Origin of the sequence: Lentzea kentuckyensis (assembly GCF_002150765.1) — a bacterium.
In the GTDB taxonomy this organism is placed as follows: Bacteria; Actinomycetota; Actinomycetes; order Mycobacteriales; family Pseudonocardiaceae; genus Lentzea; species Lentzea kentuckyensis.
Genome location: NZ_MUYM01000019.1, coordinates 1 through 83,322, shown reverse-complemented (window position 1 = coordinate 83,322; position 83,322 = coordinate 1). Strand labels below are relative to the sequence as shown.

The following is an 83,322-nucleotide window of genomic DNA, read 5'->3' as shown; positions in this document are numbered from 1 at the left end:
GTCCGTTACTCGTCTGGCGCTCTGCCCTGGGCTCTCATGGCGTCTGCAAGTACCACCAACTCAACATCAACAGGCGTGTTTCTACACCCAACAGGGGTCGCTTCCCTCTGAGAACACCGCAGCGGCTCGACAGGCGGCGACGAGATCGGGTGTAGTTGACGGCGATTCGATCAAGAGTTGGTGGTACTTGCAGGACACTGTGGGCACCCAGCGAGGCCAGAGGTTTCGGATACCACTTTCGGCCAGGTGCTTAGCGGGGAGCCATCCGGAGAGCGCCGTCCATGCGGATGACCTCGCCGTTCAGGTAGTCGTGCTCGATGATCGAGAGCGCCAGCTGCGCGTACTCCGCCGGCTGCGCCAGGCGCTTCGGGAACGGCACGCCGGCGGCGAGGCCCGCGCGGAACTCGTCGGAGACCGTGGCGAGCATCGGGGTGTCGACGATGCCGGGCGCGATGGTGAGCACGCGGATGCCGACGTTGCTCAGGTCGCGGGCGGCCGGGAGGGTCATGCCGACGACGCCGCCCTTGGACGAGGCGTAGGCGACCTGGCCGATCTGACCGTCGAACGCGGCGATCGAGGCGGTGTTGATGATGACGCCGCGGGCGCCGTGCTCGAGCTCCTCGGTCTTGCCCATCGCGGCGGCGGACAGGCGCAGCACGTTGAAGGTGCCGATCAGGTTGATCTCGATGATCTTGCGGTAGAGGTCGAGGTCGTGCGGCCCGGTCTTGCCGACCGTGCGGGACGACGGGCCGATGCCCGCGCAGTTCACCGTGATGCGCAGCGGGGCGCCAGAGCCGGCCGCGGTGTCGACGGCGGCCTGGACCTCTTCGCCCGAGGTCACGTCGGCGGACAGGTAGGTGACGTTCTCGATCGCGTCGGCCTTCTCGATGGCGCCGGGCAGGTCGAGCGCGAACACCTGCGCTCCACGCGCCGCCAGCGCACGTGCGGTCGCGCCGCCGAGACCGGAGGCGCCACCGGTGACGATGGCCGCGGTACCCGAGATCTCCATGCCTTCATCCTCCTCGAGAAGAACTGCTCGCGAGGAGGTTAACGCTCGTTACCTCGAACTCAACGGTCGGTCCAGTGGAGCAGCGCCACCAACGGCACCGCTGCCAGGAGCGCGAGGCCGATGAAGATGGTCGCGATCGTCAGAATTCCCATGCCCTGAACTGTGCCGTTCGAGAGCGTTCGAAACATCGGCCGCGTCGGTAGACCTCTAGTAGGAGATCTGTCACCGATAGCTACGACCAAAGTCGTACCCCGAGGTGACGCTACTCCGTTCGGGTGTGCGGCATGCGTCACTCGGAGTCACGCAATTTAGTTAGCGTCGCATACCTTTATGGGGTGTTCACCACGCGCCCCGAACTCGTCGGCACCTTCGGAATGGTCGGTTCGACCCACTGGCTGGCCTCCTCCGCGGCCATGGCCGTGCTGGAGGACGGCGGCAACGCCTTCGATGCCGCCGTGACCGCCGGGTTCGTGTTGCAGGTGGTGGAACCGCACCTCAACGGCCCTGGGGGCGAGGTTCCGATCATCTTCGCTGCGGCTGGTTCCGGGCCGCGGGTGCTCTGCGGCCAGGGTGTGGCGCCGGCTGGAGCGTCGATCGAGCACTACGCGGGGCTGGGGCTCGACCTGGTTCCCGGCAGCGGGCTGCTGGCCGCGACGGTGCCGGGCGCGTGGGATGGCTGGCTGACTCTTCTGCGTGACTACGGCACCAAGTCGTTGCGCGACGTGTTGGACAAGGCGATCGGCTACGCCCGTGACGGGTTCCCGCTCGTCGCCCGCGTCGTCGACACCATCGAGATGGTCTCCGACCTGTTCCGCGACCACTGGCAGACCTCCGCGGCGCAGTGGATGCCCGGTGGTGCGCTGCCGGTGCGGGGCGGCCGGTTCCGCAACCCGAAGCTCGCTGACACCTGGGAGTGGCTGCTGGCCGCTGCCGAGGCCGCGGGCAGCGATCGGGAGGCGCAGATCGAGGCGGCGCGCCGGGCGTGGTCGCAGGGGTTCGTGGCGGCGCAGGTCGACGAGTTCTGCCGCCGGGCTTTCCGCGACGACTCGGGACGTGACCACGCCGGTGTGCTGACCGGTGCCGACATGTCGTCGTGGGAGGCCTCGTACGAGGACGCCGTGCTGACCGACTTCGGTTCGTGGACCCTGGTCAAGGCCGGTGCGTGGACGCAGGGACCCGTTCTGGCGCAACAGCTCCGGCTGCTGGAGGGCTACGACCTGTCCTATGTGGACGACAAGCCCACCGCCGAGACCATCCACCTCGCCGTCGAGGCCGCGAAGCTCGCGTTCGCGGACCGCGAGGCCTGGTACGGCGATGCCGGCGACGTCCCGCTGGACACCCTGCTGTCGCGTTCCTACGCCTCGCAACGCCGTGCGTTGATCGGCTCTGAGGCTTCCTTCGAGCTGCGTCCTGGCTCGCCCGACGGCCGGGAACCGGTGCTGCCCAAGCACATCGTCGGTGGCCCGGCGGTGCAGGTCTCCGACCCGACCGGTGCGACCGGCGAACCGACCGTGGCCCGCTCCGGCGTGACGCGTGGCGACACCGTGCACGTGGACGTCGTGGACCGCTGGGGCAACATGGTCTCCGCGACCCCGTCCGGTGGCTGGCTGCAGTCGTCGCCGACGATCCCGTCGCTCGGCTTCTGCCTGGGCAGCCGCGCCCAGATGTTCTGGCTGGACAAGGGTCTGCCGAACTCACTGGCGCCCGGCAAGCGTCCCCGGATCACCCTGTCGCCTTCGATGGCACTGCGCGACGGCGAGGCCGCGCTGGCGTTCGGCACGCCCGGCGGTGACCAGCAGGACCAGTGGCAGCTCGGCTTCTGGCTGGCGCACCAGGCGGGGCTGAACCTCCAGGAGGCGATCGACTCGCCGATGTGGCACTCGAACGCGTTCCCGAGCTCGTTCTACCCGCGCGCCTGGACCCCTGGCGAACTCGTCATCGAGTCCCGCGCCGGCGCGGACGTCCTGGCTGCGTTGCGAGCGCGTGGCCACCAGGTCGTGGACGCCGGCGAGTGGACCCTTGGCCGGATGTCGGCCGTGGCGAGGGATTCCGACGGACTCCTGCGCGCCGGCGCGAACCCGCGCGGCGTGCAGGGTTACGCCGTCGGGCGTTAGTCAGCCGCCGATGACCTGGGTGCCGTCGTGGATCATCTCCACGTTGCCACCGAGGTTGTGCAGCGTGGAGATGCCGGCGCTCTCACCGAGGTCGCTGACCTTGCTGATCGGGTCGACGTCCGGCAGCTGAGGTGCGGACAGCGGCGCCGCCTGCGCGGTGCCGGCCAGTGCGGCGATCGCACCGGCGGCGATCCCGGCGGACGCGACGATCTTCTTGATGCTCAAGGCGTTCGCTCCGTGGAAAAAGTGGAACGGCGCCCGATTCGAGGGGGAGGGAATCGGGCGCCGCCCCGGCCAGGAAGTACTGGTTGGATCAGATGTCGACGTGCGCGAAGCCGTTCCACGGCGCGGTCGGCTCGTTGAGACCGAGCAGCGTCGCGGCGGGAACTCCGTTGCCGCCGGCGTCGACGTTCTCGACGAGCGCGGTGACGTCCGCGTCCTCGGCGTTGATGGCCTGGATCTTGCCGGCCGCGTCGGCGGTGTCGACCTTCGCGAGCGAGCCGACCGATGCGACGTCGCCCAGCTGGCCGCCGATGTCGGGCTGCGTGTGAGCAGTGGCGTCTGCGGTGTCAGCGTGCGCGATACCACCCAGGCCGAGCATGACGGTGGCGCTGCCGAGGGCAACAGCGGCCCCGGTGACGGTCTTCCTGAGGTTCATGGGCGCGAACGTTTCGTGTTCGGGCCCTCTACATCAAGCTGCGTAACTCAGGAGAGGGACATTCTTCATCCTTTGGGTGGATGCCACTCGCCTGCTACCGAACGTCACGGTTCTGGTCGTATTGGACACAACGGCCCGTTCGCACACCTACGCGTGACGAACTTAAATCGGTCAAATTCACTAGTCGCCGCGCCCGAATGGGCAGCGTTAAGCGGCACCATCAAGCGCGGCGACTTCGAAAATAACTAACGGTGAACTAGGCGATCGCGCCCGGCGGAAGCTTCAGCTTGAACGGCAGCGTCGTCACGACGGCCAGATCGGAAGCGGTCGCCTTCATCAACGACGGTGCGTTGCGAGCGCCGGGTTCTGGCAGGTCGAGAAGCCGGTCCACGGCCTCGGTCAACGGACCCTCGTAGATCCACACGGCCTGGGCCGGGCGGGCCGAGTCGCGGACCGCAGGCAGACGGCCTGCGCGCGCCTCTGTCTCCGACCAGAACAGGATCGAGTCGATGAACCCTCTGCGCTGCTTGAACGCCATGATGCGGTCGAGCTGGCCGGCATCGTCCCTCAGGTGGAGGAACTGAAAGCCGTTCTCGCGCAGCTCGATGACCTTGCTCAGTGCGTGGTCCATGGCGCACCTACCCCTGTGAGGTCCCCTTCGGGTGACTGATCAGTCATACGACCCGAAAGGATCGTACGGTAAGTCAACGTTCGTCCGTAAGACGTACTCCGAACGAGTATCTCAATTGGTGGACGCTTGTGGCTTAGGGTAATCACGTGCGTCCTTGTTGGGGGAAACGGCCAGGAGGGCCATTACGGTTCGCGTCAGGAACGCCAAACCGCCCAATGTGACTAATGTCACTGTGATCCACATGTGTCGCCTCCGAGTGGTGACCTACACCCGTAGTAGACGTCTAGCACTCGTCAGCGGTTGCAAGTGGCACCGACTCACCTTCTTAACAGAACGTCTGCGAGAGATCTCACGGGCCCTGTGAAACCACCCTCCGCGACAGGGCACCTATGACACGATCGGCGCTCAACTGTTCATGCTGATCAAGGGCGGTTCGGGGATGTTCGTTCGCCGGGTTGCGGTCGTCGGTGCCGGGTACGTCGGGCTCACGTCAGCCGCCTGCCTCGCGTCGCTGGGGCACCACGTCGTCTGCGCGGACATCGACGAGAAGAAGGTCGAGCAGCTCCGCAGGGCCGAGGTCCAGATCTTCGAGCCCGGGCTGACCGAACTCGTCGCGGAGGGCATCGCCGCCGGGCGCCTCGAGTTCGTCGTCGGCGTGCGCAACGCCGTGCGGGACGCCGAGGTCGTCTTCCTCTGCGTGCCGACGCCGATGGGCGAGAGCGGCGCGGCCGACCTCAGGGCCGTCGAGGCCGCGGTCGCCGAGATGAAGGATCTCCTCGCAGCCGGGACCGTGGTCGTCAACAAGTCGACCGTCCCGGTCGGCACTGCCAAGCGCGTGCTCGAACTGCTGGACCGCGACGACGTGTTCGTCGCCAGCAACCCGGAGTTCCTGCGCGAGGGCAGCGCGGTCAAGGACTTCATGCACCCGGACCGGATCGTCGTCGGTTCCGACGCCCAGAACGCCGCTGAACGCGTCTCAGCCCTCTACGCCCGTCTCGGCGCGCCCACGGTGCTCATGGACGCCGCCAGCGCGGAGCTCGTGAAGTACAGCGCCAACTGCTTCCTCGCCATGAAGCTCAGCTACGTCAACGCCATGGCGGAACTGTGCGAGCGGCTCGGCGCGGACATCGCCAACGTCACCGAGGGCATGGGCTTCGACCAGCGCATCGGGCAGTCGTTCCTGCAGCCGGGGCCGGGCTGGGGCGGTTCGTGCCTGCCCAAGGACACGCACGCGCTGTTGCAGATCGCGGAGGCGGCGGGCCACGAGTTCGAGCTGCTCCAGGCCACGATCAACACCAACGAGAAGCAGAGCCGGCTGATCATCAGCAAGATCGCCCAGGCGGTCGGCGGCCTGCCGGGCAAGAAGCTCGGGCTGCTGGGTCTCGCGTTCAAGGCGGGCACCAACGACCTGAGGGACTCCCCGGCGCTGAAGATCGCGAAGATGCTCAAAGAAGAAGGCGCTGAGCTCGTCGCGTACGACCCGGCGATCCCGCACGCGGTGGAAGGCGTCACGGACGACGTCACGGTCGTCGACGACGTGCAGCACGCGGCGAAGGACGCGAACGCGCTCGTCGTGCTGACCGAGTGGCCTCAGTTCCGGTCGCTGGACTGGGCGGCGCTCGCCGGGACGATGTCCGGGCAGGCCGTGGTGGACACCCGCAACCTGCTCGACGTCGACATCCTGACCCGCGCCGGCCTCACGTCACACGGCGTCGGACGCTAGCGCGTAGAGCGTCAGAGCTTCACGGCGTTCTGCGAGTACCACTCGATCGTCCGGAGCAGACCCTCGCGCAGGTCGACCTGGGGCTCCCAGCCCAGCAGCTCCCGAGCGCGGGTGATGTCCGGCTTGCGCTGCGTCGGGTCGTCGGTCGGCAGGTCCGAGTACTCCAGGCTGACCGACACGCTGGTCAGGTCGCCGACGATCTGCGCCAGCTCCAGGACGGTGATCTCCTGCGGGTTGCCGAGGTTCACCGGACCGAGCTCGCCGCGCTTGTCCGCCAGCGCGAAGATGCCGCGGACCAGGTCGCCGACGTAGCAGAAGCTGCGGGTCTGCTTGCCCGTGCCGTAGACGCTCAACGGCTTGCCGCTCAGCGCCTGGTGCACGAAGTTCGAGACCACGCGGCCGTCCGTCGCGTGCAGGCGCGGGCCGTAGGTGTTGAAGATGCGCACGATGCCGACGTCGAGCAGGCCCATGCGGTGGTACGCGCCGAGCATGGCCTCGGCGTAGCGCTTGGACTCGTCGTAGACGCTGCGCGGGCCGATCGGGTTGACGTTGCCCCAGTACTCCTCGGGCTGCGGGTGCACCTGCGGCTCCCCGTAGACCTCGCTGGTCGACGCCTGGATCAGCCGCGCGCCCTTCGCGATCGCCATCTCGGCGACCTTCTTCATGCCTGTCGAGCCGACCTCCAGCGTCTCCAGCGGACGCTCCAGGAACTTCGGCGGCGAGGCGGGGGAGGCGAAGTTCAGCACCAGGTCGACCGGACCCTCGACGGTCCAGTCACCGCAGATGTCCGCCTCGATGAACTCGAAGCGCGGCTCGTCCGCGTATCTCGTGACGTTTTCCGTGAGCCCGGAGGAGAAGTCGTCCACGACCACGACCGACCAACCGCGGTCGAGCACCGCGTCTACCAGGTGCGATCCGATGAATCCCGCACCGCCGGTGACCACTGCACGCATGGCGTGAACCAACCCCTCCCCCAGGACCAAAGACACGAACGAATGAAACCTAGGCTACGAAACATCAGCGCCTAGGCGTTTTGCGCCTCCCAGTTGCTGAGCCACACGTCACGTGCCTCGCGCTCGCCGCGGATGGACGCCAGCCAATCACCGAGGACGTCGACCTGCAGCTCGAGCGCACCGGACATCAGCCGCGGGCAGCTCTCCCGCACGGCGTCGAAGCCCGCGTCCTGGGAGATGTTCGTGAGGCTGAGCATGGAGGTCGCCGACTGCCGGTAGCGGCCGACGATCGTCTGCACGTGCGCCGCGTGCCCGCCGCTTTCCGCGATCCGGCACCACAGCTCGTAGTCCTCCCACCCGTGCAGGCGGCGGTCCAGCGTGTAGCCCTCGAGTTCCGTCAGCGCCTCATGCTTGATCAACGCCATCGCGTCGATGTAGTTGCCGTACCGCAGTCGCCACGGCTCCCACGGCCACACGCCCATCAGGCCGACCGGGCCGGTCGAGTCGAACCGCTGCAGCACGCCGTACGCGAACGACGCGTCCGGCTCGGCGTCGATGGCGGCCACCAGGCGTTCCAGGCCGGTCGGCACGATCGCGTTGTCCGAGTCGAGCACGAACACGAGCTCGCCGCGCGCGTGCTTGAACGCCTCGTTGCGCGAGCGCGGCAGACCTCGGTTGACCGGGTGCCGCACCAGCGTCATCGGGACGTGCGGGCTCTTGTCCATCCACTTGCGCACGGTCTCGTTCGAACCGTCGTTGGAGCAGTCGTCCACGACGATGATCTCGACGTCGTTGTACGAGCCGGACGCGGCGGACTCCAGCGCTTCCACGACGTACGGCTCGTGGTTGTACAGCGCCATGATCACCGAGACGCGCGGTGTGCGGCGATCCCACGCGGGCGTGCGGTGGTCGATCACCGGCGTCGGGTCGATCGTCGGGTCCGTCGACACGCGCCGGCGCAGGTCGATGATGTCGAGCCGGATCTCGCGGATCGCCTGGCGCACCGCGTCGACGCCGTCGGTCTGGCGCTCCCAGGACGGCGTGACCTGCTGCCGGAACGGCTGCGTGCGGCTCGGGCCGAGCCGCAGCCGGTGGCCCTCGTGGGTCTTGCGCAGGTCCTGCGCCACCGAGACGAGCTTCTCGACGCCGGCGGAGAACGGATTCTCCTTGATCAGCTCGTAGGCGTTGCGCCGCAACGTCTTCAGTCGCGCCGGATCCTCCAGCAACGCGCCCAGCGCGTGCGGCAGGGTGGACAGCGCGGAGAACACCAGGTGCTCGTTGTGCTTGAACGGCTCGGTGTGCAGCGATGTCTCGGACAGCATCACCGCACCGCAGTGCGCGGCCTCGGCGGCGCGCAGCCACTCGAAGTACGGCTCGTCCGCCTGGTGGATGTTGACGAGGACCTTGGTACCCGCCAGCAGTTCCCGCTTGCGGTCACCCGTCACGAACGCCGCGTGGTCGCCGATGTTCGGCGCCGCGTTGTCGGACAGGATCAACCGGCTGCGGCGTGACCACAGCTGCCGGCCGATCTTCGAGAGAGCGTGCTCACGACGGGGCGTCGCGCAGCCCAGGAACAGCACGTCCAGCTCGTGCTCGTCGGCGTTCGGGACGAACTTGTCCCAGGTGGGCGTCCAGCCGAACTGCAGGTGCTCCGCCGCGATGCCCTGTGCCTGGTAGCGCTTGACCGACAGCGTGCTGAAGTCGAACACCGCGCCGAGCTTGTGTCCGTAGTAGACGTTCGTGTCGAAGTGCGACGACGACGGCTGCTCTGCGGTGATCCCGATGCAGCGCTTGGCCAGTCGCGGGTCCTCCAGGAACTGCCCGCCCTCCAGCACCGCGTACTCGTGCGTGGGCAGCAGGACGAAGACGTCCTCGGGTTCGGTGTCCACGACGGACGTCACGACGTCGGCCGACACGCCGAGCCGGGTCGCCTCGTCGACGATCGCCTCGGCCAGTTCGTGGAAGAACGCGTTCTGGAACCGCGACTGGACGACGCGCAGACGTGGTTCAGACCCGGAATCAGGCATTGCGGCCGCCCTTGATCACACCGGTCGCCTTGCGCAGCGGGGCCGTGACGCGCCACGACGTGGAGCGTTCGAGGTCGGCGATCTTGTCCTGCAGCGTGGTGCGCCAGTGCAGGTGCTCGCGGATCTCCTCGTCCAGCCTGCGGTTGAGGCGGTCGTTGTCGCGCGCGTACTCGGCGAGCAACGTCGTCGCCTCGTCCAGCGCGGTGAGGCGTTCGGCCGCCTTGGCGAGCTCGCTGTACTCGTTCTTGAGGTCGTGCAGTTCCTGCGCCACCACGTACTCGCGGCGGCGGGACTCCTCGAGCTCGGCGAGCGCCTTGCCCAGCGCGTCCTCGAGGCCGGTCGCGACCGACTCGGCGCGCTCGCGGGCCGCCTTCTGCTCGTCCGCGAACCGGAGGCTGCGCTCCAGCTGATCCGCGGCCGGGTCGGCATCGGGGGCGACGACCTGGGACAGCGGGTGGCGGGCCGTGCCACCCTTCGCCTTGGTCCTGGTGGCCGCGGTGACGGCCGCCTGCAGGTGCTTGACCAGCGAGTCCTCGGAGTAGTGCTCCTCGACCCACGCGCGGTACGAGCGGCGTTCGTCGATCGACGGCTCCTGCGCGAACACCGCGGCGGCCTTCTCGACGATCGTCAGCACGTCGGCGTCCTCGACCGCGTGCGCGCCGGGAGCCTCGAACAGCTCGGCGCCGCCGCCGGCCGGGTAGCCGATCACGACACAGCCGGCGGACAGTGCCTCGGCGACGGGGAGACCGAAGCCCTCGTCCCGGCTGAGGGCGATGAACACGGACGCGTCCGCGAGCTCGTCGGCGATCTTCTGCTCGGTCACGTCGTCGAGCGACACGACCTCGACGCCCGCGAACCGCTTGTCGTTGCGGAACAGCGCGGTCAGCACGGCGGCCTCACGCGGGCGCTTGCGGGGGAGCAGCACGATCTTGCGCTTGCGCTCCTCGGCGAAGCGGTACAGCTCGGTGTCGATCACGTACGGCACCAGCTGGACCTTGAGCTTCGGGTGCAGCGCGCCCAGCACCTCGACGCTCACCTTGGACCCGGCCCACACCTGCGGCGCGGGCTTCCACGCCGGGTAGTCGTTCCCGGTGAAGTTGTCGTAGGTGTAGAAGTGGTTCTGGTTGTAGACGATCTTGCGCACTCCGGGGGCCGGGTCGAACCCGTCCAGCACCATGACCTCCGGGACGACCAGCACGTCGTCGGGGCCGAGCTCGCAGGTCTCACCGCTGATGACCGGTGCGGTCGAGGAGAACCACCCGACCTGGAAGCCCTCGGCGAGGTGCCACACCTTGGCGTCGAAGCCGGTGCGTGCGGCGAGTTCCGCGTGCCGGTACATGGCGCGCACGCCACCGGACGGCTGCCCGAAGTCCGGCACTACGTAGACGACCTGGCGGGTCATGGTCGACATCAATCCCCTCGTGGTCTGGCATAGCCTGTCGCCGTCGAACGGAGGACAAGCGGTGACGATCATGGTTACCGGCGGTGCGGGCTATGTCGGCTCGCACGTCGTGCAGGCGCTGGCCGACGCCGGACGTGGCGTCGTCGTGGTGGACAACATGCGCACGGGCTCGCCTGCGGCCGTCCGTTCCGGCATCCCCGTACACATTATCGACGTAACCGATTCCGTGAAGCTGGAACAGGTCATTCGGGATCACGGTGTGACGGCCTGCATCCATCTCGCGGGCCTGAAGAATCCCGGCGAGTCGGTGGCCGACCCCGGCCTGTACTTCCACCACAACGCCACCGGCACGCTGTCCGTGCTGAACGCCCTGGTCAGCACGGGTGTTCGGGATCTGGTGTTCTCGTCTTCGTGCTCGGTCTACGGCGCCGCGGAGACGTTGCCGATCACCGAGGACAGCCCGTTGGCGCCGATCAGCCCGTACGGCCACAGCAAGCTCGTGGGCGAGCGGATGATCGAGGCGTTCGGGAAGGCGCACGGCCTGCGCTGGATGGCGTTGCGCTACTTCAACGCGGCCGGCGCGGCGCCCGACGGCAGCATCGGCGAGGACTGGGGCCCGACGCACAACCTGGTTCCGCTGCTCGCCAAGGCCGCTCTGGGAGCGCGTCCACCGGTCACGTTGTTCGGCAGCGACTACCCGACCGAGGACGGCACCGCGGTTCGCGACTACACGCACGTGGTGGACCTGGCCGAAGCACACGTCCTGGCGCTGGGACATCTGCAGGCCGGTGGTTCCTCGGCCGCGCTGAACCTGGGTACCGGCACCGGCTACTCGGTGCTGCAGGTCGTGAAGGGGCTGGAGCAGGTCGCGGGCCGGCCGTTGCCGGTGACCTTCGGCGACCGGAGGCCGGGGGACCCGCCCGTGGTGTGGGCGGATCCGGCCCGAGCCTTCGACGTGCTCGGCTGGCGTGCCAGGTTCGGTCTTCCCGAGATCCTCGCCACCGCGTGGCAGTGGCACGCCAGGTCTCACTTGGTGGGGTAGTTCTTGGCGACGGCGGAGACGACCTTGGCCATGCCGCCGGTCATGGCGTCCTTCGTCTTGCCACGCACCTCGATGCGCACGATGGTTTCCTTGGAGGCGTAGGCAAGGCGCTCGTCGAACGGCACGTCGGGAACGTCGACGGCCTTCTCGTTCACCATCGCCGGCAGGTTCTCCGGACCCGTCGTCGCGACGAATCCCCACTTCTTCTGGTGCTCCATGACCGCGCCGGCAGCCGCCTTGGCCGCGGCCTCGTCCGAGCACTTGAAGGCGTGGATCTGGGTGACCCAGTCGTCGGAGTAGGTCACCTGGGTCATGCCGGCCTCGGCGCCGCACATGGTGATGAGCGCGGCCTCTTCGGGGCCGAACTGCGAGCGTTCCTTCGAGGCCTGGTCAACGGTCGTCTGGCCGCTGTTGGCCTCGTCGATCTTGCCCGGCAACGTGCTGCCCGGCAGTTTCGGTCTGGCGCTCGTCGACGTGGTCGGCGGGTTCGTCTGGCTCTCGGCGATCGGCGTGTCGGTGGACGACTTGCTGCCCGCCGTGAACCACCAGATGCCGCCACCGATGAGTGCGAGCACCAGCACGACACCGACGATCGCGAAGACGCGACCCTTGCCGCCGCCACCGGACTCGTCGAAGACCTCCGGCCCGTGGCTCCAGCCCGGCGACGGCTGGTTGATCTGGTCGAAGTCGCCGCCCACCCACGGCGGAGGCGCGGCCTGCTGCTGGGGCTGCCCCCACCCACCGGGGCCGGGCTGGACCGGTGCCACGAACTGGGTGCGGTCGGCGTCGCCACCACCGCCCTGGCCACCGGGAACCACCTGGGTGGCATCCGGGTTGGGGTTCTGCTGTTGCTGCGGCGCCTGACCCTGGACGTTGACGACCTGGGTCCGGTCCGAGGTGCTGGGCTGCTGCGCCTCCCACTTGAACGGAGGGGCGAAAGGCCCGCTCTGAGGATTCTGGGCAGGCCCACCGCCGGCCGATCCGGAAAGAACCTCGTCCCGGCGGCGTCGGTAGTCGTCGGCCGAGATCCGACCAGAGGCGAGTTCGTTGTCGAGCTTCTGCAGCTCGTCTTGCCAGGTCACCCCTGGCACCCCCTTCCGCGCGAACATGGACTTGGACATTGTGCCCGTGCCCACTTATGGCTTCGTGCGGGCCTCACAAGTCGTGACCTGGTTGTGGCGCACCGCACCGTTATATTGACCGCATGGCGTGGTTCGGGCGCGGCAAACCGCAGGTAGTGGGAGCTGACGAGGCACTACCGGGCCGCGCGGAACCCCTCGTCGTCTCAGCGTCCCACGCGGTGTTTCCTGATCGCGGGCTGCAGCCGCCCTTCCCATCCGGTCATCGGACCGCTGTGTTCGGAATGGGCTGTTTCTGGGGCGCTGAACGACTCTTCTGGCAAACGCCGGGCGTCTGGTCCACCGCCGTGGGCTACGCGGGCGGCACCACCCCCAACCCCACCTACGAGGAAGTCTGCTCGGGGCGGACGGGTCACGCCGAGGTCGTCCTGGTGGCGTTCGATCCGGCCGCGTTGCCGTTCGCCGAGCTGCTGCGGGTGTTCTGGGAGGGACACGATCCGACGCAGGGGATGCGGCAGGGAGCGGACATCGGGACCCAGTACCGGTCGCTGGTGCTGTTCGGCGACGAGGGGCAGCGGGTGACGGCCGAGGCTTCGATGGCGGTCTATCAGGCGGCTCTGGATGCTGCGGGGCGCGGGGCGATCACTACGTCCGTCGAGCCGCTGGGGGAGTTCTACTACGCGGAGGACTACCACCAGCAGTACCTGTCCGATGCCAAGAACCCCTATGGGTACTGCGGGTTGGGCGGTACCGGGGTGTCGTGCCCGGTGGGTCTCAAGACCTGACCGCTGTCTTCTACGTCGACCTGCTGGCGAACGAGGTGCATGACGCGGATGCGTGAAAGCCAAGAGGTGGCTTGTGCGCGTCGTGTGCTCGAACGGCTCGCGCACGCTCTCGACCTGGAACTGGTGGTCCGCCTCGCGCCGCGGTCAGCCGCCTGAGGCAGCGCCTCCACGCATCAGCAGAAGATGAGGCCGCACGGCCGTGTGGTCGTGGTGGTGGGCGGCGGCGGTTTGGGCGTCGTGGTCTGAGCCGGCGGCGGCTTGGGCGTCGTTGTCGTCGTCACCGCGGTGGTCGTCGTGGTGGTCGTCGTAGTCGTTGTCTTGGAAGAAGAAGACGGTGCGGACGACGAGGGCGTGGACGACACGGTCTGTGACGGAACGTTGGACTCCGTGGGGAGCACCGAAGGCGTGTTGATGAGCGAGACGCGGGCCGGTTCATCGCTTCCCGAGCCTGCCGGATCGCCCGACGCGAGCGATCCGACATGCGGCGCGAGCACGTACAACGCGGCAACGACAGCACCCAGTAGCGCCCCGGTTGCGAGCCGACCCGGCCCACTCATCGCCGCCAACACCCGGATTGCCTATCTCGTTCACTCGATTGGGTCAAGCTAAACGAGGGTTTTCTACAGGATCAAACCCTGGTGACCGTCACGCCGACCACGCCCTGTGACAACGGGGCGATCGCCTTGAAGCCTCGCGGGGTCAGGTCGATGCAGCGGCCGGTGATGAACGGGCCACGGTCGTTGATCCGCACGGTGACCGTCTTGTTGTTGGAGCGGTTCTTCACCTTCACCTTCGTGCCGAACGGCAGCGTCTTGTGCGCGGCGGTCAGCTTGTTGGGGTCGAAGGGCTCGCCGCTGGCCGTCGTGCCGCCACCGGTGTAGTAGGAAGCCTTGCAGGTCTCGGCGGAGGCCACGGGGGAGAAGAGGACAGCGGTGGCGGCGAGCGAGGCCAGCGTGAGGCCGGCAGCCGCGAGAGTCTTAGCCATGCGACTAGGAACTCAGCCAGCGGCAAAGAGTCGCCTAACGCGCGCCTAACCCGGGAACTGCTCGGCCGCGGACACCAGCAGCTGCCAGTCGCCGTCGGGCAACGTGCGCAGCCGGTCGAGCAAAGCGGACATCCTGGACAGTAACTCCGGGTGATCGGTCCAGAACGAGTGATCTACTCTCAGTAGAGCGGCGAGCAGGTCGCCGGGGTACAGGGCGACCGACCGCAGCGGGTCGCTCTCGACGTGTTCGAGCGCCAGCAACGCCGTCACGTCCAGGCCCACCTGATGCGTCACCAGCAGGTGCAGCGACGTCGGCGTCAGCTGTCCCACCGGCAACTGACGCAGCGCGCACAGGTCCCGGTACAGCTGGGTGGACGACGAGTCAGGTCTCAGCCAGTCGTCGTCGCTCAGGTGCGCGAGCGTTCGGTGGCGATCCACGCCCCCATAGTCCACGCAAACGGAAGTCCTAGCGGGCCGACCGAGGCAACGGTTCGGCATTGGGCGACTGCCAGCCGACGCGCACCAGCACCTCGCCCTCGTGCAGCATCGCCTGCGACGCGAGGCCCCACACGGTCGACGCCAGCAGCACGCTGCTGACCGCTTCGCCCATTCGCAGCCAGTCGTTGCCGATCATCCGGACCAGCGCTCCGCCGCGGCGGGCCACCAGCTCCAGGTCGCAGCTCTCGGCGTGGGCCGCGTGCAGCAGCCACGTCAGCGCCGAGTCCGGTACCTCGTCCGCCGAGTACGGCCGAGGGTCCTCCCGGCGCAGCGAGATCGCGGCCGCGGAGGCCACCTCGCACGAGAACGGGTCCAGCTCCCAGCGCGGGTGCACCGACGCGACCTGGCCGTCGACCCCGGACCGCAGCACGTGGCAGTCCCAGCCCATCGCCGAGAGAGCGACGCGCACGTGGTGCAACACGGCACCACACGCGAGCATCGCCGGTTGGTCGGTCCGCGTCGTCACGAGCTCCAGGCACTCGTTGCCCTTGCGCCACCGGTACGGCGGCACGATGCCGAACGACGGTGCCCGCGCCGCGAGCTTCAGCACTTCCTCGACGGTTTCCGCGTCGGGCGTGCGCACGCTGGTCCTCATCTGAGACAGCCTGCCCGCGCCTGGTTGCGCCGGGCCTGCGTCACGACTGCGCGGCCTCGACCACCGCGGTCACGGTCATCGCCGCACCACGAGCGAAGTGTTCGGCGTAGTCCTCACCCAACGCCTGCTGGCACAAGGCCACGCACTGGTCGTGTGAGGCCGCGAAGTTGGCACTTCCGAACAACGGCAACCCGACCGACTGCCACACCCGGTCCGCACCGCCCAGCAGCAGCGCGGCGTGCGCGGCGGACCCGGTGAGCACGGAGATCAGCGCCAGCAGCTCCACCGACACCGCGATGCCCAGCAGATCGTCGAACTTCTCCTTGATGCGCAACGAAGAAGTAGCCAGCTCACGGGCCTCGACGACATCACCGCGTCCCATCGCCACGAACGCCAGGACGTACAACGCGTACGCGCGCGCCCAGAGCTCGCCGTTCTCCTCACACACGACGCGAGCCTCGGTGCAGATGGAAGCCGCACGGTCGAGTTCGCCGCTGAACGCCACGGTGATCGCCAACGCCACCCGCGCCATGATCACGTTGCTGTCGAGGTGGCCCAGCTCGGCGTGCCGGCGGTCGGCCTCGGCCAGCAACGCCGCCCCCAACGGCAGGTCGTCGTCGAACACCGCCGCGGCGCCCTGCACGTAGGTGGCGTAGACGTCGGCGTCCTCGTCGTCCAGCAACGAAGCCTCCGCACGGCACGACGCCAGCAACGCCGGCACCGCGGCGGTGTTGCCCTGCAGCGTCGCGACGTAACCCGTGACCCACAACGCCTTGCAGCGTGCCCGCGACGGTTCGGTCTCCAGCGACAGCGCCCAGTTCAGCCAGTGCCGTCCCTCGGCGAACCGCCCGCAGCCGACCCAGTAGAACCACAGCGTCGCCGCCAGCCGCAGTCCCGCGTCGGCCTCGCCGGGCGTCGTCAGCGAGTACTCCAGCGCCGCCCGCAGGTTGCCGCTCTCAGTCGTCATCGCCTCGACGGTCGCGGCCTGCCGTGGCGTGAACCACGCCCGTTCGCCCTGTGCGGCGACGCCCGCGTACCAGTCGCGATGCCGTAGTCGCAGCCGCGGTTCGTCATCGCTCGCACGCAACCGCGTCTGCCCGTACTGGCGCATGGTCTCCAACAGCCGATAGCGCGCTACACCGCCGTGTTCTTCGCGCTGCAGCACGGACTTGTCGACCAGCCCGTCGACCGCGTCGAACATGAAGTCCGCGGTCAGCGCGTCGTCGGAACACACCGCCTCGGCCGCCGCGAGGTCGAAACTGCCGGCGAAGACCGACGCCCGCGCCCACAACAGCTGCTCGCGCGGCGAACAGAGGTCGAAGCTCCAGTCCATGGTCGCTAGCAGGGTCTGGTGCTGCGGCAACGCCGTCCGTCCGCCGTCGGTCAGCACCCTGAACCGGTCGTCCAGCCGTTCCAGCAGCTGCGACGGCGTCAGCGCGCGCACTCGGAGGGCCGCCATCTCGATCGCCAGCGGGATGCCGTCCAGCCGCCGGCACAGGTCCGCGACCGCCTGTTCGTTCGCCCCCGTGATGACGAACGAGCCAGGCACCGCGGCGTCGGCGCGTTGCGCGAACAACGTCGCCGCCGGGTACGGCACCGACAACGGCGCCACGGACAGCACCTGCTCGCCGTAGACCCGCAGGGCGCGTCTTGAGGTCGCGATCACCCGCAATCGCGGTGCCACCCGCAACAGCGTGTCGACCAGCACCGCGCAGTGGTCGACGACGTGCTCACAGTTGTCCAGCACCAGCAACGCGTCCCGGTCGGCCAGGAACTCGGTGAGCACGGCCAGCTGCCCGCGTCCGGTCTGGTCGACCACGCCCAGCGCCTCGGCCACCGTGTGCGGGACCAGCGCCCTGTCCCGCAGCGCGGCCAGCTCCACCAGCCACACCCCGTCCGGCGGCTGCTCACCCCGCGCCACGTGCACCGCGAGCCGGGTCTTGCCCACCCCGCCGACGCCGATCAACGTCACCAGCCGGTGCTGCCTGATGAGCTCCGCGACGTGCTGGGTCTCCGGGCGGTCGACGAAGCTCGACCGGTCGGCCGGCAGGTTGCCGCGGATCAGGACGGGGGCGCGTTCTGGCAGGTCGAGCCGTGGATCGGCGGTCAGCACCGCCTGTTCGAGGTCGCGCAGCCGGGCGCTCGGCTCGATGGCCAGCTCGTTGACCAGCACCGCGCGGGCCCGCTGGAACGCTGCCAGCGCCTCCGCCTGCCGTCCACCCCGGTAGAGCGCGATCATCAGCTGCTCCCACAGCCGTTCGCGGAACGGGTGCTGTTCGACCAGCGAGCTCACCAGCGGCGCCACCGCGGCGTGCTCCCCGAGTTCCAGCGACGCCTCCATCAGGTCCTCGGTCGCGTCCATCCGGAGCTGGGTGAGCCGCGCGGACTCCTGCCGGGTCCACTCACCTGGCCGGCAGTCCGCCAGCGGGTCGCCCATCCACAACGCGAGGGCTTCGCGCAGCATCCGGGCCGACTCCAACGGGTGTTCGCTCTGCCGTGCTGCTGCGACGAGCGCCTCGAACCGTGCGACGTCAACGGTGTCCGCGGGCGTGTTCAGCACGTAGCCGGGTTCGCGGGTGGTGATCAGCTCGCCCAGTCCGGCGTCGCGGATCTGGCCACGCAGCCGCGCGAGGAGGCTGTGCAGGGTCTTCGTGGCGGTGGCGGGTGCCTCGTCCGACCAGAGCGCGTCCACGAGCGCGCTTCTCGGCACCGTCTCCCCTGGATTCACGGCCAGGCGGGCCACCAGGGTCCGCTGTCCCGCGCTGCTGAGCTGAACTGCCCCGTTCGGACCGGTGAGTTCGAGCGGTCCGAGCAGCCGGATGATCACTTTGATTCGTCCTGTCGTCAGCCCCCGACAAAGGCTGGAACCGCGCAAAGATATCGCAATGGAATTCGACCCGAGAATCAACGCCCAGCGCGTGACCTCATACGCCGAGCTACGTGCGGTGTTGGCTGATCCGGTGACGTTCTCCTCCCGGAACATGACAGGACCCCAGGTCGCGGCAGTGGCGGCGCTCCTGCCGCCGGAGCAGCGGCGATTGCTGGAATTGATGTCCTCACTCAACGCGGCGGACGGCACGAGGCATGCCCGAATTCGTGCTGCAGCGAATCAGAAATTCACTCCAACGGCTGTGCGCCGAATGGCTGACGCAATTCGATTACGTGCTCGGACCTTGCTCGACGACCTGCCGGAGGAGGCGGACTTCGTGAGCGAGTTCGCGGCGCCGTTCGCGCTGGGCGTCGTCGGAGACGTGCTCGGCGTGCCGGAACGGGACTTCCCGCTGTTCCGCGAGTTCGTGGCACCGGTGCTGGAGCTGACCAGCGGTGAGGAGGTCAGCGAGCGGGTGCTCGGGTCGTACTTCACCGGGATGAACGAGTTCTGCGCCTACTTCGGGCGCTCGGACGCGTTCAAGGGTGGGCAGCTGTCCGAGCAGGAACGGCTGTCGCTCTGCCTCGCGGTCGTGGTGGCCGGTACCGACTCGACCACGAACCTGCTGGCCAGCACGCTGCTGCGACTCGACCGGCGAGAACGCCGGCTCGGCGGCGTGGTGGAGGAGGTGGTGCGGCTCGACACGCCGTTCATCGGTTTCTTCCGGACGGCGATGTGTCCGGTGACGATGGGCGGGGTGAAGATCACCGAGGGCGAGCACCTGTTCCTCGACTACGCGGCCGGCAACCGGGACCCGAAGGTGTTCACCGAGGACTTCGACCCCGGCCGTCCGTCCGTACCGGCGCACCTGGGCTTCGGGCACGGGCCGCACTACTGCCTGGGCGCCCAGCTGGCCCGGCTGGAGGGCCGGATCGTCGCCGAAGAGCTGCTCGACCGCTCGTCCGAGGTGGCCGAGCAGCCCGGCGACGTGCGTTACCGCAGGCACCTGATCAGTCACGGGCCCGCGGCGCTGCTGTTCAGACCAGGGCGGCGTCCAGCGTGATGTTCTCGACGGCCGCGAGCGCCTTGGAGACCGGGCAGTTCGCCTTGGCGCCCTCGGCGGCCTCGACGAAGGCCTCCTGGGTCAGGCCGGGCACGTTGGCGCGCACGGTCAGGTGGATGCCGGTGATGCCGACGCCCGCCTGGAACGAGACCTCGGCCTTGGTGTCGATCGAGGTGGGCGGCGTGCCCGCACCGGTCAGGCCGTGCGAGAGCGCCATCGAGTAGCAGGACGAGTGCGCAGCGGCGATGAGCTCCTCGGGGCTGGTCTTGCCGCCCGCCTCCTCAGCGCGCGCCTTCCAGTCGATGTCGAAGCTGCCGCTGTTGGAGGTGGCGAGGCTGACGTTTCCCTTGCCCTCGACGAGGGAGCCTTCCCAGTGAGCGTTTGCCGTCTGCTTGATGGCCATTGTCTCCATGTCCTTGTCGAACGGGCTCGATCAGGTTGATCCGAGCGGACATGACCACCCTTTCACGGGTGGGCTGCGAGATCACCTCAAGATGCCCGAGAAACGAAAGAAGCCCGGTTGGCCACATGTGGGCACCGGGCCTGCTGCTCGAGCGGGGGGCGTGGGGGGTCGTCCCCCCAAAATCATGGCGAAACGAAAAGGCCCATGCTCTCCATGAGCATGGGCCTTCCGAGTGGAGCGGATGACGAGACTCGAACTCGCGACCCTCACCTTGGCAAGGTGATGCGCTACCAACTGCGCTACATCCGCACTGCGTCTTGCTGCCTTACGGGAGAGAACTATACAACAGGCGTCAGACGGCATCTTGACTGGGGGGTCTCAAACCGGCCAGCAGTTGATCTACCTCGTCCAACTGCTCCTTCGGCCAGCGCCACTCCCACAGCGCCCGCACCTTGGGCAGCACGTCGCACGGCAGCCAGGCCGCGACCTCCTCGCGAAGGTCCCAGTCGTCGAACACGTGCTCGTAGAAGCTGATCAACGCCGCGTTCTCGAGGAACTGCTCCGGCTGGTGGAAGCACCAGTGCGCGAACCCGTACGCCCGACGCAACACGTCGTCGTCCTGCTCGCGATGCGCTTCCATCGCCAGTTGAGACAGCTCCGAGAAGAAGACGTGGCAGGACCACTCCTCGGTCTCGGCGACAGCACTGAGTTCCGGCACCAGAGCCGAAGCGCGTTCCCGCCAGTCCACCACGCCCGTGACGATAGTCGCTGGATCTTCTTCGGCCGACGGTCCGACTCCCACATGTGACCGTCTCGTCACCGATCACGTTGCGCTGATCAGCCCACTACTATCGGATGGTCTTGTATATCGACCTGTTCTCATCCAGGAGCAGTTCTGGCCCCTTGTGGCATGTTGAAGCGGTGATGGTCGACGAGAACGAGGTCGACCGGGACCTGCTCGCCAGGGTGCGTGAGGGAGATGACTCGGCCTACGGCGAACTGTTCTCCCGGCATGCGGACGCGATCCGCCGTTTCTCTTTCAGGCACGTCCGCGAGGCGGCCGAAGCCGACGATCTCACCGCAGAGGCGTTCTTCCGCATGCTGCAGGCGATCCGTCGGGGCAGCGGGCCTACGGACCACGTCCGCACGTACCTGCTGACCGTCGCCCGCCGCGTCGCGTGGGAGTGGAACGGCCGGCGCCGGGACGTACCGGTCGAGGACGAGGAACTGGGCCGCCGGGTCGAGCCGGTGAGCGACAACGCGAACAGCCGGGCCGAGCACAACCTGATCACCCGAGCCTTCTCGAGCCTGCCGGAACGCTGGCGGGTCGTGCTGTGGCGCGTCGAGGTGGAGGGCGAACGCCCCGCCTCCGTGGCACCGCACTTCGGTCTTTCGCCGAACGCCATGTCGGCGTTGGCCCGGCGTGCGCGTGAGGGTCTGCGTGCGGCGTACCTGCAAGCGCACCTGGCCGCCGACGACGGACGTTCGTCGTGCGCGGCGATCCGTTCGAAGCTCGGCACCTACACGGCCGGTGGGGTCCAGGGCGTCGAGGAACGCCGGATCCGCGCCCACCTGGACACCTGTTCGTCCTGCTCACAGCTCTACACCGAGCTCAACGAGGTCTGCGCGACCCTGCGCGCCAACGCGGCGTTCCTGATCGTGCCGTCCACGCTGGGGCTCGCGTTCGCCGGGAAGGTGCTGTTCACCAAGGCGAAGCTGGCCTTCGCGGCGGCGAGCGTGGCGACTGTCGGCCTGTTCGGGACGATGGCCGCGGTGTTCAACGGCGGACCGGGCGTCGCGGTGCTGCAGCCGGACCAGCACCCGGTGATCGCCCTGATGCCGACGGGTTCGGCCAGCTCGGCGCACAACCAGGAGCTCGTGGTCGCGCAGCCGCCGGTGCAGCCGCAGGAGAAGCCGCGCGAGAACGTGGTCAACCCCGGTGCCCGGCCGCAGGAGACCGTGCGCAGGACGTCGTCCTACGCGCCGCCACCGCCCGTGGAACAGCACCGGGACGAACCGGTCGAGCGGGCGTTGCCGGTCACCGAGCCGTCGACGTCGTCCGACGTGGTCACCTCCTCGGGGTCCACGACCTCGCGGGACGTGAAGTCGCTGAACGCGGTGTCCACCACGTCCGATCCGCCGACGCCGCCGACGACGGATCCGTGCTCGTCTCCGCAGACCACGCCCACGACGATCACCCTCTACCCGACGAAACCCGCCGTCCAGAACTGACGGTGACGATCAAGGTCGACCGAGTTCACCCACAAGGCTCGCCTCGCGTCAGATACGGTTTGACCAAGACCGACCGAGCGTGGGAGACGGGTTTATGACGCGGCTGGTGCGCGGTGCCGACGGGCGGATGTGGACGGTCCACAGCCGCATCGAGTGGCGCAACCCGGAAGAGGGCGACGACTTCGAGCACGACGTCAGCGGCGGTGCCCTGCCCGGCATCATGATGGCCGGGATGCTCGTCGTCATGGTGGTCGTGCTCATCGCGTGGACGCCTGAGCAGGTCGTCGTGCCCGCGTGGCTCATCCTCGCGTTGTTCTTCCTGTTCGCGTTCTTCCCGGTCCGCTGGGCGCTGCGCCGGCCGCACACGCTGGTCGCGGAGAGCAAGGCCACCGCCGACGAGCTGCCGCCGGAGCGGTGGATCGGGTCGGTCCGGGGGCCGCTCGCGGTGCGCCAGGAGGCGTCGCGGGTCGCCCGCACGATCGAGATGCACTCGCTGCCGGACGTCGAAGGCCCGTTGCAACCCGTCGACTGATGCGACACTGGACCGGTGCCCGAACTACCCGAGGTAGAAGCACTGGTTCACCACCTGCGTGAACACGCTGTCGGTCGCACCGTGCACCGCGTCGACGTGGCATCGCTGCAGGTGTTGAAGACGTTCGACCCGCCGTGGACCGCGCTGCAGGGCCAGGAGGTCGTGGCCGCGCACCGGCACGGCAAGCACCTCGACCTGGAGGTCGCGGACGGTCTGCACCTGGTCGTCCACCTCGCCCGTGCCGGCTGGCTGCGCTGGGCGGACACCATGTCGGCGCCCCCGCCCAAGCAGGGCCGCGGCCCGCTGGCGCTGCGCGTGCACCTCGGTCCGCCGGGGCAGGGGCCGGGCTTCGACCTGACGGAAGCGGGCACCAAGAAGGGGCTCGCGGCGTGGATCGTGCGCGACCCGAAGTCCATCGCGAGCGTCGCCAGGCTGGGTCCGGACGCGTTGGAGATCACCCGGACGCAGCTGGAAGACCTGCTGGCCGGTCACACCGAGCGGTTGAAGACGGCGCTGACCGACCAGGGCCTGATCGCGGGCATCGGCAACGCCTACTCCGACGAGATCATGCACATGGCCCGGCTGTCGCCGTACGCGACGTCGGGCAAGTTGACCGCCGAACAGCTGGATCACCTGCACGAGGCCATGCTCAGCACCCTGACCGACGCGGTGGCGCGGTCGGTGGGGCAGGACGCGGCCCGGCTCAAGGGCGAGAAGCGGTCCGGGCTGCGGGTGCACGCACGCACCGGTCTGCCGTGTCCGGTCTGCGGCGACACGGTTCGTGAAGTGTCGTTCGCGGACAAGGCGTTCCAGTACTGCCCGACGTGTCAGACCGGCGGCAAGCCCCTGGCCGACCGCCGGTTGTCGCGCCTGCTCAAGTGACGATCAGGACCTCCAGGGTGCGCGGGCCGTGGACGCCCTCCACCCGGTCGAGCTCGATGTCGCTCGTCGCGGACGGGCCGCTGATGAACGTCAACGGCCGGGTGGGCTCCAGCCGTCGCAACGCTTCCGGGACCGACGCGGCGATCTGGTCGGCTCGCACCACGCACAGGTGGTAGTCGGGGAGCAGGGTGAGCGCCCTGCGGCCCTGCGCCTCGCCGCCGTCGAGCACGATCGTGCCGGTGTCCGCGATCGCCACCGCGCAGCCGGTCAGCACGCCGTCGGACTGGTCCAGTTCGTCGATCGACAACGGCTCGCGCAGCCACGTGACACCGTCGATCAGCCACTCGTCCGGAACGTCCGATGGCGCCACGATCCGCTTGCCCCGGAGACGTTCGAGCGCCTCGGGGACGTTGCTGACGACGTGCACGATCGCGCGGTAGTCGGCGACCGTCTCAGCGAGCAGCTCGACGCCGCCGGTTCCCTTTTGGTTGTAGCCGCGGACCACTTGGGGCGCTGCCGGGACTTTGGCGCTCCGGATGCGGTTGAGGATCTCTTCTCGTGCGCTAGCCACGGTTCTTCCTCCACCACGTGCGGAACGACTCGGCCGGCGGTGCGGGCACGTCGCGTGAGGACGTCCACCTCGAACCCGGCCACGGCAGGGACGTGATCTTGCCGTCCCTGGCCAGGAAACGGGCCAGGGAACCGACTTTCTGCGCCTTCTCGTAGCGGGAGGCCGAGGCGAACATCCACGCCGCGGCGGCCATCGCGATGGATTCCGGCGTCCGTCCCTTGGCTTCCACGACCTCGGCGCGCAGGTGCGTGAGGACCGACGGGATGTCGATCCGGACCGGGCAGACCTCGAAGCACGCGCCGCAAAGTGAAGAGGCGTAAGGCAAAGAGGCGGCCTGCTTGTCATGCATGTCGCCGACCAGCTGGGGCGTCAGGATCGCGCCGATCGGGCCGGGGTAGACCGAGCCGTACGACTTGCCGCCGGTGCGTTCGTAGACCGGGCAGACGTTGAGGCACGCGGAACACCGGATGCACCGGAGTGCTTGGCGCCCAACGGAATCCTTCAGCGTGGCGGTGCGGCCGTTGTCGATCAGGACCAGGTGGAACCGCTGCGGTCCGTCGCCGGGCGTCACGCCGGTCCACACGCTCGTGTACGGGTTCATCCGTTCCGCCGTGGACGACCGGGGCAGCAGCTGCAGGAAGACTTCCAGGTCCTGCCACGACGGCACGAGCTTCTCGATGCCCATCACGGTGATCAGGGTTTCCGGCAGGGTCAGGCACATCCGGCCGTTGCCCTCGGACTCCAGCACCACGATCGACCCGGTGTCGGCGACCGCGAAGTTCGCCCCGGAGATGGCGACCTTCGTGGTGAGGAACTTCTGCCGCAGGTAGGTCCGGGCGGCCTCGGCGAGGTCCGCCGGTTCGTCCGACACCTCGACCCCCATGCGGCGCTGGAAGATCTCGCGGATCTCCGAGCGGTTGCGGTGGATCGCGGGCACCAGGATGTGCGACGGCCGGTCGTCGCCGAGCTGCACGATCAGCTCGGCGAGGTCGGTCTCGATCGCGTGCACGCCGCCGGCCTCGAGGGCTTCGTTGAGCCCGATCTCGGCCGTGGCCATGGACTTGACCTTGACGACCTCGGCCGCGTTCTCGGCCCTGCAGAGGTCGAGCACGATCCGGTTCGCCTCTTCGGCGTCCCGCGCCCAGTGGACCGTGCCGCCGCGGGCGGTGACCGACTCCTCGAGCTGGACGAGGAGCGTGTCGAGGCGGGCCAGGACGTCGTCCTTGATCTGCTCACCGGCGACGCGCAGCTGTTCCCAGTCGGTCATCTCGGCGACCGCGGCCGCCCGGCGACCGCGGATGGTTCCGGTGGCCCTGCGCAGGTTCTGCCGCAGCTGGGTGTCCTGCAAGGCCTCTCTGGCCGCCTTGGGGAACGTCGGGCTGCCGAGCCATGTCACCGGGTTGCGCGCCACGGGTCCTCCTCCGTCGAAGCCAGGATCTCCGCCAGGTGCACCGGCCGGACGCCCGCGCGCAGTCGCGACAGGCCACCGCCGATGTGCATGAGACAGGAGTTGTCGCCGGCCGAAAGCACTTCGGCGCCGGTGTCGAGCACGCACCGCATCTTGTCCGCGAGCATCGCCGTGGACGTCTCGGCGTTCTTCACCGCGAACGTGCCGCCGAAGCCGCAGCAGTGCGTCGAGTCGGGCAGTTCCACCAGGTCGAGTCCCTTGACCGACCTGAGCAGCGCCATCGGCTTGTCCCCGACGCCGAGCATGCGCAGCGAGTGGCAGGTGGGGTGGTAGGTGACCCGGTGGGGGAACCACGCGCCCACGTCGGTCACCCCGAGCACGTCGACGAGGAACTCCGCGAGCTCGAACGTCCGCGGCGGAGACTCACCCAGCGTGGGATGGATCTCCCGGACCATGCCCGCACATGACCCGGATGGCGCAACGACGTAGTCGTAGCCGCCGAAGACGTCGGTGTACTTGCGGGCCAGCGGCTTCGAGTGCTCCCGATAGCCGGTGTTGAAGTGCATCTGACCGCAGCAGGTCTGCTCCAGCGGGAACTCCACCGAACAGCCGAGCCGTTCCAGCAGACGCACCACGGCGCGGGCTGTCTCCGGGAAGAACGTGTCGGTCAGGCAGGTCGCGAACAGGGCCACTTTCACGGGCACACCCTCTCCCCAAATTCATCGGATGTCTACCCGGATCGGTGGACCGTACGGGCGTACGCCGGGCGCGCCTCTTGCTATCGGGCTGCCCCACAGCAGAGCATGTGCCTTGTGGGCGACCTGTTGACCGAGCGCGCTGTGCTCGGCGTCATCGCGACCCTGGCTGTTCTGGGCCTCTTCGTGATGCTGTGCCGCGCTCGACGAGTCAGCACCTCCGTCGAGGATGCTGTGATGGACATGCTCGACCGCATGTCCAGGGCGTCGAGCGACCTTCGCGCGGGCCTGACCGAGGAAGCCGCGAACAAGGCCACGCCCCACCTGCGCGAGATGCTGCGGTGCGTCGCGGTCGCCATCACCGACGAAGAGGGCACCGTCCTGTCGTGGGACGGCGGCGCGAACGACCACTACGAGTACCTCCGCGACACGGTCGCCCGTGCCATCAACAACTGCCACAAAGAACACGTCGACCACCGCAAGCTCGGCTGCGAGCTGCAGGGCCCGTGCTCACTGCACAGCGTTGTTGTCGTTCCGCTGGTTGTCGAGGGTGATGTCGCCGGAACCCTGATCGTGGTCTCCGGCGTCGCGTCGAAGCGCCAGATCCGGATGGCGGAGGAGACCGCCCGCTTCGTCTCCACGCAGCTGGAGCTGGAGGTCGTCCAGAAGCAGCGGCAGGCCCTGGCCCAGGCCGAGGTGAAGGCCCTGCGGGCGCAGATCTCGCCGCACTTCGTCTACAACGCCCTGAACACCATCTCCTCGCTGATCCGCACCGACCCCGCGCACGCCCGTGAGCTGCTGCAGGAGTTCGCGGAGTTCACCCGCTACTCGTTCCGCACCGACGGCTTGTTCACGACCCTTGCCGATGAACTGACCAACATCCATCGCTACCTGACCATCGAACAGGCCCGCTACGGCTCGCGGCTGAACGTCCGGCTGCGCATCGCCCCCGAGGTGCTGCAGGTCGTTCTGCCGTTCCTGGTGCTCCAGCCGTTGGTCGAGAACGCGGTCCGCCACGGCCTCGCCAAGAAGCCCGGCGGCGGCATGCTCACCATCACCGCCGAGGACAACGGCAGCGAGGCCCTGATCAGCGTCGAGGACGACGGCGTCGGCATGGATCCCGACCGCCTCGACGACATCAAGGACGCCCACCAGACCGGCGCGCACGTCGGCATCGGCAACATCAACGACCGCATGCGCACGGTGTTCGGCGCCGAGTACGCCCTGGTCGTGGAGACAGCGCCCAACGCGGGGACCAAGGTGATCCTCAAGGTGCCGAAGTTCGCCAGGAACGTGCTGCCGAACCTGAACATCGGTTCGCAGCTGACGGACGAGCCGATGACGAACGAGCAGCCCGCGATCCGCGCCTGAGGCCTCGTCGGTAGTTGCACGTTCAACCATGCTCAACCCAGGCGTGGAACGTGCCGATTGTGGTGTTGACCAATGAACAGCCGGCGCTCCCTCAGGTCGAGGCCGGCCGCGAGTTAAGGGCAACATCAATTGCAGGAACAACAAGCACCCGAGCGCGTCCGCGTCTGCATCAAGTGCACTGCGAAGGGCTTCAGCAGCTGCAGGTGCTGAGCGCGGCACCGCAGGTCAGCGTGCTGCAACCGCCAAAGTCGTGATCAGCACGACGGCGCACACGCTCCAGCTCACCCACATCCAGTAGATGTGCATCGGCGTGGGGCCGGCGGCGTTCTGCCTGCCCCGGTCGTCCCACCACTCGACATAGCGCTCGAGCCAGCGGATCGGGTTGAACGTCACCCGCCGAACCTAGCACCGCACCTGCCAGCACGTGTTCCAGGTCACGCGGGAGCAACCGACCACCATCGAGGCTCCCGCGTGGCCGCGAAACGCACGTACTGTCGAGTACATGAGCGTCACGGACAAGATCGCGGCCCGGCTCCCGAGGGTCATGGACCGGGGTGAACGGCCTCCGGTCGTCGCGGCGGTGCGATTGCACGGGGTCATCACCCCGCAGTCCTCGCCGGTCGCGCGCAACACGATCAGCCTCCAGAACGTCGAGTCGGCCATCAACCGCGCGTTCGACAACGAGCGGCTGATCGCCGTGGCTCTCCTCATCAACTCACCCGGTGGCGCGCCCACCCAGAGCGCCCTGATCGCCGAGCGGATCCGGGAGCTGGCCACCAAGAAGCACGTGCCGGTGCTCGCGTTCTGCGAGGACGTCGCGGCGAGCGGCGGGTACTGGCTGGCGTGTGCCGCCGACGAGATCTACGCGCACGGCACGAGCCTCGTGGGCTCCATCGGTGTGGTCAGCGCGGGCTTCGGCCTCAACAACCTCCTCGACAAGGCCGGCGTCGAGCGCCGCGTCTACACGGCCGGCGAGAACAAGGTGCGGCTCGACCCGTTCCAGGCCGAGAAGCCCGAGGACGTCGAGTGGCTCAAGGGCTTGCACGCGGACCTGCACGAGCAGTTCAAGGCGTGGGTCAAGGAACGCCGCAACAGCAAGCTGAAGGGCGAGGACGACGAGCTCTTCACCGGCGAGATCTGGACCGGCGCCAAGGCCCAGAAGCTGGGGCTGATCGACGGCATCGGCACCATCCGGTCGGTGATCGCGAAGCGGTTCCCGGACGCCGAACTGACCGTCGCCGAGCCGCGCAGGCCGTTGCTGGCCAAGCTCGGACTGACCGGCGCGTCCACCCGATCGGGCGATCTCGTGACGCAGGTGCTCACGAGCATCGAGGAACGTGCGCGCTGGTCCCGATTCGGGCTGTGAGCATCAGTTCGGTTTCGCAGGGCGTGTCGAGACCTACCCCGGCGTAGACATGACCGCACATTGATGGGCAAGATGCCCGACACAGTGAGTACCCAAGACAACGCCGGTCTCCTCGTCCTCGCAGTCGATGACGAGGCTCCTGGCCTGAGCGAGATCAAGTTCCTGCTCGAGAGCAGTCCTCTCATCCGGCGCGTCCTCACGGCGTTCGACGCCGCCGAGGCTCTGCGCATCCTGAGGGGTGACTACGAGCAGGAGGTCATGGCGAGGACCAAGTCCGGCCTTCCGCCGGTCGACGCGGTCTTCGCGGACATCAACATGCCCGGTCTGTCTGGGATGGATCTCGCGCGGGTGCTCAGCGCGTTCAGGTACCCGCCCGCGCTCGTCTTCGTGACCGGGGTGGAGGAACGCGACGCGCTCGTCACGGCGTTCGACGTCGGCGCCCTCGACTTCATCAACAAGCCGATCAACGAAGAGCGCGTCCTCAAGGCGATCTCGCGGGTCGCTGACCGTGTGGGCCGCACGGCCGTGCCGACCGCAACGCCGACGCCGAGTGCTCAGAACCCCGCCGAACCGACCGACGACGAGGTCATCCCCGTCGAGCTCGGCGGCACCATCAAGCTCGTGCCGCGCGCGACCGTGCGGTACGTCGAGGCGCAGGGCGACTACGCCCGTCTGCACACGCACGACGGCAGCCACCTGGTGCGCATTCCGCTCGCACAGCTCGAAGAACGCTGGGCGAACGCGGGGTTCGTGCGCATCCATCGGTCGTACCTCGTCGCACTGCCGTTGGTGAGCGAGCTGCGGATGACGGCGAACGGCTACGCGGTGGTCATCGGCACCGGTGACGGTGCCAAGGAGCTCCCGGTCAGCCGCCGGCACACCAAGGAGCTCAAGGAGCGGATCGTGCGACCGCCGAAGAGCGGCTGGTGAGCAGGCACGACGCGGGAAAGCCCGAGCAGGCCGCCCGCGAGGCCTGGCTCGGTGAGCAGGCCCGCAAACCACGCAGGCGCAGGGTCGTGCTCGCGGACTCGACGAAACAGCGCGGCAAGGCGCTGCGCACGATCATCGAGCTGGAGGAGCAGACCAGCGTCGGTGAGAAGCTGGTTCGCGATCTCATCAAGCAGCAGCTGAAGTCCGCGTTCGGGCTCGCCTTCGCGGTGCTGATCGGCATGTGCCTGCTGCCGATCACCTTCTACCTGTTTCCGCAGATCGGGGACCTGAAGATCCTTGGCATCGGCATCCCCTGGCTCGTGCTCGGTCTCGCGCCCTTCCCGATCCTGTACGGGGTCGGGTGGGTGTTCCGCAGGCAGGCCGAACGGCACGAGCGCGACTTCGTGAACATGGTCGACCGCTGACGTGAACGCCACCATCTGGAGCCTCAGCGCCATCGTCGCCGTTGCGGCCGTGACCTTCCTGCTCGGCTACGTCGGGTCCCGCAAGGCGAACACCACCCCGGACTTCCTGGTGGCCCGCCGGGCGATTCCGGCGACCCGCAACGCCGCCGCGATCTCCGGTGAGTACCTGTCCGCGGCGTCGTTCCTCGGCGTGGCCGGGCTCGTGCTCAAGGACGGCGTCGACGCGCTCTGGTACCCGATCGGCTTCACCGCCGGGTATCTCGCGCTGCTGTTGTTCGTCGCCGCACCGCTGCGCCGTTCCGGCGCGTACACGTTGCCGGACTTCGCCGAGGCCCGGCTGGGGTCGGTCAACGTGCGGCACTTCAGCACGTTCTTCGTGGTGTGCATCGGCGTGCTGTATCTGGTGCCGCAGCTGCAGTCCGCGGGTCTGACGCTGACGACGATCACCGGCCTGCCTCCGTGGTTCGGCGGCCTGGTCGTCACGGTCATCGTGGTGATCAACGTGCTGGGCGGCGGCATGCGCGCGATCACGCTGGTGCAGGCGTTCCAGTACTGGGGCAAGCTCTTCGCGATCGCCGCGCCCACGTTCGTGCTCTTCGTGGTGTTCCTCGCCTCGCCGCACCGCGGCACGCAGCCGGTCAGCGACGACGGCGTGGTGCGCTTCCCGCAGGCCGAGAAGATCACCGTGGCCGAGCAGGTGGTCAAGGTCCGCGTCGACGAGCCGCTGACGCTGAGGGTGCACGGCCAGATCGACGGCAGGGAAGCGGACGGGGCGGTGTTCTGGGGCCGCGGCGTCTACGAGCTGAGCCCCGGCACGACCATGGAGTTCACCGCGGGCAGCCCGGTTCCGGTGGTCGAGGGCTCGCCGACGACCAACTACGACTGGTCGCGCCCGCAGACCGGCGGCATCTCCGAGCTGCTCAAGACGTACTCGCTGATCTTCGCGACTTTCCTCGGCACGATGGGCCTGCCGCACGTGCTGGTCCGCTTCTACACCAACCCGGACGGCAAGGCGGCCCGCCGCACGGCGTTGCACGTGCTCTACCTGCTGGGCCTGTTCTACATCTTCCCGACCGTGCTCGGCGTGCTGTCCCGGCTCTACCTGCCGCAGCTGCTGGTGAACGGGAAGACGGACGCGGCGGTGCTGATGCTGCCGGAGACGATGCTGCCGAACCTGGGCGGCCAGATCGTCGGCGCGATCGTGGCCGCGGGTGCGTTCGCGGCGTTCCTGTCGACCTCGTCCGGACTCGTCGTGTCCGTCGCCGGGGTCGTGTCGACGGACATCATGCCGGGCAAGGTTCGTGACTTCCGGTGGGCAACCGTGTTCACCGGACTCGTCGCAATTGGTCTGGCGCTGCTGCTTCCGCGGTCCGACGCGTCACTGACCGTGGCCATGTCGTTCGCGCTCGCCGCGTCGACCTTCTGCCCGCTCCTGGTCCTCGGCATCTGGTGGAGAGGACTCACCTGGGTCGGTGCGGTGTGCGGGCTCGTCGTCGGCGGCGGCATGGTGATCACCGCGCAGGTGGTGAGCGTCGTCAGCTCCTACACCGGCCGCTGGGCGCCCGCGTTCATCACCCAACCAGCGCTGATCACGGTTCCGCTGGCGTTCATGACCATGATCGTGGTCAGCAAGGCGACCCGCAGACGCGCCCCCGCGGACGTCAACCAGATCCTGCTGAGGCTGCACGCGCCGGACCCGCTGGGGTTCATCCGCGACCGCGACATCGCACGCTTCGGCACGGCCGAGGAGAAGGCCAGGATGGCCCAGGACAAGCGCAGGGGAGCTGGTCGCACACGGTGAGTAGTCATCGTTTCAAATGGGTGAAAATTGGTCACTCGAATCGGTGAACGGTGATTGTGGTCACGCAGAGTGCTGTTCGTCTACGCATACTGACCGTTCGTCGCATCACCCGACTGCTGGGCGCAACGGCACGAACGGGGTCTTACCTGAGTGACTCAAGTCTCCATACGGTTCCTGACCAAGAACAGGACCGCACCTGGAGGCATTACGTGCACGTCACGTTGCTGACACCTACGACGAGTACCGCTAGGAGGGGACTGTGAGCACCGTTGAGCACACCCCGTCTGAGTCGTCCCCAGACGCACAGAAGTGGGTCGACGTCCAAGCGAGCGATGACTTCGCCGAGCTGAAGCATCGACTGCGCAAGTTCGTGTTCCCCGTCTCCGGCCTGTTCCTCGCGTGGTACCTGCTGTACGTGCTGCTCGCGGACTACGCGCACGGCTTCATGTCCACGAAGGTGATCGGCAACATCAACGTCGGGCTCATCTTCGGCCTGCTGCAGTTCGTGTCGACGTTCGTCATCACGACGCTGTACGTGCGGCACGCGAACAAGAACCTCGACCCGTTGGCGGAGAAGCTTCGCGGTGAGATCGAGGGAGACGGCAAGTGAACGAGTCCAGCCCGATCCTCAACATCAGCATCTTCGGTGTCTTCGTCCTGATCACGCTGTTCGTGGTCATCCGGGCGAGCCGCAACACCAAGACCGCTGCCGACTACCTCGCCGCCGGCCGTGCCTTCACAGGCCCGCAGAACGGCATCGCGATCGCGGGTGACTACCTCTCCGCGGCCTCGTTCCTCGGCATCGCGGGCGCCATCGCCCTCAACGGTTACGACGGCTTCCTGTACTCGATCGGCTTCCTGGTGGCGTGGCTCGTCGCGCTGCTGCTGGTCGCCGAGCTGCTGCGCAACACCGGCAAGTACACGATGGGCGACGTGCTGAGCTTCCGGATGCGCCAGCGCCCGGTCCGCGCGGCGGCGGCCACGTCCACCATGGCCGTCTCGTTCTTCTACCTGCTGGCCCAGATGGCCGGTGCCGGCGGTCTCGTCGCCCTGCTGCTCGGCATCACGGGCACCGGTGGCCAGGCCCTGGTCATCGCCGTGGTCGGCGCCCTCATGATCGCCTACGTCCTCATCGGCGGCATGAAGGGCACCACCTGGGTGCAGATCATCAAGGCGGTCCTGCTGATCGCGGGCGCCGCGATCATGACCGTGTGGGTGCTCGGCATCTACAAGTTCAACCTGTCCGGGCTGCTCGGTGCCGCCGTCGACAACGCGCCGAAGGCGGGCGAGAAGCTGCTCGGCCCCGGTCTGGCCTACGGCAAGAACGGCACCACGAAGCTCGACTTCCTGTCGCTGGCCCTGGCGCTGGTGCTCGGCACCGCGGGTCTGCCGCACATCCTGATGCGCTTCTACACCGTGCCGACGGCAAAGGAAGCCCGTCGCTCGGTCGTGTGGGCGATCTGGCTGATCGGCATCTTCTACCTGTTCACGCTGGTCCTCGGCTACGGCGCCGGTGCGCTGGTCGGTCCGGACGCGATCAACAAGGCGCCCGGCAAGGCGAACTCGGCGGCTCCGCTGCTCGCGCTGGAGCTCGGTGGCCCGATCCTGCTCGGCCTGATCGCGGCGGTCGCGTTCGCGACCATCCTCGCGGTCGTGGCAGGCCTGACGATCACGGCGTCGGCGTCGTTCGCCCACGACATCTACGCCAACATCATCAAGAAGGGCCAGGCGGAGGACAAGGACTCCGAGGTCAAGGTCGCCCGCATCACCGCGATCGTGATCGGTCTCGTGTCCATCGGCGGCGGCATCATCGCCAACGGCCAGAACATCGCGTTCCTCGTGGCGCTGGCGTTCGCGGTCGCGGCCTCGGCCAACCTGCCGACGATCCTCTACTCGCTGTTCTGGAAGAGGTTCAACACCTCGGGCGCGCTGTGGAGCATCTACGGCGGTCTGGCCGTGACGATCACCCTGATCATCCTGTCGCCCGCCGTCTCCGGCACGCCGACCTCGATGTTCAAGAACGCCGACTTCGACCTGTTCCCGCTGTCGAACCCCGGCATCGTCTCGATCCCGGTCGCGTTCCTGCTCGGCTACCTCGGCACGATCCTCTCCAAGGAGAAGGCCGACTCGGTCAAGCAGGCCGAGATGGAGGTCCGCTCCCTCACCGGTGCGGGCGCCGAGAAGGCCACCGCGCACTAGTTCCACCACCGGAAACGGGCCGTCCCCACTGCGGGGGCGGCCCGTTTCCGTTCTGTGCAACCCTGCTGCGGCTGACCGCGTATTGAACGCGAACGCAGCAGAAGCTTGGGGGACCGGAGTGCGACGAGACGAGGAGTTCTCGGAGTTCTTCACGAACAGATTCGACTGGGCGCGACGCACGGCATTTGCCCTGTGCGGCGACTGGTCGGAGGCGGAAGAGCTCGCGCAGAACGCGTTCGTGAAGGCGTACGCGAAGTGGCCGAGCGTGCGGAGGGAGAGCGCGGAAGCCTACGTCAGGACGATCCTGACGCGTGCGTTCCTCGACACCAGGCGACGCGGCCGCGAACGCGAAAGGCCGGCGGCCGACCTGCCCGAGATCGGGGTGGGCGGCGGTTTCTCCGACCCCGACGCCAAGCTGAACGCGGCGCTGCAACAGGTGGCGCCGAGGCAGCGGGCTGTCATCGTGCTGCGGTTCGTGCATGACCTGTCGATCGAGCAGACGGCCTCTGAGCTGGGCTGTTCGGAGGGCAACGTCAAAAGTCAGACAGCCAGGGGTTTGGCGACGCTCCGCGAGGCGTACGGCGAACCGATCAACTCGGAGAGTGCCTGATGAACATCGAAGACGAGCTGCGCGGAGCTCTCTACGTACCCGCGCCGCCACCCACGACGAGGCTCGAGGACGTGCTCGCCAGCGGCAGGCGGAGGGTGCTCGGCCGTCGAGCAGGGATCGCGGGCGGCGTGCTGGCGGTGGTGGCGGCCATCGGAATCGGCATGCTGGCCTTGCCGTCCGGGCCGCCTGGCGCCGCCGACCCGGTGAACTGGGCGCGGGCGACCGCGGCACCGGGGCAGCCGGCTGACCCTTCTCGACGGGACCGGATCTGCCAGGAGAACGCGACTCCACCGCCTGTCCTCGCCCAGGGGGGCGAGACGCTGGCGGCCGAGCAGATGCGTGCCTGGCGGGACCTGGCACAGTCAGTGCTACCGGATCGGAGGGTCGACTCGGCGCACCCCGAGCTCGCCGAGAACGACCTCACCCAGGTCTTCACGGTCGACGTCGAGGGCACGGCCACCTTGCGGTTCTCCAGGGTGCGGTTCGAAGGCAGCGCGTTCGCCGCTGCCGACAGGGCGCTGTGGGCGACCGGCGCGTGCGCTCCGCCCCGTCGGACGACCAACGGCGACGGCACGGTGTTCCAGCTCTACGACGCCACCCCGCAGGCGCAGTCCCTGTACGTCTTCCGCGCCGACGGTCGCGTGTTGCGGCTCGACCAGGTCAACGTCGCGGGGTCCCGCGGGACGTTGCCGTTGAAGGAAGCGGAGTTCGTGAAGCTCGGGGCCGCCGTCGCGGAGGTGCTCTGAGAGGTGGACCCGTGCCGGAGGTTCACGTCCGTGCAACCTCCGGCATGGGAACATCTGGGGGTGACTGTTCCAAGCGTGGAGATCGCCGACGTTCCCGCCGTGCTGCCAGAGGGCGCCGTCCTGCTGGACGTGCGCGAGCAGGACGAGTGGGACGCAGGCCATGCACCCGGCGCGGTGCACATCCCGATGAGCGAGATCGGCGCCCGGCTCGAAGAGGTGCCGAACGACGTGCAGCTCTACGTCGTGTGCCGGGCCGGCGGCCGCTCCGCCCGCGTGACTCAGTACCTCAACGAGAACGGCTGGGAGGCCGTCAACGTCGAGGGCGGCATGCAGCACTGGGACGCGTCGGGCCGCCCGCTCGAGGGTGGCGTCGACGGCATGGAACCCGAGGTCATCTGATCGTGCAGCCGTTGCAGCCGATGCGCGTGGACTGGGTGGCGACTCCGCCACCCGGTGCGTACCCGCAGCCCGCGCGGCGGTCGCAGCGGTTGTCCTACGGCGGCCCGCCGAACTACCCGGTCCCGCCGCGCTGGGGCTTCCCGCTGCTGGCGTGGCGCTGGCCGACGGCCGTGTCCGGTGTGGTCGAGCAGGCCGACTCGGTCGACAACGTCCGCCGTCTCGGCAAGACCGCGCAGAACTCGCTCTGGGTGCTCGCCGCCGTCGCCGTGTGGGCGGCGGGGTCCGAGATCTGGCGGTACGTGCTGCTCGCGCTGAGCCGGTTCGGCGCCCTCGACGCGAACGTGGTCGCCGCGTCGGACGCCATGGTCGTGTCGAGCGCGGCGATCATGTTCGTCGGCTGGGCGGTGGCACTGGTGCTCACCGTGCTGTGGGTGCGGCGCGCGCGGAACGTGGCCGCTGATCTCGCGGGCTACGGACCGTCCCGTTCGGGTGTGAAGTCACTCCTGCTGCTGCTCGTGCCCTTCGTCAACCTGGTCGTGCCGGGCTCGGTCCTGGCCGAACTGGAACACGCGGTGGTGCGCCGTCCCGTGGACGAACGCCCTCGGCCCTCGATGCTGCTGCGCTGGTGGTGGGGCTTCTGGATCGCCAGCGGGCTGATGTTCTGGGTCATCGTGCTGTGGCAGAACCTGACGGAGAGCACCCAGGCGCTGGCGGACAGCGTGTTGCTGCACACGGTCGACGACCTGCTGCTGGCCGCGGTCGCGGTCACCACGGCGCTGGTCGTCCGCCGGATCACCACGCTGCTGCTGCCGGTGGACGCCGCGTCCGTGCGGCTGATGCGGGTGCTCGAGGTGAAGGACGCCCCGAAACCGCCGCTGCGGTCGTTCCGCGCGTCCGGTTCGCCGCGCTGATCTGTTCAGGCGACGTTCGTACGCAAGGACCTTCCCGGCGTCCGGGGTCAGTGCCAGGTTGGACTGATGCGGACACTCATCGGGGCTCTGGTGATCGCAATGGCCACACCAGGCGTCGCCCAGGCGCACCACAGGGAGTTCGATCTCCAGGCTCACCGCGGTGGCATCGGCCTGACCGTGGAGAGCACGCTCAAGGCGTTCGGCAAGGCGCTCGAACTCGGCGTGACGACCCTGGAACTCGACCTCCAGATCACCAAGGACGGCCGTGAGGTCATCACCCACGACCGGAAGACGAACCCGGCGAAGTGCCTCGACACCGCGCCCGCGTTCCCCGGCGATCCGGAGTTCCCCTACGCCGGCAAGTACGTGAAGGACCTGACGTTCGCGCAGGTGCGGACGTTGGACTGCGGCAGCACGCGCTGGTCGCAGTACCCGGACCAGGAACTCTCGCCGGGCGCCCGGATGCCCACCCTGGCCGAGCTCTTCGACCTGGCCCGCAGGCATCACGCATGGGGCATCCGCTTCAACATCGAGACCAAGGTCGAGGCCGCCGCGCCGCACGAGACCGCGCCGCGCGAACAGTTCGTGCAGCGCGCTGTCCGCGAGATCCGCCGGTCCGGCTTCCTGACGAACGTGACCATCCAGTCGTTCGACTGGGGCACCTTGATGCGTGTGCGCGAGGTCGAGCCGCGCATCCCGCTGGTGGCGCTGACGCAGCCGGAGTTCCTGCGGCCAGGCTCGCCGTGGACCGGCGGGCTGAACCTGGACGACTTCGGCGGCAGCGTTCCCAAAGCGGTTCGCAGTTTCGGCGCGAAGGCCCTGTCCCCGGTGCACACGATGACCACGAAGGAACTGGTCACCGAAGCCCACGGACAGGGCCTCGCCGTCATCCCGTGGACCGTGGACGAGCAGTCACGGATGCACGAGATGATCGACACCGGGATCGACGGCCTGATCACCGACTACCCGGATCGCTTGCGGAAGGTGCTGAAGGAGCGCGGGTTCAAGCTCCCCAAGCGGTATCCGCGTCGTTAGTTGATCGCGACGGGGTTGGCGGAGTGGTTGCCGGTCTGCAGACCACCGCGCTGGCCGGTCGTGATGCCGCACAGCGCCGCTTCGCTCAATCCGGCCGACGTCGCCTGCGCCGAGGACAGCGAGTTGCCCGCGGCCTGACCGTCGATCGTGACCGCGCTCGGGTACAGCGAGCTGTCGGCCTCACGGCAGACGAGCACGATCACCTTGAAGGTCCTCGGGTTCGTGTACGCGAGGTTCTTCGTTTCGCCGCGTGCGACGGTGAAGGTCTCTGGCAGGTCCGAGTCCTTCGTGTAGCCGGTCGGGGTGGTCGTCTCGTCGATCGTGTACGTGCCCGCGGGCAGGTTCGCGAACGGCGGCTGGCAGACACCGGCGGCGTCCGTGGTGCAGGTGCCGACCACGGTTCCGCTTGTGCCAGTGCCGTTGTAGAGCGTGAAGACCGCTCCTGGCACCGCGGCGCCGGCGTCGTCCGTCTTCGCCACGTTCACGGTCGCCGGATTGGCCGGGTCGGTGAACGTCAGCGACTTGTTCTCGCCTGCCGCGATGGTGAACGTGTACGGCAGGGTCGGATCCTTGTCGTAACCGGCGGGAATCGTTGTCTCGTCGAGGGTGTAGGTGCCGACGGGCAGGTCGGTGAACTGCGGGGTGCACGAGCCGTTCGCCTGCACGGTGCAGGTGCCGCGGACCGTGCCGCCGGTTCCGGTGCCGTTGTACAGCGTGAAGACGGCGCCGGCCTGGCTGCCGCCGTCGCTGCCGAGCTTGGTGACGGCCGCGGTACCGCAGTTGCGGATGTTGACGTTGCCCGGTCCGACCAGGTCCTTCATCTGCGCGGTCGACGACTGGCCGGAGCTGCGGCTGACCGCGTAGGCCTTGCCGAAGCCCTCGCACACGCCGGGCGCGAAGACGCCGGCGGCGGTCAGGTTGATGCCGGCCTCACCGAACTCGTGCAGGCCGAGCGTCTCGGTCGCCGGCGCGACAGTGTCCTGCGCCGGGTCGGCAGTGTTGACCTTGGCCTCGGCGACACCGCTGGTCAGCGTGGTCGCGACGCTCCAGCACGGCGGGGAGTTGCTGCCGACCTCACAGCTGCCGGACGTGATCCAGCGCGACAGCTTCAGGACCGGCGTGCCGCCGCCCTCGAAGTCGTAGACGATCAGCATGTCGCCCGCGGTCCGCTGCACGAGCCCGGACGCGCCGCAGGACGTCGTGCCCTTGTTGAACTCGAACGCCACGTGCGCGGACGGCGAAGTGGTGTTCTGCGGGATGCGCACCCACGCGAGTGTCAGGAACACACTGGTGCCGACGGTCTTGCTCGCGACGTAGACGCGCTTGAGGTCGTCCTTGTTGGACGCCTTCGCCGTGCCGACGGTCGGACAGGTGTCGTCCTGCTTGGTGCCACCGGCGAAGCCGGAGTCGGAGGTGGTCGCCTGGCGGTCCTCCAGGCCGGTGAAGGTCCAGCCGGAGGTGACCTTGTTCGCGGTTCTTGTGCCGACGGTGCCCGTCCAGGTGGCGGGCGAGAAGCTGTTCCAGTCGAAGTTGATCGATGCTTGCGGGGCGAGGTTCGCGTCGTCGTCCTCGAAACCGGCTGCGACACCGACCGGACCGGCTACGGCGACGCCTGCGGGTCCGAGCAGGCCGAGCACGAATGCGGACACCGCGGCGCCCGCGATCATCAAACGTCTGCGCATGGCTTTCTCCACAGCGCTGGGACGCCTGCGCGGTCCCCGCACCGTGCGCCGACGTCCAATGGACGGGTTGGCGGCCGGGCGGGAAGGTTGCTGCAAGGATCAACGGTCGAGCGGGGCCGAATCATCAGGGTAAACACGCGCTCGGTGAACTGCCTCCGTGCTGACTCATTAAAGGCCGATGTACTGGCCGAAGTGCTCGGGTCGGCCGGTCACGCACCGTTGCCGAGAGGCAGTGAGTGCAGGCCGCGGATCACGAACTCGGCACGCCGGTTCGGTTCCTCGGCCAGCACCGCGCCGGGCAGCTTGCGGTGCAACGAGGACAGCGCCGCCTCCACCTCGATGCGGGCCAGCGGCGCACCCAGGCAGTAGTGGATGCCCATGCCGAACCCGAGGTGCTGGTTCTTCTCACGGCCGACGTCGAGCGTGTCCGGGTTCTCGAAGACCAACGGGTCGCGCGCGGCGGCACCGAGCAGCGCGGCGATCTTCTCGCCGGGCTCGATGACGTGGCCGGCGATCTCGACGCGTTCGGTGGCCGTGCGTTCGAACAGCTGCAACGGCGAGTCGTAGCGGATGAGTTCTTCAACGGCGGTGGGCATCATCGACGGCGAGAGGCGCTCCCACTGCGAGCGGTGCTGCATCAGTGCGTAGACGCCGTTGCCGATGACGTTCACCGTCGCTTCGTGGCCTGCCATCAGCAGCAGCACCGCGGTGGCGACCAGTTCGTCCTCGGTGAGCCGGGCGCCGTCGGTGTCGGTGACCGCGACCAGGTCGGAGACGAGGTCCGAGCTGGGGTTCTTGCGGCGCAGCGCGATCAGCTCGCGCAGGTAGGCGACGAACTCGGTGGCGGCGCGTTCGGCGGCCTGCTGCTGTTCGGCGGGCAGGCCGTACTCGTACATCTTCACGATGGCGTTCGACCACGGTTGCAGCAGGTAGCGGTCCTCGCCGGGGACGCCGAGCAGTTCGGCGATCACCTCGACCGGCAGCGGCGCGGCGACGTGGGCGAGCAGGTCGGCCTGACCCTGGTCCTTGATCTGGGCAACGAGCTCGTCGACCAGCCGGTCCGCCAGGTCGGCGACCCACGGGCGCAGGCGCTCGACGTGGCCGCGGCCGAACGCGGCGGCGACCAGGCGGCGCAGGCGGGTGTGCGTGGGCGGCTCGTTCTCCAGCAGCGAGTTGCGATGCAGGAGGTTGAACGACATGAACTGCTCCACCGGCTTCACGTCCGACCAGATGCGGCCGAGCGAGCGATGTCGCAGCACGGCCGAGCAGGCGGCGTGCGAGACGGCGACCGCGACATCCATCTGCTCGTGGTGATGCACCTCACCGGCTTCGCGCAGGGCGGCGAAGGCCGGGTACGGGTCGGCGATGAACGCGGGATCACGCTGGTCGAACGTCACAAGGCGGGACGGTAAGTCGCGATCGGCGTTTCGTCCACGCTCATTTGATTGATGACTCAAATTGTTGCGCAGGAACTATCGTTCGTACTTGTGCAGCTACCTTCCGTCGTCGCGCACCGTGGTGCGTCCACCGACCGTCCCGAGCACACCATCGGCGCCTACGAGCTGGCTGTGAAGGAGGGTGCGGACGGCCTGGAGTGCGACATCCGGTTGTCGAAGGACGGCGAGATCGTGTGTGTGCACGACCGCACGCTCACTCGCACGTCGAACGGCCGTGGCACGGTCAGTGCGCTCACGCTCGAAGAGCTGCAGAAGTACGACTACGGCAGCTGGCACCGTCACGGTCAGCCGGCCGAGCTGCTCGTGCTCGACGAGCTGCTGGAGCTGGTCAAGGGCACCAATGTGGAGCTCTTCGTCGAGACCAAGCACCCGGTCCGGTATCGCAACGAGGTCGAGCGCAAGCTCGTCGAGACGCTGAAGAAGCACGATCTCAACGCGCAGATCGTCATGATGTCGTTCTCGCCAACGGCCGTTAAGGCGTTCCGGGAGCAGGCGCCGGACATCCGCACGGTGTTGCTGCTCGACCGCCTCGGCCGATACCGCGGCGGCGCGCTGCCGTCGTTCGCCGACTACACCGGACCCGGCGTGCACGTGCTCCGCAACGACCCCGATTACGTCGATCGGGCCAGGCGGGCGGGCCACGAGACGTACGTCTGGACGGTGGACAGCCCAGAGGACGTCGCGCTGTGCCGTGACCTGGGGGTCCGCTACCTCGCGACCAATGCCCCGGCGTACACCCGCCGCCTGCTGACGGCTAATTTGGCCACCTGACAAGCCTGAGCACGAGGAGGGCCAAGGTGGCCAAGCGGACCGCGGTCAAGGACGCACCGAAGGACGGGATCAACCCGAAGCAGCCCTGCCCGTGCGGGTCCGGCAAGCGCTACAAGGCCTGCCACGGCGCGCCCGGTGGCGCGACGGACGTGATCGTGTCCCGGCCGTTCGAGGGCCTGGCCGCCGAGTGCGAGCTGATCGCGCTGCGCGAGTTCGTGCCGTCGGCGATCGCGAAGCTGCCGGTCAAGGACGGTCGCGAGGTCACGCTCGCCACGGTGCTGCCGATGGCCGCCGCCGGGCTGATCCGCGGCGACGACGTCCCGTTCGTGGGTCTGCAGGTGCAGACGCGCTCCGGTGACATCAGCCGCGACCTGGCGCGGGCGCTGCAGTGGGCGCAGCAGGCCAAGACCGGTGACGTGCTGCCGGTCGTCGGCCCGGACGGCGGCGAGAACCCCGGCCGGCTGCAGGACCTGCTCGACACCGATGCCGAGATCACGCCCGTGCTGCACACCGACTTCGTGTGGTGGATGCCAGAGGGCACCGAGCCCACCGGTGAGGTGGCGCTGTCGCTGGAGCGGGCGAACGCGGCGATCCTGCCGACCGAACGCCTCGACGCTCCCGGCGTGAAGGCCGCGTACTGGGTGGACGCGGGCGACAAGGCGCACCTGCGCTGGGTCCGTCCCGAGCCCGAGGAGAAGTTGCTGCCCGCGATGGCCCGCCTGGCCGCCCGCGGTGAGCTGGACCTGGGCGAGGGCTCGCGGTACGCCGGTTCGTTCCGCGCGCACGGCCTGCTGGTGCCGGTCTGGGACCTCGACCGCGAGATGCACGCCCGCGAGTGGGCCGACCCGGCCGAGGCGCTGGGCAAGCGTTTGCTGGAGGCGCTGGCCTCCGACGAGCCGCTGAGCGACGCCGAGCGTCGTGCCCGTGACGGCCTGCGCGGCCGTCAGATCACGCTTCGATGACTCTGTCCACAGGGTTGTCCACAAGGAGCTGTGGATAAGTGCTGCTGCACATCATCTCGACGGCCGGCTGGGCTGCGGCCCGGTCGGCCGGTTCGATCGCGCCGGACGGCGAGGAGTTCGTGCACTGCTCCGATCGCGGAGTCGTGCACGTGACGGCCGGCAAGTTCTACCGCGGCCAGAGCGGGCTGCTGTTGCTCGTGATCGACCCGAAGCTGCTCGACGTGCCGGTGCGCTGGGAAGCCGTGCCGGACTCACCGCTGTGGTTCCCGCACGTGTACGGGAAGATCCCGGTCGCGGCGGTGCTGGAGGCCCACGACTTCCCGTGCGAGCCTGACGGCTCGTTCGTTCTACCGGAAGCAGTTGCCGTTCTGTGATTTAGTGGGGCAACCGTTCCGCACGGCCGGGCGTGAACTCCTCGAAGCCAGTCGCTTCGGGGAGGGGGGTGTGCCGTGACGGCGGTGCTGAGACTGGAGTTGGCCGCCGAAAGCGGCGGGGGAAGAGCGGAAGCCGTGGGGGATTTCGCGGAGTTCGTGCGCATGTCCATGCCCGGACTTCTGCGTTATGGCCATGCACTGACCGGAAATCCGCACGACGCGTCCGACCTCGTGCAGGCCGTGCTGGAGAAGGTCGGCTCGCGCTGGGTCTCGGTGCAGCGCAAAGGCGACGACCCGCTCGCATACGTCCGTCGTGCCATGGCCAACACGCACATCAGCATCTGGCGCCGGCGCCGCCGCGAGAGTCTCGTGGCGGAGTTCCCGGAAACCGGCGCCGTGCCGCCCGAGCTGAGCCGGCTCGACAACGAACCGCTTTGGCAAGCCCTGCGCGAACTGCCGCCACGGCAGCGCGCGGTGATCGTGCTGCGTTACTACGAGAACCTCTCCGAAGCCGAGATCGCGAACGCGCTCGGCATCTCGTGCGGCACGGTCAAGAGCCAGAGCAGCAAGGCGATGGCGAGTCTCCGGACACGCCTGGGAAAGGACTGACCAGTGGACGACCTCGACGACGATCTGCGCAGACTGTTCAGCGACGATCGGCTGGAACTCCACGTCACGCCGGACGCGACCGACTCGATCGTCCGCGGAGCCACTCGGCGCCGCCGGCGACGGACCGCGATAGCGGGAGCCTTCGGCGTGGTGGCCCTGGCCGGAGTCGGGCTCGGTCTGACCGAACTGCACCTGCCGAACCCGGACGAACTGGCTGGCCCACTGCTGCCGACCGCTTCATCCACCTCCTCGACGCAGCAGACGACGGTCACGGTCAGCACGTTCACCTCGACCGCCACCGTCACCGTCGATCCGCCGGTGAACCCCGGCAACACGAACTCCGGCAAGCCCAACCCCGGCAACACGGGCAAGGCGAGCTCGAGCAACCCGCCACCGCCCGCCACCCCGGAGGCGCAACCGGGCCGCTACGGCTCACTCGCGCTGGGGATGCAGGAGGCCGAGGCCCTGACGACCGGATCGCTGGTCGAACCGGGCGGCCCTGCCGACCCGGAGGGCAGGTGCAAGGCGTACGCCACGAAGTCGGTGCCCGACAACAACGCCGTGATCATCTCGCCGGTCAAGGGAATCGTGCGGATCACGCTCGCGAGTTACGCCAAGACACCCAAGAACATCGGTGCCGGTTCCACGGTGGAAGCCGTGAAGACCGCGTATCCGAACGCCACACAAAGTGGTTCGAACGTGGTCGTTCCTATGGCCGCGACACCCAAATGGTCGTACGTCTTCGAAACCGACGGCGCCACCGTGACCACGGTCCGAATGCGCCTGGCCGACAACGACTGTTCATCCGTCTAATCGAATCCAGCTGAAGTCCCGCCGCTCTTGGGGGTGCGGCGGGACTTTGGCGTCCCCTTTTTGGGCGTCGAAAACACCTCTTCGCCGTGACTTTTCTGTGACAACCAACTTTGCAACCGCCACGCGGTGGCAGCGTCTTACGGGTGTCCGAAAAACAAAGGGGGAACTGAAATGAAGAACGCAGTCAAGATCGCACTCGCTATTGCTGTCACCACCGTTGGAATTGCCGCGTGCACCTCCACGCCCGCGCCGAACAACACAGCCACGTCCACCTCATCCAGCACTGCCACCACCACCACGCCGTCGGTGGCTACCCAGGTCATCACCCAGACCGTGACCAACCCGCCTCTACCGCCGGGCAAGGCGGTGATCGGGTCGTTCGGCTATGGCGACCTCAAGCTCGGCATGACGCGCCAGCAGGCACTCGACGTCAAGCTGATCGGTCCCGTTCTCGAAGGCGGCATGCCCGCCGACAGCTGCACGATGCACAAGATCACCGGCACCGACCAGAACGTCTGGGTGTCCACGAAGCTCGGTGTCGCGTCCATCGTCTTCACCCCGGACATGACGTCCGACGGCGTCGGCATCGGCGCGACCGAGGCGACGCTCAAGGCCGAGTACACCAACCTGCAGCCGACGGAGCCGAACTACTCGTACTTCGCCGTCGCCGACAACAACCCGTCCGCCCAGTTCGTCTTCGGGGTCAAGCAGGGCAAGGTCACCGCGGCGTTCCTCGCGCTCAACAACCAGGACTGCCACAACTAGTCGAAAGTTCTCGAAGAGGTCGTGTCGAGAAGCAGGGAACGGCTCCGTCCCCGGTGCGAAAGCGGCCAAGATGGGTCGCAAGAGGACCGAGGGAGTCACCCGAGATGGCCAAGTACCTGATGCTCAAGCACTACCGCGGCGCCCCTGACCCGGTGAACAACGTGCCGATGGACCAGTGGACGCAGGACGAGATCACCGCGCACGTCAAGTACATGAACGACTTCGCCGATCGGCTCAGGAGCACCGGTGAGTTCGTCGACGAGCGCGCGCTCGCCCAGGAGGGCACGTGGGTCCGTTACGACGGCGAGGGCCGGCCGCCGGTCACCGACGGTCCGTTCGCGGAGACGAAGGACCTCATCGCGGGGTGGATGATCATCGACGTCGACAGCTACGAGCGCGCGGTCGAGCTGGCCGGGGAGCTGTCCGCGGCGCCGGGCAAGGACGGGAAGCCGATCCACGAGTGGCTCGAGCTGCGTCCGTTCTACGGCCACGCGCCGACGATCAGGGAGTGAAGATGGACGAGGCGCTGCTCAGGAGCCTCACCCCGGCCGTGCTCGGCATCCTCGTCCGTCGCGGAGCAGACTTCGCGGCGGCCGAGGACGCCGTGCAGGACGCGCTGGTCGAGGCGATCCGCGTGTGGCCGGCCGACCCGCCGCGCGATCCCAAGGGTTGGCTGGTCACCGCTGCCTGGCGCAAGTTCCTCGACGCGACGAGAGCGGAAACGGCGCGGCGCAGACGTGAGGACCTGATCGACGCCGAACCGGAGGCCGGTCCCGCGCGGGAGACCGACGACACGCTCCAGCTCTACTTCCTCTGTGCGCACCCGTCGTTGACGCCGTCGTCGGCGGTCGCGCTCACGCTTCGCGCCGTCGGCGGCCTGACCACCCGGCAGATCGCCCAGGCCTACCTGGTGCCAGAGGCCACCATGGCCCAGCGCATCAGCCGGGCCAAGAAGACGGTCGGCGGGGTGCGGTTCGACCAGCCCGGCGACGTCGCCACCGTGTTGCGCGTGCTGTACCTGGTCTTCAACGAGGGCTACTCGGGTGACGTCGACCTGGCCGCCGAGGCCATCAGGCTCACCCGGCAGCTCGCGACGACGATCGACCACCCCGAGGTGTCCGGCCTGCTCGCGCTCATGCTGCTGCACCACGCGCGGCGCGCCGGCCGGACCGCGGCCGACGGCAGCCTGGTCGCGCTGGCCGAGCAGGACCGCGGGAAGTGGGACACCCGGCTGATCGCCGAGGGTGTCGAGATCCTGCAGGCGGCGCTCGCGCAGGATCGGCTCGGCGAGTTCCAGGCGCAGGCGGCCATCGCGGCGTTGCATGCGGACGCTCCCGAAGCGGCGGAAACGGACTGGGTGCAGATCGTCGAGTGGTACGACGAGCTCGCCGAACTGACCGACAGCCCGATCGTGCGACTCAACCGCGCGGTGGCCGTCGCGGAGGCGGACGGTCCGCGCGCCGGGCTGAAGGCACTCGCCGAACTCGACGATTCATTGCCTCGCTACCGGGCGGTGGCCGCATACCTGCACGAGCGCGACGGCGACGAGCAAACGGCCGCGCGGTTCTACGTCGAGGCGGCGGAGAAAGCGTCGAACCTCGCGGAGCGGGAATACCTCACGCGCCAGGCCGCCCGGCTCAACCGAAAAAGCCCGCCTCGCCGGTGAAGGTGAAGCGGGCATTGATTTCAGGCACTCAAGCGTGCGAAGGAAAACTCAGAGCGTGCCACCCGCGGCGGTCGGGGCGCCGGCGTCGCCACCGGTGTCGCCCACGGTTTCGCGGGTGAGGAACGTCTCCACGTAGAACATGTTGCCGTCCGCGCGGTCCATGATCGTGAGCAGCGTCTTCATCGAGGAGACCTCCTCGACCTGCTCCTTGAGGAACCACTGCATGAACTGCTCGCCGATGTAGTCGCTCTCCTCGCGAGCGGCCCTGGCGAGCGCCACGATCTGGTCGGTGACCTGCTGCTCCTGGCGCAGGGCCAGGTCGACGAGGTCACGCGGAGCCTTGAACTCGTTGATCGGCGTCTCGGTGCCGGGAATGGCGACGGCGATGTCGTTGTCCATGAGGAACTGCACGATCATCATCGCGTGGTTGCGCTCTTCGAGAGCCTGCTTGTAGAAGTGCGACGCGAGGCGCGGGAGGTCCTCGTTGTCGAACCACACGGCGAGAGCGATGTACTGCTGCGAAGCGGAGAACTCGTTGCCGACCTGAGCCTGCAGGAGCTCGTGGAACTTCGACTTCTTGGACAGGATCTTCTTCACGTTCGAGGCCATGAGGAGTACGTTAACCCAGAACGGTGATCTTCGCATTCCAGGAAAAGCTAACCTTTGTTTGGAAAGGTGAACCAAACAAAGGTTAGGCGTTCCTAACAATCATACCAATGGTGCGCGGTCAATCGGGCACGACATGCAGCGAGGCCCGCCGCGGCCGGAGCCCAGTTCCGAACCGGCGATCCGCAGCACCTCGACGCCCGCGTCCTCGAGGCGCGCGTTCGTCTCGACGTTGCGCTCGTACGCCACGACGAGGCCGGGGCCGACCGCCAGCGTGTTGTTGCCGTCGTCCCACTGCTCGCGCTCGGCGGTGACCGTGTCGAGGCCGGTGTCGATCACGCGCAGCCGTTCGATGCCCATCGCCTCGGCCGCGGCCTCCAGGAACGGCACGGGGCCGTCGACGCGCACGCCACCGTTGCCGTCGGAACGCATCGGGTACGCCGTCAGCGTGTGCCTGATCGCCGGGTACATCACCACGGCGTCGCGGTCGACCATCGTGCAGACGGTGTCCAGGTGCATCGTGGCGCGTTCCTGCTCGATCGGCACCGCCAGCACCGTGTGCGCGAGACCGTCCGCGAGAGCGGAGCGGGCGAACGACTCCGCGCCCGCCGGGGTGGTGCGCTCGCCGACGCCGATGGCGATCACGCCCGGCGCGAGCAGCAGCACGTCACCGCCCTCCAGCGGGGCCGAGTGCGCGCCGTACGCGCGGCCCGTGCGGCGGAAGCGCGGGTGGTAGGCGTAGATCAGGTCGGTCAGCGTCGTCTCGCGGTCGCGGGCGGGCAGCGCGAGCGAGGTGATGGCCACCCGGTCGCCGACCCAGACCGACGAGTCGCGGGTGAACAGCAGGTTCGGCAGCGGGTCGACGGCGAAGTCGATCGGCAGGTGCATCTTGCGCACCAGCGACGCGCCCTCGGCGGCCGGCATCTCCTCGAACGTCATGCCGGTCATCAGCACCTGCGCGAGCTGCGGCGCGTCCAGCGACGTGAGGTGGCTGCGCAGCGCGTCGGCCAGGTCGATGCCGAGGCGGCGTTCGTTGACCGCGCTGTGGATGCCCGCGATGCGCGCGCGGTTGTCCTCCAGTGCCTGGACCAGCACGTCCGCCAGCAGCAGGACCTCGACGCCCTTCGAGGTCAGCGTCGCGGCGAACGCGTCGTGCTCCTCCTGGGCCCTGCCGACCCACGGCACGCCGTCGAACAGCAGCTGGTCGTTGTTGCGCGGGGTGAGCCTCTTGAGCTCGTTGCCCGGCCGGTGCAGCAGCACCGTGCGCAGTGGGCCGACTTCGCTGTCCACGCGGGGCGAGGCGTCCGGAAGTGCTTCGGTCTCAGCGATCGTGTGCGCAGTCACCGAACGAGCGTAACCCTGAACAGCACAAATCGCCGCTGCTGGCCTCGAAATCGCAACGAATCGTGGGTGAAATTCGATTTCACCATCGAACTATTAGGGCAACCAGCTCACTTTGCCGCGCAACATTGTGTAGCCGATGAACGCGACGACGTCGAGGATCGTGTGAGCGATCACCAACGGCCACAACCGCTTGGTGCGCTGCCAGTAGAAGCCGAAGACCAGGCCCATGACCAGGTTGCCGACGAACCCGCCGAAGCCCTGGTAGAGGTGGTACGACCCGCGCAGCACGGCGGCCGCGAGCAACGCCGTGTACTGCCGCCACCCGAGCTGCCGCAGCCGCGTGATCAGGTACCCGACGACGAGCACCTCCTCCGCCCACGCGTTGCCGGCGGCGGCGAGGATCAACGCCAGGCTCATCCACCACTGGTTGTCCAAAGTGGACGGCTGCACGGCGAGGTTCAGCCCGAGCGCCCATGCGGCGAAGTACAGCCCCAGGCCGGGGATGCCGATGATCGCGGCCAACCCGAGCGCGCCCAGCGAGTCCGCGAGCTTGCGGGTGCCGTCGAGCCCGATGACCTTGAGCTTGATTCCCGTGCGCCACAACAGGTACAGGCCGATGCCGCCCCACGCGGCCAACTGCAGCACGCCGAGCAGCTGCGCCACCAGGTCCAGCAGATCGGCGCGCGCCTGCGGGACGTTGATCGCGACGGACTGCTGGTTCAGCGGGGTCGGCTGCAGCAGGCTGTCGATCAGCCGCACGAGGCTGCGCAGGCCGGACAGCCCGAGCGTCATGCTGAAGACGATCAGCAGTTCGAGCTGGTAGCCGCGCTTCTCGTGATCGGGGATCAAGGTCACCCGCGCGAGGCTACCTCTGGGAGAGGAACGGGCAGCCCATCAACCGGCGCAGCTCTCCCGCGAGTTCCTGGGCAGTGCTGACCGGCTTGGAGAACGCGATCCGCACGTCGTGGTCCTCGCACTCCGCCTCGACCCGCAGCCGCAGCCCGAACCGGTCGAGCCCGAGCGGTCGCACGTGGCCGCCCTGCAACTCCTCCGGCAGGTGTCGCGCGAGCTGGCCGACGACGTCGCGGTGCGCGGCCTCCAGGTGGCGCAGCCAGTGGTCCTCGTTGCGGCAGAACGGGTCCGGCGTCGCGCTCGTGAACTGCTCCGGCCGGATCGACGACGTGCCCTCGGCGTCCGCGATCACCATCGACGCGGGTGTGAGCCTCAGCACCGAAGCGCCGTGGCCCGCGTCCAGCAGCCGGTGGTCCGGCCGCACGTCGGCGACCGCGAGGATCTCGTCGCGGGCCTCCTGGCCGTCCAGCGCGGCGACCCAGCCGGTGAGCCACAGCAGTCCGCGGACGGGTTCGCGCAACGCCACCGGAGCCTGGTCGGCGATCTCCAGCATCGCGGTCACCTCGGCGCGCGGGCTCTGCCAGAGCTGCCCGACCAGCGGATGTTCGTCGGCCAGCAGCAAGATCGTGGTGCCGCACGGGTGCACGTGGTGGAACAACGGACTGGTGCGGGAACCGGCCTGAGGAAGCAGCGCGGCCTGACCGCCGCGAGCCGCGATCGTGCGGGCGCGCTCTGCGGCATGCGGCGCCGGCGGGCGCTTGGTCTGGGTGTCGGTCACCGCTCCACCTCCTCGAAGGTTAGGCAAGCCTAACTTAGTTTTGCTCATCAACGGAAGCGTCACCTGTACGGTGGTCAGGTGGTCGTGCCCAACAAGCCGTCCACCGAGGTGACGGCGCTCGACGATCGGTGGACCCGGCACTGTGTCGACCGGGCGAGCCGTCGTGCCCTGATGTGGACCGTTCTCGCGGGCTCGGCCTTCGCGCTCCAGTTCGTGCTGGTACTTGTGTGGTCGTGGTCCTCACCGGTGGCACTGGTGCTGCTCTTCTTCGCCGCAGCTGTGCTGTGGGTGGTGACGCGTCGCCGTCCGGTGCGTTTACCGGAAGGTGAACCGTGGCATTTCGCCCATGTGCAGTGGGAAGGAGGGCGTCTGGTCGTGCTGTCGTCGCCACCGCTTTTGTTGACCGTGCGCGTCGGTCCTCTCCTGCGCGGACGAATCGCGCGTCATCGCCGCGTCTGGTTCGTGCCGCCGGACTCGGCGGGCAACACCGTCATCACGTTCCGCGGCGTACCGCAGCTGATCCCGGCGCGCGTGAAGAGATGATCATTGAGAACTGGAGCGACACCTGCCTCGTGCGGGCGGATCGTCGCGCTGCGGGGCACATCCTGTTCGCCCTGTCGGCCTTCGCGGTCGTGCTGATGATCGGCTGGCTCTGGCTCACCGTGCTGTCCATCCCGGTCGTGCTGGAGCTGGCCGCGCCGGGGTTGCGGCACTTCTTCACCCGGCGCGGCACCCTGCAGCTGATCGAGCAGTTCCCGTTCCGCCCGGTGTCGGTGAACTTCGTGGCGGGCCGGCGGATCGGCCGTCAGGCGTACCTGAGGGTGCACGACTCGGAGAAGAACCTGAGGCTGCCCGAACTTCCGGAGCGGGCGCGGATCTTGGTTCGGCACACCGGCCGGATCTGGATCGCCGGTCCCGACGAACGCGGGCGCCTTGTGGCGATGACGCGCGGTCTGGCGTTCCTCACGCGTGGACGGGTCGTGGACCGCTAACGGCCCGTTGCGATGCCCTCGGACTCCGCCCACTGCGTGAGGTCGTCCTTGCGCAGCGCCGCCGCCAGCAGTTCGGGGAACTTGTCCGGCGTGCAGGCGAACGCGGGCGCACCCAGCGCGGAGAGCTTCGCGGCCAGTTCGTGGTCGTAGGCGGGTGTGCCGGAGTCGCTGAGCGCCAACAGGTTCACGACCGTGACGCCGCTCGCGACCAGTTCGCGCACACGGCGCTGCAGTTCGGTCTCCGAGCCGCCCTCGTACAGGTCGCTGATGATCACGACGACCGTGTCGATGGGCCTGCGGACCTGCGTCTGCGCGTAGGCCACCGCGCGGTTGATGTCCGTGCCGCCGCCGAGCTGGGCGCTGAACAGCAGGTCCACCGGATCGCTGAGCTGGTCGGTCAGGTCCGCGACCTCGGTGTCGAACACGACGAGCCTGGTCGTGATCGACCGGATGGACGCGAGCGCCGAGCCGAGAACAGCCGCGTGCACCAACGAGTCCGCCATCGAACCGGACTGGTCGACCAGCAGGATCACGTCCCGCATCGCCGCGGCCCGGCTGCGCCTGCGGTGGCCGATCAGGTCCTCGACGATCACGGTCTTGTGCTGTGGCTGGTAGTTCTTGAGGTTGGCCTTGATCGTGGTCGCCCAGTCGACGTCCGCCAGCTGCGGCCGGTGGGTGCGCCTGGAGCGGTCCACCGCCCCGCGGACGGCCTCGACGAGCCGGTCTGTCAGCCGCTTCTCGATGTCCTCGACCACCTTTTGCACCACGGCTTTCGCGGTGTCACGGGTGCGGGCGGGGATGGCGCGGGAGAGCTGCAGCAGGGTGCTGACGAGGTGCACGTCGGGTTCGACGGACTGCAGCAGTTCGGGTTCGAGCAGCAACTGCCGCAGGCCGAGCTTCTCGACCGCGTCCCGTTGCATCACCTGCACGACGGAGGTGGGGAAGTACTTGCGGACGTCGCCGAGCCACCGGTGCAGCTGCGGTGAACTCGCGCCCAGACCGGCGCCTTTGTCACCGCCACCGCCGTAGAGACCGGTGAGCGCGCCGTCGCGCCGTTGATCGTCATCGCCCAGCTGCGCCACGTCTTCAGCACTGGGACCTAACAAGAGCCGCCAGCGCCTGAGGCGTTCGGTCGGCGTTTCTGGGCTCATTTGAGCGCCGCCGCCACTTCTTCGGCCGCACGCACGACGTGTGGGCCGACAACGTCCGCATCGAGCTTCTCCAGCGCCACGACACCAACGGACGCCCTGAGGCCGGGTACGCCGCGCACAGGCGCCGCGACGCCGTACGCGTTGGGCTGCAGCTCGCCCGTGGAGACGACCCAGCTGTCCACAGGTTGTGAGATGGCCTTGCCGGCCGCCCCGCGGTGCACCGGGTGGCGGGAACCCACCCGGTACGCCACGTGGAAAGCGGTCCACGACGGTTCGACGACGGCGACGGCCTGGGCCTCGCTGCCGTCCGCGACGGTGAGATGTGCGGTGGCGCCGACCTTCTCCGCCAGCTCCCGCAGTGCCGGGTTGGCCGCCATGCGCAGCTGGGGGAGGACGTTGGAGGCGAGCCTGAGCACGCCCAGGCCGAGCCGGACCTTCGAGCCCTCCCTGCGCACGAGACCGCGCGCCTGGAGCGGCACGAGCAGCCGGTAGACGGCGGCCCTGGACGCGCCGATGGCCGTGGCGAGCTCCGAGATCGACGGCGCCTCGGACTCCGCCTCAGCGACCGCCTGGAGCAGCGCCAGACCCCTTTCCAGGGTCAGCGAGCTCTCCTTCGTCGCTCCGACCATCACGCACTCCGAACTGTGCCCACCACCTCGGCGAGACCGACCACGGAACCGCCTTCACCGGGAGCCGTCGCGGTCAGCCTGACCGTGTCGCCGTCTTCCAGGAAGGACCTCGTGGAGCCGTCGTCGAGCTTGAACGGTTCCTTGCCGCCCCAGCTGAGTTCGAGGAACGAGCCGCGCTCGTTCTTCTCGGGTCCGGAGACCGTGCCGGAGGCGAACAGATCACCTGGGCGCACCGTAGCGCCGTTCACCGTCATGTGCGCCAGCTGTTGCACAAATGACCACGACATCTCCCGGAACGGCGGCCGCGCGACGATGGTGTCGTTCAGCTCGACCGTGATCGTGATGTCGAGGCCCCACGGCTGATCGGTGGTCAGGTAGTCGTGCAGCTTGTTCGGCAGCGGCGGCGTCGGGACGCGTGCAACTGAGAACGCTTCGAGCGGGGTGATCCAGGCGCCGATCGAGGTGGCGAACGACTTGGCGAGGAACGGGCCGAGCGGCTGGTACTCCCACGCCTGGATGTCGCGCGCCGACCAGTCGTTGACCAGCGCGACGCCGAAGACGTGCTCGGCGGCCCTGCTCGTGGACACGTTGGCGGCCTGCGGACCACCGCACACGAACCCGACCTCTGCCTCGATGTCGAGGCGCTCGGACGGACCGAACTTCGGGCCCTCGCTGCCGCGCTTCTGGCCGTTCGGGCGGACGATCTCGGTGCCGGAGACGTACACCGTGCCCGCGCGGCCGTGGTAGCCGATCGGGAGGTGCGTCCAGTTCGGCGTGAGCGCGTCGCCGTCGGGGCGGAACATCTTCCCGACGTTCTCCGCGTGGTGCCTGCTCGAGTAGAAGTCCACGTAGTCGCCGACCGTGAACGGCAGCTTCGCCGTCTCGATGCCGACGAGCTCCGCGCCCTTGGGGGCGGACGTCGCGGTGACGATCTCCTTGAGCTTGGCGCGCAGCCCGCTCCAGACCGGGCGGCCGGCCTTCAGCAGCGGGTCCAGCGAGTCCGTCTGCAGGTACTCGCTGCACTTGCCCAGGGCGAGGCTCTTGAGGAGCAACGCCTGGTCGCCGACGCGGACCGCCACGCCGCCGTCGACGACGCCGTAGGGCAGGGTCTGCGGTCCGAACGGCTGGTCCTCGGTGAAGTTCGGGTCGCTGATCCAGCTCACAGCAGTCCAAGCCCCTCGAGGTCGGCGACAGGTTCGGCGAGCGAGCACGAGCCGTAGCTCGCGAAGACACCGCGGACGGCGTGCGCGGCCTGGTCGCTGAGCGCCTTGGCCTCGGCGGTGAGCGCCTCGGCGTCGGTGCTCGCGAGCGCCTCGCGGACGTCGCGGCCGCTCAGGGACCGCGCCGTGGCGACGAGGAGGTTCAGGAAGCCGTGGTGCGTGAAGCCCTGCTCGTCGGTGTGGCGGACGGCCTTGTGCAGGCCCGCGGTCGCCTTGAACGCGACGCCGCCACCGCTGACGACGGACAGGAAGTCCGCGACCTCGTCGACGCTGGGGAAGTTCTCCTGGGAGAGGCCACCGCAGCGGAGCTTGGGCCAGCTGCCGTGCTCGATGACCCGGCGGACGCCGTCGAGCCATTCGGCCCCACCGCGGCGGGGTTCCACGACGCGGATGACGTCCTCCGGCACGAACTCCGACACGCGCTCGAGCCACACCTCGTCCACATCGGACGGTGCGGGCATCTCGACCATGCGCAGAGCGAGGAGCTCACTGCGGCTCTCGACGATGGACACGGCCTTCGGCACGCCGCCGAGGCCGGTGTCGATCACGAGGCTGAGAGCGATCGGTTTCGGTGGCTTGACCTTGATGAGCTCGGTGATCAACTCGGCGAGGCGGGAGGCGGGGCACAGGAAGAGACCCATGACGCCAGACCACTCGCCGACTCGTCCGTCGAGGTGCCCGCGCACCGCGTCGGGCATCGGCGCGTTCCCCGGAGGGAACAGCGCGGCATCGTCCACAAGCCTCGCGAGCAGGGGCGGAGTACCGCGCGGACCGGGCGCACGGAGTTCGACAGCGCTTGACACGGCTGACACGCTAGCCGGGTACCGGTAACTGAACAAAGATGTCCGATAGTCGAACGCCTCGGAGACGTCATGGCCTACTACCGCCAGGTGGGGGAGATCCCCCGAAAGCGCCACACCCAGTTCCGCAAACCGGACGGTGGGCTCTACGCGGAAGAGCTGATGGGAGTCGAGGGGTTCTCGGCGGATTCGGCGCTGCTCTACCACCGGTATCTGCCCACGGCGATCGTGAACGCGGAGACGGTGAAGGACGAACGCGGGAGCGTGTCCCCGAACCTGCCGCTGAAGCCGCGGCACTTCAAGACCACGGATCTGACCTGGGCTTCCGATGACGTCGACGCCGTGACCGGGCGGCGGAAGTTGTTCGGGAATCCGGACGTGACCATCGGGTTCGTGCTGGCTACCGCGCCTTCTCCGTTGTACCGCAACGCTTTCGGCGACGAGCTGCTGTACGTGCAAGGCGGTTCGGGTGTCATCGAGACGATCTACGGGGCGTTGGAGGTGGGGGACGGCGACTACGTCGTGATCCCGACCTCGTGCACGTACCGGGTCGTGCCTTCGTCGCCGATGTCGTTGCTCGTGCTGGAGGCGACCGGGCACATCGGGCCGCCTCGTCGCTACCTGTCGGCGAAGGGCCAGTTCCTGGAGCACTCGCCGTACTGCGAGCGGGACATCCGTGGGCCTTCGTCGCCGTTGCTGGTCGAGGGGACTGACGTTGATGTGCTCGTGCGGCATCGTGCGGGGCTGACGCGGTTCACCTACGCGAACCACCCGTTCGACGTCGTGGGCTGGGACGGGCACCTGTACCCGTGGGCGTTCAACATCCGCGACTTCGAGCCGATCACCGGCCGCGTGCACCAGCCGCCGCCCGTGCACCAGACGTTCGAGGGTCCGAACTTCGTCGTGTGCTCGTTCTGCCCGCGCAAGGTCGACTACCACCCGCTGGCCGTGCCGGTGCCGTACAACCACGCGAACGTCGACTCGGACGAGCTGATGTTCTACGTGGGCGGCAACTACGAGGCGCGCAAGGGTTCCGGCATCGGCATCGGCTCGATGTCGCTGCACCCGTCGGGCTGCACGCACGGCCCGCAGCCCGGTGCGGTCGAGGCGTCGCTGGGCGTGGACTACTTCGACGAGACCGCGGTCATGGTCGACACGTTCCGCCCGCTGGAACTGGGCGAGGCGGCGGAGGCCTGTGAGGACCCTGGATACGCGTGGACGTGGGCCCGTCGAGGTCCGGCCTGATTTCTTGTCGGGGGTCCTCGCTACTTTGGTTCCGTGAGGACACGAGCCGTTCCAATGCGCTGGCAGGGCCTGGGCAAGGCCCTGCCGGTGCTGTGGGGCCTGTACACGGGTTCCGGCAGCGTGCCGTACCGCGTGTGCGTCGACCTGGCCGCGGGCTCCGCGAAGTGCACGTGCCCGTCCCGCAAGTTCCCGTGCAAGCACGCCGTGTCGTTGCAAGAGCTCGACATCCCGGACGCCCTGCCACCGGACTGGGTCGAGGAGTGGACCACCCGCCGAGCAGCCCGCGAACTCGACTCCTCACCCGAGGCCGTGGCCCGCCGCCAGCGAGCGCGCGAGAAAACGGCGGCCAACCGTGCCTCGGCGATGTCCTCGGGCATGGACGGCCTCCGCGACTGGCTGCTCGACGTGGCCTCCGCGGGCGTGGCGTCCCTGCCCGGCCGCCCCGCCACCTGGTGGCAGGCCTTCATCGCCCGCATGATCGACGCCCAGGTCCCCGGCGTCGCCGCGGCCGTGGCGGAGATCCAGGAGATCGTCGCCCGCTCGGGCCCGCGCTGGACCTCCGACGTGGCCGACCGCCTCGGCGGCCTGCACCTGCTCTGCTTCGTCCAACCGCGCTCCCGCCTGGGCGTGACCGTCCCAGAGGAAACCGTCAGAGCCACCCCGGGCATCTCGGACCGCTGGGTGGCCATGCTCCGCCTGGAAACCGACGACGGCCGAGTCCGCACCGTCCGCCAGTGGTGCTGGGGCCGCCAGACCGGCCGCTGGGTGGTCGCCATCCGCCACTCCGCCGTGGGCGCCCCCGTACCCCTGCTGCCACACGGCCTGGAGTCCTCGGCCCTGGTCCACCCCTACCCGGCCTCGGACCGAGTGGCCCTGGGCGAACTGACCGGCTCCCGCGCCCCGGACCCGATCCCGGCGCCGCCCTCCTGGCGCTCGTCGTTGGCGTCTCTGGAGCCGATGCTCACGGCCGACCCCTGGCAACGCCTGTTCCCCGTCGGCTGCGCCTCCGTCCGCCTCTGCGGCACCGCGCTGGTGGACACCTCGGGCCACGGCCTGCCCGTCCGCGACGACAGCGGCCTGGACATGGCCCTGGCGCTGACCGGCGGCGACCCCTTCGACGTCTGGGCCCTGTGGGACGGCCACGCGCTCCGCGTCGGCGCCATCGCCCGGGACGGCGCGCTGGAGGTGGTGGCATGACGACCGTGTTGCCGCCGAACCGCTGCCGTCGTGTTGGGTCGGTGCCGTCCCGCCCCTCGACCGCCTCCACCACGGAGGTGGCTGCATGAAGGCCGAGTGGGCCAAGACCGTCCAGGACCTCCTGATCGGCACCACCCGAGGCGGAGGCTCCCCGACCGACCTGCTCTCCGACTGCGCGGCCCTCGGCGTGGCCGCGTTCGGCGCCACCCTCCCGCAGGAAGTCGCGGCCGACCCGCTGCCGCCGGCTCCGCCCGAGCCCGCCGCACTGCCGCGGCCCGCCGCCAGAGCGGTGCTCGAGGCGATCATGAGCGTCGACGACGAGGTCCTGCTGACCGAGTGGTGCGCCCTCGCCAAGGCCGGCAACGTCGTCGCCGAACACCGCATGCTGCCCGCGCTGCTCGCCCTCGGCACGGCTCGGCCCGGACTCAGAGCAGCCGTCGTGGAAGTCCTGGGCAGCAGGGGCCGCTGGCTCGCCGGCACGCGCCCCGGCTGGTCCTGGGCCAGCGGCACCTCGCCGTTGATCGAGGAGGTGCCGCTCGCGGAGATCCTCGACCTGCCCAGCGCCCAACGGGTCCGCGCGCTTCGCCGCAAGCGCAAGGCCGACCCGGAGGGCGTTGGCGCGTTCATCGCCGCTGAGTTCGAGACCTCGCGCCGTTCCGCCGACCGCCAGGTGCTCATCAGCGCCCTGGAGACGGGGCTGGGGCCAAGGGACGAGGAACTCCTCGAAGCCGCCCTCGACGACAAGGCCGCCGCCGTCCACGACGAGGCCCTCCGCCTGCTGCGCAAGCTGCCGACCTCGACGCTGACCGCGCGAGCGACCCGGCGCCTGGACCAGGGCCTCCAGCTCACCAAGGACGGGTTCGACGTCCAGGCCGACGGGCTCTGGACCGCGCAGGCCGACCTCGACGAGCAGCGCGACCTCATGCGTGACGGGTCCGAGAAGGGGGTGGCCGGGCGCATCCGGGCGGCGGCTGCCAGCGTGCCGCCGTCGTACTGGACCGCTCGCCTCGACACCAACGACGTCAAGGCCGCCAACCTTCTCAGAAGGGGGCCCTGGGCCGCCGCGCTGCTCAGGGGCATTGCCGACCAGCTGGCGGCGGCGGGAGATCCGCGTCCCTGGGCCGCGGCCGCCGCGGAGACGCTGACCGGGATGGAGCAGCTCGAAATGCTGGCGGCGCTGCCCGCGAGCGTGGCCGAGCAGGCGGTGGTCGCGGTTTCGGTGAACTGGCACTACGACCTTCTCGACCACGCGTGCGCCCAGCTCCCGGCGCCGTGGTCGCCCGAGACCACGCGCGCTCTCCTGCACCGCTACGCCGCGCTGCCCGACCCGCGCTGGCGCACCGGCCGGCCGCCCAACGTGCTGCTGGCTCGCGGGGATGCCGACCTGCTCGGCGCCAACTGGGAGGGGCTCACGCGGCGGTGGCCGGAGAACTCGCTCGAACTCGAGGTGTTGAGGCTGCGCATCCGGCTGCGCGAGTCCTTCGCCCCGCCGCCGGACGATTCACGGTGACCCACCACACTTCGACGTACCCGAACCCAGGAGGCCCACTGTGACCGCCGTGCTCAGGCCGACGGCCGAACAGCAGTACGCCGCCGAGCTGGAGGCCGTCGCGGCCCAGGACGACCGGCAGCGGCCGCCGAACTGGCGGCTGTCCCCGCGGGCCGTGGTCACCTACGTGCTCGGTGGCACGCTGCCCGACGGCACCGTGATCACGCCGAAGTACGTGGGTGCGCGCCGGCTGGTCGAGGTCGCGGTGGGCACGCTGGTGACGGATCGGGCGCTGTTGCTCGTGGGTGTGCCGGGCACGGCCAAGTCGTGGCTGTCCGAGCACCTCGCGGCGGCGATCAGCGGCGACTCGACGCTCGTGGTCCAGGGCACCGCGGGCACGAGCGAGGACCAGGTTCGCTACGGCTGGAACTACGCGCGGCTGATCGCCGAGGGGCCGAGCGAGAAGGCGATCGTGCCGAGTCCGGTCATGAAGGGCATGCAGAAGGGCGCGGTCGTCCGGGTCGAGGAGCTGACCCGCATGCCGTCCGAGGTGCAGGACTCGTTCATCACCATCCTGAGCGAGAAGTCGCTGCCGGTGCCGGAGCTGAACTCGCAGATCCAGGCCGTGCCTGGGTTCACGGTCATCGCCACGGCGAACGACCGCGACCGCGGCGTGAACCAGATGTCGTCGGCGCTCGCGCGGCGCTTCAACACCGTCGTGCTGCCGCCGCCCGCGACCGAGGACGCCGAGGTCGAGATCGTCATCACCCGAGCTCAGCAGCTCGGCAAGGCGCTCCAGCTGCCCGCAGAGCCGCCCGCGCTCGACGAGGTGCGCCGGGTCGTGCGGATCTTCCGGGAGCTGCGCAACGGTTCCACTGTGGACGGTCGCACGCAGCTGAAGAAGCCGAGCGGCAGCCTGTCCACGGCCGAGGCGATCTCGGTCATCGCGAACGGCATGGCGCTCGCCGGGCATTTCGGCGACGGCACGCTGGGCGCGGACGAGCTGGCGAGCGGGCTGATCGGCTCCGTCATCAAGGATCGGGTGTCGGACGCCACGGTGTGGCAGGAGTACGTGGAGACGGTGCTGAAGGAGCGCGCCGAGTGGCGCGACCTCTACCGCGCCTGCCTGGACGTCAGCGGTGACTGAGCCGGTCCTCCTCGGCATCCGGCACCACGGCCCCGGCTCGGCCCGGATGGTCAAGCGGGCGCTGGAGCAGACCGAACCGGCGCTCATCCTGATCGAAGGGCCGCCGGAGGCCGACGCACTCCTCCAACACGTCCACGCCCTCACGCCGCCGGTCGCGATCCTGCTGCACGACGAGGCAGAGCCCGAGAACGCCGCCTTCTGGCCGTTCGCGGAGTTCTCCCCGGAGTGGCAGGCACTCCGCTACGCCGACGAGAACGGCGTTCCGGCGCGCTTCTTCGACCTGCCGGCGGCCGCGTCGATCGGCGACGACGGCCCGAGCGGCAACGTCGACCCCATCGGCCTGCTCGCCGAGGCCGCGGGCTTCGACGACACCGAACGCTGGTGGGAGGACGTCGTCGAGCACAGCGCGTCCGACCCCATCGATCTCGCGAACGCCATCACCGAGGCCATGGTCGCGGTGCGCAAGGAGTTCGAGGACGAGGTCGGCGAACGAACGCTCCGCCGGGAAGCGTTCATGCGTCAGACGATCCGCAAGGCGCGCAAGGAAACCGACGGTCCGATCGTCGTCGTCTGCGGCGCCTGGCACGTCCCGGCGCTGCTCACCAGACCGACGGTCACCGCGGACACCGCACTGCTCAAAGGCATGCGGAGGCGCAAGATCTCCGGCACCTGGGTGCCGTGGAGCCACGGCCAGCTCGCCGCAGAGTCGGGCTACGGCGCCGGCGTCGACTCTCCTGGCTGGTACGCGCACCTCTGGCAACACCAGCACGACGTCGTCCCGCGCTGGTTCGCCAAAGCCGCCGCCGTGCTCAGGGAGGAAGACCTCCCGGCCTCGACCGCGAGTGCGGTGGAAGCCGTCCGGCTGGCGGAAACCCTTGCGGCACTGAGAGAACGCCCATCAGCAGGCCTGAGCGAGGTCAACGAAGCAGCGCTCGCGGTGCTGTGCGGCGGCGACGAGATCCCGCTGCAACTCGTCCACCGCAAACTCGTCGTCGGTGAACGGCTGGGCGAGGTCGGCGAAGCCGTCCCGCGCTCCCCGCTGGCGGCGGATCTCCAGCGCCTGCAACGGAAACTCCGCCTCCCCGCGGACGTCCAGCCCAAGCAGCTCAAGCTGGACCTCCGCAAGGACACCGACCGCGAACGCTCGAAACTGCTGCGCCGCCTGGAAGTCCTCGGCGTCCCGTGGGGCAAACCGGACCGCTCCAACTCTCTCGGCACCTTCGCCGAGGTCTGGCAACTGCGCTGGGACCCGGTCTTCGCGGTGTCCGTGGCGGTCGCCGCCCGGCACGGCACCACCGTCCACACGGCCGCCGAGAACGTCCTCACCCAGGCCGCGAAGGACGCCACCCGAGTGGCCGACGCCGCGGCGACGCTGAGCAGGTCCGTCGGCTGCGAACTCCCCGCGGCCGTCGCCGAAGCCCGCAACGCGCTCGACCGCTGCGCCGCCATGGCGACCGACGCCCTCGAACTGCTGGCCGCCCTTCCGGACCTGGCCAGAACGGTCCGCTACGGCTCGGTCCGCGGCACCGACCCGGAACTGCTGCGCGTCGCCCTGCACGGCCTGCTGACGCGGGGCGCGGTGGGCCTCCCGCTCGCCTGCCGCAACGTCGACGACGAAACCGCCGAACACGCGCTCTCGGTCGTCGACGGCGCCCACGAGGCCACCCGCCTGGCCGCCGACGACGACCACCAGAAGACCTGGTGGCGAGCCCTGCACGCGTTGGTCAAAGCCGAAGCCCACGGCCTCCCGACCGGCCGGGCCACCCGCCTGCTCTGGGAAGCGGGCGAACTCACCAGCGACGACGTCGCCGCCCGCCTCCACCGAAGCGTCGCCACCGCCTTCGTGGCCGGCTTCCTGCGCGGCTCGGCCACTCTCCTGGCCGCCGACCCGCGGCTCTTCGGCCTCATCGACGAATGGCTGAGCGGGCTGCGGGGCGAGGCGTTCGACGACGCCCTGCCCCTGCTCCGCCGCGCCATCACCGACTTCACGCCCGCCGAGCGGCGCCTGCTCGGCGAACGCGTCGTCGCAGGCGAGACCCCTCAGCCGGCCTCCGACGACGAGTGGGACCTGGAGATCGCGGCACGGCTCGCCGCCCACGTCCGCGGCCTGATGGCCGGAGTTTCACCATCGTCGGATCCGCCGATCCCAGAGGCGTGACCGCACCGGAAGAAGATCGCCTCACCGCGCCCGACGAAGGCCGCCTCGAAGAGTCGCAGGCACTCATCGACGAGGCCAAGAAGATCGCCCGCGACCTCCGCGAAGAGGTCCCGGACACGGCCGCGGAGCCTCCGGAAGAGGGCTCGCCGGGCAACTGAGCACGGACTAGACCGACCAGGGCGGCGTGATCGTCTGCCCGTCGGGCAGCATGCCCGTGATCCCCACCGACGTCGCCACGAGCACCCGCGCGGGCCCACCCGTCAGCGACAGCTCGGTGTTCGGCTGCACCACGATGGCGTCACCGGGCCCTGCCGTGTGTCCCTGGATCGTCACCGACCCGGACAGCACGTAGAACACCTCCTCCTTCGACACGGTGTGCGTCTTCCCGTCGCCGCCTTCTGGCACGTCAACGGTCCACATCGCGATCTCGGTGGTGCCGCGCGACGGCACGGCCAGCGGCCGGAACTCGAACCCGCCGAACTCGATCAGCTTCGCGGAATCCCCCGTAACCAACAAGACAACCTCCAAAGTAGTCAATCAGGTTGTCTAACCATAGAATAAGGTCAACCAGGTTGTCTAGTGGGAGTGGTGAGATGGAACCGGTGCCGATGCTGCTGGCGATGACGTACCGCGCCATGGGCGACCAGTTCCACGACCGCCTCAGGCAGATCGGGCTGGAACCGCTGCGGCCGGCGCACGGGTACGTCTTCCGGTTCCTCAAGGCCAGGCGTGCCACGACCGTCGACATCGGACAGCACCTCGGCGTCACCAAGCAGGCGGCCGCGAAGATCGTCGCCGAACTCGACGAGTGGGGCTACGTCCTGCGCGAACCGCACCCCACGGACAAGCGCGCCCAGTACGTCACGCTGACCACGAAGGGCCGCGACTACCTGAAGTTCGCCGACAACCTGTGGTCCGACCTGGAAGGCGAGATGGCCGAGGCGATCGGCCCGGACACCCTCGACACCATCAAGACCGGCCTCGCCGCGTACCTGCAGCACGTGCACGGCGAGGACCAGCCGGGCCTGCGTCCGGTCTGGTGACCGTCAGAACACCTGCGTCAACGCGATCACGCTGCACACGGCGAAGATCGCCCCGGCCACCCGCTGGATCCAGTGCGTCGGCAACCGGCCGGCGAGCTTTCGTCCGACCAGAACCGCCAGCGCGGCCACGGCGACCAGGGCGAGCCAGGCACCGAGCCCTACAGCCACAGGCGTCCCGTACCGAGCCGTGATCCCGGCGGTCGCGAGCTGCGAGGCGTCACCCCACTCGGCCGCGAACAGCACGCCGAACGACGTCAGAGCCGCTCGCCAGAACGGCACGACAGCACGTGTCCCGGCCTCGTCCGCGGACTCGGAATCCCGCGAGAAGCCCTCCTTCAGGAGCATGAAGGCGCCCATGCCGAACAGCAGAGCCACGACGCCCGCCACCACGCGGTCGGGGAGCAGGGTCAGTGCCGAGCCGAACGCCGCGGCGACCACGCTCTGCACGGCGAAGGCCAGTACGACGCCCGTGAACACCGGCCAGGCGCGGTAGCGCGTGGTCAGCACCAGGGTCGCGACCATGGTCTTGTCGGGCAGCTCGACGAGGAACACCACCGCGAAGGCGGTGATGAACGCGAGCATTGAGGTGGCCAAGGGGTTCCTCCACGTCCGAATACGAGCCCGGACGGAGGCGCAACAGACCCCGACCAGGCATGCTGCAGCCTGGCCGGAGGTCTCGTTCGCCCGCAAAAGACGGGTGTGGGACCGGATCCGCGCGAAGGCGGATCAGTATGTCGATCACCACGCCACCGGCTGCGAACTCCGGCGGGAACTACTCCCCTCTGGCGCATCCATCGTAACCGACGCATGTCACCTGAAGGCGTGACTTCGCGCACGGGACCTTGGTCCCGAGCCGGGACGGGACCGTCGTACCTGAAAGAGGCCATGATCGGGATCTAGGCTCTGAATCGTGGACGTACTCGAACTCGCGCGGTGGCAGTTCGGCATCACCACCGTCTATCACTTCCTGATGGTGCCGCTGACGATCGGACTGTCGCTGCTCGTGGCAGCGATGCAGACCGCGTGGGTGCGCACGGGCAACGAGCGCTACTACAAGATGACGAAGTTCTGGGGCAAGCTCCTCCTGATCAACTTCGCCATGGGTGTCGTGACGGGCATCGTGCAGGAGTTCCAGTTCGGCATGGCCTGGAGCGCCTACTCGCGGTTCGTCGGTGACGTGTTCGGCGCGCCGCTTGCGATGGAGGGGATCGTCGCCTTCTTCGTCGAATCGACGTTCCTCGGCCTGTGGATCTTCGGCTGGGACAAGCTGCCGAAGAAGGTCCACCTCGCCTGCGCTTGGGCGTTCTCACTCGCCACGATGGCCAGCGCGTACTTCATCCTCGCCGCCAACTCGTGGATGCAGCACCCGGTCGGCATCGAACTGCACGAGGGCCGGCCGCGGCTCACCTCGATCTGGGCCGTGCTGACCAACAACACGGTGCTCGCCGCGTTCCCGCACACGATCGCCGGGGCGTTCGCGGTGGCCGGCGCGTTCCTCGTGGGCATCGCCGCCTGGCACCTCTACCGCAAGTCGCAGGACGAGAAGGTCTGGCGCAGCTCGCTCAAGCTCGGCACGTGGGTCGGGGTGGTCGCGTTCAGCGCGCTCGCGATCACCGGTGACTGGCAGGGCAAGCTGATGTTCGAGCAGCAGCCGATGAAGATGGCCGCCGCGGAAGCGTTGTGCCACACCGAACAGCCCGCGAGCTTCAGCATCTTCGCGGTCGGCGACGTCACCAGGCCCGACTGTGAGAACGTCAAGAGCATCACCGTGCCCGCACTGCTGAGCTTCTTGGCGCACAACGATTTCAACAGTGAGGTCAAGGGCATCCAGGACCTCGTCCCGATGTACCAGGAGAAGTACGGTGAGTTCTACCCCGTCGATCCCAGGCTCGGTGAGCTCAGCGGCAAGCCGATCGACTACGTGCCCGCGCTGCCCGTGACGTACTGGGGCTTCCGGTTGATGATCGGGTTCGGTGGCATCTCGGCCGGCCTGGGTGTCTTCATGCTCTGGTTGACCCGCAAGAACCGGACGCCCACCGGATGGTGGTTCCCGGCTCTCGGCCTCGCCGGCATCGCGACTCCCTTCCTGGCCAACAGCTTCGGCTGGATCTTCACCGAGATGGGGCGGCAGCCGTTCGTCGTGGTGCCGAACCCGACCGGAGTGGACGGTGTCTGGATGTTCACCGCTCAGGCGGTCTCGAACAGCACTCCCGGCGAGATCCTGACCTCGCTCATCGCACTCACCGCGGTCTACAGCGTGCTGGCGGTCGTGGAGTTCTACCTGATCCGCAAGTACGTCAGAGGCGGGATACCCGGCGTACTGCCCCAGAAGACCGACGACGGCGCCCTGGCGTTCGCGTACTAGGGGAGAGGCGACGTGGAAACGCTCTGGTTCGTACTGATCGCCGTGCTGTGGCTCGGCTACCTGTTCCTCGAAGGTTTCGACTTCGGTGTCGGCATGCTGCTGCCCGTACTGGGCCGCGACAACGCCGAACGCCGGGTCATGATCAACACCATCGGGCCGGTCTGGGACGGCAACGAGGTGTGGCTCATCGTCGCGATCGGTGCCACGTTCGCGGCCTTCCCCGGCTGGTATGCGGCGCTGCTGAGCGCCGCGTACCTGCCGCTAACTTTGTTCCTCATCGCGTTGATCGGGCGCGGGGTCGCGTTCGACTACCGCGGCAAGGTCGACAACCCGCGCTGGCGCAGGGCGTGGGACTTCACGATCGTCGCGGGCTCGTGGATCGCGACCCTCTGCGTCGGCCTGCTGATCTCGACGACGGTGCTGGGCCTGCCGATCGACGCGAACGGCGACCGCGTGGGCTCGGCCTTCGCGGCGATCCGCTTCGACACGGTCGTCGGCGCGCTCGCCTTCGCCGGCTACGCGTTGGTGCACGGCGCGGTGTTCACCGCGTTGAAGACCGAGGGTGAGATCCGCGAACGGGCTCGTCGTGTCGCGCTCATGCTGGCGCCGGTGGCGTTGCTGCCGCTGATCGCGCTGCTCGCGATCGTCGCCGGGCTCTGGGCGGGCGTGGTCGTGCTGATCCTGGCCGCCGCGATGTGGCGGCTGCTCGCGAACCGCGACGGCCAGTCGTTCGCGCTGATGGGGCTCGCGATCGCGGCGAGCGTCGCGATCCTGTTCGGCTCGCTCTACCCGAACGTCCTGCCGTCGACGCTGAACGACGCGTGGTCGCTCACGGTCGCCAACACGGCTTCGAGCCCGTACACGCTGCAGGTGATCACCTGGGTCGCCGGGTTCGGCACGCCCGCGGTGCTCGTCTACCAGGGCTGGACCTACTGGGTGTTCCGCAAGCGCATCGGCGTTCAGCACATCCCGGCAGCCCACTGATGAAGCGCGGTCCGCTGGGAGCACTGCCCCAGCTCTCGAAGAACGCCAGGTGCGCCCTCGTCGGGGTGGGCGCGCTGGCGTTCCTCAACGCCCTGGCGCTCGTCGCCCAGGCCGTCGCGCTGGCGTCGGTGATCACGACCCGCGAAGGCCTTCCGCTGCTCGCCGTCGCGATCGTGGCGCGTGCGGGCCTTTCGTGGGCGACGGAAAGCGTTGCCGCCCGTGCGGCCGCCGGCGCGAAGGAAGAACTGCGCGGCCAGCTGCTGGCCAGGTCGTTCGAACGCGGTCCCGGCTGGATCGCCGACCGCGGCACGGCCGAGCTGTCGGTGCTCGCGACCAAGGGCCTCGACGCGCTCGACGCCTACTTCACCCGCTACCTGCCCGCGCTGGTCACGGCCGTGATCGTGCCGCCGCTGGCCGGTGCGTGGATCCTCTTCACGGACTGGCCGTCGGCGGTCCTGATCGCGATCACGGTGCCGTTGATCCCGGTGTTCGCCGCGTTGATCGGCTGGTACACCGAGAAGCGCGTGCAGAAGGCCGCCGACGTCACCGAACTCCTGTCGGCCCAGCTCCTGGAACTGCTCCGCGCCCTCCCGGTGCTGACGGTCTTCGGCCGCGCCAAGCAACAGGCGACCGCCGTGCGCCAGATCGGCGAGCAGCACCGCAAGGCCACGATGGGCACGCTCAAGATCGCCTTCTTGAGCGCACTGGTCCTCGAAATCGCCGCCAGCCTCTCAGTCGCGCTGATCGCGGTAGGCATCGGCATCCGCCTGGTCCACGGCGACCTGACCCTGACGACCGCTCTCGTAGTCCTGATCCTCGCCCCGGAGTGCTACCTCCCTCTCCGCGCGGCGGGCGCCGCCCACCACGCCAGCGAGGACGGCCTGGAGTCCGTCCGCCGCGTATCCGAGGTCGTAAACCATGAACGGCGCTTTCATGGACCTCAGGTACACAAAAGCGCCGTTCATGGCTCTCGACTCCTACCTTTTGCGGGCGGCGAAGCGGGTGGGACGGTCAGCGAAAGGCGCGTCGGCCGGGCGCGGCTCGGCCCGACCCTCCAGCACCTCGCGGGCCGCGATCAGCCCGGCGACCGCCGAGGCGTTCACGATCTCGCCGGAGAACACCATCCGCACGGCCTCGTCGATCGGGAAGCGGTGGATCTCCAGGTCCGCCTCCTCCTCGCCCTGCACGTTACGGTCCACTTCGGACAGATCGCGCGCGAGGAAGACCCGCACGACCTCGTCGGTGAAACCGGGTGACGCGGCCGCGTCGACCAGCGTGTCCCAGCGGGCGGCGTCGAGCCCGACCTCCTCGGCCAGCTCACGGCGAGCGCCGACGACCGGCTCCTCGTCGTCGTGGTCGAGCAACCCGGCCGGCAGCTCCCAGAGGTGCCGGCCGAGCGCGTGCCGGTACTGGTGGATCAGCACGACATCGCCGGAGGCGTCCACGGCCACGACCGCGACGGCACCCATGTGCTCGACGATCTCGCGCTTGGCCGTGCCGCCACCGGGCATCTCGACCTCGTCGATCCGCAGCGCCACAACACGTCCGACGTGCAGGTCCTCGCTCGCGACCGTGCGGAAGTCGTGCCTCCCAGAAGAAGACGTCACTGCGAGGCTCCCGCGGCCAACGGGAGGCGGTCGGCCACCCGGTAGTCGATCGCGGCCTTCACGAACGCCGCGAACAGCGGGTGCGGCTTCGTGGGACGCGACTTGAGCTCCGGGTGCGCCTGCGTGGCCGCGTAGAACGGGTGCACGTCGGCCGGCAGCTCGACGAACTCGACCAGGCGGCCGTCCGGCGACACACCGGAGAACACCAGGCCGGCCTCGGTGAGCTTGCCGCGGTAGGCGTTGTTGACCTCGTAACGGTGCCGGTGCCGCTCGGACACCTCGGTCGCCCCGTACGCGGAAGCGACCACCGAACCCGGCGTCAGCTTCGCGATGTACGCGCCCAGACGCATCGTGCCGCCCATGTCGCGCTGCCCGGAGACGACGTCCTCCTGGTCGGCCATCGTGGAGATGACCGGCGAACCGCCCTCTTCGAACTCGCTGGAGTTCGCGTCCTCGATGCCCGCGAGGTTCCGCGCGGCCTCGATCACCATGCACTGCAGGCCGAGGCACAGGCCCAGCGTCGGCACACCGCGCGTGCGGGTGTACTTCAGCGCGCCGATCTTGCCCTCGATGCCACGCACGCCGAAACCACCGGGGATCAGCACGGCGTCCATGGCGGACAACGCCCGTGCGGCGCCCTCAGGCGTCTGGCACTCGTCCGACGGCACCCACTTGATCTCGACCTTGGCGTGGTGCGCGAACCCGCCCGCACGCAGCGCCTCGGTGACCGACAGGTAGGCGTCCGGCAGGTCGACGTACTTGCCGACCAGAGCGATCTTCACCGTCTCGGTCGGGTTGTGCACCCGCTCCAGCAGGTCGCCCCACACCGTCCAGTCGACGTCGCGGAACGGCAGGTCGAGGCGGCGCACGACGTAGGCGTCGAGGCCCTCGGCGTGCAGCACCTTCGGGATGTCGTAGATCGACGGCGCGTCCACGGCCGCGACGACGGCGTCGGTGTCGACGTCGCACATCAGGCCGATCTTGCGCTTCAGCGCGTCCGGGATCTCCCGGTCCGCGCGGCACACGATCGCGTCAGGCTGGATACCGATGTTGCGCAGCGCCGCGACGGAGTGCTGCGTCGGCTTGGTCTTGAGCTCGCCGGACGGCGCCAGGTACGGCACCAGGCTGACGTGCAGGAAGAAGACGTTGTCACGGCCGACGTCGTGGCGGACCTGGCGGCACGCCTCGAGGAACGGCAACGACTCGATGTCACCGACGGTGCCGCCGACCTCGGTGATGACCACGTCCGGGGTGACGCCGTCGGCGTCCGGCTCGGCCATCGCCCGGATGCGGCGCTTGATCTCGTCGGTGATGTGCGGGATGACCTGGACCGTGTCGCCCAGGTACTCACCGCGCCGCTCCTTGGCGATGACCTCGGAGTACACCTGGCCGGTCGTCACGTTCGCGTCGCCGCTCAGATCCCGCGCGAGGAACCGCTCGTAGTGGCCGATGTCGAGGTCCGTCTCCGCGCCGTCGTCGGTCACGAAGACCTCGCCGTGCTGGAACGGGTTCATCGTGCCGGGGTCCACGTTCAGGTACGGGTCGAGCTTCTGCATCGTTACCCGCAGGCCGCGCGAGGTGAGCAACTGGCCGAGGCTGGAGGCGGTGAGCCCCTTGCCCAGGGAGGAGGCGACGCCTCCCGTGACGAAGACGTGCTTGGTCGTACGTGCCTGCTGCACCAACGGGGCTCCCGTGAAAATCGTGGGGGTAAATCCCCCTATCCACGGGCCATAACGCTAACACGCCGCCGGTCACTCAGCGCACCACGACCCGGCAGATCACATCACCCGATCGGCGCAGTGAGGGGTTTCCCCGAACCTCCCCCAGCACACGCCGAGATCAGGAATCGTTGTCACGTGACCTTCGACGTGGCGGGGAACGCTGCCAGAGCTGTGCACGACCGTTCCGCGGCGTGGCGTTTCATCGAGGGTTTCGCGGCCGCGTGGGCCGAGCCGATCGAGCCGCAGGACGGCTGGAGCCGCCGGGAGCTCGCCGACGCCGAGGATCGGCTCGGAGTCAGGTTCCCGGAGGCGTTGAAAGAGGCGCTGGCGTTGTTCGGCAAACGGCCGGAGCTGGCGGGCGACCGGGACCGCCTGCTCGCGCCTGCCGAGCTGCGGCTGGACGGCGAGGTCCTCGTCTTCCGCGGCGAGAACTGGATCGCGGCCTGGGGAACGACGTTCGCCGGTGAGGACCCGGAGGTTCTCATGAAGTACGAGCTCGCCGACAAGACCGAGGAACGGTGGGACCCCTGGCTGCCGCGCTTCTCGCTCGCGTGTGTGGAGATGGTGCTGTCCGCGGCGTTGTTCCAGGACGGTGCCGCGACCGCGGACAGGGAGATGTCCGAAGCGGACATCTCCCTGCTCGAGGAGCACTTCACCCTGCTGCCGCTGGCCAGTCCCGGTTCCCGCTGGTTCGCCGCCGACGACGTGATCGTCGAGGAGGAGCACGGCGACTACCTGTGGGCGCGCGGCCGCACACCGGAGGCGTTGGAGCTGCTGATGAAGCAACTCCCGGGCGCCTGGACGACCGAGGGCTAACCGGCCGTTCCCGGCGAGGACGCCTCCGCGTTGCCCGCCACGCCGTACCGGCCGGAGCGGCCCTCCAGCTGTTCGCGCAGCGCCATCACCGAGACGACCTGACCGGCCGGGGTGTCGGAGTTGTCCACCGTGGACAGGATCGACGTCGCGTTGGTGTCCGCGCGGACCACGCCGATCGCGCCGGTGCCGTTCGCCGAGCCGTTCGCACCGGCCAGCACGACACCCGCGCCGGCCCGGTCGAGCTGGGTGGCGAAGCGCGCGATGGTGGAGGCGCGGTCGGCGGCCGAGTCACCGATCGCGGCGCCGCCGGACAGCACGATCGCGAGCTGCGCGGGCTTCACCGCGGAGGTCGCCTTCACGAAACCCGCGTTGGAGAGCCCGGCGAGTGCCGAGGCCGCCTCGTCCGGAGTGGACTGCGGCTGGTTCGAGGACGCGTTGAGCAGCAGCAACGTGCCGAACAGGCCACCAGCGCGAGTGCCGGGGTCCGCGGCGGTGGGCAGCTGTGATCCGGCGGGCTGCAGCCGTGCCACGAGGTCGCGGAGCTGGTCACCGCGGGACGGGTCGGCGAACGCGTCGGTCAGCTGGATCTCGCCGGTGACGGTGGCACCGGCGGACTTCAGCAGCCCGCTGAGCGCGTCCCGATCGGACGGACGCGCGTCCGACGTGGTCACCAGCACGACCGTGCGGTCGGTGAGCCGGTCCTTGACCGCGAGCGGCCCGACCGACGAGGCGAACTTGTCCGCCTCGGTCAGCTTGGCGTTCAACGCGTTGCGGTCGTTCTGCAGGTCGTTCACCTGCTGTGCCAACGAGTTCTTCTCGTCGCTCAACCCGGACAGCAGCCGGCCGCTGATCGCGGTCGAACCCAGCACGACTCCCACCGCCAGCGCGAGGAACACGGCGGTGATCGAAACTATGTGGTATCGCAGCGTGATCACGAGAAGAACCCCTTGAACCAGTTGACGACGGACTGCCAGCCGTCGACCACGATGTCGACGTAGACGTGACCGACGCCGGACACCGCCAGCGCCGCCCCCATGGCGACGATCGCGGCGGTCACCAGCAGGACGATCACGCCCAGCGAGACCCGGCTGCGGTGCAGGGTCGCGACGGCCTCCCCGTCGACGAGCTTGCTGCCGAGCTTCAGCCGGGTGAGGAACGTGGAGGGGTTGGAACCGGAGTGCCCGCGGTCGAGGAACTCGCGCAACGTCGCGCGCAGCCCCACCGTGACGACCAGAGACGCCCCGTGTGCTTCGGCGAGCAGCAACGCGAGGTCCTCCGCGTTGCCAGAGGCGGGGAACGTCACCGCGCCTATGCCGAGGTCCTGGATCCGTTGCAGACCAGGCGCGTGGCCGTCGGTCTGCGCGGGCACGACCACCTCGGCGGCCGCCCGCAGTGACGCGGTGCCGATGCCGTCGGGGTCGCCGACGATGATGTCCGGCTTGAGCCCGGCGTCGTGCAGCGTGTCCGCGCCGGTGTCGACGCCGATCAGCACCGGCCGGTACTCGCGGATGTACTTGCGGAGCTTGCGCAGTTCCTCGGCGTGCGACGGTCCACCCGCGACGACGAGCACCTGCCGGTCGCGCATCGGCACGTACACCTCGGGCACGCCGACGCCGTCGAGCACCAACGCGCGTTCGCGGCGCAGGAACTCGATGGTGTTGGCGGAGAAGGCTTCCAGCTGCGCCGACATGCCGGCCTTCGCCTCGATCATGGCGTCGGCGATGCTTTCGGCGTTCTGCTCGATCCCCTTGGCGAGCTCGCGTTCCCCGGCGTACACGACACCTTCGTGCAGCCGGATCTTGGTGCCTTCCTTGATCTCCCGCAGCGCGACGGCGCCGACGTCGTCGATCAGCGGAATGCCGGCCTCGATGAGCAGTTCCGGGCCGAGGTTGGGAAAGCGGCCGGAAATCGACGGCGACGCGTTCACGACGCCGACCACGTCGGCCGCGACAAGTGCTTCCGCGGTGCGCCGGTCGAGGTCGATGAAGTCGAAAACGGCGACGTCTCCGGGACTGACGCGCCGCACCAGGTCACTCACGCGCCGATCGACCCGGGCGACCCCCGTGACACCGGGAAGTTCGTGGTTGGAGCGGCTCAGCAGCCCGGAAAGCTTCATGCGCCGATAGTGACTCACGGTGCGCGCGCGACAGGTGAGGCACGCCGGGCGATTTTCGCTGGTCAGTCGTCGGGGTGAACTACTACGGCGCCAAACGCGAGAACCACCGCGGCTATCAGCACCCAGATGCCGTTGCCGAACCCGGCTTGCAACCCCGGATCGATGGCGATGTTGCCCGCTTTGTGGAAGCTGATCGCGTTCAGCAAATACACGAACAACATTCCAGTGACCCCGGCGAGTGCCGCCGCTCCGGCGAAAGCGACTTTCCGCCACCGGACGCCGGCGAGGATGGCCACTGCCGCCGCCACGGCCGGAATGCCGAACAACGGGCCGTGCTCGTCTTTGGTGCCACCGAAGTGCGTGGCCCAGCCCGTGGTGATGTAGGCGGTCTGCGGCTGGTCGGGGGTGAGGCGGATCAGCAGTTCCGAGAGCGGCAGGAACGTCGCGGTCGTCGCCGCGGCGGCCGCTAGTACGAGGAGTGCAGCTGCCAGGAGTTTCACGCCGTCTCCCGTTGGACCGCGATGGCACCGGTGAGTGCGGCCAGCGTGCCGATCGCGAGGAACACGAGCCCGAAGCCGAGCGCGAAGTCGCCCTGCTGCTCGATCGCGTGACCGCGGTCCGACACGACGAGCGCCGCGGTGATGCCCAGTGCGCCGAGTTGTGCCGTCGCTCCGGCCAGTGCGGCGCGGTTGATCCAGATGCCGGCGACCAGCAGCGCGGCCGTCACGGCGACGGGCAGGCCGTACCAGGGCGAGAGATCACCCGCCGGCCAGTCGCCCGGCTTGTTCACGACCTCCGTGCCCCACGCCCGGACCACGACCTCGACGCCACCGGCGTACGCGGTCGAGTACCACGGCAACACCATCGCCGTCGCGGTCAGCACCACCCCGGCCGCGATCAGCGCCACCGCCGTCGGTCTTCCGATCACCGCGCCTCCTGCTGCTGCTCTTCGGCGGGGATGGCGAGGCCGAAGGGCGGCGTGTCGTCACCGTCGTCGAGCTGGTGCACGACCACAGCTTCCTCGTCCACTTCCTCTTCGGCTTCTTCGGGCGGCTGCCTGCGCTGGGCCAGCACCGCACCGACCAGTCCGATCACCGCAGCCGCGACCAGCACGTACGTGCCGCCGAGGAAGCTCAGTACCGCCGTCTGCCCGTCCGGCAGGATCATGCCGGCCATGAGCTCCTTCTCACGCCACACCTGGAGCACGTACATGAGCACGATCCCGGCCAGCGCACCGGCGGCCCCCATCGCAGCGGGCGTCCCGACGAACGACGTCCGCTTCCGCACCAGAAGCACCGCAGCGACCACCATCAGCGCGGCGGCGATGATCACCGGCAGGCCTCCGGCGTTGTACGCGTCCTGCGGCGGCTCACCGAACGCCGGATCCCTGACCACGATCCACAACGTGGTGGTCATCTTCTGTTCAGGACCGCCGAACCCGGGATAGACGGTGCCGTACGTGTCCTGAAAACTCGCCACGGCCGCCAGCCCCGCCCCCACCAGCAGCAGGATCGGCCCGATCTTCCGACGATCAATCACTCTTCTGCTCTTTCGGCTCCGCCGGCTCGACGATCACCGGAAAGCCGTACGGCGGCGTCTCGCTGTCGTCCGCCTCGACCTGGTGAATCACCGCACCGTCCCCCTCGGGCTGTTCCTCACGTCGTGGCAACTCCTGGTGCAACACCGCCGACACGACGGCCACCCCGGCCGCCACGACCAGCAGCGTGATGCCTTCCCCCTGCTCCACGTCGAACGGTACCGGCGCCCCGAGGTCGGCGAGCTTCTTCACGATCCCCTGCACCGAGGTGACCGCGGACCACGCCACCCCGGCCAGCAACCCGGCCCCGAGCAACGACCCGACCCGCGCCGCCGGCACCCGAAACGCCAGCACCGCCGACAACGCCATCACCAGCGCCGCCGCCACAGCCGCCTCGCCGTACTCGATCGGCCCGAGCAACAACGCCCCACGGAAGTCGTCCCGCTCCACCAGCCAGGGCGTGGCCTCGAACCGCAACGTCCGCCCCTGCAACTCGACCTGCACGGCATAGGCGGCCAGGAACGCCGCCGCCACCGCCAGCCCGGCCGCGACGAACACCAGCACCGCTCCGAGCACCCGGCGCGTGGTCACAGATCCGGTCCACCTTCCACCGCACCATCGTGTGCGTCCGCTGACCGGGCCTCGGTCACGTTCCCATCATGCCGAACATGGGCGGCAACAGCGGTCCAGGGCGCGACGGAAGTTGGCCGAGCCGATCTTGTCGGTGGCTCCGAGTACGTTGAAACGCAGGGGTTCCCAGCTCGGGGCAGGACCCCGGCAAAGTCCCGTCAGGCCATCCGCCTGGCTGGCGATGGCGTGTGCAAGTACCACCAACCCAACATCAACAAGCACTTTGCTACTACCAACTGGCCTCGTCGATCCAGCCGCCACACCACGCCCGGCCCAGACATATTCGGCAACTGGCGAACATGTTGGGTGTAGTTGGCGGCGATTTGATCAAGAGTTGGTAGTACTTGCAAACGCCCACCAGCAGAAACGACTTTGCCGGGACCCTGTCAGCTCGGGGGGTCGCCCCCCAGAAGACACGGCGAGCGACGTGGGTCCGCGCTTTCCGCGGACACACCTCTCCCAGAGCTCGCCCCCTCAGGCCTTCTTCTTGCGCCTCCGCACCACCGGCGTCGCCGACTTGTCCGCCTTGGCGGCGGCCAGCAGCTCCTCGGCGTGCGCGCGGCCCGTGTCGGTCGAGTCCATGCCGGCGAGCATGCGGGCCAGCTCGACCACCCGTTGCGTCTCGTCCAGCTTGCGCACCGCTGACCGCGTGAACGTGCCGTCCGCGGACTTGTCCACGACGAGGTGCCGGTCGGCGAACGCCGCCACCTGCGGCAGGTGCGTCACCACGATGACCTGGTGCGAACGGGCCAGCCTGGCCAGCCGGCGGCCGACCTCGACTGCCGCGCGGCCGCCGACGCCCGCGTCCACCTCGTCGAACACCAGCGTCGGCACCGGGTCGGAGTGCGACAGCACTACCTCGAGCGCCAGCATCACGCGCGAGAGCTCGCCGCCGGACGCGCCCTTGTGCACCGGCAACGCTGGGGCGCCGGGGTGCGAGATGAGGCGCAGCTCCACGTCGTCGACGCCCGACGCGCCCGCGTGCAGGATCGAGCGGCCCACCGGCAGCGCCTGTGCGTCGCCGGACTCGGCGTGGCGGGGACGGACGGCCAGTTCGACCGACGCGTGCGGCATGGCCAGACCGTCCAGTTCCTCGGTGACGGCCTTGCCCAGTTCCAGAGCGGCCTCGACGCGCGCGGCCGTGACCTGTTCCGCCAGAGTGGCCAGCTCGACGGCCAGCTCGTCGCGGCGGGTGGCGAGCGCGCCCAACGCCTCCTCGGAGGTGTCCAGCCCGTCCAGGCGAGCGCGCGCGTCGGTGGCCCAGGCGATGACGCCGTCGACGTCCGCCGCGTACTTGCGGGTCAGGCCCTTCAGGTCGGCCTGGCGCCGCAGGACTTCTTCGAGCCGGCCGGGGTCGGCCTCCAGGTGGTCGAGGTAGCCGGAGATCTCGGCGCCGACGTCGGCCAGCAGCGTTGCGGCCTCGACCAGCCGCGGTTCCATCTCGCGCAGCTTCGGGTCCTCGGAGGTGGACAGGCGGCGGGCGGCCTCGGAGATCAGGCCGAGCGCGCCGGGGTTGTCCGGGTCGCCCTCCAGCGAGCCGCTCACCGCGTACTGCGCGCCCTGGGCGGCTTCGCGGAGCTGGTCGGCGTCGGCCAGACGACGGGCCTCGTCGTGCAGTTCGACGTCCTCGCCCGGCAGCGGGGCGACGGCGTCGATCTCGGACAGGCCGTGCCGCAGCAGGTCGGCCTCGCGGGCGAGCTCACGGGAGCGCTCGGTGCGTTCCTTCAGCTCGGTCGAGACGCGCAGCCACTCCTCGCGGACGGCCTGGTACGCGCGCAACGGCTCGCCCACGTCGTCGCCGGCGAAGCGGTCCAGCACGCCGCGCTGCTCGGCCGGGCGCATGAGCCGCAGCTGGTCGTTCTGACCGTGCACGGCGATCAGCTGCTCTGCCAGTTCGGAGAGCACCCCGACCGGCACGGAGCGACCGCCGACGTGCGCGCGGGAGCGGCCGTCAGAGCCGACGGTGCGGATCGCGATCAGCGAACCGTCCTCGTCCGCCTCGCCGCCGACCTCCTCCGCCACCTTCGCGGCAGGGCTGCCCGCCGGAGCCTGGAAGCGGCCTTCGACCACCGCTTTGTCGGCACCGGTGCGCACGCGGGACGCCTCCGCCCGGCCACCGCCGAGCAGGTGCAACCCGGTCACGACCATGGTCTTGCCCGCACCCGTCTCACCAGTCACGACGGTGAATCCGGGGTCGAGTTCGAGAGTGGCCTCGTCAATCACGCCAAGGCCATTGATGCGCATCTCGGCCAGCACAGGGCGAACCTTACTTGTCGGGTCCGACATTTCCGGATGGGACCTTGCTCTGGGGGCACCATAACGAGCGAGTGCCGCCGCGCCGAGCGGCGCGGTCAGCCTGCCGATGGTCCCCGCCATCCCTTCACCGGCAGATCGAACTTCTCGACCAGCCGGTCCGTGAACGGAGCCTTGCGCAACCGCACGACCTTGAGCGGCACCGCGCCCTCCACGATCTCGATCCGCGCGCCCGCGGGCAGCTCGAACGTGCGCCGCCCGTCCGCGGACAGCGCCGCCGGATGCCCGGTCGACTCGATCTCGAACGCCACGTGCGACTTCGGCGAGACGACCAGCGGCCGGGCGAACAGCGCGTGCGCGTTGCTCGGCACCACCAGGATCGCCTGCACGTCCGGCCACACGACCGGTCCGCCCGCGGAGAACGCGTACGCCGTCGAGCCCGTCGGCGTCGCACACAGCACGCCGTCGCAGCCGAACGCCGACACCGGCCGTCCGTCGACCTCGATGACGACCTCGAGGATGCGTTCACGGATCAGCTTCTCGACGCTGATCTCGTTGAGCGCCCACGTCTTCACGACAACTTCGCCGTTGACGGTCGCAACGAGGTCGAGCGTCATGCGCTCTTCCACGAAGTAGTCGCGCTCCAGCACGTGGCCGACCGCCTCGTGCAGCGCGTCCGAGTCGGCCTCGGCGAGGAACCCGACGCGGCCCAGGTTGACGCCCAGCACCGGAACCCGTGCGGGACGGGCGAGTTCGGCGCCGCGCAACAACGTGCCGTCACCGCCCAGCACGAGCACGAGCTCGGTGCCCTCGGCCGCGTGGTCGTCGGCGGGCACGACCTTGGTGCAGCACGACGGGCCGAGGTCACGCGCCTCGTCGTCGAGCACTCGCGTGGTGACGCCACCGACCGCGAGACGGCCGGCGACCTGACGGGCGAGATCGATGTTGCTCTGGTGACCGGTGTGGACGACCAGCAGGACTTCCCTCATTGGGGCCCTTCTTCGACGGCGGTGCGCACCATCTCCTCCGCGGGCACTGGATCACCCTCGCGGAGCCAGAGGAAGTACTCGACGTTGCCGGACGGGCCGGGCAGCGGGCTCGCGACGACCCCGTGCACGGCCAGACCCAGTTCCGCCGCTGCCCCGGTCACTTCGAGGACGGCGGCAACGCGCAGCTCCGGGTCGCGCACGACGCCACCGGAGCCCAGACGTTCCTTGCCGACCTCGAACTGCGGCTTGACCATCGGCAGCAGGTCGCCCTCCTCGTCGAGGCACGCGGCCAGTGCGGGGAGCACAAGCCTCAACGAGATAAACGAAAGATCCGCTACGACGAGTTCAACTTTCCCGCCGATGTCCTCGGGAGTGAGGGTGCGGACGTTGGTCTTGTCCTTCACCACGACCCGGTCGTCGGTCTGCAGCTTCCAGTCGAGCAACCCGCGTCCGACGTCGGCGGCGACGACCTGGCGCGCGCCGTGGCGCAGCAGCACATCGGTGAAACCGCCGGTGGACGCGCCCGCGTCCAGGCAGCGCCGGCCGGTGGGGTCGATCTTGAACCCCTCGAGCGCGCCGATCAGCTTGTGCGCCCCGCGCGACGCCCAGTTCGGGTCGTTGGCGAGGTCCTTGACGACGACCGCGTCGGAGGTCTCCACGGCGGTCGCGGGCTTCGTCGCGACGGTGCCGCGCACCGTGACGCGACCGTCCGCGACGAGTTGGCTGGCGTGCTCACGGGACTTGGCGAGTCCCCTGCGCACGAGTTCGGCGTCTAGCCGCACCCTGCGAGGCACTGTGCATCACACCTTGTCGATGCTCGACAGTGCTTCGGTGAGCGTCGCGTGCACGGCGTCGAACCGCGCCACGTGCTCGGCGAGGGGAACGTTCTCGAGCCCGTCGAGCCGCTCCAGCGCGCCGTCGATGGCGGCGGCCGGGTTGGGCGGCGGTCCGGGCAGGGGGTAGCTCACCGTCTTACGGTAGCCGATGGAGTACCGACAGGTCCGCGCCGACATACGTGGGCTTTTGCTCATCCGGAAGCGCTTGCGCCTCCGCCGCGGTGGATACACCCGTGAGCACGAGCAGCGAGTCCATGCCCGCGTTGACCGCGCCCAGAATGTCCGTGTCGAGCCGGTCGCCGATCACCAGCGGACGGTTCGCCTGGAGGTCCTTCGCCGCCTGCTGCAACAGCGGGGTGGCGGGCTTGCCGGCGACGAGCGGCTCGGCGTCGGTCGCGGCCCTGAGCGCCGCGACGAACGAGCCGTTGCCGGGCAGCAGGCCGCGTTCGGTGGGCAGGGTGACGTCGACGTTGCACGCCACCCACAGCGCACCCTGGCGGATCGCGACGGCGGCCTCGGCCAGCTGACGCCAGCCGAGGTCCATGCTCAGGCCCTGCAACACCGCCACCGCGCCGTCGGCGGTGTCGGTGGGGATGAGTCCGCGCTTGAACACCTCGGCTTCGAGAGCCTTGGTGCCCAGCACGAGCACGGTGGAGCGCTTCGGCAGACGTTCGGCGAGCATGGCCGCGCCTGCCTGCGCGGAGGTGCTCACCTCGTCGATGCTCGTCTCGAACCCGAGCTCGACGAGGTGATCCGCGACCGCCTGCGGTGAGCGAGATGCGTTGTTGGTGACGTACCGGATCCCGAGGCCCTTCGCTCTGGCTTTCGCGATCTCCTCCGCGGCGCCGGGCACGACCTCTTTGCCGCGGTAGACGGTGCCGTCGAGATCGATCAGCAACGCGTCGTACCTGTCGACCAACGTCTCACTCACTGCTGGGTGGTCTCCTCCTGGGTCAACTCGAACGCGCGCTCGGCGGCGTCCGTCTCCCCTTCGTCGTCAGCCTCGGCGGCGTTGAGGAACCACTTGACCGATTCCTCGATGCGACCGGCCGCGGCCAGGTTGTCGGCGTAAGCGTAGAAGAGCCGCGCGGAGTAGGGAGTGCGCTGCCCCGGATCGAGGTCAGGACCCTGCAGCGCCACCACGGCCGCCTCGAGCTGCCCCATGTCCCGGCGAGCACCGGCCGCGACGATCCGCAGCTCGATCTCGTCCTCCTGGCTGAGGTCCTTGGCGGACGGGTCCTTGGCCAGGTCGATGGCCCGCTCCGGCCGCCCGAGAGCGCGCTCGCAGTCGGCCATGATCGCGAGGTGGCCCGGCCCGGGCATCATCCGGCGCGCGGCCCGCAGCTCGCTGAGAGCCTCGGCCCACTCGTCCGCGAAGTAGGCGGTCAGACCGGCCGCTTCCCGGACCACGCCCACCCGCGCCGCCTTGCTGCGCGCGTACCGGGCGTGCTCCAAAGCCAGCTCCGGCTCCTCGTCGATCAGCAGCCCGGCCGCGGCCAGGTGCCGTCCGACGATCTCCGCGAGCCCCTTGGGCAGGCTGCGCAGCTCGGCCTTGATCTCCGGGTCGAGCAGCGAGAGGTCGGCCTCCTCCGGCAGCTCGGGACGGCCGCCACGGGGCGCGGGGGCCTCGTCGCGGTCCTCACGGTCGTCGCCACGGCCTTCGTCGCTGCCGGCGTCAGCAGCGACGTCGGCGGTCTGAGCGTCACTCTTGGCGTCGCGCTCGTCGCTCACGACGTCGTCATCGGCGTCGTCGTCCGCGTCACGCTCGTCGGCCTCGGCCGCACGGTCGCCGGCCGTCGTGACCTCGTCAACCTCAACTGCGTCAGTGGATTCGGCATCTTCGTCACCGGAGTCGGTCGCAACCTGCTCGCGACCGGCAGCGGCACGCGTGGCCGCGGCGCCGTCACCCAGGCGGTAACCGGCGCGCTCGCCGGCCGCCTCGGTCACGCCCGACGTGTTCTCGGTGCCCTCGGCGTCGGCGCCACCCTGCTCGGCGACCCGCTCCTGGAAACGCGCCGCACGCTCGCGGCTGCGCTCGTCACGACGGTCGTCGCGCTGGTCGTCCTTGCGGTAACCACCGCGGTCGCCCGAACGGTCGTCCTTGCGGTAGCCGCCACGATCGCTGGAGCGGTCGTCCTTGCGGTAACCACCGCGATCGCTGGAACCCTCGCGACGCTGGTAACCGCCACGGTCACCGGAACCCTCGCTGCGGGAACCACCACGGTCGTCCCGGCGGTCGCCGCCCCGGTAACCGCCACGGTCATCGGAACGCTCGCCGCCGCGGTACCCACCGCGATCGCTGGAACGGTCGTCCTTGCGGTAACCGCCACGATCGCTGGAGCCTTCGCGACGCTGGTAGCCACCACGGTCGCTCGATCCGCCACGGTCTTCGCGGGGCTTGAAGTCACGACGCTCACCGGAGCGCTCACCGCGGAAACCACCACGATCGCTGGAACGGTCGTCCTTGCGGTAACCACCGCGGTCACTGGAGCCTTCGCGACGCTGGTAACCGCCACGGTCGCTCGATCCGCCACGGTCTTCGCGGGGCTTGAAGTCACGACGCTCGCCCGAACGCTCGCCACGGAAACCGCCACGATCGCTGGAACGGTCGTCCTTGCGGTAACCGCCACGATCGCTGGAACCCTCGCCACCGCGGTAGCCACCACGATCGCTGGAACCCTCACGACGCTGGTAACCACCACGGTCGCCCGAGCTCTCGCCACCGCGGTAACCACCACGGTCACTGGAACCCTCACGACGCTGGTAACCACCACGGTCACTCGATCCGCCACGGTCTTCACGCGGCTTGAAGTCACGACGCTCACCGGAGCGCTCACCGCGGAAACCACCACGGTCGCTGGAACGGTCGTCCTTGCGGTAGCCGCCACGATCGCCCGAGCTCTCGCCGCCGCGGTAGCCACCGCGGTCGCTCGAACCCTCACGACGCTGGTAACCACCGCGATCGCTCGAACCTTCGCGACGCTGGTAACCACCGCGGTCGCTGGAGCCTTCGCCGCGGTAGCCGCCACGGTCGCTGGAGCCCTGGCCGCGGTAACCACCGCGGTCGCTGGAACCCTCGCTGCGGGAACCACCGCGGTCCTCACGCGGCTTGAAGTCACGACGGTCGCCCGAGCGCTCGCTGCGGAAACCACCGCGGTCGCTGGAACGGTCGTCCTTGCGGTAACCACCACGGTCACTGGAACCCTGGCCGCGGTAGCCACCGCGATCGCCAGAGCCGGACCGCTCGCTGCTGCCCCGGTAGCCACCACGGTCGTCTCGACGGTCTCCGCTGCGGTTGCGGTCGCCGGAGCCCTCACCGCGCTGGTAGCCACCACGGTCTTCACGCGGCTTGAAGTCGCGGCTGCCGCCGGCACCGCCACGCTCGTCACGCTTGCTGTTGCTGAACTTGCGATCGCCTGTAGAGCGGCCACCGTCGGAATGGCGCGGTCGGTCTCCCTGGCCACGCTGACGGTCGCCGGGACGATCCCCGAACCTTGACACCAAATCCTCCTATGGACACGCTGAAAGGGGCCTGTGAGCGAAGCACTGTAGTTGTGCCCCGCGATCACAAGCCCCTTCAGGGAAGTAAAGTTCGGCGGCGACCTACTCTCCCACACCGTAACCAGTGCAGTACCATCGGCGCAGAAGGGCTTAACTACCGGGTTCGGAATGGGACCGGGTGTTTCCCCAACGCTATAACCACCGAAACACTATGAAATTACAACCAGCAACCCCGCGGGGTCGCGATCGGTTCTGGTTGTTCTTCCAG

Annotated in this window: 87 protein-coding genes, 1 tRNA gene, 1 rRNA gene and 1 pseudogene; 43 read left to right on the top strand and 47 right to left on the bottom strand. The window is 68.9% G+C overall.

All coding sequences use genetic code 11. The features are described from left to right. Positions 1–250: 250 nt before the first annotated feature. A complete protein-coding gene (locus B0F77_RS12585; protein ID WP_086663036.1) occupies positions 251–1,009 on the bottom strand; it encodes an SDR family NAD(P)-dependent oxidoreductase in 759 nt (252 codons plus the stop codon). Between the two features lie 335 nt (positions 1,010–1,344). Between B0F77_RS12585 and B0F77_RS12580 the strand changes: the two genes are divergently transcribed. Beyond that, complete coding sequence (locus tag B0F77_RS12580; protein ID WP_086663035.1) at positions 1,345–3,123, top strand: gamma-glutamyltransferase family protein; 1,779 nt, start codon at positions 1,345–1,347, stop codon at positions 3,121–3,123. Here B0F77_RS12580 and B0F77_RS12575 read toward each other — a convergent pair whose 3' ends face one another. From B0F77_RS12575 to B0F77_RS12565, 3 genes are all read right to left on the bottom strand, one after another. Then, the gene (locus tag B0F77_RS12575) at positions 3,124–3,348 is read right to left on the bottom strand and encodes a hypothetical protein (protein WP_086663034.1); all 225 of its coding nucleotides are present in this window, start codon (positions 3,346–3,348) and stop codon (positions 3,124–3,126) included. An 88-nt stretch (positions 3,349–3,436) separates the two neighbouring features. Continuing rightward, on the bottom strand, positions 3,437–3,781 hold the full coding sequence (locus B0F77_RS12570) for a hypothetical protein (protein WP_086663033.1): 345 nt from the start codon (positions 3,779–3,781) through the stop codon (positions 3,437–3,439). Positions 3,782–4,037: 256 nt separating this feature from the next. Beyond that, positions 4,038–4,412 carry a hypothetical protein gene (locus B0F77_RS12565; protein WP_086663032.1) on the bottom strand — a complete coding sequence of 125 codons (375 nt, stop codon included), beginning with the start codon at positions 4,410–4,412 and terminating at the stop codon, positions 4,038–4,040. A gap of 439 nt (positions 4,413–4,851) precedes the next feature. Here B0F77_RS12565 and B0F77_RS12560 point away from each other — a divergent pair, with 439 nt between their 5' ends. Beyond that, on the top strand, positions 4,852–6,135 hold the full coding sequence (locus B0F77_RS12560) for a UDP-glucose dehydrogenase family protein (protein ID WP_086663049.1): 1,284 nt from the start codon (positions 4,852–4,854) through the stop codon (positions 6,133–6,135). An 11-nt stretch (positions 6,136–6,146) separates the two neighbouring features. Here the strand turns inward: B0F77_RS12560 and B0F77_RS12555 are convergent, their stop codons facing one another. The 3 genes from B0F77_RS12555 to B0F77_RS12545 form a co-directional block, all read right to left on the bottom strand. Beyond that, the gene (locus B0F77_RS12555; RefSeq protein WP_086663031.1) at positions 6,147–7,088 is read right to left on the bottom strand and encodes a UDP-glucuronic acid decarboxylase family protein; all 942 of its coding nucleotides are present in this window, start codon (positions 7,086–7,088) and stop codon (positions 6,147–6,149) included. A gap of 71 nt (positions 7,089–7,159) precedes the next feature. Then, entirely contained in the window at positions 7,160–9,115 is a 1,956-nt protein-coding gene (locus B0F77_RS12550) for a glycosyltransferase (protein WP_086663030.1), read from the bottom strand. Next, positions 9,108–10,526 carry a glycosyltransferase gene (locus B0F77_RS12545; protein ID WP_158102675.1) on the bottom strand — a complete coding sequence of 473 codons (1,419 nt, stop codon included), beginning with the start codon at positions 10,524–10,526 and terminating at the stop codon, positions 9,108–9,110. The genes B0F77_RS12550 and B0F77_RS12545 overlap by 8 nt, the downstream gene beginning before the upstream one ends. A gap of 61 nt (positions 10,527–10,587) precedes the next feature. Here B0F77_RS12545 and galE point away from each other — a divergent pair, with 61 nt between their 5' ends. Further along, positions 10,588–11,559, top strand: coding sequence for a UDP-glucose 4-epimerase GalE (gene galE / locus B0F77_RS12540; RefSeq protein ID WP_245848008.1), 972 nt, complete (start codon positions 10,588–10,590; stop codon positions 11,557–11,559). On the opposite strand, the gene B0F77_RS12535 is transcribed toward galE, so the two are convergent. Beyond that, entirely contained in the window at positions 11,544–12,641 is a 1,098-nt protein-coding gene (locus B0F77_RS12535) for a flagellar basal body-associated FliL family protein (protein ID WP_143466696.1), read from the bottom strand. The two genes, galE and B0F77_RS12535, sit on opposite strands and share 16 nt — an antisense overlap. Before the next feature lie 122 nt (positions 12,642–12,763). Between B0F77_RS12535 and msrA the strand changes: the two genes are divergently transcribed. Both msrA and B0F77_RS47825 read left to right on the top strand, forming a co-directional pair. Continuing rightward, positions 12,764–13,423 carry a peptide-methionine (S)-S-oxide reductase MsrA gene (gene msrA / locus B0F77_RS12530; protein WP_086663026.1) on the top strand — a complete coding sequence of 220 codons (660 nt, stop codon included), beginning with the start codon at positions 12,764–12,766 and terminating at the stop codon, positions 13,421–13,423. Between the two features lie 258 nt (positions 13,424–13,681). Continuing rightward, complete coding sequence (locus tag B0F77_RS47825; RefSeq protein ID WP_086663025.1) at positions 13,682–14,032, top strand: hypothetical protein; 351 nt, start codon at positions 13,682–13,684, stop codon at positions 14,030–14,032. Positions 14,033–14,051: 19 nt separating this feature from the next. On the opposite strand, the gene B0F77_RS12520 is transcribed toward B0F77_RS47825, so the two are convergent. From B0F77_RS12520 to B0F77_RS12505, 4 genes are read right to left on the bottom strand one after another with little or no spacing between them, the layout of a single operon-like run. Then, positions 14,052–14,408, bottom strand: coding sequence for a septal ring lytic transglycosylase RlpA family protein (locus tag B0F77_RS12520; protein WP_086663024.1), 357 nt, complete (start codon positions 14,406–14,408; stop codon positions 14,052–14,054). A gap of 45 nt (positions 14,409–14,453) precedes the next feature. After that, the gene (locus tag B0F77_RS12515; RefSeq protein WP_086663023.1) at positions 14,454–14,846 is read right to left on the bottom strand and encodes a contact-dependent growth inhibition system immunity protein; all 393 of its coding nucleotides are present in this window, start codon (positions 14,844–14,846) and stop codon (positions 14,454–14,456) included. A gap of 28 nt (positions 14,847–14,874) precedes the next feature. Further along, complete coding sequence (locus B0F77_RS12510; RefSeq protein ID WP_143466694.1) at positions 14,875–15,501, bottom strand: hypothetical protein; 627 nt, start codon at positions 15,499–15,501, stop codon at positions 14,875–14,877. Positions 15,502–15,541: 40 nt separating this feature from the next. After that, positions 15,542–18,328: an AfsR/SARP family transcriptional regulator gene (locus B0F77_RS12505; protein ID WP_158102674.1), complete on the bottom strand. Its 2,787-nt coding sequence runs from the start codon at positions 18,326–18,328 to the stop codon at positions 15,542–15,544. A 313-nt stretch (positions 18,329–18,641) separates the two neighbouring features. Between B0F77_RS12505 and B0F77_RS12500 the strand changes: the two genes are divergently transcribed. Beyond that, positions 18,642–19,433: a cytochrome P450 gene (locus B0F77_RS12500; RefSeq protein ID WP_158102673.1), complete on the top strand. Its 792-nt coding sequence runs from the start codon at positions 18,642–18,644 to the stop codon at positions 19,431–19,433. Here B0F77_RS12500 and B0F77_RS12495 read toward each other — a convergent pair. The 3 genes from B0F77_RS12495 to B0F77_RS12485 form a co-directional block, all read right to left on the bottom strand. After that, positions 19,408–19,836: an OsmC family protein gene (locus B0F77_RS12495; protein WP_086663019.1), complete on the bottom strand. Its 429-nt coding sequence runs from the start codon at positions 19,834–19,836 to the stop codon at positions 19,408–19,410. The two genes, B0F77_RS12500 and B0F77_RS12495, sit on opposite strands and share 26 nt — an antisense overlap. A 233-nt stretch (positions 19,837–20,069) precedes the next feature. Continuing rightward, positions 20,070–20,145 (bottom strand) — tRNA-Gly (locus B0F77_RS12490). A 43-nt stretch (positions 20,146–20,188) separates the two neighbouring features. Beyond that, positions 20,189–20,587: a DUF7674 family protein gene (locus B0F77_RS12485; RefSeq protein ID WP_086663018.1), complete on the bottom strand. Its 399-nt coding sequence runs from the start codon at positions 20,585–20,587 to the stop codon at positions 20,189–20,191. A gap of 173 nt (positions 20,588–20,760) precedes the next feature. On the opposite strand from B0F77_RS12485, the gene B0F77_RS12480 reads away from it, so the two are divergent. From B0F77_RS12480 to B0F77_RS12470, 3 genes are all read left to right on the top strand, one after another. Then, a complete protein-coding gene (locus tag B0F77_RS12480) occupies positions 20,761–22,068 on the top strand; it encodes a sigma-70 family RNA polymerase sigma factor (protein ID WP_086663017.1) in 1,308 nt (435 codons plus the stop codon). A 94-nt stretch (positions 22,069–22,162) separates the two neighbouring features. Beyond that, a complete protein-coding gene (locus B0F77_RS12475) occupies positions 22,163–22,600 on the top strand; it encodes a DUF983 domain-containing protein (protein WP_086663016.1) in 438 nt (145 codons plus the stop codon). A gap of 15 nt (positions 22,601–22,615) precedes the next feature. Beyond that, on the top strand, positions 22,616–23,482 hold the full coding sequence (locus B0F77_RS12470) for an Fpg/Nei family DNA glycosylase (RefSeq protein ID WP_086663015.1): 867 nt from the start codon (positions 22,616–22,618) through the stop codon (positions 23,480–23,482). Here B0F77_RS12470 and B0F77_RS12465 read toward each other — a convergent pair. The 3 genes from B0F77_RS12465 to B0F77_RS12455 are packed head-to-tail and all read right to left on the bottom strand — an operon-like array spanning position 23,475 to position 26,153. Beyond that, complete coding sequence (locus tag B0F77_RS12465; protein ID WP_086663014.1) at positions 23,475–24,053, bottom strand: LutC/YkgG family protein; 579 nt, start codon at positions 24,051–24,053, stop codon at positions 23,475–23,477. The genes B0F77_RS12470 and B0F77_RS12465 overlap by 8 nt on opposite strands. Beyond that, complete coding sequence (locus B0F77_RS12460) at positions 24,046–25,464, bottom strand: LutB/LldF family L-lactate oxidation iron-sulfur protein (RefSeq protein WP_086663013.1); 1,419 nt, start codon at positions 25,462–25,464, stop codon at positions 24,046–24,048. Before B0F77_RS12460 ends, B0F77_RS12465 begins: the two co-directional genes overlap by 8 nt. After that, positions 25,446–26,153 (bottom strand): (Fe-S)-binding protein, encoded by a 708-nt coding sequence (locus B0F77_RS12455; protein ID WP_086663048.1) that lies wholly within the window; start codon positions 26,151–26,153, stop codon positions 25,446–25,448. Before B0F77_RS12455 ends, B0F77_RS12460 begins: the two co-directional genes overlap by 19 nt. Before the next feature lie 111 nt (positions 26,154–26,264). Between B0F77_RS12455 and B0F77_RS12450 the strand changes: the two genes are divergently transcribed. Then, on the top strand, positions 26,265–27,527 hold the full coding sequence (locus B0F77_RS12450) for a sensor histidine kinase (RefSeq protein WP_086663012.1): 1,263 nt from the start codon (positions 26,265–26,267) through the stop codon (positions 27,525–27,527). 225 nt (positions 27,528–27,752) lie between these two features. On the opposite strand, the gene B0F77_RS48675 is transcribed toward B0F77_RS12450, so the two are convergent. Beyond that, positions 27,753–27,920 carry a hypothetical protein gene (locus tag B0F77_RS48675; protein WP_166048541.1) on the bottom strand — a complete coding sequence of 56 codons (168 nt, stop codon included), beginning with the start codon at positions 27,918–27,920 and terminating at the stop codon, positions 27,753–27,755. Between the two features lie 109 nt (positions 27,921–28,029). On the opposite strand from B0F77_RS48675, the gene B0F77_RS12445 reads away from it, so the two are divergent. The 11 genes from B0F77_RS12445 (at position 28,030) to B0F77_RS12395 (ending at position 37,949) form a co-directional block, all read left to right on the top strand. Next, positions 28,030–28,893, top strand: coding sequence for a S49 family peptidase (locus tag B0F77_RS12445; RefSeq protein ID WP_086663047.1), 864 nt, complete (start codon positions 28,030–28,032; stop codon positions 28,891–28,893). Positions 28,894–28,956: 63 nt separating this feature from the next. Further along, positions 28,957–29,823 (top strand): LytR/AlgR family response regulator transcription factor, encoded by an 867-nt coding sequence (locus B0F77_RS12440; RefSeq protein ID WP_086663011.1) that lies wholly within the window; start codon positions 28,957–28,959, stop codon positions 29,821–29,823. Then, positions 29,820–30,248: a hypothetical protein gene (locus B0F77_RS12435; RefSeq protein ID WP_086663010.1), complete on the top strand. Its 429-nt coding sequence runs from the start codon at positions 29,820–29,822 to the stop codon at positions 30,246–30,248. Before B0F77_RS12440 ends, B0F77_RS12435 begins: the two co-directional genes overlap by 4 nt. A 1-nt stretch (position 30,249) precedes the next feature. Next, positions 30,250–32,049: a sodium/solute symporter gene (locus B0F77_RS12430; protein ID WP_086663009.1), complete on the top strand. Its 1,800-nt coding sequence runs from the start codon at positions 30,250–30,252 to the stop codon at positions 32,047–32,049. 259 nt (positions 32,050–32,308) lie between these two features. Further along, positions 32,309–32,659 (top strand): DUF485 domain-containing protein, encoded by a 351-nt coding sequence (locus tag B0F77_RS12425; protein WP_086663008.1) that lies wholly within the window; start codon positions 32,309–32,311, stop codon positions 32,657–32,659. After that, entirely contained in the window at positions 32,656–34,248 is a 1,593-nt protein-coding gene (locus B0F77_RS12420) for a solute symporter family protein (RefSeq protein ID WP_086663007.1), read from the top strand. Before B0F77_RS12425 ends, B0F77_RS12420 begins: the two co-directional genes overlap by 4 nt. Before the next feature lie 118 nt (positions 34,249–34,366). Beyond that, positions 34,367–34,858: a SigE family RNA polymerase sigma factor gene (locus tag B0F77_RS12415; RefSeq protein WP_086663006.1), complete on the top strand. Its 492-nt coding sequence runs from the start codon at positions 34,367–34,369 to the stop codon at positions 34,856–34,858. Then, a complete protein-coding gene (locus B0F77_RS12410; RefSeq protein ID WP_086663005.1) occupies positions 34,858–35,604 on the top strand; it encodes a hypothetical protein in 747 nt (248 codons plus the stop codon). Before B0F77_RS12415 ends, B0F77_RS12410 begins: the two co-directional genes overlap by 1 nt. Before the next feature lie 54 nt (positions 35,605–35,658). Next, positions 35,659–36,003, top strand: coding sequence for a rhodanese-like domain-containing protein (locus B0F77_RS12405; RefSeq protein ID WP_245848007.1), 345 nt, complete (start codon positions 35,659–35,661; stop codon positions 36,001–36,003). Positions 36,004–36,005: 2 nt separating this feature from the next. Next, on the top strand, positions 36,006–36,914 hold the full coding sequence (locus B0F77_RS12400) for a DUF4328 domain-containing protein (protein ID WP_245848006.1): 909 nt from the start codon (positions 36,006–36,008) through the stop codon (positions 36,912–36,914). 66 nt (positions 36,915–36,980) lie between these two features. Beyond that, a complete protein-coding gene (locus B0F77_RS12395) occupies positions 36,981–37,949 on the top strand; it encodes a glycerophosphodiester phosphodiesterase (RefSeq protein WP_086663003.1) in 969 nt (322 codons plus the stop codon). On the opposite strand, the gene B0F77_RS12390 is transcribed toward B0F77_RS12395, so the two are convergent. Together B0F77_RS12390 and B0F77_RS12385 are read right to left on the bottom strand one after the other, a co-directional pair. Next, positions 37,946–39,631: an MSCRAMM family protein gene (locus B0F77_RS12390; RefSeq protein ID WP_143466692.1), complete on the bottom strand. Its 1,686-nt coding sequence runs from the start codon at positions 39,629–39,631 to the stop codon at positions 37,946–37,948. The genes B0F77_RS12395 and B0F77_RS12390 overlap by 4 nt on opposite strands. A 209-nt stretch (positions 39,632–39,840) precedes the next feature. Further along, the gene (locus B0F77_RS12385; protein WP_086663001.1) at positions 39,841–41,028 is read right to left on the bottom strand and encodes a cytochrome P450; all 1,188 of its coding nucleotides are present in this window, start codon (positions 41,026–41,028) and stop codon (positions 39,841–39,843) included. 90 nt (positions 41,029–41,118) lie between these two features. On the opposite strand from B0F77_RS12385, the gene B0F77_RS12380 reads away from it, so the two are divergent. The 5 genes from B0F77_RS12380 (at position 41,119) to B0F77_RS12360 (ending at position 44,617) form a co-directional block, all read left to right on the top strand. After that, positions 41,119–41,859 (top strand): glycerophosphodiester phosphodiesterase family protein, encoded by a 741-nt coding sequence (locus B0F77_RS12380; protein WP_245848005.1) that lies wholly within the window; start codon positions 41,119–41,121, stop codon positions 41,857–41,859. A 26-nt stretch (positions 41,860–41,885) separates the two neighbouring features. After that, positions 41,886–42,821: a DUF5926 family protein gene (locus tag B0F77_RS12375; RefSeq protein ID WP_086662999.1), complete on the top strand. Its 936-nt coding sequence runs from the start codon at positions 41,886–41,888 to the stop codon at positions 42,819–42,821. Between the two features lie 38 nt (positions 42,822–42,859). After that, positions 42,860–43,195, top strand: a complete 336-nt coding sequence (locus tag B0F77_RS12370; RefSeq protein WP_086662998.1) for a DUF952 domain-containing protein — start codon at positions 42,860–42,862, stop codon at positions 43,193–43,195. A 162-nt stretch (positions 43,196–43,357) separates the two neighbouring features. Continuing rightward, positions 43,358–43,804: a SigE family RNA polymerase sigma factor gene (locus tag B0F77_RS12365; protein WP_086663045.1), complete on the top strand. Its 447-nt coding sequence runs from the start codon at positions 43,358–43,360 to the stop codon at positions 43,802–43,804. Positions 43,805–43,807: 3 nt separating this feature from the next. Then, on the top strand, positions 43,808–44,617 hold the full coding sequence (locus tag B0F77_RS12360; RefSeq protein ID WP_086662997.1) for a hypothetical protein: 810 nt from the start codon (positions 43,808–43,810) through the stop codon (positions 44,615–44,617). Positions 44,618–44,754: 137 nt separating this feature from the next. On the opposite strand, the gene B0F77_RS12355 is transcribed toward B0F77_RS12360, so the two are convergent. Continuing rightward, on the bottom strand, positions 44,755–44,940 hold the full coding sequence (locus tag B0F77_RS12355; protein ID WP_143466691.1) for a hypothetical protein: 186 nt from the start codon (positions 44,938–44,940) through the stop codon (positions 44,755–44,757). Between B0F77_RS12355 and B0F77_RS12350 the strand changes: the two genes are divergently transcribed. From B0F77_RS12350 to B0F77_RS12340, 3 genes are all read left to right on the top strand, one after another. Continuing rightward, positions 44,924–45,382: a hypothetical protein gene (locus B0F77_RS12350; RefSeq protein ID WP_143466690.1), complete on the top strand. Its 459-nt coding sequence runs from the start codon at positions 44,924–44,926 to the stop codon at positions 45,380–45,382. The genes B0F77_RS12355 and B0F77_RS12350 overlap by 17 nt on opposite strands. A 104-nt stretch (positions 45,383–45,486) precedes the next feature. Next, the gene (locus B0F77_RS12345) at positions 45,487–45,894 is read left to right on the top strand and encodes a YciI family protein (RefSeq protein ID WP_086662994.1); all 408 of its coding nucleotides are present in this window, start codon (positions 45,487–45,489) and stop codon (positions 45,892–45,894) included. A 2-nt stretch (positions 45,895–45,896) separates the two neighbouring features. Beyond that, positions 45,897–47,048, top strand: coding sequence for an RNA polymerase sigma factor (locus tag B0F77_RS12340; RefSeq protein ID WP_086663044.1), 1,152 nt, complete (start codon positions 45,897–45,899; stop codon positions 47,046–47,048). Between the two features lie 48 nt (positions 47,049–47,096). On the opposite strand, the gene B0F77_RS12335 is transcribed toward B0F77_RS12340, so the two are convergent. The 4 genes from B0F77_RS12335 to B0F77_RS12320 form a co-directional block, all read right to left on the bottom strand. Next, entirely contained in the window at positions 47,097–47,657 is a 561-nt protein-coding gene (locus B0F77_RS12335) for a ferritin (protein WP_086662993.1), read from the bottom strand. A gap of 99 nt (positions 47,658–47,756) precedes the next feature. Next, complete coding sequence (locus B0F77_RS12330; protein WP_169730926.1) at positions 47,757–48,944, bottom strand: arginine deiminase; 1,188 nt, start codon at positions 48,942–48,944, stop codon at positions 47,757–47,759. A gap of 147 nt (positions 48,945–49,091) precedes the next feature. Next, positions 49,092–49,790: a CPBP family intramembrane glutamic endopeptidase gene (locus tag B0F77_RS12325; protein WP_086663042.1), complete on the bottom strand. Its 699-nt coding sequence runs from the start codon at positions 49,788–49,790 to the stop codon at positions 49,092–49,094. Between the two features lie 73 nt (positions 49,791–49,863). Next, positions 49,864–50,628, bottom strand: a complete 765-nt coding sequence (locus B0F77_RS12320; RefSeq protein ID WP_086662992.1) for a DUF2470 domain-containing protein — start codon at positions 50,626–50,628, stop codon at positions 49,864–49,866. Between the two features lie 78 nt (positions 50,629–50,706). On the opposite strand from B0F77_RS12320, the gene B0F77_RS12315 reads away from it, so the two are divergent. Further along, positions 50,707–51,171 (top strand): hypothetical protein, encoded by a 465-nt coding sequence (locus B0F77_RS12315; protein WP_245848003.1) that lies wholly within the window; start codon positions 50,707–50,709, stop codon positions 51,169–51,171. Then, complete coding sequence (locus tag B0F77_RS12310) at positions 51,168–51,620, top strand: hypothetical protein (protein ID WP_086662991.1); 453 nt, start codon at positions 51,168–51,170, stop codon at positions 51,618–51,620. The genes B0F77_RS12315 and B0F77_RS12310 overlap by 4 nt, the downstream gene beginning before the upstream one ends. Here B0F77_RS12310 and B0F77_RS12305 read toward each other — a convergent pair. The 4 genes from B0F77_RS12305 to B0F77_RS12290 are packed head-to-tail and all read right to left on the bottom strand — an operon-like array spanning position 51,617 to position 55,423. Beyond that, complete coding sequence (locus tag B0F77_RS12305; protein WP_086662990.1) at positions 51,617–52,771, bottom strand: VWA domain-containing protein; 1,155 nt, start codon at positions 52,769–52,771, stop codon at positions 51,617–51,619. The genes B0F77_RS12310 and B0F77_RS12305 overlap by 4 nt on opposite strands. Further along, positions 52,768–53,400, bottom strand: a complete 633-nt coding sequence (locus B0F77_RS12300; RefSeq protein ID WP_086662989.1) for an IclR family transcriptional regulator — start codon at positions 53,398–53,400, stop codon at positions 52,768–52,770. The genes B0F77_RS12305 and B0F77_RS12300 overlap by 4 nt, the downstream gene beginning before the upstream one ends. Beyond that, entirely contained in the window at positions 53,400–54,563 is a 1,164-nt protein-coding gene (locus B0F77_RS12295) for a fumarylacetoacetate hydrolase family protein (RefSeq protein WP_086662988.1), read from the bottom strand. The genes B0F77_RS12300 and B0F77_RS12295 overlap by 1 nt, the downstream gene beginning before the upstream one ends. Then, complete coding sequence (locus B0F77_RS12290) at positions 54,560–55,423, bottom strand: hypothetical protein (RefSeq protein WP_281252492.1); 864 nt, start codon at positions 55,421–55,423, stop codon at positions 54,560–54,562. The genes B0F77_RS12295 and B0F77_RS12290 overlap by 4 nt, the downstream gene beginning before the upstream one ends. 69 nt (positions 55,424–55,492) lie before the next feature. Between B0F77_RS12290 and B0F77_RS12285 the strand changes: the two genes are divergently transcribed. The 6 genes from B0F77_RS12285 to B0F77_RS47820 all read left to right on the top strand — a co-directional run bounded on the left by B0F77_RS12285 (position 55,493) and on the right by B0F77_RS47820 (position 62,814). Then, positions 55,493–56,665, top strand: coding sequence for a homogentisate 1,2-dioxygenase (locus B0F77_RS12285; protein ID WP_086662987.1), 1,173 nt, complete (start codon positions 55,493–55,495; stop codon positions 56,663–56,665). A gap of 33 nt (positions 56,666–56,698) precedes the next feature. Next, a complete protein-coding gene (locus B0F77_RS12280) occupies positions 56,699–57,862 on the top strand; it encodes an SWIM zinc finger family protein (protein WP_143466689.1) in 1,164 nt (387 codons plus the stop codon). Positions 57,863–57,947: 85 nt separating this feature from the next. Further along, a complete protein-coding gene (locus B0F77_RS12275) occupies positions 57,948–59,372 on the top strand; it encodes a DUF5691 domain-containing protein (RefSeq protein WP_086662985.1) in 1,425 nt (474 codons plus the stop codon). Positions 59,373–59,412: 40 nt separating this feature from the next. Then, positions 59,413–60,498: an ATP-binding protein gene (locus B0F77_RS12270; RefSeq protein WP_211293760.1), complete on the top strand. Its 1,086-nt coding sequence runs from the start codon at positions 59,413–59,415 to the stop codon at positions 60,496–60,498. Continuing rightward, entirely contained in the window at positions 60,491–62,656 is a 2,166-nt protein-coding gene (locus B0F77_RS12265) for a DUF5682 family protein (RefSeq protein WP_211293759.1), read from the top strand. Before B0F77_RS12270 ends, B0F77_RS12265 begins: the two co-directional genes overlap by 8 nt. Beyond that, on the top strand, positions 62,653–62,814 hold the full coding sequence (locus B0F77_RS47820; protein WP_158102672.1) for a hypothetical protein: 162 nt from the start codon (positions 62,653–62,655) through the stop codon (positions 62,812–62,814). The genes B0F77_RS12265 and B0F77_RS47820 overlap by 4 nt, the downstream gene beginning before the upstream one ends. Before the next feature lie 7 nt (positions 62,815–62,821). Here the strand turns inward: B0F77_RS47820 and B0F77_RS12260 are convergent, their stop codons facing one another. Beyond that, complete coding sequence (locus tag B0F77_RS12260) at positions 62,822–63,169, bottom strand: cupin domain-containing protein (RefSeq protein WP_245848002.1); 348 nt, start codon at positions 63,167–63,169, stop codon at positions 62,822–62,824. Positions 63,170–63,249: 80 nt separating this feature from the next. Between B0F77_RS12260 and B0F77_RS12255 the strand changes: the two genes are divergently transcribed. Further along, a complete protein-coding gene (locus B0F77_RS12255) occupies positions 63,250–63,699 on the top strand; it encodes a MarR family winged helix-turn-helix transcriptional regulator (RefSeq protein WP_211293758.1) in 450 nt (149 codons plus the stop codon). A 3-nt stretch (positions 63,700–63,702) separates the two neighbouring features. On the opposite strand, the gene B0F77_RS12250 is transcribed toward B0F77_RS12255, so the two are convergent. Continuing rightward, positions 63,703–64,281, bottom strand: a complete 579-nt coding sequence (locus B0F77_RS12250; protein WP_086662982.1) for a TMEM165/GDT1 family protein — start codon at positions 64,279–64,281, stop codon at positions 63,703–63,705. Positions 64,282–64,609: 328 nt separating this feature from the next. On the opposite strand from B0F77_RS12250, the gene B0F77_RS12245 reads away from it, so the two are divergent. The 3 genes and pseudogenes from B0F77_RS12245 to B0F77_RS12235 form a co-directional block, all read left to right on the top strand. Continuing rightward, positions 64,610–66,064 (top strand): cytochrome ubiquinol oxidase subunit I, encoded by a 1,455-nt coding sequence (locus B0F77_RS12245; protein WP_086662981.1) that lies wholly within the window; start codon positions 64,610–64,612, stop codon positions 66,062–66,064. Positions 66,065–66,076: 12 nt separating this feature from the next. Then, positions 66,077–67,048, top strand: a complete 972-nt coding sequence (gene cydB / locus B0F77_RS12240; protein ID WP_086662980.1) for a cytochrome d ubiquinol oxidase subunit II — start codon at positions 66,077–66,079, stop codon at positions 67,046–67,048. Further along, positions 67,048–67,845: pseudogene (locus B0F77_RS12235) on the top strand (ABC transporter transmembrane domain-containing protein); the annotation flags it as partial. The gene cydB and the pseudogene B0F77_RS12235, both read left to right, overlap by 1 nt. A 180-nt stretch (positions 67,846–68,025) precedes the next feature. Here the strand turns inward: B0F77_RS12235 and B0F77_RS12230 are convergent. Both B0F77_RS12230 and B0F77_RS12225 read right to left on the bottom strand, forming a co-directional pair. After that, positions 68,026–68,655: an NUDIX domain-containing protein gene (locus tag B0F77_RS12230; protein ID WP_245848000.1), complete on the bottom strand. Its 630-nt coding sequence runs from the start codon at positions 68,653–68,655 to the stop codon at positions 68,026–68,028. Continuing rightward, a complete protein-coding gene (locus B0F77_RS12225) occupies positions 68,652–70,334 on the bottom strand; it encodes a CTP synthase (protein ID WP_425435653.1) in 1,683 nt (560 codons plus the stop codon). The genes B0F77_RS12230 and B0F77_RS12225 overlap by 4 nt, the downstream gene beginning before the upstream one ends. Positions 70,335–70,511: 177 nt before the next feature. Here B0F77_RS12225 and B0F77_RS12220 point away from each other — a divergent pair, with 177 nt between their 5' ends. After that, positions 70,512–71,192 carry a hypothetical protein gene (locus B0F77_RS12220; RefSeq protein ID WP_086662978.1) on the top strand — a complete coding sequence of 227 codons (681 nt, stop codon included), beginning with the start codon at positions 70,512–70,514 and terminating at the stop codon, positions 71,190–71,192. Here the strand turns inward: B0F77_RS12220 and B0F77_RS12215 are convergent. The 12 genes from B0F77_RS12215 to B0F77_RS48980 all read right to left on the bottom strand — a co-directional run bounded on the left by B0F77_RS12215 (position 71,189) and on the right by B0F77_RS48980 (position 81,008). Continuing rightward, positions 71,189–72,127, bottom strand: coding sequence for a copper transporter (locus tag B0F77_RS12215; RefSeq protein ID WP_086662977.1), 939 nt, complete (start codon positions 72,125–72,127; stop codon positions 71,189–71,191). The genes B0F77_RS12220 and B0F77_RS12215 overlap by 4 nt on opposite strands. After that, positions 72,124–73,308, bottom strand: a complete 1,185-nt coding sequence (steA, locus tag B0F77_RS12210; protein WP_086662976.1) for a putative cytokinetic ring protein SteA — start codon at positions 73,306–73,308, stop codon at positions 72,124–72,126. The genes B0F77_RS12215 and steA overlap by 4 nt, the downstream gene beginning before the upstream one ends. 62 nt (positions 73,309–73,370) lie before the next feature. Then, complete coding sequence (locus B0F77_RS12205; protein WP_086662975.1) at positions 73,371–73,808, bottom strand: hypothetical protein; 438 nt, start codon at positions 73,806–73,808, stop codon at positions 73,371–73,373. After that, positions 73,805–74,236: a hypothetical protein gene (locus B0F77_RS12200; RefSeq protein ID WP_086662974.1), complete on the bottom strand. Its 432-nt coding sequence runs from the start codon at positions 74,234–74,236 to the stop codon at positions 73,805–73,807. The genes B0F77_RS12205 and B0F77_RS12200 overlap by 4 nt, the downstream gene beginning before the upstream one ends. Continuing rightward, on the bottom strand, positions 74,233–74,847 hold the full coding sequence (locus tag B0F77_RS12195) for a hypothetical protein (protein ID WP_086662973.1): 615 nt from the start codon (positions 74,845–74,847) through the stop codon (positions 74,233–74,235). The genes B0F77_RS12200 and B0F77_RS12195 overlap by 4 nt, the downstream gene beginning before the upstream one ends. Next, positions 74,840–75,436, bottom strand: a complete 597-nt coding sequence (locus B0F77_RS12190) for a hypothetical protein (RefSeq protein WP_086662972.1) — start codon at positions 75,434–75,436, stop codon at positions 74,840–74,842. Before B0F77_RS12190 ends, B0F77_RS12195 begins: the two co-directional genes overlap by 8 nt. Positions 75,437–75,949: 513 nt before the next feature. Then, positions 75,950–77,731, bottom strand: a complete 1,782-nt coding sequence (gene recN, locus B0F77_RS12185) for a DNA repair protein RecN (RefSeq protein ID WP_211293757.1) — start codon at positions 77,729–77,731, stop codon at positions 75,950–75,952. Between the two features lie 95 nt (positions 77,732–77,826). Continuing rightward, a complete protein-coding gene (locus B0F77_RS12180) occupies positions 77,827–78,717 on the bottom strand; it encodes an NAD kinase (RefSeq protein WP_086662971.1) in 891 nt (296 codons plus the stop codon). Further along, positions 78,714–79,511 (bottom strand): TlyA family RNA methyltransferase, encoded by a 798-nt coding sequence (locus B0F77_RS12175; protein WP_086662970.1) that lies wholly within the window; start codon positions 79,509–79,511, stop codon positions 78,714–78,716. Before B0F77_RS12175 ends, B0F77_RS12180 begins: the two co-directional genes overlap by 4 nt. Before the next feature lie 6 nt (positions 79,512–79,517). Continuing rightward, positions 79,518–79,685, bottom strand: a complete 168-nt coding sequence (locus tag B0F77_RS12170; RefSeq protein ID WP_425435652.1) for a hypothetical protein — start codon at positions 79,683–79,685, stop codon at positions 79,518–79,520. 4 nt (positions 79,686–79,689) lie between these two features. After that, on the bottom strand, positions 79,690–80,484 hold the full coding sequence (locus B0F77_RS12165) for an HAD-IIA family hydrolase (protein WP_086662968.1): 795 nt from the start codon (positions 80,482–80,484) through the stop codon (positions 79,690–79,692). Further along, the gene (locus B0F77_RS48980; protein WP_245847998.1) at positions 80,481–81,008 is read right to left on the bottom strand and encodes a hypothetical protein; all 528 of its coding nucleotides are present in this window, start codon (positions 81,006–81,008) and stop codon (positions 80,481–80,483) included. Before B0F77_RS48980 ends, B0F77_RS12165 begins: the two co-directional genes overlap by 4 nt. On the opposite strand from B0F77_RS48980, the gene B0F77_RS49700 reads away from it, so the two are divergent. Continuing rightward, a complete protein-coding gene (locus B0F77_RS49700; protein ID WP_245847996.1) occupies positions 81,000–83,051 on the top strand; it encodes a hypothetical protein in 2,052 nt (683 codons plus the stop codon). The genes B0F77_RS48980 and B0F77_RS49700 overlap by 9 nt on opposite strands. 92 nt (positions 83,052–83,143) lie before the next feature. On the opposite strand, the gene rrf is transcribed toward B0F77_RS49700, so the two are convergent. Continuing rightward, positions 83,144–83,260 (bottom strand): 5S ribosomal RNA (rrf, locus tag B0F77_RS12155). Positions 83,261–83,322: the final 62 nt, after the last annotated feature.

What these genes read in the sequence shown, in the direction of transcription:
- B0F77_RS12585 (WP_086663036.1), bottom strand. Translation starts at nt 1,009, where the DNA reads ATGGAGATCTCGGGTACCGCGGCCATCGTCACCGGTGGCGCCTCCGGT.
- B0F77_RS12570 (WP_086663033.1), bottom strand. Translation starts at nt 3,781, where the DNA reads ATGAACCTCAGGAAGACCGTCACCGGGGCCGCTGTTGCCCTCGGCAGC.
- B0F77_RS12565 (WP_086663032.1), bottom strand. Translation starts at nt 4,412, where the DNA reads ATGGACCACGCACTGAGCAAGGTCATCGAGCTGCGCGAGAACGGCTTT.
- B0F77_RS12560 (WP_086663049.1), top strand. Translation starts at nt 4,852, where the DNA reads ATGTTCGTTCGCCGGGTTGCGGTCGTCGGTGCCGGGTACGTCGGGCTC.
- B0F77_RS12555 (WP_086663031.1), bottom strand. Translation starts at nt 7,088, where the DNA reads ATGCGTGCAGTGGTCACCGGCGGTGCGGGATTCATCGGATCGCACCTG.
- B0F77_RS12550 (WP_086663030.1), bottom strand. Translation starts at nt 9,115, where the DNA reads ATGCCTGATTCCGGGTCTGAACCACGTCTGCGCGTCGTCCAGTCGCGG.
- B0F77_RS12545 (WP_158102675.1), bottom strand. Translation starts at nt 10,526, where the DNA reads ATGTCGACCATGACCCGCCAGGTCGTCTACGTAGTGCCGGACTTCGGG.
- galE (WP_245848008.1), top strand. Translation starts at nt 10,588, where the DNA reads ATGGTTACCGGCGGTGCGGGCTATGTCGGCTCGCACGTCGTGCAGGCG.
- msrA (WP_086663026.1), top strand. Translation starts at nt 12,764, where the DNA reads ATGGCGTGGTTCGGGCGCGGCAAACCGCAGGTAGTGGGAGCTGACGAG.
- B0F77_RS12520 (WP_086663024.1), bottom strand. Translation starts at nt 14,408, where the DNA reads ATGGCTAAGACTCTCGCGGCTGCCGGCCTCACGCTGGCCTCGCTCGCC.
- B0F77_RS12510 (WP_143466694.1), bottom strand. Translation starts at nt 15,501, where the DNA reads ATGAGGACCAGCGTGCGCACGCCCGACGCGGAAACCGTCGAGGAAGTG.
- B0F77_RS12500 (WP_158102673.1), top strand. Translation starts at nt 18,642, where the DNA reads ATGGCTGACGCAATTCGATTACGTGCTCGGACCTTGCTCGACGACCTG.
- B0F77_RS12495 (WP_086663019.1), bottom strand. Translation starts at nt 19,836, where the DNA reads ATGGCCATCAAGCAGACGGCAAACGCTCACTGGGAAGGCTCCCTCGTC.
- B0F77_RS12480 (WP_086663017.1), top strand. Translation starts at nt 20,761, where the DNA reads ATGGTCGACGAGAACGAGGTCGACCGGGACCTGCTCGCCAGGGTGCGT.
- B0F77_RS12475 (WP_086663016.1), top strand. Translation starts at nt 22,163, where the DNA reads ATGACGCGGCTGGTGCGCGGTGCCGACGGGCGGATGTGGACGGTCCAC.
- B0F77_RS12450 (WP_086663012.1), top strand. Translation starts at nt 26,265, where the DNA reads ATGTGCCTTGTGGGCGACCTGTTGACCGAGCGCGCTGTGCTCGGCGTC.
- B0F77_RS12445 (WP_086663047.1), top strand. Translation starts at nt 28,030, where the DNA reads ATGAGCGTCACGGACAAGATCGCGGCCCGGCTCCCGAGGGTCATGGAC.
- B0F77_RS12440 (WP_086663011.1), top strand. Translation starts at nt 28,957, where the DNA reads ATGGGCAAGATGCCCGACACAGTGAGTACCCAAGACAACGCCGGTCTC.
- B0F77_RS12410 (WP_086663005.1), top strand. Translation starts at nt 34,858, where the DNA reads ATGAACATCGAAGACGAGCTGCGCGGAGCTCTCTACGTACCCGCGCCG.
- B0F77_RS12395 (WP_086663003.1), top strand. Translation starts at nt 36,981, where the DNA reads ATGCGGACACTCATCGGGGCTCTGGTGATCGCAATGGCCACACCAGGC.
- B0F77_RS12390 (WP_143466692.1), bottom strand. Translation starts at nt 39,631, where the DNA reads ATGCGCAGACGTTTGATGATCGCGGGCGCCGCGGTGTCCGCATTCGTG.
- B0F77_RS12365 (WP_086663045.1), top strand. Translation starts at nt 43,358, where the DNA reads ATGTCCATGCCCGGACTTCTGCGTTATGGCCATGCACTGACCGGAAAT.
- B0F77_RS12355 (WP_143466691.1), bottom strand. Translation starts at nt 44,940, where the DNA reads ATGACCTGGGTAGCCACCGACGGCGTGGTGGTGGTGGCAGTGCTGGAT.
- B0F77_RS12345 (WP_086662994.1), top strand. Translation starts at nt 45,487, where the DNA reads ATGGCCAAGTACCTGATGCTCAAGCACTACCGCGGCGCCCCTGACCCG.
- B0F77_RS12340 (WP_086663044.1), top strand. Translation starts at nt 45,897, where the DNA reads ATGGACGAGGCGCTGCTCAGGAGCCTCACCCCGGCCGTGCTCGGCATC.
- B0F77_RS12335 (WP_086662993.1), bottom strand. Translation starts at nt 47,657, where the DNA reads ATGGCCTCGAACGTGAAGAAGATCCTGTCCAAGAAGTCGAAGTTCCAC.
- B0F77_RS12325 (WP_086663042.1), bottom strand. Translation starts at nt 49,790, where the DNA reads ATGACGCTCGGGCTGTCCGGCCTGCGCAGCCTCGTGCGGCTGATCGAC.
- B0F77_RS12310 (WP_086662991.1), top strand. Translation starts at nt 51,168, where the DNA reads ATGATCATTGAGAACTGGAGCGACACCTGCCTCGTGCGGGCGGATCGT.
- B0F77_RS12305 (WP_086662990.1), bottom strand. Translation starts at nt 52,771, where the DNA reads ATGAGCCCAGAAACGCCGACCGAACGCCTCAGGCGCTGGCGGCTCTTG.
- B0F77_RS12300 (WP_086662989.1), bottom strand. Translation starts at nt 53,400, where the DNA reads ATGGTCGGAGCGACGAAGGAGAGCTCGCTGACCCTGGAAAGGGGTCTG.
- B0F77_RS12285 (WP_086662987.1), top strand. Translation starts at nt 55,493, where the DNA reads ATGGCCTACTACCGCCAGGTGGGGGAGATCCCCCGAAAGCGCCACACC.
- B0F77_RS12275 (WP_086662985.1), top strand. Translation starts at nt 57,948, where the DNA reads ATGAAGGCCGAGTGGGCCAAGACCGTCCAGGACCTCCTGATCGGCACC.
- B0F77_RS12255 (WP_211293758.1), top strand. Translation starts at nt 63,250, where the DNA reads ATGGAACCGGTGCCGATGCTGCTGGCGATGACGTACCGCGCCATGGGC.
- B0F77_RS12250 (WP_086662982.1), bottom strand. Translation starts at nt 64,281, where the DNA reads ATGCTCGCGTTCATCACCGCCTTCGCGGTGGTGTTCCTCGTCGAGCTG.
- steA (WP_086662976.1), bottom strand. Translation starts at nt 73,308, where the DNA reads ATGAAGCTTTCCGGGCTGCTGAGCCGCTCCAACCACGAACTTCCCGGT.
- B0F77_RS12180 (WP_086662971.1), bottom strand. Translation starts at nt 78,717, where the DNA reads ATGAGGGAAGTCCTGCTGGTCGTCCACACCGGTCACCAGAGCAACATC.